This window comes from Vibrio sp. 99-8-1 (assembly GCF_013114595.1).
Taxonomy (GTDB): domain Bacteria; phylum Pseudomonadota; class Gammaproteobacteria; order Enterobacterales; family Vibrionaceae; genus Vibrio.
On record NZ_VTXE01000014.1, the window covers coordinates 1 to 115,343 of the forward strand.

At 42.4% G+C, this 115,343-nt stretch carries 101 protein-coding genes and 1 tRNA gene (1 of these 102 running past the window's edge); 38 read left to right on the forward strand and 64 right to left on the reverse strand.

Annotated features, from left to right (window positions below; translation table 11 throughout):
- Positions 1–198 precede the first annotated feature (198 nt).
- From F0227_RS09450 to F0227_RS09470, 5 genes are all read right to left on the reverse strand, one after another.
- Positions 199–741, reverse strand: coding sequence for a GNAT family N-acetyltransferase (locus tag F0227_RS09450; protein ID WP_171752952.1), 543 nt, complete (start codon positions 739–741; stop codon positions 199–201).
- Positions 742–811: 70 nt separating this feature from the next.
- Positions 812–1,369 carry a nucleotidyltransferase family protein gene (locus F0227_RS09455; protein WP_171752953.1) on the reverse strand — a complete coding sequence of 186 codons (558 nt, stop codon included), beginning with the start codon at positions 1,367–1,369 and terminating at the stop codon, positions 812–814.
- A gap of 5 nt (positions 1,370–1,374) precedes the next feature.
- Positions 1,375–1,836 carry a GNAT family N-acetyltransferase gene (locus F0227_RS09460; RefSeq protein WP_253822068.1) on the reverse strand — a complete coding sequence of 154 codons (462 nt, stop codon included), beginning with the start codon at positions 1,834–1,836 and terminating at the stop codon, positions 1,375–1,377.
- 61 nt (positions 1,837–1,897) lie between these two features.
- Positions 1,898–2,362, reverse strand: a complete 465-nt coding sequence (locus F0227_RS09465) for a GNAT family N-acetyltransferase (RefSeq protein WP_171752954.1) — start codon at positions 2,360–2,362, stop codon at positions 1,898–1,900.
- 319 nt (positions 2,363–2,681) lie between these two features.
- Positions 2,682–2,849, reverse strand: a complete 168-nt coding sequence (locus F0227_RS09470) for a hypothetical protein (protein WP_171752955.1) — start codon at positions 2,847–2,849, stop codon at positions 2,682–2,684.
- A 14-nt stretch (positions 2,850–2,863) separates the two neighbouring features.
- Between F0227_RS09470 and F0227_RS09475 the strand changes: the two genes are divergently transcribed.
- Positions 2,864–3,061 (forward strand): hypothetical protein, encoded by a 198-nt coding sequence (locus F0227_RS09475; protein ID WP_171752956.1) that lies wholly within the window; start codon positions 2,864–2,866, stop codon positions 3,059–3,061.
- Positions 3,062–3,107: 46 nt separating this feature from the next.
- Here the strand turns inward: F0227_RS09475 and F0227_RS09480 are convergent, their stop codons facing one another.
- Together F0227_RS09480 and F0227_RS09485 are read right to left on the reverse strand one after the other, a co-directional pair.
- Entirely contained in the window at positions 3,108–5,957 is a 2,850-nt protein-coding gene (locus tag F0227_RS09480; protein WP_171752957.1) for a DEAD/DEAH box helicase, read from the reverse strand.
- Positions 5,958–5,973: 16 nt separating this feature from the next.
- Positions 5,974–6,369 (reverse strand): (deoxy)nucleoside triphosphate pyrophosphohydrolase, encoded by a 396-nt coding sequence (locus F0227_RS09485; protein ID WP_171752958.1) that lies wholly within the window; start codon positions 6,367–6,369, stop codon positions 5,974–5,976.
- Between the two features lie 269 nt (positions 6,370–6,638).
- Here F0227_RS09485 and dgt point away from each other — a divergent pair, with 269 nt between their 5' ends.
- On the forward strand, positions 6,639–8,240 hold the full coding sequence (gene dgt, locus F0227_RS09490) for a dGTPase (protein WP_253822069.1): 1,602 nt from the start codon (positions 6,639–6,641) through the stop codon (positions 8,238–8,240).
- A gap of 60 nt (positions 8,241–8,300) precedes the next feature.
- Positions 8,301–8,777 carry a hypothetical protein gene (locus tag F0227_RS09495; protein WP_171752959.1) on the forward strand — a complete coding sequence of 159 codons (477 nt, stop codon included), beginning with the start codon at positions 8,301–8,303 and terminating at the stop codon, positions 8,775–8,777.
- A gap of 129 nt (positions 8,778–8,906) precedes the next feature.
- On the opposite strand, the gene F0227_RS09500 is transcribed toward F0227_RS09495, so the two are convergent.
- Complete coding sequence (locus F0227_RS09500; protein WP_171752960.1) at positions 8,907–10,610, reverse strand: class I SAM-dependent methyltransferase; 1,704 nt, start codon at positions 10,608–10,610, stop codon at positions 8,907–8,909.
- Positions 10,611–11,025: 415 nt separating this feature from the next.
- Here F0227_RS09500 and F0227_RS09505 point away from each other — a divergent pair, with 415 nt between their 5' ends.
- Both F0227_RS09505 and F0227_RS09510 read left to right on the forward strand, forming a co-directional pair.
- Entirely contained in the window at positions 11,026–11,199 is a 174-nt protein-coding gene (locus tag F0227_RS09505; RefSeq protein ID WP_171752961.1) for a hypothetical protein, read from the forward strand.
- A 409-nt stretch (positions 11,200–11,608) separates the two neighbouring features.
- Positions 11,609–12,265, forward strand: coding sequence for a LysE family transporter (locus tag F0227_RS09510; RefSeq protein WP_171752962.1), 657 nt, complete (start codon positions 11,609–11,611; stop codon positions 12,263–12,265).
- Here the strand turns inward: F0227_RS09510 and F0227_RS09515 are convergent, their stop codons facing one another.
- The 5 genes from F0227_RS09515 to F0227_RS09535 all read right to left on the reverse strand — a co-directional run bounded on the left by F0227_RS09515 (position 12,266) and on the right by F0227_RS09535 (position 17,838).
- A complete protein-coding gene (locus tag F0227_RS09515; RefSeq protein WP_171752963.1) occupies positions 12,266–13,153 on the reverse strand; it encodes a LysR family transcriptional regulator ArgP in 888 nt (295 codons plus the stop codon).
- Positions 13,154–13,533: 380 nt separating this feature from the next.
- Positions 13,534–14,958: a sodium:alanine symporter family protein gene (locus F0227_RS09520; RefSeq protein WP_216613377.1), complete on the reverse strand. Its 1,425-nt coding sequence runs from the start codon at positions 14,956–14,958 to the stop codon at positions 13,534–13,536.
- 18 nt (positions 14,959–14,976) lie between these two features.
- On the reverse strand, positions 14,977–16,143 hold the full coding sequence (locus F0227_RS09525) for a M20 aminoacylase family protein (RefSeq protein ID WP_171752964.1): 1,167 nt from the start codon (positions 16,141–16,143) through the stop codon (positions 14,977–14,979).
- 88 nt (positions 16,144–16,231) lie between these two features.
- Complete coding sequence (gene dpaL / locus F0227_RS09530) at positions 16,232–17,437, reverse strand: diaminopropionate ammonia-lyase (protein ID WP_171752965.1); 1,206 nt, start codon at positions 17,435–17,437, stop codon at positions 16,232–16,234.
- Positions 17,438–17,454: 17 nt separating this feature from the next.
- Complete coding sequence (locus F0227_RS09535) at positions 17,455–17,838, reverse strand: RidA family protein (protein WP_171752966.1); 384 nt, start codon at positions 17,836–17,838, stop codon at positions 17,455–17,457.
- 681 nt (positions 17,839–18,519) lie between these two features.
- Between F0227_RS09535 and F0227_RS09540 the strand changes: the two genes are divergently transcribed.
- The gene (locus F0227_RS09540; RefSeq protein WP_171752967.1) at positions 18,520–19,446 is read left to right on the forward strand and encodes a LysR family transcriptional regulator; all 927 of its coding nucleotides are present in this window, start codon (positions 18,520–18,522) and stop codon (positions 19,444–19,446) included.
- A gap of 146 nt (positions 19,447–19,592) precedes the next feature.
- Here F0227_RS09540 and F0227_RS09545 read toward each other — a convergent pair whose 3' ends face one another.
- The 10 genes from F0227_RS09545 to F0227_RS09590 form a co-directional block, all read right to left on the reverse strand.
- On the reverse strand, positions 19,593–20,795 hold the full coding sequence (locus F0227_RS09545; protein ID WP_171752968.1) for an amidohydrolase family protein: 1,203 nt from the start codon (positions 20,793–20,795) through the stop codon (positions 19,593–19,595).
- Between the two features lies 1 nt (position 20,796).
- Positions 20,797–22,161, reverse strand: a complete 1,365-nt coding sequence (locus F0227_RS22080; RefSeq protein WP_171752969.1) for an adenylosuccinate lyase family protein — start codon at positions 22,159–22,161, stop codon at positions 20,797–20,799.
- The gene (locus F0227_RS09555) at positions 22,161–23,762 is read right to left on the reverse strand and encodes a PTS transporter subunit EIIC (RefSeq protein ID WP_216613378.1); all 1,602 of its coding nucleotides are present in this window, start codon (positions 23,760–23,762) and stop codon (positions 22,161–22,163) included. Before F0227_RS09555 ends, F0227_RS22080 begins: the two co-directional genes overlap by 1 nt.
- Positions 23,763–23,874: 112 nt before the next feature.
- Positions 23,875–25,425, reverse strand: coding sequence for a helix-turn-helix domain-containing protein (locus F0227_RS09560; RefSeq protein ID WP_171752970.1), 1,551 nt, complete (start codon positions 25,423–25,425; stop codon positions 23,875–23,877).
- Positions 25,426–25,578: 153 nt separating this feature from the next.
- A complete protein-coding gene (locus F0227_RS09565) occupies positions 25,579–27,345 on the reverse strand; it encodes an L-lactate permease (protein WP_171752971.1) in 1,767 nt (588 codons plus the stop codon).
- Positions 27,346–27,553: 208 nt separating this feature from the next.
- Positions 27,554–28,291, reverse strand: coding sequence for a LuxR C-terminal-related transcriptional regulator (locus F0227_RS09570; RefSeq protein WP_171752972.1), 738 nt, complete (start codon positions 28,289–28,291; stop codon positions 27,554–27,556).
- A gap of 90 nt (positions 28,292–28,381) precedes the next feature.
- On the reverse strand, positions 28,382–29,185 hold the full coding sequence (locus F0227_RS09575) for a DmsC/YnfH family molybdoenzyme membrane anchor subunit (RefSeq protein WP_171752973.1): 804 nt from the start codon (positions 29,183–29,185) through the stop codon (positions 28,382–28,384).
- A 9-nt stretch (positions 29,186–29,194) separates the two neighbouring features.
- Positions 29,195–29,746 carry a 4Fe-4S dicluster domain-containing protein gene (locus tag F0227_RS09580; protein ID WP_171752974.1) on the reverse strand — a complete coding sequence of 184 codons (552 nt, stop codon included), beginning with the start codon at positions 29,744–29,746 and terminating at the stop codon, positions 29,195–29,197.
- Positions 29,747–29,750: 4 nt separating this feature from the next.
- Positions 29,751–32,087 (reverse strand): molybdopterin-dependent oxidoreductase, encoded by a 2,337-nt coding sequence (locus tag F0227_RS09585; protein ID WP_171752975.1) that lies wholly within the window; start codon positions 32,085–32,087, stop codon positions 29,751–29,753.
- A gap of 866 nt (positions 32,088–32,953) precedes the next feature.
- Positions 32,954–33,712, reverse strand: a complete 759-nt coding sequence (locus F0227_RS09590) for an IclR family transcriptional regulator (RefSeq protein WP_171752976.1) — start codon at positions 33,710–33,712, stop codon at positions 32,954–32,956.
- 283 nt (positions 33,713–33,995) lie between these two features.
- On the opposite strand from F0227_RS09590, the gene F0227_RS09595 reads away from it, so the two are divergent.
- The 8 genes from F0227_RS09595 to F0227_RS09630 all read left to right on the forward strand — a co-directional run bounded on the left by F0227_RS09595 (position 33,996) and on the right by F0227_RS09630 (position 41,194).
- Positions 33,996–34,682: a hypothetical protein gene (locus F0227_RS09595; protein WP_253822070.1), complete on the forward strand. Its 687-nt coding sequence runs from the start codon at positions 33,996–33,998 to the stop codon at positions 34,680–34,682.
- Between the two features lie 39 nt (positions 34,683–34,721).
- Entirely contained in the window at positions 34,722–35,405 is a 684-nt protein-coding gene (locus F0227_RS09600) for an ABC transporter ATP-binding protein (RefSeq protein WP_171752977.1), read from the forward strand.
- On the forward strand, positions 35,402–36,703 hold the full coding sequence (locus tag F0227_RS09605) for an FtsX-like permease family protein (RefSeq protein WP_171752978.1): 1,302 nt from the start codon (positions 35,402–35,404) through the stop codon (positions 36,701–36,703). The genes F0227_RS09600 and F0227_RS09605 overlap by 4 nt, the downstream gene beginning before the upstream one ends.
- Positions 36,696–37,454: an outer membrane lipoprotein-sorting protein gene (locus tag F0227_RS09610; protein WP_171752979.1), complete on the forward strand. Its 759-nt coding sequence runs from the start codon at positions 36,696–36,698 to the stop codon at positions 37,452–37,454. The genes F0227_RS09605 and F0227_RS09610 overlap by 8 nt, the downstream gene beginning before the upstream one ends.
- A 2-nt stretch (positions 37,455–37,456) precedes the next feature.
- Positions 37,457–38,725, forward strand: coding sequence for a hypothetical protein (locus F0227_RS09615; RefSeq protein ID WP_171752980.1), 1,269 nt, complete (start codon positions 37,457–37,459; stop codon positions 38,723–38,725).
- Positions 38,725–39,816, forward strand: coding sequence for a histidine kinase (locus F0227_RS09620; RefSeq protein ID WP_253822071.1), 1,092 nt, complete (start codon positions 38,725–38,727; stop codon positions 39,814–39,816). The genes F0227_RS09615 and F0227_RS09620 overlap by 1 nt, the downstream gene beginning before the upstream one ends.
- The gene (locus F0227_RS09625; RefSeq protein ID WP_171752981.1) at positions 39,785–40,570 is read left to right on the forward strand and encodes a LytTR family DNA-binding domain-containing protein; all 786 of its coding nucleotides are present in this window, start codon (positions 39,785–39,787) and stop codon (positions 40,568–40,570) included. Before F0227_RS09620 ends, F0227_RS09625 begins: the two co-directional genes overlap by 32 nt.
- A 441-nt stretch (positions 40,571–41,011) precedes the next feature.
- Complete coding sequence (locus tag F0227_RS09630; protein ID WP_171752982.1) at positions 41,012–41,194, forward strand: hypothetical protein; 183 nt, start codon at positions 41,012–41,014, stop codon at positions 41,192–41,194.
- An 88-nt stretch (positions 41,195–41,282) separates the two neighbouring features.
- Here the strand turns inward: F0227_RS09630 and F0227_RS09635 are convergent, their stop codons facing one another.
- A complete protein-coding gene (locus F0227_RS09635) occupies positions 41,283–41,705 on the reverse strand; it encodes a helix-turn-helix domain-containing protein (protein WP_171752983.1) in 423 nt (140 codons plus the stop codon).
- Between the two features lie 496 nt (positions 41,706–42,201).
- Between F0227_RS09635 and F0227_RS09640 the strand changes: the two genes are divergently transcribed.
- Entirely contained in the window at positions 42,202–42,504 is a 303-nt protein-coding gene (locus F0227_RS09640; protein ID WP_171752984.1) for a hypothetical protein, read from the forward strand.
- Here F0227_RS09640 and F0227_RS09645 read toward each other — a convergent pair whose 3' ends face one another.
- The 12 genes from F0227_RS09645 to F0227_RS09700 form a co-directional block, all read right to left on the reverse strand.
- A complete protein-coding gene (locus F0227_RS09645; RefSeq protein ID WP_171752985.1) occupies positions 42,505–43,857 on the reverse strand; it encodes a phospholipase D family protein in 1,353 nt (450 codons plus the stop codon). It lies immediately after the preceding gene.
- 1 nt (position 43,858) lies between these two features.
- The gene (locus F0227_RS09650) at positions 43,859–47,098 is read right to left on the reverse strand and encodes a DEAD/DEAH box helicase family protein (protein WP_171752986.1); all 3,240 of its coding nucleotides are present in this window, start codon (positions 47,096–47,098) and stop codon (positions 43,859–43,861) included.
- The gene (locus tag F0227_RS09655; RefSeq protein ID WP_171752987.1) at positions 47,098–48,636 is read right to left on the reverse strand and encodes an AAA family ATPase; all 1,539 of its coding nucleotides are present in this window, start codon (positions 48,634–48,636) and stop codon (positions 47,098–47,100) included. The genes F0227_RS09650 and F0227_RS09655 overlap by 1 nt, the downstream gene beginning before the upstream one ends.
- Before the next feature lie 15 nt (positions 48,637–48,651).
- Positions 48,652–51,942: a DNA methyltransferase gene (locus F0227_RS09660; protein WP_171752988.1), complete on the reverse strand. Its 3,291-nt coding sequence runs from the start codon at positions 51,940–51,942 to the stop codon at positions 48,652–48,654.
- Between the two features lie 49 nt (positions 51,943–51,991).
- A complete protein-coding gene (locus tag F0227_RS09665) occupies positions 51,992–54,883 on the reverse strand; it encodes an SNF2-related protein (protein ID WP_171752989.1) in 2,892 nt (963 codons plus the stop codon).
- 2 nt (positions 54,884–54,885) lie between these two features.
- Positions 54,886–55,062, reverse strand: a complete 177-nt coding sequence (locus tag F0227_RS09670) for a helix-turn-helix domain-containing protein (RefSeq protein WP_112419108.1) — start codon at positions 55,060–55,062, stop codon at positions 54,886–54,888.
- Positions 55,063–55,276: 214 nt separating this feature from the next.
- Positions 55,277–57,484, reverse strand: a complete 2,208-nt coding sequence (locus tag F0227_RS21920) for an ankyrin repeat domain-containing protein (protein WP_253822072.1) — start codon at positions 57,482–57,484, stop codon at positions 55,277–55,279.
- Positions 57,485–57,721: 237 nt separating this feature from the next.
- Positions 57,722–57,865, reverse strand: a complete 144-nt coding sequence (locus F0227_RS09680; RefSeq protein ID WP_171752990.1) for a hypothetical protein — start codon at positions 57,863–57,865, stop codon at positions 57,722–57,724.
- Positions 57,866–58,051: 186 nt separating this feature from the next.
- Positions 58,052–58,897: a hypothetical protein gene (locus F0227_RS09685; protein ID WP_171752991.1), complete on the reverse strand. Its 846-nt coding sequence runs from the start codon at positions 58,895–58,897 to the stop codon at positions 58,052–58,054.
- Entirely contained in the window at positions 58,894–60,192 is a 1,299-nt protein-coding gene (locus F0227_RS09690; protein WP_171752992.1) for a hypothetical protein, read from the reverse strand. Before F0227_RS09690 ends, F0227_RS09685 begins: the two co-directional genes overlap by 4 nt.
- The gene (locus tag F0227_RS09695) at positions 60,192–60,830 is read right to left on the reverse strand and encodes a hypothetical protein (RefSeq protein WP_171752993.1); all 639 of its coding nucleotides are present in this window, start codon (positions 60,828–60,830) and stop codon (positions 60,192–60,194) included. Before F0227_RS09695 ends, F0227_RS09690 begins: the two co-directional genes overlap by 1 nt.
- Positions 60,827–64,489 carry an ATP-binding protein gene (locus F0227_RS09700; RefSeq protein WP_171752994.1) on the reverse strand — a complete coding sequence of 1,221 codons (3,663 nt, stop codon included), beginning with the start codon at positions 64,487–64,489 and terminating at the stop codon, positions 60,827–60,829. Before F0227_RS09700 ends, F0227_RS09695 begins: the two co-directional genes overlap by 4 nt.
- 218 nt (positions 64,490–64,707) lie before the next feature.
- On the opposite strand from F0227_RS09700, the gene F0227_RS09705 reads away from it, so the two are divergent.
- Positions 64,708–65,562: a WYL domain-containing protein gene (locus F0227_RS09705; RefSeq protein ID WP_171752995.1), complete on the forward strand. Its 855-nt coding sequence runs from the start codon at positions 64,708–64,710 to the stop codon at positions 65,560–65,562.
- Between the two features lie 391 nt (positions 65,563–65,953).
- Here F0227_RS09705 and F0227_RS09710 read toward each other — a convergent pair.
- Together F0227_RS09710 and F0227_RS09715 are read right to left on the reverse strand one after the other, a co-directional pair.
- Positions 65,954–66,041 (reverse strand) — tRNA-Ser (locus F0227_RS09710).
- Positions 66,020–66,247 carry a hypothetical protein gene (locus tag F0227_RS09715; RefSeq protein ID WP_171752996.1) on the reverse strand — a complete coding sequence of 76 codons (228 nt, stop codon included), beginning with the start codon at positions 66,245–66,247 and terminating at the stop codon, positions 66,020–66,022. Before F0227_RS09715 ends, F0227_RS09710 begins: the two co-directional genes overlap by 22 nt.
- Before the next feature lie 231 nt (positions 66,248–66,478).
- On the opposite strand from F0227_RS09715, the gene F0227_RS09720 reads away from it, so the two are divergent.
- From F0227_RS09720 to F0227_RS09770, 11 genes are all read left to right on the forward strand, one after another.
- Positions 66,479–67,108: a response regulator gene (locus F0227_RS09720; protein ID WP_171752997.1), complete on the forward strand. Its 630-nt coding sequence runs from the start codon at positions 66,479–66,481 to the stop codon at positions 67,106–67,108.
- Entirely contained in the window at positions 67,105–68,712 is a 1,608-nt protein-coding gene (uhpB, locus tag F0227_RS09725) for a signal transduction histidine-protein kinase/phosphatase UhpB (RefSeq protein WP_171752998.1), read from the forward strand. Before F0227_RS09720 ends, uhpB begins: the two co-directional genes overlap by 4 nt.
- A gap of 73 nt (positions 68,713–68,785) precedes the next feature.
- Positions 68,786–70,117 (forward strand): MFS transporter family glucose-6-phosphate receptor UhpC, encoded by a 1,332-nt coding sequence (uhpC, locus tag F0227_RS09730; RefSeq protein WP_171752999.1) that lies wholly within the window; start codon positions 68,786–68,788, stop codon positions 70,115–70,117.
- 424 nt (positions 70,118–70,541) lie between these two features.
- Positions 70,542–71,579, forward strand: coding sequence for an ABC transporter substrate-binding protein (locus F0227_RS09735; RefSeq protein WP_171753000.1), 1,038 nt, complete (start codon positions 70,542–70,544; stop codon positions 71,577–71,579).
- Between the two features lie 171 nt (positions 71,580–71,750).
- On the forward strand, positions 71,751–73,850 hold the full coding sequence (locus tag F0227_RS09740) for an iron ABC transporter permease (protein WP_171753001.1): 2,100 nt from the start codon (positions 71,751–71,753) through the stop codon (positions 73,848–73,850).
- Positions 73,851–73,868: 18 nt separating this feature from the next.
- Positions 73,869–74,924 carry a ferric ABC transporter ATP-binding protein gene (gene fbpC, locus F0227_RS09745; protein WP_171753002.1) on the forward strand — a complete coding sequence of 352 codons (1,056 nt, stop codon included), beginning with the start codon at positions 73,869–73,871 and terminating at the stop codon, positions 74,922–74,924.
- A 191-nt stretch (positions 74,925–75,115) separates the two neighbouring features.
- On the forward strand, positions 75,116–75,487 hold the full coding sequence (locus F0227_RS09750; RefSeq protein ID WP_171753003.1) for a GntR family transcriptional regulator: 372 nt from the start codon (positions 75,116–75,118) through the stop codon (positions 75,485–75,487).
- Positions 75,484–76,338, forward strand: coding sequence for an ABC transporter ATP-binding protein (locus tag F0227_RS09755; RefSeq protein WP_171753004.1), 855 nt, complete (start codon positions 75,484–75,486; stop codon positions 76,336–76,338). Before F0227_RS09750 ends, F0227_RS09755 begins: the two co-directional genes overlap by 4 nt.
- On the forward strand, positions 76,338–77,177 hold the full coding sequence (locus F0227_RS09760) for a hypothetical protein (RefSeq protein ID WP_171753005.1): 840 nt from the start codon (positions 76,338–76,340) through the stop codon (positions 77,175–77,177). The genes F0227_RS09755 and F0227_RS09760 overlap by 1 nt, the downstream gene beginning before the upstream one ends.
- Positions 77,178–77,488: 311 nt before the next feature.
- A complete protein-coding gene (locus F0227_RS09765) occupies positions 77,489–78,199 on the forward strand; it encodes a hypothetical protein (RefSeq protein WP_171753006.1) in 711 nt (236 codons plus the stop codon).
- A 197-nt stretch (positions 78,200–78,396) separates the two neighbouring features.
- Positions 78,397–78,930, forward strand: a complete 534-nt coding sequence (locus F0227_RS09770) for a type II secretion system protein (protein ID WP_171753007.1) — start codon at positions 78,397–78,399, stop codon at positions 78,928–78,930.
- A gap of 154 nt (positions 78,931–79,084) precedes the next feature.
- Here F0227_RS09770 and glpC read toward each other — a convergent pair whose 3' ends face one another.
- The 3 genes from glpC to glpA are packed head-to-tail and all read right to left on the reverse strand — an operon-like array spanning position 79,085 to position 83,273.
- Positions 79,085–80,302, reverse strand: a complete 1,218-nt coding sequence (gene glpC, locus F0227_RS09775) for an anaerobic glycerol-3-phosphate dehydrogenase subunit GlpC (protein ID WP_171753008.1) — start codon at positions 80,300–80,302, stop codon at positions 79,085–79,087.
- Positions 80,296–81,627, reverse strand: a complete 1,332-nt coding sequence (glpB, locus tag F0227_RS09780) for a glycerol-3-phosphate dehydrogenase subunit GlpB (RefSeq protein WP_171753009.1) — start codon at positions 81,625–81,627, stop codon at positions 80,296–80,298. Before glpB ends, glpC begins: the two co-directional genes overlap by 7 nt.
- Positions 81,624–83,273 (reverse strand): anaerobic glycerol-3-phosphate dehydrogenase subunit A, encoded by a 1,650-nt coding sequence (gene glpA / locus F0227_RS09785; RefSeq protein ID WP_171753010.1) that lies wholly within the window; start codon positions 83,271–83,273, stop codon positions 81,624–81,626. The genes glpB and glpA overlap by 4 nt, the downstream gene beginning before the upstream one ends.
- Before the next feature lie 314 nt (positions 83,274–83,587).
- On the opposite strand from glpA, the gene glpT reads away from it, so the two are divergent.
- Positions 83,588–84,967, forward strand: coding sequence for a glycerol-3-phosphate transporter (gene glpT, locus F0227_RS09790; protein WP_171753011.1), 1,380 nt, complete (start codon positions 83,588–83,590; stop codon positions 84,965–84,967).
- A 314-nt stretch (positions 84,968–85,281) separates the two neighbouring features.
- Here the strand turns inward: glpT and F0227_RS09795 are convergent, their stop codons facing one another.
- Entirely contained in the window at positions 85,282–86,049 is a 768-nt protein-coding gene (locus F0227_RS09795) for a DeoR/GlpR family transcriptional regulator (RefSeq protein ID WP_171753012.1), read from the reverse strand.
- A gap of 94 nt (positions 86,050–86,143) precedes the next feature.
- Entirely contained in the window at positions 86,144–86,593 is a 450-nt protein-coding gene (gene alaE, locus F0227_RS09800; RefSeq protein WP_171753013.1) for an L-alanine exporter AlaE, read from the reverse strand.
- Between the two features lie 320 nt (positions 86,594–86,913).
- Here alaE and F0227_RS09805 point away from each other — a divergent pair, with 320 nt between their 5' ends.
- Complete coding sequence (locus tag F0227_RS09805; protein ID WP_171753014.1) at positions 86,914–87,483, forward strand: UPF0149 family protein; 570 nt, start codon at positions 86,914–86,916, stop codon at positions 87,481–87,483.
- Positions 87,484–87,629: 146 nt separating this feature from the next.
- Here F0227_RS09805 and nadA read toward each other — a convergent pair whose 3' ends face one another.
- The 17 genes from nadA to aspS all read right to left on the reverse strand — a co-directional run bounded on the left by nadA (position 87,630) and on the right by aspS (position 103,053).
- A complete protein-coding gene (gene nadA / locus F0227_RS09810; RefSeq protein WP_171753015.1) occupies positions 87,630–88,694 on the reverse strand; it encodes a quinolinate synthase NadA in 1,065 nt (354 codons plus the stop codon).
- 181 nt (positions 88,695–88,875) lie between these two features.
- On the reverse strand, positions 88,876–89,658 hold the full coding sequence (gene ybgF / locus F0227_RS09815) for a tol-pal system protein YbgF (RefSeq protein WP_171753016.1): 783 nt from the start codon (positions 89,656–89,658) through the stop codon (positions 88,876–88,878).
- Between the two features lie 21 nt (positions 89,659–89,679).
- Positions 89,680–90,195, reverse strand: a complete 516-nt coding sequence (pal, locus tag F0227_RS09820) for a peptidoglycan-associated lipoprotein Pal (RefSeq protein WP_171753017.1) — start codon at positions 90,193–90,195, stop codon at positions 89,680–89,682.
- A 33-nt stretch (positions 90,196–90,228) separates the two neighbouring features.
- Complete coding sequence (gene tolB, locus F0227_RS09825) at positions 90,229–91,575, reverse strand: Tol-Pal system beta propeller repeat protein TolB (protein ID WP_171753018.1); 1,347 nt, start codon at positions 91,573–91,575, stop codon at positions 90,229–90,231.
- Positions 91,576–91,594: 19 nt separating this feature from the next.
- On the reverse strand, positions 91,595–92,650 hold the full coding sequence (gene tolA / locus F0227_RS09830) for a cell envelope integrity protein TolA (protein WP_171753019.1): 1,056 nt from the start codon (positions 92,648–92,650) through the stop codon (positions 91,595–91,597).
- A gap of 12 nt (positions 92,651–92,662) precedes the next feature.
- Complete coding sequence (tolR, locus tag F0227_RS09835; RefSeq protein WP_171753020.1) at positions 92,663–93,106, reverse strand: protein TolR; 444 nt, start codon at positions 93,104–93,106, stop codon at positions 92,663–92,665.
- Between the two features lie 2 nt (positions 93,107–93,108).
- The gene (tolQ, locus tag F0227_RS09840; protein ID WP_171753021.1) at positions 93,109–93,792 is read right to left on the reverse strand and encodes a protein TolQ; all 684 of its coding nucleotides are present in this window, start codon (positions 93,790–93,792) and stop codon (positions 93,109–93,111) included.
- Positions 93,789–94,226 carry a tol-pal system-associated acyl-CoA thioesterase gene (ybgC, locus tag F0227_RS09845; protein ID WP_171753060.1) on the reverse strand — a complete coding sequence of 146 codons (438 nt, stop codon included), beginning with the start codon at positions 94,224–94,226 and terminating at the stop codon, positions 93,789–93,791. The genes tolQ and ybgC overlap by 4 nt, the downstream gene beginning before the upstream one ends.
- Before the next feature lie 187 nt (positions 94,227–94,413).
- Positions 94,414–94,722: a cyd operon protein YbgE gene (ybgE, locus tag F0227_RS09850; RefSeq protein WP_171753022.1), complete on the reverse strand. Its 309-nt coding sequence runs from the start codon at positions 94,720–94,722 to the stop codon at positions 94,414–94,416.
- Positions 94,715–94,822 carry a cytochrome bd-I oxidase subunit CydX gene (gene cydX / locus F0227_RS09855; protein WP_171753023.1) on the reverse strand — a complete coding sequence of 36 codons (108 nt, stop codon included), beginning with the start codon at positions 94,820–94,822 and terminating at the stop codon, positions 94,715–94,717. The genes ybgE and cydX overlap by 8 nt, the downstream gene beginning before the upstream one ends.
- A gap of 12 nt (positions 94,823–94,834) precedes the next feature.
- Positions 94,835–95,971, reverse strand: a complete 1,137-nt coding sequence (cydB, locus tag F0227_RS09860; protein WP_171753024.1) for a cytochrome d ubiquinol oxidase subunit II — start codon at positions 95,969–95,971, stop codon at positions 94,835–94,837.
- Between the two features lie 16 nt (positions 95,972–95,987).
- Positions 95,988–97,574, reverse strand: coding sequence for a cytochrome ubiquinol oxidase subunit I (cydA, locus tag F0227_RS09865; protein WP_171753025.1), 1,587 nt, complete (start codon positions 97,572–97,574; stop codon positions 95,988–95,990).
- A 562-nt stretch (positions 97,575–98,136) separates the two neighbouring features.
- Positions 98,137–99,153, reverse strand: a complete 1,017-nt coding sequence (gene ruvB / locus F0227_RS09870; RefSeq protein WP_171753026.1) for a Holliday junction branch migration DNA helicase RuvB — start codon at positions 99,151–99,153, stop codon at positions 98,137–98,139.
- Between the two features lie 18 nt (positions 99,154–99,171).
- Positions 99,172–99,792: a Holliday junction branch migration protein RuvA gene (gene ruvA, locus F0227_RS09875; RefSeq protein WP_171753027.1), complete on the reverse strand. Its 621-nt coding sequence runs from the start codon at positions 99,790–99,792 to the stop codon at positions 99,172–99,174.
- 94 nt (positions 99,793–99,886) lie between these two features.
- Positions 99,887–100,405 (reverse strand): crossover junction endodeoxyribonuclease RuvC, encoded by a 519-nt coding sequence (gene ruvC, locus F0227_RS09880; protein WP_171753028.1) that lies wholly within the window; start codon positions 100,403–100,405, stop codon positions 99,887–99,889.
- A gap of 30 nt (positions 100,406–100,435) precedes the next feature.
- Entirely contained in the window at positions 100,436–101,119 is a 684-nt protein-coding gene (locus F0227_RS09885) for a hypothetical protein (protein WP_171753029.1), read from the reverse strand.
- 161 nt (positions 101,120–101,280) lie between these two features.
- Entirely contained in the window at positions 101,281–103,053 is a 1,773-nt protein-coding gene (gene aspS, locus F0227_RS09890; protein ID WP_171753030.1) for an aspartate--tRNA ligase, read from the reverse strand.
- A 323-nt stretch (positions 103,054–103,376) separates the two neighbouring features.
- Here aspS and cmoA point away from each other — a divergent pair, with 323 nt between their 5' ends.
- From cmoA to F0227_RS09915, 5 genes are all read left to right on the forward strand, one after another.
- Positions 103,377–104,105, forward strand: a complete 729-nt coding sequence (gene cmoA, locus F0227_RS09895; protein WP_171753031.1) for a carboxy-S-adenosyl-L-methionine synthase CmoA — start codon at positions 103,377–103,379, stop codon at positions 104,103–104,105.
- A gap of 65 nt (positions 104,106–104,170) precedes the next feature.
- A complete protein-coding gene (gene cmoB, locus F0227_RS09900) occupies positions 104,171–105,142 on the forward strand; it encodes a tRNA 5-methoxyuridine(34)/uridine 5-oxyacetic acid(34) synthase CmoB (RefSeq protein WP_171753032.1) in 972 nt (323 codons plus the stop codon).
- A gap of 145 nt (positions 105,143–105,287) precedes the next feature.
- Positions 105,288–106,025 carry an ATP-dependent zinc protease gene (locus tag F0227_RS09905; RefSeq protein ID WP_171753033.1) on the forward strand — a complete coding sequence of 246 codons (738 nt, stop codon included), beginning with the start codon at positions 105,288–105,290 and terminating at the stop codon, positions 106,023–106,025.
- Between the two features lie 97 nt (positions 106,026–106,122).
- Complete coding sequence (locus F0227_RS09910; RefSeq protein WP_171753034.1) at positions 106,123–107,631, forward strand: inactive transglutaminase family protein; 1,509 nt, start codon at positions 106,123–106,125, stop codon at positions 107,629–107,631.
- Between the two features lie 4 nt (positions 107,632–107,635).
- Complete coding sequence (locus F0227_RS09915) at positions 107,636–108,592, forward strand: alpha-L-glutamate ligase-like protein (protein WP_171753035.1); 957 nt, start codon at positions 107,636–107,638, stop codon at positions 108,590–108,592.
- 124 nt (positions 108,593–108,716) lie between these two features.
- Here the strand turns inward: F0227_RS09915 and F0227_RS09920 are convergent, their stop codons facing one another.
- On the reverse strand, positions 108,717–109,295 hold the full coding sequence (locus F0227_RS09920; protein WP_171753036.1) for a thymidine kinase: 579 nt from the start codon (positions 109,293–109,295) through the stop codon (positions 108,717–108,719).
- A gap of 3 nt (positions 109,296–109,298) precedes the next feature.
- Positions 109,299–110,681, reverse strand: coding sequence for a cysteine--tRNA ligase (gene cysS, locus F0227_RS09925; protein ID WP_171753037.1), 1,383 nt, complete (start codon positions 110,679–110,681; stop codon positions 109,299–109,301).
- A gap of 170 nt (positions 110,682–110,851) precedes the next feature.
- Here cysS and F0227_RS09930 point away from each other — a divergent pair, with 170 nt between their 5' ends.
- The 4 genes from F0227_RS09930 (at position 110,852) to F0227_RS09945 (ending at position 114,130) form a co-directional block, all read left to right on the forward strand.
- Positions 110,852–111,346, forward strand: coding sequence for a peptidylprolyl isomerase (locus F0227_RS09930; RefSeq protein WP_171753038.1), 495 nt, complete (start codon positions 110,852–110,854; stop codon positions 111,344–111,346).
- A 37-nt stretch (positions 111,347–111,383) separates the two neighbouring features.
- Positions 111,384–112,115, forward strand: coding sequence for a UDP-2,3-diacylglucosamine diphosphatase (lpxH, locus tag F0227_RS09935; RefSeq protein ID WP_171753039.1), 732 nt, complete (start codon positions 111,384–111,386; stop codon positions 112,113–112,115).
- Between the two features lie 173 nt (positions 112,116–112,288).
- Positions 112,289–113,503, forward strand: coding sequence for an HDOD domain-containing protein (locus F0227_RS09940; RefSeq protein WP_171753040.1), 1,215 nt, complete (start codon positions 112,289–112,291; stop codon positions 113,501–113,503).
- 159 nt (positions 113,504–113,662) lie between these two features.
- A complete protein-coding gene (locus tag F0227_RS09945; protein ID WP_171753041.1) occupies positions 113,663–114,130 on the forward strand; it encodes a YchJ family protein in 468 nt (155 codons plus the stop codon).
- Positions 114,131–114,313: 183 nt separating this feature from the next.
- Here the strand turns inward: F0227_RS09945 and hisIE are convergent, their stop codons facing one another.
- Together hisIE and hisF are read right to left on the reverse strand one after the other, a co-directional pair.
- Positions 114,314–114,946: a bifunctional phosphoribosyl-AMP cyclohydrolase/phosphoribosyl-ATP diphosphatase HisIE gene (gene hisIE / locus F0227_RS09950; protein WP_171753042.1), complete on the reverse strand. Its 633-nt coding sequence runs from the start codon at positions 114,944–114,946 to the stop codon at positions 114,314–114,316.
- Positions 114,943–115,343: the 3' portion of an imidazole glycerol phosphate synthase subunit HisF gene (hisF, locus tag F0227_RS09955; protein WP_171753043.1), read on the reverse strand. Its footprint extends 373 nt past the window's final position; the window shows 401 of its 774 coding nt (coding positions 374–774); its start codon lies off the right edge, out of view; it ends in the stop codon at positions 114,943–114,945. Before hisF ends, hisIE begins: the two co-directional genes overlap by 4 nt.

Here is a 115,343-nt window from a genome sequence, read left to right on the forward strand (position 1 = left end):
GAAACTGGAAGCAAGCGCTGAACCGCTTTATGATTATGTTCGAAGACCGATTAACTGAATACTTGTAACCAATGGCAGTTACACAGAATTATTTACAGGGTCTAAAATAATATTGGTTTGTCTATTTGGGTAGATAAATTATACCTATTGCAAGTACACAAAAGACGTCTAGGGACGTCTTTTTGGTTTAGTTCAAGACTAATCTAAAGCCTTTGTACTATTAGCTAAACCTGAATTTTTAGCTCGACTTAAAGACATGGTGATCAGATCATCGTTATCATAGAGCCTTACCGAAGTCGAAGTCATACCAAGCTTTTCCAATACTCTAACCGACGGAAAATTCTCTGCGACTGCAACACCATATATTTCACTCAGCTTAGTATTCGCAAAGGTAAACGCTAGCGCTGATTGGGCGGCCTCCAGTGCATAACCTCTGTTTTGAAACTTCGGAAGTAACGCGTAGCGGATATCATTAAGGCCGTTCTCTACAATGTTTTCTACTCCAGCATAACCGATTTTTATGTTCGAATTATCTCTTAAACAGATGATAAAAGTACCGTAACCTTTATCCCAATGTTCAATTTTCTTTGGCAGATAGTTCGCTATGTACTCCTTACTGAACGGTTGCCCACCGGGGAGGTACTTGGTGATTTCAACACTGGTTAACAGGTCAGTATAAATATCCAGATCTACTGTGGTTACTGGCTTTAAAATCAGCCTATTTGTAATTATTTCCGACAAAACGGTCCCCCTAATTCAACTCTCTCGCTGGCCTTTTCCATAACTAAATAAACATGGTTAATAAACATGACTAGCTAACCACCACCAATTTAGGCCATATCGTTAACCAATTCTTAGAGCGGACACGCTGATAAAATAGTGCCTGATCTCTTCTCGGATTATGAGTCACTTGCCTATTAAACAAGGAGTCAAATCCAAAAGGCGAGATACACTCGTACTTACCTTCTTTGCACTTACAGATGGCTACCGCAGTCTCTTTTTCTGGCCAATATCCCATGGCATCTAATGTGCTTACATATGGTTTATCACCATTTCGTTTATGCATCGTCGCCTGATTTCGTACTTGCCAGTTAAGCTCCGGCATAATGGCTTTAAGCTGTGCTTCATATTCAGCATATTTTCCCGCTTGCACCTCTAAAGCATCAAAATAGATCACATCAATATCATTTAAAATCGTTGGGCTTTGTTTTTGATGTAAATAATCCCAAACCAAGTTTCTGACAAAACCCGCAGCGATGTAACATTGCGGTAAACCTAAAGAGAACACCGCATCTAGCGCCTGTTTTCTTAAAGCGTCTTGTAAAAGCAATTCTGTTATCTTCTTTTGGTATTGGTCTGTCTCAGTCATTCCATTCATACATTTTGGTTGTCTGACGCGTTAAACGAGTACATGCGAACCTCGTCCCGAGGGAACCAGCCTAAAGACTCATAAAACTGTTTGGCGTTAATATTGTCGTTAGCAACAAATAGGTGGGTTTTAGAGATGCCAATTGCCGATAACGCATTAATGGCACTGCTGATTAGTTGTTTACCTATGCCTCCCCCCCGTTGCGATTGAGCAACCGCTAAGTGCTGGACATAACCTCTTCGTCCATCGGTTCCAACTAATATGGCTGCTACTATTTGCCCTTCTCGCTCTGCAACAAAACTTAAGCCCGGATTATGGTTGAGATAACGCTCGATACTTTGCCGAGAATCGGCGTCTCTTAACAGCATGGCTTCTGTAGTTGACCAAAGCGTAATCACCTGATCGTAATCTGCTATTGTCAATTGTCGAATGGTCACTTGTCTCATGTTGGCTTCTTTACTGGTCATCGTCCTTGTTGTCCTAATATAAAACACTATTTTTGCTACAAACTAGCCATTATGCATTGGGCTATTGCGATTCATCGCCATTTAGCTTTAGCGATAGCCTTAGCATATCAATATGTTGCAATCCGTTCTCGAATATTGGCTCGTCATAATGGTCTTTAAAGAAGTTTTTTATCACTCCCTCTACCCGAAAGCCAAGGCTTTGGTAAAACGCAAGCTGATAGCCGAAGGTTCCGGTTCCTAGCACCACTTCCTTAACGCCAGAATCAGTAAGATGTTTAATAACCAAGCTTAACAGCTCTGAGCCGACACCTCGGTTTTGATGCTCCGGAAATACCGCGATGTTATAAACCTCGGTAACGCCCGCTTGTTTTACATTGGTGACACAAGCGCCCAGCAGTTCATCATTGTCAAATGCGGCAAAACAGAGTGAGCCAGCAAGGTAAGAGCGAATACATGACTCGGATGGGTCGGCCTCTAACAATAAGGCCATCGGTATTAAAGCGGCTTTGATTTGTTTAACTTTCAACTCTTGTTTCCTTATTTGCAGAACCTAACCCTGCCATTCACTTATTGTGACATAAACAAGCGCAAACATTTAGGCACGGTAACGCTCTTTATATCTCGATTGAGCCATATAATTTGCCCAACCACCATTGAACACAGCATAGAACCGTGGCTTTACCCCTATATGGGTTATGTTGAACAAAATCAAACACAAATACGCCATTGCGCCGCAGCCATTCTTTTTATACTCTACTCCAGCACTGGCAAAATCCAGTGTCGGGATTGGTACCCCGCCCTGTCATCTACGCACATCAGACTATTCTGATATGTGTAAGCTTCGCTTATCCGTTTTCCAGCAAATTGCTTGTAATTTGAGCAATTTGATTCACAGCGGTGAGCTGAGCGGGGCAGCTTCGGCTGACCGTTTCGTAGATGGCGGTAGTACCAACCTCGTTCAGTTCACCACCCATAAGATTGGTACCTTCTGAGTGGTGTAAATCAAACGTCATCTATGGAGGCCAATATGCCTAACTCAAATTCCAACCAAACCGATATTGCCAACATGCCGCTATTAGCGCGTGACTACTTAGTTACCCTACACTCAACGTTAACCGACGCCGACCAAAACGAACTCAACGCCGTGATGGTGTATTTGAATGAGTTGATTACTTTGGATGAGCAAAAACAGATGAAGGGTTCGAGCTTACATCTCGTAGACTAAGAAAAACACCCCAGTGAAAACTGGGGTGTTTTTTAAAATTGAAGAGCTATTCTACAGTCGTGTCTGTAACAAACTCATCATATATTCTTTGTGGAACTTCTGTCTGCAAAGCTAGTTGAAAGTTAATTGGTTTTTCACCTTCATAACTAATCACATCGCCTTTACCAATATATACGTAAGGTTCTGTAACGCCATCTAATTCTTTGAATTTTCTAACAAATAAGTGCAGCTTAATATCTTTCTCTAAATGTTGAATGATATCTCGCCCTTGTTGGCTAGTAGGAGAACAGCCTGATGGACTGTCCCATTGAAACTGAGTCGAGCTAACAAACTTGTCTTTATAATCAATGGCTCCTTCTTCTTTATGTAGATCAATAAAAAAGAAGAAATCTTTCCCTTCGCGCAGAACACCAGTACCACGATAGGAGCTATGGACTTTACGAACATTCGCCATAAGCGCTATATCTCGCATATTGTACTGCTGATATAGCTTTAAGCTCGGTAAACCAAATACGTCTGAACCAAAGTTTTCTGCGTAGTTCTCCAATCCATACTCAATGCTTTGCAATAACCAATTCTTTGATGACGGTTTATTCAATATTTCCGATAGTTCTCCAGAACGAACTAAAATTAACTGTTCGTCCTTTTCAACTAGTTTTGCAATTTTTGGCCATGATTTCTTTTCTCTTGAATCAAAGAAATCACCATTAATATGCTCAAAAGCGTGTCGCAGCGTTTCAATATCAACAGACTGCACGTATTTTTCTATTTCATTAACCGCCTGACTAAACGAAATGAAATCATGATCCATAAGGTAATTTATTAGTACGAATTCATGAGGCCTTTTTATAGGTAAACAACCATCAAGATATCGTTGATACTTATCATGCAGATCATTCGCCAGTAGCGGCATCAATGTTGGCTCATTTTTTTCTACTTTAGATAGGAAGTTTAAATAAGACCTGTGCTTCTTAATATAACGGATTGGATCTGGCGCACCATCCACAATATTAAAGTCCATTAACAATGGAATACGATTTCCTAAATCCAACTTAAAATTCAAATACTCTTCTTTTAAGTATTTCATTGAATTGAAGTTTTCAATCTCAATTTGCTGCAATATCTGTTCTTTGCTAATTCTGTCGAGTTGAATATGAGTACAACCCGGAATGGAAGAAAAATCGTTCTTTACTGCTACTTTTAAACTATCTTTGTCATATACACGACTACCACATAGTGCAATAGCCATCAAAAACGCTTTATTATGATTTCCAATGAAATCAAGAACGGTTAAGAAACTCTTATCTTCGTGCTTTCTTAACCCTCGCCCAAGCTGTTGAATAAATACAACTGGAGACGAAGTAGGACGGAGCATTAAGACTAAATTAATGGACGGTATATCAATTCCTTCATTAAATAAGTCCACAGTAAAAATAATCTTGAGTGGGTCTTCAGCATCCGACAACTGCGCAATAGCGTTTTGACGCTCTTGTCGTGAGTTTTCACTGCTCAAACAACATGCCGCAATACCTGCTTTATTAAACTCTTCAGCCATATATTGCGCATGCTCTATGCTGACACAAAATCCTACAGCTCGACAGGTATCACCATCATAGCCATAAAACTCCATATTGCTGATAATATGGTCTACCCTACGATTTGTTTTGAGTAGTTTCGCAACCGCACTAATATCATTTAAATCTATGCCCTCATAATCGATGCTTTCTGCTTCAGTTATGCCAAAGTAATGAAATGGCACTACTAAATCTGCATCAAGAGCATCACGTAATCTAATCTCTACCGCTATATTATTGTCAAAGTTCTCGTAGATAGACTGTGCATCTCCACGTTCAGGAGTCGCTGTCATTCCCAATAGAAATTTTGGCTCAAAATAATCCAAGATTTCCTGATAGGTGTCACTACTAACGTGGTGAGCTTCATCAATAACGATATATTCAAAGTGAGAAGGATCGAACCGTGTTAGGTTCTTTGCAATCGACATATTTGTTGCAAAGAGATAGTCACTATTCCAGTCTTTTTGATTGGCACTTAAAATACCAAAGTCTGATGGTTCTTTCCCCATTACATGAATAAACGATTTTCTCGCATCAAGTAATATTTCCTCTCTATGAACAACGAACAATACTCTCTTTGGATCAGCTTTTCGGACATCAAAAGCTGCCATATAAGTCTTGCCGCTACCTGTAGCAGCAATCGCTAAAGCTTTGTTTTCACCATGTGACCTAAGCCGATTCAGATTGTCCAACGCCTCAGATTGCATTACATTAGGTTCAACTTTGCTTTCACCTAAAACAAACTGAGAAGCCTTTCTTTTAGACTTAACTTTATCTCGTAAGAATATACGATATTCTTCAAGTACTGTATCTGTTAACTCAACAGCACATTTCCAAACGTTATTGAACTCATCCAATACAGTAGATACAAACTTGTTATCTGTTTCAGCTTTAGTGGCTACATTCCATTCAACATTACTCTTCAATGCACTTTGAGTAATGTTGGCAGAGCCGATAATTACCTTAGTTTCATTCTCATATTCAAAAATGTAGCCTTTAGGATGAAAACCTAAATTAGGCTTAGCAATGAATAGCTTCAATTCGATATTGTCGAAGGAACGTAGCTTCTCCAGGGCTTTTGGATCAGTAAAATTAAGATACGTTGAGGTAATAACCTTACCTTTTATACCTTTACCCCTCGCCTCTTTAAGAATATCGAGCAAAATCTGTAGCCCGCTGTAAGAAATAAAAGCAACGTTGATATAAAAGAATTTGCAACTATAAAATGAGCTCCTTAGCTCATTAAAAAAGTTGTCGTGGCTGTTATTTAGAACGAGATGATTCTCGGAATGACCCGCTACAGGTGGAGTTACACAGTTCAAGCTAAATTCCTTGAGGTTATTTTTTCGTGATTAGTTTTTCAACAAAAGGAATATCGGCCGCAGCCCAGTCTAAACTTGGTAACTCTTCAACTGATAACCACTTAGCATCAATGTGTTCCGTTAGAACAATATCTCGATTTTCTACAGGGCAAATATAGGCATGCATAGTGATATGGAAATCTGGGTAGGTATGTTCGACAGTCATAAAGTAATCAGCTGTAGGGACATCAAGATGAAGTTCTTCTTTTAGCTCACGGACAATTGCCTGCTTACCACTTTCACCTTTTTCTATCTTTCCACCCGGAAACTCAAATTTATGGTGAATATAGTCATACTTCGCTGGTCCACGTTGAACACACAACGTTTTATCTTCATGCTGAATAATAGCCGCAACTACTTCTATCGATTTCATCTGTTTTTCACTTTAAAGGAACACAATTCACAGATTTTAATACTTTTATAGGAAAAGAACAGCTCCAGAATAGTGTAAAGGCTAAAACTAATATTAATATGCAGCAACAGCCAGTAAAATTAGAACTTGGCTTCTTTCAATTATTTCTTCCTACAACAGCTACAATAAATACCTTAGAACATTCCTATCAACCAAAAAACAAACCTATTTCCAACCTACTGAATTAAAACTCTATTCACTCACCAACATCACAACACTGGCAAGCTGATATGGATATTGAGGCATATCCGGTTTACATTGCTTTGATGTTGTTCGATGGAGAGTTAGCAGTGAGTATCAATTTTAATCAGAAAATCAGAGGCACCAGAGTCTTTCATAATGGTGCGCTTTCACGTCCGCGCCCTCTCAATGAGCCTAATAACGTTGCAAAGCAAGGCAGTTTTGAAAGTGACCGTGGGCGGATTCTTAACTCTGCCGCCATTCGCCGTTTACAACAAAAGACTCAGGTATTTCCGTTAGAAAGAAATGCCGCAGTGCGCAGCAGGCTCACTCACTCCCTTGAAGTTCAGCAGGTCGGGCGTTATATCACCCAGCTTATTTTTAAAAAGTTGAGGAAAGAAAACAAACTGGGACAGTACAACCTCGCCGATATTGAGCGCCAGTTTGAGTCCATCGTCGAAATGTCCTGCCTGATGCATGATGTGGGCAACCCTCCTTTCGGCCACTTTGGTGAGCAGGCTATTAACGATTGGTTCTCGCTCAACTTAACCTCATTAACGCTGGGTGAAGATGGTAACCCAAGAATTGATTTGCCTCCGGCAGTGCGTCAGGATCTTTCTAACTTTGAAGGCAACGCTCAGGCGATTCGCTTAGTGCATACGCTTCTTGCCCTTAACCTTACCTACTCTCAGGTGTCGGGCATTTTTAAATATACCCGCAGGGCGGATATCCCTGCGCCTAAACATCAAAACGATGAGCAGAAAGCCGAACTGGAAAACTACAACTACCTGATGAAAAAGGTTGGCTACTACATGAGTGAGCACTGCTATGTAGAATCGCTGAAAACTGTATTATCTATGGACTCTCACTGCCGTTCTCCCTTTTCTTACATTATGGAAGCCGCCGATGATATCTCCTACGGAATAGCCGATATTGAAGACGCTGTTGAGAAAGGCATTCTAACCGTTGAACAACTAAGCAGCGTATTAGATGAAGAGTTTCAAAAAGTAGCGGCTGAATACAACCTTGATGATAAATCAGCTATGAAGAGTATTGTTGCTGTCGCCGAAGCAAGCGCCCGAAAAGCAGAAAACTGCGCCGACAGTCAGTTCTTTATTTCTTTGCGTGTAGAGATCAATAAGCGTTTACCTCAACATGCCTGCCAGCAATTTATAGACAATATCGAACAGGTTTTTCATGGCTCATTTAATCGCGCTCTTATTGAAGACCAAAGCGAAAGCCATGCAATTGTAAAAACCCTTAAGAACGTAGCGATGAACTACGCCTTCTGCGATCCCGATGTAGAGAAAAGTGAGCTTCAGGGTTACACCATTATCACGGGTTTACTGGAAGCTTATAAGCCGTTACTGCTACTCGACAGAGCCACTTTTGCCGATATTGACTCTGCCCCGCTCTACGAAAGAAGGCTGCACAAAAAATTGCCTAACAAGCACCTCAAAGCCTATGACATTGCGATAAAAACACTGCAAGAAGAGAAAGGCACAAAACCGGATATCGCTTTTCTGCCGTACGATTTTGATGATGATATCTGGGAGTTCTACTTCCGTGTACGCCTTATTCAGGACTACATCAGCGGTATGACAGACCAGTTCGCTTACGACGAGTACCGCGCACTTCGGGTGATTGATTAGATTGCGTACCAATTGAAAGCTGAATTACCCAACATTTACTCAAATTCAAAGGAGTACATTTTGATAAGCGAGATCGAGAAATGGATTGAGTTTACTAATGCTAAATATTCAAATCAGCGGCAGAATTGCTCGGAACTTGCTAACAAGTTTTCTGGGTTTTACTCAAAGGATTTTCTATCTGAGGCTCATTTTGTCATTGTCGAACGTATACCAAAACCAGATTTTCCACAGCTACGTCAATTGGGCTTAGCAGACTTTCTTGATATAGAAGTTCAGGCCATAACTTACAACGACACATACTACATCCTTCCTGAGTTCGCTAAAAATTTACGACTGCATTTTCATGAGCTTGTGCATGTTGCTCAATGGAAGCAGCTTGGAATAAAAGGTTTTTTACAGCGATATATCTCAGAAATTCAGCAATTCGGATATGAAAAATCTCCCTTGGAAGATATGGCTTATCGCTTTGATGATCATTTTTCTCAGGGAAGAAAAAAAGTGGATATACCTAACTCTGTAAAAAATACTATGGTTTGAACTATTCAAAACCTATGAGCGTTCACAAGCCAAAATGCACTTTAATTCATATAGATCTTATTTAAATCTATCTTACTGCCATATCTCTAAATACTGATTAGTTCAGATCATTGTTGCAACAGATTCAACTCACCATTCCCCGACTAACAGACGACTCTTCACTCCATTTACCTGCAAAGCCATTGCCTCGAAAACTTCTTCAAAGTCATGATTTTGTGATGAGATATTCGGTAATGAAAAAGAAGCTTCAGTGAAGAAACGTTGCTGATTAAAGCTGTCTGCTCCCCAAGCTAATTGCCACCATTCAAGAATTCGATATTTGGATTCATGCAATCTTAGCTTGCTAGGTAGTCGATCTTTTTTATTTAGGTTTTCACTTTGGGTGGTAGGTAATAGATTCCATTTATCGTTGTTCGGCCAATGAGCAAATGGAAGACAATGGTCTACGTGATAAGTCTTATTTAGTTTTGTTCCACTCCAAACACTAATAACTTGCTCATTGTCTTGCTGTAACTCCGTTACTCGCTTGCGAACGTCGCTAGTGTCATGATCTCTATCTAACCATTGCAGGCAATCATGGTATGTTTGAAGCGTTGTTCCATTTTGCTGATTTAACTTAAAACGTTGCATCTGCGCTACCCACTGGTTTACAACGAGGGGTTCAATCCAAGAGTTGTATACCTGAAAGCATTCCCAAAGGCTCTGTTTAAGAACAAAGGAACCGTAGCTCTCAAAAAACTCACTATCTAAACATATACTTGATTGCATTTTCCGGCGGTGAACAGGCGGAAGCGTTGTAAACTCCTGATTATTAGAGCCTAATAAGTCAGTATAAATAAACTTGATCGGGCCTTCTTTCATCGCCTTGATAGATGCTTGAATTGTTTTTTGAATAGCCTCTGCTTCTTCTGAAAAATATACCGACCCAACAGCGAGATCATCAGCAGAAAGCTTACTTATCTTTTCCCACCCATCAGACGTAATAAATGTAAGCCCTTTACTACTATTACTATTTTGCTGAAGATCACCAACATCAATTAGTCGTTTATAGGCCTTTATCCAATACAAGGCTACCAATCCTAAAGGAATAGATACTTCTCTATCGGTTCTATCAATCACACAGCCGGGGTGGGCATCCGCTATTCGCAATAGAACACGTAGTAACGCGAGTTTATAAGTGGAACTTTTACTGTCATTAACAATAATTCGACGCACTTTTTTTAAGTCACCTGAGCCATCATCAGGAAGAGTTAAAACCACTGTTTGCCAATGAACGTCCATACGATTTAACGAATCATCCGATTCATTGACATCTTTAACTGTTACTCCTCTCTCTTGCGCCAAATGTTTGAGTTCATCAACTGAGACCGAATGACCAACTCGTTCATCTTCAAATCCACCATGACGCAAAGTAATAACCAAATTTCCGTTAGGTGCTAATAAATTAGTGAGTTTACGAAATGCACGTTTACGTTGGTTAGGCGCAATATGCATCCACACCGCACTGACTAAAATAAGATCAAAACGCATTGCTAAGTTTTGTGCTTTGTTTAGGGAAGGAAGCTCGTCATTAAGCCAAGTTACGCTCTCTTTTGTTAGGGCTTTTCCTTGTTCAATCATCTCAAGTGATGGCTCTAATGCGATAACGTCTGCGCCTTGTTCGGCCATCCAGAGAGCATCTCTTCCAGATCCCGCACCAACATCAAGCACCTTGTCTGAGTGTTTAGGCCAATGCGTTTTCCATGACGCATGAGCACTCTCAAATGACACTGAGTTATATTGCTGAGACAGCTTTTGAGCATTTTTATCGTAAAAAGAACAAGTTGAAGACATAACTTAAACCGCATGTGAACCTATATGAATGATATACGGTTTATTTTTAAAGCTCTACAAGCTATTTACAGCAAAGTCAGTATTGTGAAGCATATCTGCGGCCATCGCTTTTAATTGCCTAATTTGAATAAAATCAAAGACAAATAGATCATTGCGCCACAACGATTCTTTTTATACCCTACCACAGCACTGGCAAAATCCAGTGTCGGGATTGGTCTCTCGTTTTATCCAAAGATGCGTATAACATTTTCATGTTCATATGCGGTGTCAGCACACCCAAATTATGGTGAGCTGGATGAGAGTGCTTCGGCACGCCGTAATCTTTGGAGCGGTAAGACCAATCTTGTTCAGTTCACCACCTAATGATTGGTCTCATTACTTGGTGAATAGCGTTATTTATCCAAAGGAGGCCATTATGCCTAACTCAAATTCCAACCAAACCGATATTGCCAATATGCCGCTACTGGCGCGTGACTACTTAGTTACCCTACACGCTCGTTTCACCGACGTTAACCAACACGAACTCAACGCCGTGGTGGTGTATTTAAATGAGTTGATCACTCTTGATGAGCAAAGGGGAGTGGAATAAATTAATTTGACCAACATTTAGCCTAGTCAACTCTATAACATTGATTGCTAGGCTAATTTATGACTATTAACTTCAAGCAAGAAGTTTTGAAAGTGATTGAGATGGTGTTCTTAATTCTGTAGTAATGAATAGCTTTATTACAGGTCAAAAAAGGGCTCATTCGAGCTCTTTCTAATTACTAGTCTATCGCCTTAGATTCAAAGCGGATTAATTATTTAAGCCATAAAAACATTCAATCAAGTTGAAAAAAATTCAGAATACGTCAGAGAAGATTAAACTTCGATATTATCCGTTAGCACAAAAATTTTATTACTAACATTGATGCTAAAAGGAAGATAGTGATGAACATAGACTCTACAGGAAAGATGCACTTGTTTAATATAGCTGTAAATACAATTAATAATACACTATGAACTCAGCTTTATTTTTGCAATCCTATGTTCTCGGGTTGAGTCTGATTATAGCTATTGGTTCTCAGAATATTTACATTATAAAACTTGGGCTCCAATACCATAAAAAGTACACCTTAATAGCAGCTTGTATTGCTGCAACTAGTGATACAGCACTGATCACTTTGGGTACTCTCTTTATGAATATATTAACCAATGCTATACCAGCTGTTTTTTCGTATAGTCAATGGATCGGCAGTTTGTTTCTACTATTTTATGGAATGAGCGCATTAGTTAACGGAGTACGTAAATACCCTAGAGGTTGGGATAATGTTTTAAAAAGTATCTCTCAGTCTCAAGGGAAACCTGTTGCGTCTGTAAATAAAGTGGTCATAACTACATTGCTATTTTCTCTTTTAAACCCGCATGTTTATTTAGATACTTTTCTGGTGCTAGGTAATATAGGTTCTAAATACAATGGTGCAGACAAGGTGACGTTTGTAATAGGCGCAGGATTAGCTTCCTATTCGTGGTTCATGTTTACGGGATTATGTGCGAATAAAGTGTCAGCGTGGTTAAAGAAGGAAATTCAAGTTAGGCTATTTGACATTACAATCGGCCTAATTACTTTGTCTCTATCCTACAGTATAGCGAATATGGATTTCACCGTTCGTTAATTAATATTTAAGGTGTCTCTTGGCATTCTCTACAAGTTCGGAAGTAAGTGACTGCAACAAAGAAGATGGGATATCCCAGTAATGCCAGTAAAGTCGAACATCTAGAGTTCGACCCGGAGCTATATCTATCAGCTTACATTCTAACTCATTTTCTCTCTGTAAATCACTGATCATACCGTAGCCAATTCCTTGCTTTATTGCGATAAAAAAGGATTCTGTGGATGGAAGTGAATGGTAATTACAAGCCTGCTGACTTACTGAAAAGTTGTCATCAATAAATGATAGTTGTAACTGGTCTTTCTCATTGAACACGAGCAAAGGCGCCTTAGTTAACGAGTTTCTGTGTACCCCTTTCTCAAACCACCGCTCGAAAAAAGCTTTACTGCAAAGTAGCCGATATCTCATATAACCCAAGAAAATTGCTTTGCATCCTTTTATTGGCGTCGATTCTGAAGATATGGCGGCAACTGTGTGCCCACTCATTACTTTTTCGAATGTAAAGTCTTGATCATCAGCAACTATGTCCAGAATGATTTTTTTACTCTCGATGAAGTCAACAACAGAAGGCAGAAACCATGTGTTCAAGCTGTCGTTATTTACTGCCACCCTCATTCTCGGGTTTGTCTGCTTGCCTAGGAAGAATTGGCTATTAAACTCTTCGTCAAGTAGCAATTGTTTCCTCAAGTGTTGGTATACTTTCTTCCCTTCTTCGGTCGTTATACATGGTTTTTCCCTTATGACAAGAGGCATTCCCAGCAAGGTTTCTAAAGACTTAACTCGGTGAGATATTGCCGAAGCAGTCAGATTTAGTTTTTTTGCCGCACTTTCAAAACTTCCCGATTCTATAACTGCGAGAAACGCCTGAGTTTTTTTGGTATCAAATATCAATGAGCTCACCCTAAATATAATATGTTATTTATTTGTTAAGCTACCAATTACTAACAAACGATAAAAGTCGCTTATAAGAATTAATTATTTCAGGATGTTTCTTAGCTAATTTATCTACGGAAATACCTAAACCCTACACGCTCGGTTCACCGACGTTAACCAACACGAACTCAACGCCGTGGTGGTGTATTTAAATGAGTTGATCACTCTTGATGAGCAAAGAAGTGATGAGGTGTTGGAGTAGTTTTACTCGGCTCAGTCGGTTTAAGGCTGTCGCTCACTGTGAGCTAAAAACCTACACAAACAGCAGCAACCAATAAAAAAATCCCTCACATTGCGCGAGGGATTTCTCAGGTCAATAACTTACATTACTCTTTTTATTAGCTTTCTAAGCGTACTTCTGTCACTCGGTTAGCCGGTTGTTTTAAATCTGCTTCTGTTACGTCAATGGTGTAATCCCACACTGGCGTTTCGATGCCTTCTTTAATTTGCTCATCGTAGTTTCTCAAGGCGTAGAATACGTATTTGCTTAAGTACATAAGCGCACCCACGTTCACAAGCACCATGATGGCCAGTACAAAGTCAACCAACGTCCATAGCGAGTCCATTGATACAATGCCACTCACCACAACCAGACACAGCGCAATCACACGATAACCGGTAATAAGGTTCTTGTTCTTGCTAAACCACTGAAGGTTAACTTCGCCGTAGTAAATATCCGCTAGCAGTGTGGTAAAACAGAACAGGGAAATCGAGACTAGAACAATGTATTTACCATTGTCGCCGTAACCTAGCTTAAACGCTTCCTGAGTCAGCTTAATACCTGTTTCACCTGTGTCTACCGCACCTGTAACGATGATAGTAAACGCCGTACAGCTACACACAACAATCGTGGTAAAGAACACACCTAACATGGCAGAGAAGCCTTGGTTTACAGGGTGTTTTACTAAAGCGGTTGCGTGCATACTTGGTGCAGTACCAATACCCGCATCGTTAGAGAACAAGCCACGAGCAATACCGTAACGTAGCGCCACTGCGATTGTGTAACCACCTACACCACCTGCCGCTGAGTCAAACTTAAACGCTTCGGTCATGATCAAAGTAAATACGTCATCAATTAGGCTAAAGTTTGTTGCAAGCACATACATAGTACAGCCGATGTAAATAGCCGCCATAAAAGGAACAAGGTAAGAAGCCACATCAGCAAGGCGTTTAACACCACCAAATATAACAGCACCAACCAAGATCGCAGTAAGGATGCCAGTATGCAGCGGATCCACACCCAAAGCACTTTCCGCAGCCTGAGCGATAGAGTTACCTTGAACCATCAGGTAAACAACACCAATGCCGAAAATAATGCACACCGAGAACACCATAGCGAGGAACTTGTTGTTCATGCCGTAGGTCATGTAGTAAGCCGGACCACCACGGAAGGTTCCGTCACCATTACTTTTGCGGAACAGTTGTCCCAACACGGCTTCCGCAAATGAGATAACCATGCCCAAAACAGCCGTCATCCACATCCAGAATACCGCACCAGGGCCACCAGAGAATATTGCTGCTGCAACACCCACAAGAGACCCCGTACCCACTTGGCCACCTAATGCAGCACATAAAGCAGCAAAGCCAGAGATACCACCAGAAACCGATTTCTCTTTTTTAAAGTTGGTAAATAAACTGGTGAAATAGCGAATTTGAGGGAATCCACACTTAACTGTGTAGAAAACACCGGAAATAACCAAAAGGGTAAGGATCAGATAACCCCAAAATATACCGTTAAGGTATGACAAAGCATCCATTATCATAAAAGTATCCTCACTCAATTAAGAAAGTTGTTGTTCAACAACCTGACAGAAGAAACCAGCAGCAACCGGTAAGATGTCATCGTTGTAATCGTAATTAGGGTTATGTAAGAAATAACCGTTTGAGCCTTCTGTACCGTTACCTATGAACACAAAGCAGCCTGATACTTTCTCTGCGAAGAAGCCAAAATCTTCAGAGAAGCTTTTCTTCTCGCCGTTGGTATTCACTTTGTCTTCACCCAGTAACGCTATCGCGGCTTTACCTGCTGCAATGGTTTCTGCTTCTGAGTTATAAGAAACAACAAACTCTCTAGAAACGTGTACATCACCTTTAAGGTTGTATGCTTCACAAGCACCTTTCACAATCTCGTTCATACGTTGTTCTACAAGATCCGTGTTCTTAGTCGTGTATGTGCGGTAATCACCTTTAATGGTAATTTTAGTTGGTACCACGTTTCTTGCGCCGTCAGTATGAATCTCGGTAACCGAACAAACAACCGTTTCCATTGGGTTAATGGTACGAGAAACGATAGATTGAAGGCCACTGATCACTTGTGAAAGTGCCACCACTGGGTCGGCAAGCATATGAGGAGAAGAAGCGTGACCGCCTTCACCTATAAGGTTAATGGTAAACAGGTTTTCACTTGCCATTACGCCACCAGCGCACATATGAATCGAGCCAGCTTCAAAGCCCGGTACGTTATGGTAACCATACACTTCGTCTGTTGGGAACTTGTCAAACAGGCCATCGTTGATCATCGCCAAAGCGCCTAAACCATGCTCTTCGTCTGGCTGGAATAGGAAGTGTACCGTTCCATTAAAGTTGCCTTCTGTGGCTAAGTACTTAGCGGCACCTAATAGAGAAGCGGTATGACCGTCGTGTCCACAACCGTGCATTTTACCCGGTACGCAAGACTTGTAAGGAACCTCACCAGTTTCTTGAAGGTCGATACAATCCATATCTGCGCGAAGGCCAATGGCTTTCTTGCCTTGCCAGTCTCCTTTGCGAAGTACACCGACGACACCTGATTTTCCAATGCCTTCATGTACTTCAATGTCCCACTCTTTTAATTTTTCAGCGACGAAAGCAGAAGTGATTGGCAGGTCAAACATAAATTCAGGATGTTCATGAATTTTGTGTCTCCATTCCGCCATCTCTTTTGCAAGTTCCAATGAGATCTTAACCATTGGTTTTTCCTTTTGTGTTATTAGATTTTTTAAAATTGACAACATTGCCTTTCGTTCAAAGGCAACGTCATCGTTTGATTGGATTAGGCTATTTAGAAGGGTAAGCACCTTGCCAAATAATATTTTGATAGTTCACCGGATCGGTATTGCCTTCCGTGCTTAGGATGTACACCACGGAGTTCTCATCAAAGGCAAATTGCTGCATCACTTTTTTGGCATCTGGGTGAGTGGCCAGTGCGTGCAGCGCTCCCACACCGATGGCACCAGATTCACCGGAAACCACTTTAGGGTCATTGGCAAGCGGGTTAGCCAGTATGCGCATACCGGTGGCCGCTAAGGCGTCGTTGCACGACAAAAAGCCGGATGCGTTATCTTTCAGGATGTCCCAGCCGATAGTACAAGGCTCACCGCAGGCAAGGCCTGCCATAATGGTATCGAGATCGTCATTAACAAAAACCATCTCGCCAGTCAGGCCAGAGCGATAAATACAATCCGCTTGTTCTGGCTCGACAATCAGGCTGACTAAGCGCTCAATGCCGTAGTGGTTAACAAATGAGCCCAAAATAGCGCCAGCCATGGAGCCAACCCCCGCCTGAAGAATAATATGGGTAGGCACTTCGCCCATCTCTTCTAGCTGCTCAATGCTTTCACTTACGATGGTGGCATAACCTTGCATGATCCACAGTGGAATGTCGGTGTAGCCTTCCCAAGCGGTGTCTTGAACAAACTCCCAACCATTTTTCTGAGAGGTTTCATACGCAATGCGGACGGTATCGTCGTAGTTGCAGTCGGTAACAATGACTTCTGCACCCAGTTTTTGAATGTTTCTGACGCGCTCTTCTGCGGTACCAACGGGCATGTAAATCACCGCGTTCTGGCCGAGTTTTTCAGCCGACCAAGCAATACCACGACCGTGGTTTCCATCCGTTGCGGAGGTGAAGGTCATTGGCTCGGTGATCTGTGCTTTTAAGTTTTCTAGGCTAAGTTCGCTGGCAGACAAGCCATATTTTTTACCAAGCAAACGAGCAATGGCGTAAGAACCACCCAAAACTTTAAAAGCATTTAAATCAAAGCGGTAATCTTCGTCTTTCAATAGCACTTTTTTAACGCCCAATTGTTCGGCGAGTGCATCTAACGAGTGAAGGGGGGTTTTGCTGTAGCCCGGCAGTTGACTATGGAATTTTCGAACGTTTTCCAAGTCCAGTGCTTCAAAACCTTTGCTGATAGACGGCGCATAAGATTTGTTTTCAACACTTTTTAATACGTTAGGTATTATATTTTCGTTTAATTTCATTTTTGACTCAGTTCAGGTTATTTCACAAAAGCGATAGCTTCGATTTCAACAAGGGCATCTTTAGGTAGGCGGGCAACCTCAACACATGAACGCGCCGGCGCCGCTTCTGTTCCAAAGATCTCGGTGTACACCTCATTAAAGGCAACAAAGTCATTCATATCAGACAAAAAACAGCTGGTTTTCAGAACCGAATCAAGAGAGGCTCCTGCTTCTTCAAGCACCGCTTTCAGATTTAGCAAAGACTGAAGCGCCTGCTCTTTAATACCGCCTTCAACAAACGCCATTGTTTTTGGATCTAATGGCAATTGTCCTGAAGTAAATACTAAATTTTCGAATCCTGAACCTTGTGAATAAGGGCCAATTGCTTTTGGTGCTAGCTCTGTATTAACTATTTTTCTCATAACTTATCCTAATAAATATTTCTAATATTCTGGCCTAAAATAACCTGACCGAGAGTGATTAGAACTTATCAAGGAGAAAGCTAAAGTTTGAAATAACAAATTTTCATTACCACTATGACGTTTGGTAATAGTGCGGAAAGTTATTGGATAACAGATGGTCGTGTAATAGCGAACTGGCTGTAGCTAAACTATTCTCATTTCGCTGACAGGGGTAAATCAGAAAAGTATTTCAGGCAAACAAAAGTCACTAATAACAATACATTACAGAAAATCAACAACTGTTCTCATTCTCATTTAATATGCAATATGTAACTCTGAACAGCTTAAAACGAGCCTATTTATATCTCTCGATGTTGAGGAAAAATCGCCATCCATATTCCATTTTGTTTATTGAGATGTGTCACAATAAACAGCGTTTTCTTAAAAAATAAAAATTTAGAATTATGTGATCTATATAGTTAATAAAGAAATATAACCGCTGATACGTCATTTTAAATATGAGTTTCTTTTAAACGAACAATATTTAAGTATAATAAAAAAAATAAATTATAATTAACCATCTTGTAACATTAATTATGTGTTCTAATTTTTATCATTCTTTTTGTTAGAAAATAATTTTTTCATTGGATTATTTTTTGTTTACAAAAACTTATAAACGTAAAATGACTATTGGTCTACATTATGAAGAATAATAACCTTAACCTACTACGTACATTGCAAGTACTGCTTGAAGAGTGTCATGTTAGTCATGCGGCTGAGCGTTTGCATATTACCCAGTCTGCGGTGAGTCGCCAGCTTACTCAACTGCGTGAGCTATTTCACGATCCTCTTCTGGTAAGAGAAAAAAACCACCTTGTCCCTACCCCAAGAGCAGAGCTGTTAAAACAGCGGCTAAATAGTGTGTTAACCGAGTGCGATCACCTTTTTGAACCCGAACAGTTTCAGCCCTCTCTTTGGCAAGGGAAAGTCACTATCGCCTCGTCTGATCACGTGGCGCAATACTTTATGCCTGACCTGCTAGACAGTTTGCAGCAAGAAGCGCCGAAGCTAAATATTGTGTACCACTCGTGGTCTCCAAAAAAGTTCGACTTGCTAGGTGAGCTGGATATCCAGTTGATCTCAACAACCGCACCAGAAGTGCCCGACGGCTTGTGTGGGATAATGACGGGAGAGGATCACCCCGTGTGTGTGATGCGTACGGGCCACCCTTTGGCATCGTCCGATAAACTAACATTAGACAACTTTCTCGACTACAGTCATGTCTCCGTTATTGGAGGGGGCGATAAAGACAGTTTTATCGATCTCGCCTTAGCAGAGCAAGGTTTGAGCCGCCAAATTCAGTTTACCGTCCCTTTCTTTTCCGCCGCTCTCACTGCACTCAGCCGTTCCGATATGCTGCTGGTTATTCCAGAGCATATTGCCATTAGCATGCAACGTAACTTTTCTGTCACCTATTTTCCGCTACCGTTGCAGGCACCAAAACAGAAGTACTGGCTAATATGGCACCCAAAATACGAAAACGACCCTTCTCACATCTGGCTAAGAGAAACCGTGTTTGACGTCATGCGCCACTCTCTTCCTTTGAAGGGCATGGTGAATGCTGAGTGAACATAGCCGTGTTAACCTGCTCTGATTTTGAGTTGTTGCCAGAAGTGTAAGAAAGCAATGTGTGGATTTAAGACATAAAAAAAGGGCGCATGATTGAATTGGATGACATCATTGCGCCCTAAAACAACTATCTAAGTTGATTAAAATTAATTAAGCGGTACTACTTGACCATTGCGATAGACCGTTTGTAAGTTGAGTTCATCGTCAACCACAATAATATCGGCATCTTTTCCTTTTTCTAAGCTTCCTTTTCTATCTGCTACTCCGGCTTGTATCGCTGGATTAAAAGACATCAATTTCGACAGAGATAGGAAATTTTTATCCAACCGCGACAAAATTCTTCTTGCCGATGCCAAGTGATCCATCTCTAACCGATTTACTTCTTCAAAATCATCGGCCTTAAGGACTCGGTTACCCGACTCCCCTTCAATATGAAGAAGATTATCAACGATCGAAAATCGCTCCTTACGCAGATAATGGTCAAAGGTGTAGCCTTCCGGAAAATCCACATAGCCCATGCAGTCACTCATGACCACCATTCGCTCATCACCCTTTAGCCGGTAAAGAATGTCAAATGCCTGATCACTAATCGTCATACCCGTTTGCTTCGCTACATCGGCGTACATATCTTGATGATACATTAAAGATCCAACCACACCGAGTTCACGGTGATGAAACTCTCTCATGCCACTGTAAGAGTGAGTAAAGTGATTAAGCCCTACCTCCTTTGCCTTACATATTTCATCAAATGTAGCGGAAGAATGCCCCGCAGACGCGGTAATTCCTTGCGATGTCATATGGGATATAAGCTCTAGCGCCCCTTCTAACTCAGGTGCAAGAGTGACCATTCTTACATTACGACCACTTGCCTCGTTTAGTCGATCAAACTTCTCTACTGACGGCTCCAGTAAACAATCTGAACGTTGTAGACCAATGCGCTCAGGGCTAATGAATGGCCCTTCCAAGTGCGTTCCCAAAACTTCTGCCCCCATTGATGGGGTTTGTATAGAGATATAACGCCCAATACTTTCCATTGAATCAAGCAGAAAATCATACGGCATGGTGGTAGTGGTCGGCAGATAAGAGGTCACACCCGCATTCACTAAATCTTCCGACATTCGTCTCAACGAACCCACCGTTCCTTTAAAAGCAAACGAACCACGACAGAAACCATGAATATGAAGATCCACAAAACCGGGAAGCACTTTTTTATCGCCATAATCGACAAATTTGCCCTGCCAGTCGTCACAGATTTGCTTGATCTTGCCCTCTTCGATAACCAAGAAACCGCTAACAATACTATTTTCAGTAACAATGAAATCAGACTTTATTGCAAATACATCGCTCATCTCATTTGTTCTCCATATTGCGGATGGACTCCCTTGCTCGATCAGCGACTCTCTGTGCCGTTTCTGCGCATAAGCCAATATAGCTTTCTGGTTTTAACATCTGGTCAATCTCTTGTTCAGAGAACGAATCACGAAGAACAGGACTACTCTTTAAGACATCACTGTAGTTTCGCTCCCCAGATGCCGTTTCCATCGCCAGTTCATACACTGTGTGATGAGCTTTATCCTTACCTAACCTGTCTGTCAGTTTCATCATCACATACTCACTATTGATTAAACCTTTGGTTAGCATAACGTTCTGGTACATGCGTTCACGGTTTATCACTAGTGTTCTGGTGAGCTCTTCAGCACGAAGAATAATTTCTGTAGAACACTGCATCGCTTCTTCCATGCATGAGTCGTACAGAAAATATGACGAGCTGTCGCCTTCAAACGGACGAGCCACTGCCAGCATGGATGCATTCATTGATGAGTACAGTTTTTGGCTGTTGCCAATAATGCCTTTAGCAAGTTTAGGGTTCACTTTTTGTGGCATTGTGCTACTTCCCACTGTCCCCTTTTTAAACGCTTCCGATACCTCTGAGAACTCTTCACAAGAGGTTTGGTACACCTCTTCCGCTAGCTTGTGAAAAGTCGTAGCTAACAAACACATATTGCTGATGTACTCGGTACGAAATACTCTAGAGTTTCTTGATGGAACCGCCATAGAGTGCATACCCAGTTGTTTGGCAACGTGATCCTGAACTTGTGGACCAATTTCACCCATGGAGTGAAATGCACCTACCGCCCCGCCCATCATGACAGTAAACACACGTTTTTCAGACTCTATTAATCTTTCCTTTGCACTCAGTAACTCTTGCAACCAAACGCTAGCCTTATAACCATATGTAATTGGGACAGCATGTTTACCGTGCGTTCTGCCAGCCATGATTGTGTATTTATGCTCTTCACACAAATTAGCCAAATTCTCTATTGTTTTGTCTAAAAACGACATGAGCTTGTCATGTATTTTTTTAGCCATGTAAAGATGAGCACTTTGTTGGATGTTTTGGGTAGTGACGCCAAAATGGACATACTTGCCACTCTCTTTATCACACGCTTCAACAAGAACTTTAACCGTTGGTACAAAGTTATGGCCGATTTCTTGAAAAATCTCTTCCATTCTTTTCAGGTCAATTTTTTCAATAGAGCAGTTTTGTATTATGTTGAGTGCCGCCTCATTAGGAATGACACCGAGTTCACCCTGTGCTTTTGCTAACGCGGCTTCTAAATCAAGCCAAGACTGAACTTTGGCTTCTCGACTAAAACTGTCCTTAATACCTTGGTCATCAATCGTTAGACTTTTTGAATCATATAACGCTCTCACTAGACAGTCTCCTGTGCGACTTTTAAGTCTGAATTACTAATGCCCGCAATATTGTCATCAACGGCATTTCTTACGAACTCAACGGCTGGGCCATAAACAATCTGAATGTGATTATCGTTAGGGAAAACAATGCCCGCAGCACCAGAGTTTCTCAAAGCTTCAGTATCTACGATGGTTTTATCTTTTATATCTATACGTAAACGGGTAATACAGTTTTCAACTAGGTCAATATTGCTTCGGCCACCGAGTGCATTCACCACAATGCCCGCAATCTTGTCGTATTCTTTCTCTTCTAGAAGAGTTGAGTTGGAGACTCCGTCTTCTCGACCAATCGTTTTTGCATCAAACTTAACAATGGCCCAACGGAAAGCAAAATAGAACATAACAGAGTTAAGTAGGCCAAGGACCACTAGGTTCAACCACTGCGTATGCTCATACATAAGGCCAAAAATACCAAAGTCGAAGATGGTTCCACGGATGTAACCCATGGAAATATCAAGGAAGTATTGAGGAATAGAGCCGATACCGCTTAGAACCGAATAGATGGCAAACAGAGGCGCTGAAATAAACATAAATGAGAATTCCATTGGCTCAGTTACATTGCCTAAGAAGGCTGTAGCGACCACAGTAATAATGGCACCTTTAGCAAATTTTCTATTTTCTGGCTTAGCACAATGGTACATAGCCAAACCCATTGCAGGGATACGGAACAGAGTTGTAAGCATTTGGTTTGGTGCTAGATATGCCGATATCTTAGGCATATGTTCTGCCCATGCAGGGTGCTGAGGGCCAAGATTGAACAGCAGCTCATTCATCGGTGGGATAACACCAATATACGTTTTTCCTTCAATAATGTACTGTCCACCCGCTTCAGTGAATCGTACCGCCGAATCAAGAATGTGGTGTAAACCGAAAGGAATAAGTAACCGGTTAAGCATAGAGAATATCGCAGGACCAATATATACGTTCATCAGTAAGCCGGATATCGCCACCATGCCAGCCTGAAAAATGCTCCAGAAAAATGGAATAGCCAGACCAACAAAAGCAGATACGAAGACCGTGATGATTGCCACTGATTTCTTGCCCGCAAAGAACGACAGTGCGATAGGCAGTTCCAGACGTGAATATCGGTCGGTACAATACGCACCAATAAGCCCGGCGATAATTCCTCCAAGCGCATCAATACTGAGGGTTTGAATACCTAAGACAACATTTTGACCACTGATGTCTATCAACTCTTTGGCGGCGAGTTCCCCGGTAAGTTTCAAGCTAACATTCATGGAAATCAGCAGTGTGAGATAAGAAATTACCGCTGCAAAGATTGCGATGCCTTTATCTTTTTTACTCATGCCATACGCAACACCCATCGCAAACAAAAGCGGAATATTAGAAAAGATGGTTCCCGAGATGCTCTTCATTGACGAAAGAATGGTTATTAAAGTTGGAGACGCTAACAGCGGCAGTTTCTCGGTTAAATAGGGTTGACCTAACGCACTAGAAAGCCCCATAACCATGCCGACAGGTGCCAGCACAGCAATAGGCAGAAGTAATGAGCGACCAAATATCTGGATCGTCTCATTAAGTTTTTGCATTCTACTCATTATTTTTTTCCTTATTGTAGATAGTAGGGATTGAATTTCACTACAATCTTCTGACATGCATTAAAGGTAAACAAGGTCATAAAAAGACCTATTTTTTCTTCAGAAATTGCCCTTAAATGAAATGTTCTGGATAGTGTGTACGCAGGTGATATTTAAGTTCGTCGACAGAACAAGAGTCGATGTTATCAATAAAGTCATTAATATTGATCTTTCTAGCTGCTCGCGGGAGGTTGAGTTTATTGAGTATAGCGGTGTCAGCGTCTGACAATTCAAAGCTCAGCTTGATATAAGGTTTGCCTATTTTTTCAAGATAGTTGGAAATCTTATTGGTGAAAGTAACGAGAAGATCGTAGTCAGAGTCTTTAAGGAAAAATACCTCATTACTGTTCACCAGCCTTACATACTCTATGTGGTATTGCAGTTTTAGCTTCTCAACGAAGTACATGATCTTTTCCTGAGAGCTGTTACTAACCACACATACTCGTACTTTCTTTTTGTCTACCATTCGATTTTGCAAGTAAAATCGTTTAAATATCATAACGATATTAGAACGTACAGCATCACTTATCTGGGTCTTTGCGGCTCTCTCCAATAAACTAGTATGAGTGCAGACCAATCCAGATAGTGTGTCATCTGGCTGTATCACATTGTCTGTTTTTTTATCGATTATATTCACGCCGATAACTGCACGAGAAAGGCTCACCTTCAACAGTTCATACAGCTCACAAAACAACTCCCATCGGTTAAAAATGTTCTCTTCTAAATCCGCACAAACCTTGTCAATAAATGAATGTGTCGCATCGGTCAGAAGTTCATCATAGCAGTTGAACACATCTCGACTGATGGTTGAGGTGGAGATTATCTGATTAACTGCTTGGTTCTCTTTCTCATCATCAAACAGAGAAAAATGTAGAGTATTAACCATCTCATTCGGATGGACCTCACTGATATTGTTTCCAGCGCTGGCTCTTTTTAATGATAAACACAAATATATGATCAGATACTTCTTCGAGTTATAGCTAAATTTGAGTCCATACTGCTGAGATAGTCGGTGATAAAGAGCAAGCGCTTGTGAAATATACCCTTGATTGGAGTCAAGAAACATTGAGGCAATTTCTTTATTAACGGGAGTCGCCGCTGGGTGCAGTGAAGGTTTTAACGCTTCGCTTAGCTCAATACAATCAAAAATTATATTGGCTAACATGACCCGAAGGTTCAGTTCATTGCCCGTTACCATCGTTCCTTTACGATGCAAAATGGTTGCTGTTAGACCATAGCTATCCAACAAAGCCAAAAGCTCGCTATTGTCATTTTTTAAAGTAGAAAGGCTGATACCAAGTCGTTCATAAAGTGTTTTTTTACTTAGTTCACCGGAAAGTGTCAGGTGCAATACAAGCAACTTCACCCTCTCACTTTGGTTAGATCGGTAGTTCCTAAACGACAACCGATGCATAAACTGTTCGTAGCCGGAATAAGCTCCGCGATAAATCACACGGTTACTTTTCAAAGTAAGAAAACGGTAATCACCCATCAACTCATTTATCTTTTTTAGGCTTCTCATGATGGTTGACTGATTCTTGTCTAAGTGTTTTTCCAGCTCAGATAAAGACACTGACAAGTGCTCCTGAACATACTTCATAAACTCTATATCAGTCAGGTTCATACTTATTCCAACAAGCTTAATTACAATGAGGGTCATTTGAGAGGCGCTAGTTTAGCACCAAAAAAAAGCTCGTTTCTTTGAAGCAAAGCATGCTTCACATACTTCACTCTACCTTGTTTTACAGCAATGCTCTTTCCAGAAAACAAGACAATACTAGGTTCCTTTTCCAAGGTATGTTTTCTGCCGAGATTTATAAATACCCGTTATCACGATCAAAACTACCGTGAGTAAATAGTAAGTGCCGAAGTGAAAACCAATTCCGTACAAGGCGATATAGGCCACTGCGGCAGCACCAAGAACATAGTAGATGGCCGGAAGTATTGTTTTTCGGATGATGTCGCCCTCACAACCACTTAAGCCTACCGCAGCGGTGATCATAACGACATTCTGAACACAAATCATGTTTCCAGCTGCTGCCCCAACAGACTGAACAGCAACAATCCAGGTGGTATCCAGACCGCTCATTTCCGCTACGTTGTACTGAAATAAGCTGAACATCATATTACAGAGTGTATTACTGCCGGCAATGAATGCGCCCATCGCCCCGATACCTGCCGACATGATGATCCAGACATCACTGAAACGGTCAGCAAAAAACTGTGCGAGTATTCTTGGCATGTCCAGTAGCTCGCTATCCCCCATCCCACTGCCGATAAAAATTTTCACCATAGGAACAGCAAACATCAATGCCGTAAATGCGCTCGTCACTACCGGTGCAGAGTTTGATACTGCGTTGCTAAAGGTGCCTACTGTACCTCTGTGAATCATCACAGCAAACAAAGCAGAAATAATAAAAATGGTTCCGGGTAAATAACCAAGCTCCAGTGACGGGGAAATTTGGCTTCCGAATAGCTCACCAGTTTCAACGGTAAATGACAAAAGCCATGCTTTGACAGGAAGTTCGTCCATCCTGCTGGCAAACAAGATGGTGACCATCAGCAAATAGGGAAGAACCGCCTTGAAGGTCGACATATTTGAGGTGAACGCTTTTTCCTCAATGGTTATCACCCCTTTCCAGCTATCTGCCCATTGCGATTTTTCCGGAAAATCCCACCCTGCGTCATCGGGTAACAGCCAGCCTTTTTTGGCGGCAATGACCACAGGAACTAAACCAACAAGAGAGCCTATAATGTCAGGGAACTCAGGTCCGAGATATCTTGCCGTCAGGTAGTAAGGCACAGAAAAACAGACACCAGCGAATATCGCAAACTTCCATACCCGTAATCCGGGTAAAAAAGAGCGCTCCGCACCGAAAAAGCGGGTCAACATGCACACCAAAATTAACGGCATTAATACCGCAACGGTGCCGTTAATTGCCGCCACATAATAGCCTAACTGATGAATATACTCGTTCCATGAAAGCCCTGCGATGCCCACACCTTCAAGTTCTCCACCTCCAAGCCCGACGGATAATCCAACCAGAACAGGAGTGCCCACTGCACCAAATGAAACCGCAGTACTCTGAAAGATCATGCACAATACCGCTGCGGCCATGGCAGGAAAACCCAAACCTAACAGCAATGGCCCTATAATTGCTCCTGTCGAGCCGAACCCTGCTGAACCCTCAAGAAATGCCCCAAATAACCATAGAATAATGATGACCTGAACTCTTCGGTCAGTGGAAATATTGGTAAACATTCTTTTGATAACAGTCAGTGCGCCGGTTTCTTTTAAGGTATTGAGCAATATCAACGCACCAAATACGATATACAGAATGCCTCCGGCGGTAAAAATACCGTCGATAATCTGTGCCAGCAGAATATTTAGCGGAACTTTCCAGACGAGGCTGGATGGAATAATGACGGACAATAACGCCAATGGCATTACTATTTTTGCCGGCCAACGCAAGCCGACTAGCAGGATAGTAATCACCAAGATAGGCAAAGTTGATAACAAAAACAGCGTGTATTCTTGATACATAGTTTCAACTTACCCTTTGCTTTAAGCACAACAGAATAGAATGAGTGTACATCTTCGGACGTCAGTAAACATTAATCTGGATACCATAGTTATGCAGACGAAAAAAAGGTAAGAGCGTACACTCTTACCAAAAAAGACAATAAATAAACATTCCCCGGCAATAGAAAATAGACGAGATCGTTAAGAGACAGGCAAAACGGTTAACTTGTCAGATAAAGCAACTCTGTTTTGCGTTGTATATCAGTTCCACTTTATTTCTTGCATTCAGTAGCGATTTCGCACGATCTAAATGGTAATTCACACCATTTGCCGACAGCGGGATAATCTGCATGATTTCGTTGCAGCTTTTACCAGAAGCCGTCAGGTGCAGTATCTCGGCGGTGCGCTCTTTCATGGAGCCATTATAAAAATTAGGGTTAGTCACTCTTGGATAACGCCTTGTCAGATAAAAATGAAGCGTATCCAATTGCAGCTTAAGTCCGGAGTTTTTGATTTTACTTTCCATGTCATGCTGTTTTAAGGCATTTGAGTACATAAAAAAGAAGCCAGCAAAATCATCTTCATGTTCAGATACCGTCACAGAAAACAGAGAGCTTACTTGGTTGCTAAGCAAAAACTCTTCTTTGTACTCGTTGTGTGGCTCTCCTGTTTTCAAAGCATTTAAGAAATTGCTCTCTAACCAACTAGCTAGGTTAGGAGTCTTTGTACTTCTCCGGCTGTCGGACATATACATATAAATCAACCGAGAAGCGACACAAGCCCCCTTACTACTGGTAGAAAATATTGGGTATTTCAGGAGGTTAACTTCATCGCGATTTCTTGTTGAGTTAAATATTCCAAAATCTTTAGGAAAGACAGCGTACGAGAATTCAAATCCATATACTTTCTTTAACCTTTCAGATAGCTCGCACGACAGTTTGTCCTCGTTAACATAGAAGTGTTTCATAATATCTGCTGCTTATTCCGTTGCTTTGTAAGAGGTTTTCATACAAAGCGATGGAACCTTGTTGTTCCATCGCTTGTTATACTGCCGTTGTTACCAAGGTGTCTTCGATAGAACGGAACTATAGAATGACATACGACCTGCAATCTCGCCCGTAACCATAATAAGAGTAGAGGCGAAGAGTATTTTGTTGTATCGACTCTCATTACGGGTTATCAGCATCATTAGGATAACGCCCCCGATAATGCTCGCGACAACGCGATACCAGATAAGCTCACCATTGGTCTCCAGACCTGCAATCTGACTCCACATCGCCACGATTATCAATACCAGAGCAATTGCTGCCGCATAAACGTTGCGTACCATGGTAGGAACCGACTGATTTGACAGACGAATATAGGTCATCAGTGAGGCAATACCCAGTAACAACGCTGTGCCGATAAATGACAGATGGGTGAGTACGGTGTTCCACTCCGGCTGATGCTCTACGCTGAAGTAGATTTGCCCGGACATCACGACTCCAGACAAGCCCAATACAGAGGCCAGAATACCGAGTGGTTGCTGAAGGCTTCTTTTTGATTCAACAAAATGAGTCATCACCCATAGCGCCACAACACCATTGATGGTACCAAATGCCACCACTTCAAAACTCAGCCATGAACTGCCCAGCCCCCGCAATGCATAGTAGGCTTCGAAAGGACTTCCCAGGTGCGCCAGTGAACAGAGAGAGCCGGTCAAAATAATGCCCCAAATACCCAACACAGCAGGCTTTATTGCCGTTAGCTGACTAGCATGCAGTGAGAAAAACATTCTGTAGAAGGTTAATGCCGCAATGCAACCTATTCCCCACTGTGAAAGTACGGTGAAGAAAACCAGTGAAAATTGAAATTGTTCCATCATTTCCTCCTATACGCTTTTGGTCATAAGTATGATATTTGGATTGGTAATGGTGTGATCCGGCATACCAAAACGCTTTTCAAGCTCTACCCAGTTGGTGTCACCATACTGTGCCCTTAGCTCATCAATAGGGCCAAACTTAATAACACCGGCAGGACAAGACTCCACACAACGAGGCTGCAAGCCAACATCAAGGCGGGTTGCACACATATCACATTTGCTGGTTTTCCCTTTTGCCGCATCGTATTTGGGAGCATCGTACGGGCAGGCCATGATACACATCTGGCAGCCGACACATTTTTCATGATCCTGAACCACGATACCGTCAGCACGCTTGCTGTAGGTATTGGCCGGACACACTTCCATACATTTAGGGTCGTCACAGTGATTACATGACATGGTAATGTCGACCAGTGAGTTAGGGTTCTGCGTTTTAAACTCACGTACATTTCGCCATGAAACACCATAAGGAGTGGCATTTTCTGTCTTACATGCCATCGAGCAGGTTTTACAGCCATAACATGCGTCTAAATCTACTAAAAATCCGTATTGCTTAGTCATTTACTTATACCTCCTTCATCGGGCGCACATTGACCAAAGTACTATTACAACACTGGCCATGGCCAATAGGCTCCGGCATGTCATTAGTGACGCTACTTGAAGAGCCGCCGTGCCTCTCCATCCAGCCATTTTCAAGACTGATAACGCCCTTCATGATATGGGTTGTCACCTCAGCCCGTGCAGGATGTTCACCGCGATCGTTGTAGGTAATCACCATCTGTCCATCTTCGATGCCGCGGACTTTTGCATCCTCCGGATGAATCATCATCCATGGTTCGTTACGCATCAGTTCATCAACGTACTCATTGATGCTGTGGCTGGTATGAACACTGCGCTGAAGTTTGCGCTGCACAGCCATTAAAGGATATTTCTTAGCCAGCTCTGGCGAGCCGGTCGGAGATTCCTTAATCGGCATATGGTGAGCAATGGGGTTAAAGCCTCTTTTCTTCGCTTTATGCAGGTAGAAGTTTGCTTTGCCTGTAGAGGTATAGTATTTGCCGCCATCAAACGGAACCCATGGGAACTGTGCTGGTTTCACCGGCCCTTTCTTCAGTTGCTCGATGGTAATGCCTGTGCCTCTTAGTTTGTTTTCTATGTAGTGTTCGATTGGCTGGTTAAAGGCTTCACCAAAGCCGAAACGCTCCGCAAGGCGGGCAAAAATCCAGTAATCCGGTTTCGCTTCACCCGGTGGTTCTACCGCTTTTTCCATCAGCTGAACGTAGTGGCTTCTTGGCCCGGCCATTAAACTCACATCCTCAAAAATGGTGGTTACCGGCAGCACCAGATCCGCCCATTTCGCTGAGTCCGTCATCAGGTTATCGGCGACCACAACAAAGCGGCAGTTCTTAAAGCCCTCTTTCACCTTATTGGTGTTTGGAAGCTGGGTTAACGGCGAGAAGGTCATGCTATAGAAGAAGTCGATTTTATGTGGATCTTCTTCCAGCAGCGCACGGCCGATTTCAGCCATTGGGACCTTGGCGATTTTCTGTTTCGGCGTTGGCGGTGGCGGCATTAACGGGCCAAATTTCTGCATCTGCCCTACACCACCGGCATCCAGAATACCGGCGCCTTTTTTACCAATGTTGCCGGTAATTAGCGGGATATAGTGCTGAGTCGCAACGGCATAAGCCCCGTTCTCTACACGCTGGGCACCAGACATATTGAAGATAATCATTGCAGGGTGAATAGTGCCGAAATCACGGGCCAGACGGTGCACAGTGCCTGCCGGTACTGAAGTCTCTTTTTCCGTGGCTTCCAGTGTCCAAGGGTCACACTCTGCCCTTACCATTTGCAGAACCGTTGTGTACGGAGAGTTTGACGGCAACTGAGAATCCCACAATGCAGGCTCAATATTTGCTGTGTCATGACGAACATAAGACTGGCTCTTCAGGTCATAAACCAAGTGGCTGTCTTTATCTTCACTGTTTTCGAAAACCAGCTCTTTTGACTGATCCGCCAGCCATGCTGCACCGGTATGTGCTTTCAGGTATTTCTCGTCTGTCAGGCCTTCATCAAAGATGACCTTCATCATGCCCATTGCTAATGCAGTATCGGTTCCCGGAATAATCGGAATCCATTCATCGGCTTTTGCTGCTGTTTCATTAAAGCGGGGATCAATAACCACGATACGGGCACCGCGCTCTCTTGCCTTGTTAAACTCTTTCCAGTAAGCGTGAAGGGTTACAGCCGGGTTGTTACCCCAACATAAAAGGTATTTACTGTCTGCAATTGTGTCTCGTGTATCGGTAAAGCGATAACCGGTAATATCAGGCACCGTACCGTATGCCGCGCCACAGCAGATGGAACCGGAACGACGGGTACAACCGCCAAGGTAATCAAAGAAGGCACGACCCATACCGTTTTTAATTGAGTCCATATTGCCGGTAAAACCGACAAACATCAGGCCTTTGTTGCCTTGTTCTTTTATGGTCTGACGAATATTTGATTCAACCAGATCCAGCGCTTCGTCCCAGCTTATTTTCTTAAACTCGCCTTTACCTTTTTCACCCACACGCAACAGAGGATGGGTTAAACGCTCTTTATGGTGTACCCATTTAGCACGGCTAAGACCACGGAAACAGCCTTTCACATTAAAGCCTTCCCGCGCCTCAACTTTGATCACTTTTCCTTTATAGCTGTAGGCAGTTAAGTTGCAGTGCAAACACTCCATGGCACAGCTGGAGCTAGCTTTAGTAAAATCTGAATACTTAAAGTTATATTTGTAAGGCGGATTATTAAACTGCATTGCTGCCAGTTCAGGTGCAAAAGGAATCAGGCTTAATATACTGATCCCTTTTAACACACTTCGCCGTTTTACTTCTCTTTCTAGAATTTCTTCCATTGCTTCATCACCTTTTATACTACTTATTAAATACGTTTAATGAACATATCGACGAACAGAAAAACAATTCACAACAAGCTTTCAATAAATACAGAAACCCCTTCACATAAATATCTTTACGCGAACAAATTCCTTTTATTTAAACTTAATAACCTAAGTGCTGATTATATTTTTATGTCACCTATGATGAGCAGATCATCAAAGGTAAACCACACTAAACAACCTTATCCATACACCAACACTTTCATATAAACCCCCATCAAAGATGGAGTCTTAACGCATAATCTGTGTTCGGTTCTGTGCTCTCGTTGCTATATCCACATTTCCAATATGGAAACATGATACACATATAGTGAACGATCTGCCATGTTGAAAATACAATCAAAGCCAGAAAATGAACACAAACCATTAACAACAAAGAAACAAAACAAAAGCAACACACTGATTAAATTCATCTTTTAATTTTCATTACATTTAACATATTCCATGGCTAATTGTTTGAATTGTGGATTAGCTCACGATGATAAAAGTGGCAATGCAGGCAAAAACTCGGTTTTGAGGCATTTATTGTGAAGCAGTTCCATTGACGAAATCAGACTTAACAGCTTGTAATCAATAATAATTATCAATTGCATTACATGTTCTGATTAACGTAATAACAGATAAAGAGATAGGTTTGACAGGAAACAGGAAACGCGCACTCTTACTCCGTTACTTTTAATATAAATAAGGGGAGATATAGTCGATATGGAGGAAGTGAGCTGTTGAACAATTTTAAATATAGTTATAAAAAAAGCGTTAGCTCTCTATTAATAAAAAACTAACGCTTTAGAATGCTTTTTAAACTCGCGATATTAGCCGATTTCTTATATCTGAGAGGAGTAACCTAACTGAGCAGAAAGAGAAGTACTAAGCTTTTTTAATAACGCTTTATCTTTATCAGGGATTTTATCTGATTTATCAAAACCTAACACCACCAGACTGGCAACAATATTGCCTAAACTGTCAAAAACCGGCGCTGCCGCCGCTTTTGAGCCCGGAATGGTGGCGTTTATTGTTACCCGCTCGGCATAGCCTTGTGCCCTAACCTCATTTAACTCCTCACGGAAGCTTTCTGCTGAACCACCGTACTCAACAAACTCGTCTTCCATTAGGTGGCTATAAGCCGATTCCGGAAGATAGCTGGCAAAACACCTGCCAGCGGCACTCTGGGTGACCGGAGCATAAAACCCGACTCTAAACTGCATCGCCATCGGTATGGGGCTTTCAAGGCAACGGATAAACAACGGGCCTTTTGAAGACCAGACGGCTAATGCCACAGCTTCCTGTGTTTCAAAACGCAAGGTGTGCAAAATAGGTTCACAAAGTTTGACCAGATCTGTCTGGCCGACAATTTTTGAACTCAGCTCCAACAGACGTGAACCATTCAGGTAGTTGCCGTTAGAATCCTGAACGACCACCCCTGTCCGCAACAAACTCGCCAAATACTTGTGCAGCCTGCTTTTTGCTATATCCATTTTTTTCGCCGCTTCTCCCAAGGAGATTGGCTCATGGGTATTGGCAAAAAATTCTATAATATCAAAAGCCTGCTCAACTGATTGTATGCCTTGATTTTGTTTTTCCATCGCTTTCTGTTTCGCTAAGTAAGGTACATGTCTTTCAAACAATGTAGAAGTGGAGTCTGTCGGTTATATGTGGCGTACTTTACTATATTCGGGGGGTAAGTTCACCAACTGCCTATTGGTGAGTTTCATTGAACTTAAGAGGAGTCATTCGGTTAAACGTTTTGGACACTCACTCCCCATTTTTACCATTCACTCCTCATACCGACCGTTTATCGCATTTAAAAGAAAGCTCGCCTGCATCTGAATATGCTTACAACATACCATCAGATGAAAGGCACCCACTATGTTCTGTAAATCAACCATGTTCTGTAAATCAACCATGTTCTGCAAACCGACAAACCTAATACTTACTCTTTTTCTGCTTATGACACCAGCGGCTTTCGCGGCGCAAAACCCAGATGCTCAAACTATCGCCCTTTATTATCAGGCCGCTCAGGGTGATGACGACGAAACAGAAAAAGCTTATCAAGCTCTTACCACTCACGTTGAAGAGAAAGGCTCGACACCGCTATCAATGATTTTCATTGGTGCAACACAAACCTTGCAAGGCCGTGATGCCTTTTTACCTTGGAACAAAATGAAGTATGTCGAACAAGGTATTGCTTCGATTGATAAAGGGCTAGCTTTGATAGATGCCGATCCTGATAACGAAAACAACCGAGAAAAGGTAATGGGATTACCCGGACAGGTGCTGGCGCAAGCCAATGCGGCGACGGTGTTTACCGAACTGCCAGATATGTTTAATCAATTTGATAAAGGTTACGAGATCTACCTCGATTTATTCGCTGACAACCAGTTGCAACTCTTACCGTTCGAAGCCACAAGCTGGATTTATCGCTACGCCATTCAAGCTGCGCTGAAAACGGGTAAGCGTCAGCAAGCTGAGCTTTGGTTCAATGAAATGGAACAGCTTGGCTCAAATCATGCGGATACCTTGGCAGTGCGTAAGCTTCTATCTGATAACGGATAACCTGATAACGGAATAACCAGACAACGGAATAACAATACTATGATCAGTTTTAACTCAATTCAGAAACAATACCAGTTGGGTCAACAGCAAGTGCAAGCGCTTGAGGGGGTGTCCGGTCAGATCAATGCAGGAGAGCTAGTTGCCTTATGCGGCCCGTCTGGTTCGGGCAAAAGCACTCTGCTTAATATTCTTGGCCTACTGGATATGAATTACCAAGGAGAAGTGCTGCTCGGCGACACGCCTTACCCGACCGATTCACTTAAAGCCGCCAGCCTGAGACGTTGCAAATTCGGTTTTGTTTTTCAACGATTTAATCTGGTACCGGTAATGTCAGCGGTAGAAAACGTCGCCTATCCTCTGCTTTTGAACGGTTATAGCCGTGAGCAACAACACGGTATGGCAACGGAAATGCTGGAGCGAGTTGGTCTTGGTAATTTTATTCATCACAGGCCAGATAACCTCTCTGGTGGTCAGCAGCAGCGTGTCGCTATTGCCCGTGCTTTGGTCCATAAGCCGGAGCTAGTCATTGCCGACGAACCAACCGCGGCCTTAGATAGTCAGACCGCACGTCGCATTATTGACATCATGCATGAGCTGGGTCAGCAGATGAACACCACCTTTATTGTTGCCACTCATGATCCACGTATGGCAGAACGCTGCGACCGCACCATACAACTGGTGGATGGCACTATTTCTAATCATTCCGACAGGGAGGCCGCATGACACTTATTACTGGAAAATTGCTGCCTGATTCACTTCGCTTAGCGTGGCTTAATCTGCAACGCAATAAGCGCAGAAGCAGCATGTCCATCATTATTATCGCCATTGCGGTGTTCGCTCTGACGAGTGCTGGCGGCTTTGGGCTCTACACTTATGACTCTCTCAAAGAGATGGCTGCTCGTGATTCTGGTCATTTGACCCTTAGCATTCCGGGTTACTTTGAGAAAGAAGAGGAGATGCCGCTCAGCAACGGCTTGTCTGATACTGCTCTACTTACTCGTCAGTTGTTAAACGATGACAAAGTGCGTGCTGTGCAACCGCGAATCTATTTTACCGGCTTGGTTTCTAATGGTAGTAAATCAACCATCTTTGTTGGCAATGGCGTGAATGAACGCGAATTTGAGTTGAAAGGACCGTTCCTCTCTATGGAGAGTGGCCGCAGCCTAATTTCGATGCAGAGCCGCCGCTATGATCCAGCTGAACCACAGGTCATGCTGGGACGAGATCTAGCGCGTAACCTAAGCGTTTCTATCGGTGATTGGGTTACCCTGCTCGCCACCACAAGTGAAGGCGCACTAAACGCTTACGACTTTAAGGTTCAGGGCATTTACTCCACTGGTGTTCCGGAGCTGGATAAACGTCAACTCTATATTCATATTGGCATGGCTCAGGAGCTATTGGTTTCGGATAAAGTCAGCACCCTTTCGCTGTTTCTGTTTGATACCGACCAGACCGCTGAGATGCAGGAAAAAGTAGCGCTAAGCCTGAACAATATAGAGCTAAGTCAGCCCGTTCTTAATCAACCTGTTCTTAGTCAGCCAATAGAGATCACTCCTTGGCAGGAACGGGCTTTTTTCTACGAAAAAGTAAAAAATCTGTATGACCGCATCTTCGGCATTATGGGTGCAGTAATGGCACTGGTGGTGTTTGTGGCTCTCTTTAATACCATGACCATGTCAGTAACTGAGCGTACCCGTGAAATCGGTACTCTTTCAGCATTAGGCGCTTATCCTCGCGAGATCATTGCTGATTTTCTACGAGAATCTGCCCTTATTGCAATAATCGGTACGGTTATCGGCATCACCCTAACTGCCGTGGCCAGCACATTACTGAACTTAGCTGATATTCAAATGCCACCCCCTCCGGGCAGCAGCGAAGGTTACCCGCTCTATGTTTACTTCTCTGGAGAACTGGCACTTTATGCTCTTTTGGGAGTACTGGTTATCTGCCTAAGCAGCGCATTCTTCTCCGCTCGACGTGGGGTACGTAAACCGATCACGGAGGCACTCATTCATGTTTAATTATCTAAAACTAATAGCAACTTATCTTCTTATTCTGCCAGCATCAGCTTATGCTCAAACGCAAGATGTCGCGGCTATGTTGCAAGATGCTGACAACTACCGCTTACAACAAGATGCGGCTTTGGTGGCCTCTCAGGTTTCACTGTATAAGGACGGAGAATTAGACAGTACCCGTGAGTACCATGTCTATTTGCGGGAAAATCACGAGTCACTGGTGGTGTTTAAATCAAAAGCAGAAGCCGGACAGAAAATGCTGATGCTGGGTGACAATTACTGGATGCTAATGCCAAAAAGCCGCCGCCCTATCCGCATTACACCAATGCAGAAACTGCTGGGAGAAGCCTCGGTTGGGGATATCTCTACCCTCACTTGGAGCGACGACTACCAAGGGAAATGGTTACGGACCGCATCAGTGAACAACGGAAAACATCACTACCAAACCAACATGCTGGAGTTGAGCTCTGCCACCAAAGGTGCCAGTTATCACCGTATCGAACTGTGGCTGGAACAAGGCAGTAACTTTCCTGTAAAGGCCAATCTCTACCTCCGTTCTGGCAAACTGGCTAAAGAAGCTTGGTACATCAAAGGTGAACGAGATAACAAGACAGCCGTTGTTTCCATGATGCTGATTGATAAGATCCAGCCCGCTAAACAGACCGAGATCAAATACCTCGCTGTCGAACCAATGCGCTTAGAAGATAAGTTCTACAACCCTGCCTATTTGTCACGCAATAAAAACGGGGATCTTTAAGCATGAAAAGAGTCGCGTGGCTGGGTACGCTCCTTGTCTCCCTAAGCTTTCAAATCAATAGCAGTCTGGCAAGCGATGCAGAATATCGCTGGGATTGGACACTTAGCAGCCAATCAATGCAGCCTCGCGACAGTCTGTACACAGCACCAGCGGACTCAGCTCAACAGATCAATGCCATGCTGGATCTTGAAATAAACAAGGAGAGCTGGACAGGACTATTTGCCGTAAAAGCTGACAACCTCTACAGCAGTGAGTCCACCAGCCGCGACAGCACTTTTATTATTAGTGAACTGTTTTATCAGGGTGAGTTTCAAATTGGCTCTGAAAACATGGAATATCAGCTTGGTAAAGTCCGACAGGATTGGGGGGTAGGCTATGGTTACCGGCCACTGGATATTCTTAAACCTTTTCGGCGCAACCCTGTTGGTATTCAAGTTGAAGAAGGCACTGGGCTTCTATCTCTTTCTCGTTTTGATATGAACGGAGAGTGGACTCTGTTTTACAGCGACTCAAGCTGGAACAGTCAAGATGGAAATGAGATTGAACAGCAAAGCGAACAACAAGGCTTTGGAGTTCGACGTTACTTGTTAAGCGGTAACAGTGAGTATCAGGCTCTGGCTTATTACGATGATGTTCGCCATGGCCTGCTGGGAGCGAGCTTTATCACGGTACCTGACATCGCTTGGGAACTGCACGGTTCCCTGACGTGGCAGCAGCGCCATTTGGCGTATAAATTACCAAATGAAAACACCAAGCCTGTTAGCTTGGATCAACACGGAAGTGCTTGGCAAGCTCTGGCTGGCTTCACTTGGACGAGCAACACCGGCCATCAACTGATTAGCGAATACTGGTATGACAGTCGTTCTTGGCATCGTAGTGACTGGCAACTGGCTCACCAACGCACGGAAGACCTAGCTCAGCAACCTGCATTTGATTCACTACGCTACTCTTACGCCAACGGGTTCAATCACATCAACTTGATGGCACACAACCTGATGTTGCACTGGAGTCTGGACACCACGGCATGGTCTACGCTAAACACTGCGCCAGACTGGATTAGTGATGTCACACCAACCATGGATCTACTCTACTCACCGCAGGACTCTGGGGTTATTGGTACATGGTGGCTTAACTATGAGCTGCACAACTCTGGAAATTCCAGTATCGAACTGGGACTTGCCGCACGTTTTTTCACCGGGGAAAGCGACTCTGTGTATGCCAATCTACCAAACAAGCATATGATTTTATTTGATGTAAAAGGAAGATTTTAATGGATACGGCTCAAATGAGTTCTAGCGGAAATACTTGGAAGCGTAGCATAGTAACCACAACTCTGATCTGCCTAGCAATTGCGGTTGTAACTTGGACTATCTGGTCTGGCTCTTACCTGTTAAATGTGGCTATTAGCTTAAGCTTTGGTTACAGCTCAATATTAAGCTCACTTTTGCTACATAGATGGTTTCCTAGCATACCAAGTCGTATCAATAGCCTATTCTCTTTGATAATAGCGATATGTATTGGTACCGTGAGTGCTCATTTCCTACTCTCCGCAAGTTACACCGACTACCAAGCTAAAACCAGTCTCATCTCTGTGTTTATTCTCGGCTTACTATTTACCGTTGGCTGCTTTACCTATTTTTATGCTCACGAGCAGAAATTACTTGCAGAAGCGGAACTGGAAAAATCAAAACGCAAGGAGTCTGAAGCGGAGAAAGCGTTACTGCTGGCCAAGCTTGGTCAGTTACAGAGCCAAATTGAACCCCATTTTTTGTTTAACACGCTAGCCAATATCAGCGCACTTATCGAGGCAGATTCTAGCAAAGCGCAGCAAATGCTAAGCCAATTGACTGATCTGCTGCGCGCCACATTGAAAGCTGGCCGTGAGAGCATGACCAGCATAGAGCAAGAAACGGCCATGATAAGCGCCTATCTTGGCATTCAGCAGATCCGTCTGGGTGAACGCCTTAACTATACAATAAGCTGTGATCATTCCATTAAGTCAATGTCTGTCCCCCCACTACTTATTCAACCTTTGGTGGAAAACGCCATTGTCCATGGTATCGAGCCTAAAGCTCAGCCCGGTACGCTTAATTTGTCACTAAATTGTGATGACAATATGATGATCGTTACTGTTTCCGATACTGGTGTCGGGCTAACGGCTACAAACACGTCCACCGGACACGGGATGGGGCTGGACAATATCCGCAGCCGACTAAACATGCTGTTTAACGGAGAAGCGAGTCTCAACTTGAAAGAGGAAGCGAATGGCGGAACAGAAGCGCAATTATTACTGCCGATTGCAGGGCTAAAACAGTTAAAGGAACAGAGAGATGAGCTTAACACCAACAGCAGTAATAGCTGATGATGAACCACTGCTACGCCACCATCTGAATAAATTACTCGCAGAGGTGTGGCCGGAGCTAGAGGTTGTCGCGTCCGTATCCGACGGTAAAAGCGCCCTTGAGGTGATAGAAAGCCACCAGCCCGATGTGGCGTTTCTTGATATTCGTATGCCAGAGTTAGATGGTATGCAAGTGGCAAGCAAACTCAACAGACTGGATAATATGCCGCATATCGTTTTTATCACGGCCTATGATGAGTATGCCGTGAAAGCCTTCGAGCAGAATGCCGCCGACTATTTGCTTAAGCCTCTCTCTGAAGAGCGGTTGCTAAAAACGTGTCAAAAACTGCAACAGAAACTTACAGAGCAAGAAAAAACCGCTAATGGCAACATCAGCCAGTTGCTCACTCAATTACAACAGCTTCAGCCACAACATGCACAGGAATACCTTAGCTGGATAAAGGCATGCCGAGGAGAAGATGTGCATCTTATCTCGGTCTCAGAGGTACTCTATTTTAAAGCGGAAGATAAGTATGTGTCGGTGTTTCGCAGCAATGCGGGCAAACTAGAAGAGTTTATCATCCGCCTGTCGCTAAAAGAGCTGCGTAAGCAGTTGAACCCAGATAAATTTTGGCAAATTCACCGCTCTACTGTCATCAATGTCTCAGCAGTAGATAAAGTCAACAAAGGGTTAACCGGCCAGATGCACGTCTGGATTGGTAACGAAAAATTACCAGTAAGCCGCAGCGCCCAGAGCTTATTTAAAGCGCTGTAGAGTGAGATGCTGTAGTTACCAGTTTCTTATAGATCAGAGGGTTGCTCTAAAACGAAGTATTTAAATCTTGAGGTCGAGATCAATATTGTGTGACACAGCTGAAAGATGTTGAATCAAATCAAAGACCAATACGTCATTGCACCACAGCCATTCTTTTTATACTCTACTCCGGCACTGGCAAAATCCAGTGTCGGGTTTAGGACCCCGAATTACTATCTACACGCAGCAGAGCTCCACTCTGATCACTGCGTAGCTTTGTTATACCTGATTTTAATAAATGCACAAAAACTAAGCGTTTATAAAAAATAATGGTGAGCTGGACGGGGCAGCATTTATGCTGGCCGTATGTAGATGGCGGTAGTCCTAACCCTGTTCAGTTCACCACCCGATTGTTTAGGACCTTTCTGTGGTGAACATAATTAGTCATCTACGGAGGCCATTATGCCTAACTCAAATCCCCAAACTTCCGATATTGCCAACATGCCATTACTGGCGCGTGAGTATTTAATCTCCCTTCATGCCACCTCAACCGATGCCGACCAAAACGAACTCAACGCTGTGATGGTCTATTTGAATGAGCTGATCACTCTTGATGAACAACAGAGTGGCGAGGTGTTGGAGTAGTGTTATTTTGCTCTTTAAGCAAAGATAAATAACAAAAAGCACTGACAAATCAGTGCTTTTCAACTTAGCCAGTTTTTGTAAAAAAATGTTAGCCAATAAATAGCGATGCAGGCACGCCAAAACGCGTCGACAGTGCTTTTATATGTTTTATCGTTAAAGAGCGTTTACCACTTAAAATCATCGATACCGTAGACTTTGCACCAATCTCCTCTTTAAAATCACTTAACGTTAATTGATGCTGATCGATGATCACTCTTAACATCGCAATGTCCGGCTCAAGTTTATCAATCGCTTGGTTAAACTCGCGAAACTGCTCCGCTTCTTCTTCATACTTTTCTATCACCGGAAACATCAAGTCAATTACAGGTTGATGTGCATCGTAGTCTTCGATAAGAACTTCCATTGTGGCAATCAACTCTTGGTATTGCTCAGGTGAAGAGATGCCACTCACCCAAGGCATAACTTGGTTTAGTTGGTTAGCGGCTTTGTCTAATGCTGCGATATCTAACATAAGTTCACCTCTTTAATGTCTTCTCTCGGTATTGCTTGGTAATTCGGTCATATTCAGCATGCCTGTTCACAACATGTGAACACTATGCTCAAATCAATATTGGTTCACAATATGTGAACCTCAAGAAATAACTATATTTTGGATCGATCACTAATAACGAATTAACCAAAACTGATTCAAACGATTCTTGAGGAGATGGTGAAAATTCACTGAGCATAACCATTGGTGTTGGTTAAATTACAGGCATAAAAAAAGACGTCCTAGGACGTCTTTCTGAGTGAGGGAGTCGGACAAACACTATATCCACTTGATAATTAACGAGTTATAGCAAGTCGACTTTGGGGGATATACACGCTGTCATACATGTTCTTTTTGTGAACTATATCACTAAAAATATGCAATTTGGAAATTCTTTAACTACACCAATTTTTCAGATGAGGACATGATAAGTGTCTTTTGATAACCTTAGTCTATTCACAATTTATAACTAGACGTGATGAAACAACTCAATACCTACGACACAAAAGAAGAAGGCGAGGCAGCACTAGCCAAAATCAAAGAACCAAAACGTCTTGCTAGCGAGCGTGACAGCACAGAAACAATCTATAACTTATTCGGGGTACCAAGCTGGGGAAACTTCTACAAGCTAGGCATGTTTAATCTAGCAGAGCTCAAAGACATCGTTCAACAAAGGCAAAACTCTCAACCTTATGACGATAAAAAGTACCGAGAAATAATCACGACGCTTCAGTACGTAGCCAAAACCTTTGATCTAGAGCTCCCAGGACATTGGCTATAATTAAATATATACCCTAACAGGATACCCTAAAGCTCTTAATGCTTTGTTGGTTCTACCATTTCGCGGAGGAGTGTGCTCTGGCATGGCCCAACCAGCAACTTCAGCAATAGAGTTAATACCGTAATGAGGCATTTTGTATTCTGGTAATTTACCTGCCATATAGATACGTTCCCATACGGTTTCAGGTTTTCCGCCATAAAGTACAAACTCAAGCAATTCGGTGATGGTTTGACCTTTGCCGTTTCGAAGTGAAAACATTAGCTTTGCGTACAATGGAATCCGCTCTTCTCTAGTTAGCGTAGTAACATCCCCACGCCCTAACGTAGATGTTGGAATTTTAATCACATGGTCTTTTGTTGCATGAGTAGCAGAACATACCGAACAAAAGTCACTGCTACTTAATTGGCTAATATTTTCCTTCGACAGCAAGCGTCTAATCGTTGGTGCGGACTCATAAAACGTAAAGTCTTCATTTGAAGGTGGCATTTTCTGATTTTGCCACCAAACTAATTGTTCTTTTAGCGCTGCATTAGGGTTTGTACTATTTCTCTTATTAAAATCATCAAATGGATGGGTGCCATCGGGCTGGCGAACTTGATTATAGTAATATGCATGTAAAAACTGATCGACTTGCCACAACGCTGGTATATCTTCGATTACCCAACTCGGCCGGTAATCATCAATCACCTCCGCAATACCATGAATGTAACTTAAAGTACTATGCCACTCTTGGCTAAATCGCTGCTTATGCTTATCCGCAGCTTTAGTATCATCCTTATAGCTTATACCTTGCCATTCAGGTACGAGTCTAGACTTACCATTAAGCTCAGCTTGATGCTTAGCTTTTAAACGCGCCAATTCAACTTGCTCATCAATTATCGTCTGACTAAGTGGAATAGTGACATCAAGAGATTCAAGCTCACTAAAAAACGCTTCTAACTGTTGCTCAAACCCACTTTCTTGAATTTCAACATCCGTTAAAAATACACCAGCTTCTATATTTGAATACCATGCTCTGTTAGTTAAGTTGGCAGAGCCTATGTATGCTCCCCATCCTTGCCACCAGATCACTTTAGCATGAAGCATATCAGGGATTAGCTTACAGAATAAGTTATCCCGCTCATGCCGTAATAATGTTTTAAGAAGACTTGGCGTAACAGGCACAGTCTGATCGTAGCGCATCCAAATATCTAAACGGTACTTGTTTTCAACGCAGTTAGAAATTAGCAGAGGTGTGTTGCCCTGATCACTGCCATAAGCAATTGCAGCAAACACACCATCAACTTCAGTTCCTTTGGGAGGCAAGCAGCTTGATAAAAACTGCTTGTTTATTCCATTAGCTATCAATTGCATCTTAATCAATCAATACCTTGTTAAATAGCTTCTCAATATAACCAGTAGGATCATCATATTGAAATAACACATTCCTCGAAGCAAATTCATTAACGCCAGTCAATTTCTCATTCCACCAGCGAACTTTACTTAGAGGTGTATTTGCCACAATAAATGAATGCATCTCAACTTTATCAGAATGCTGTAAACCATCAGATCGCATTTTCCCTTCTAGGTCTTTAATCGTTTCAAAGAACTGCAATTTTGGATCGTTGATGCCTTCACAACGAAGAATGCCTTTAGGGTCAACAAAAACTATATGCTGTTTGTCACCATCAATGATCCACAATATGAAATCTGGATAAAAGTTACCTGCTTCAAAGAAGCCAACACCTCTACCGCGAGACTGATTTCTCAATAGATAGATTTCACGCCCCTCTAGAATCGATGGTGAACCCTGATAAAAAGTTCTTAAATCAGAAACGAAATCAAATTCACCTTGATTTAGATGTGTCGGTGTGATTTTAAACAAATCACTGTCAACACCGCTTTTAAGATGAAGCATCGGTGAGTACAAATGATTTGCAAAAAATACTGCATCGCCTTTACCTGCAATATTAAAATCAGTCACAGTGCCATTTCTAATATGTTCCTGCAGCTCTCCGACTCTCTGCAAGATTAGTTTTTCCGATTGCTCGATAACCAACTTATACTCTTCAAAAAAGTTCGGGTCTGATGGGTCGAGCTCGGCAAACTTTCTAAATGGCGCTTCATAAGCATCTTGTTCGCTTTTGTAAAAACGATCGCAGTACTTTTTAAGCAGTGCAACCGCTAGTTCCTGCCATTCAAAAACACGGTCAAACCGGTCAAAGCCCATGCGTTCTTTTGGTATATAAAGCGTGTACCAAGAACTATCTTCTAGTGTCAGGCGAATAGCTTCTCGGCTTAGGTTTAAGTTATACCAGTTCCGCTCTGCTTTCATTTGCTGCAATGACTTATAAACGGCATCTAAGTCTATAAATGCAAGGTGTTTAGCTGTTAATGAACATCTATCTAAATCTGTATCGTGACGTGTTACACGGACCCCTGAACTTGATTTAGAAGCTACTCGTGGGTACCAATCAAGTGTCACGTCTGGTAGTTTTCGCTCATTAGCGACAAAGTCCGGTGGCGCAAGCAATGTCGTCTTTTTGTCTTTTTTAAAGTTAATATTATCTGGCACTTTAACTGTAATTAGAGGTGTTTTAGGTAACTTAACTTTTACAGGAATGATCTTTGTTTCAAAATCATCTGGCTTCTTAATCCCTTCACCTTCAAGGAATTGATCGAACTGAGCCATATAGTCGGCTTTCACACCAAACACGTTCAACGTTTCTAAAACAGGTAAGTCTTCATCTTTAGCTATCCAAGTTAGCTCCTGATCCTTAGTCGACCAGTGAATGGCTTTGCTTCTTTTTAAAGAATGCTCAAAACCACGCAGTCGAACACCACGTCCGAATAACTGAATAATCTCAGAACCTTCACTTTTCCCCACATGCATTAAGCCTAAGGTTGAAACACGATAGCTGTTCCAGCCTTCAGAGAATCGCTTTGAGCCAATCAACAAATTTATGGTCGAGTCATTTTTGTTAATCGACTTAAAAATAGATGAGTTGAAACTTTTCTCACTAACAGCGAGTTCTTCATGTGCTGCACAAAGCTCTGCAACTTTCTTAGCGTCACCCACATTGACAACGCCAAAGTTTTCTTCACTTCCACCTAATCGCAATGCCAGTTCGCCATCGCCACCTTTCAAGTAATCCACATGCAGTAAACCACCAGAAGGCGCATTGAATAAGTTAGTTAAGATATCTTTAAACAAAGCAGTCCCATCATCTCTCGTTTCAACCAGATAGTTGAAGGACTCTGCAAAAATATCCTTTCCTTTTTTATTCAACAAACTCGTGTTACCGCTTAGAAGTTTGTTCAAGCTATCGATGCTTTTATCTTTTTCTCTAACAAACTCAGCAAGGAAAAGGAGGATATCAACAACATCTGAGACTTCTCTTCCTTTTTCTTTTCTCACGGCAGTCACTTTGCTACCAACAAATACCCATAATGGCTTATCGATCGCAAAAGCTTTGTATTTAGCACCTCGCTCTCTAAACACTCTATTTTGTTGGTAAAAGGCCAATAAACAAGCCGTTAAGTAAAGCTGTCGATTCTCTTGTTCTGCATGTGTTTCAACATCTGAATCAAGATTTAATATTTGGTAATCTTTACCAAAACCATCAGCATGAAAATACCGGTAAGAATAATCAAAAAGTATGTTCTTCGCATACTCTTCTGCCAATGCAGCCTTACTGCTTACCGCTTGGCCTAAAGTAGCCGAATACTCGAACGTAAAACCTTCTTTTGCTAAACGGCTTCTCATTTCTGACCAAACATCACCTTTTGCACCACGATGACCTTCATCAATAAGTACCAGGTTATTCTGCTCAAACTGATCAACTGAAACCGTTTTTTTCTTGCCTTCTTCTCTCAGCTTATTCATGTCAATGACATCAATGATGTCAGCAGAGTACATATCACTGTTGTTCTTAACTTTTGAAAACTCGGCAGCTGCAATATTAGAGATACGGAATTCATCTAAATGCTGGTGAGTTAGGCCTTCATTAGGAGTAAGCACTACAACACGATTCAATTCATGCTCTTTACGGTACTTCTTAACATAGTGCAAATACTGCTGCATGTTGATATGCATCAGAAGCGTTTTACCACTTCCTGTCGCATTCCAGAAAGCAAGTTTATTTAAGTCTGTAGACTCATAAGGCTTAATAAGGTCTTTTTTCTTTTCACCCCATTCGCTTAATGCACTATTAAACCTATCTACGTGAGCATTCAAGTCGCTGAGTAAATCTTTAGGTGACCTAAAGTATTGATCTAGATATAGCTCTGTAAACAATAGAGTTAGGTACTGAAAGTACTTCCACTGAATATTTGTTGTACGCTTCTCATTGATTTGTGCCGTATGACGTTGAATATTTTCATCATACTCGAGCAGCATTTCTGGAGAAATAGAACTATTGTCACTTAGAAGTTTAACTAATTCACCGTAATATCTTGAGCTACCATCTTCTTCGAGGCCTTCTAGTGACTCGTCGAGTAGCAATTTAGTGGCTTCTCTAAATGGGTCAATGTCCAAATCATAAACATCGACACCAAAGAGATGCAGAAAATAGCGATTTAGCACTAAGCGATGTGGGAATGGTACGTTTGCCATTATTCTTCTTCCTCAGCTCTCGCTGGTAAACCAACGTTAAGCGCCGCCTGATTTAATCCGTGAATTAGTGGGGTAATATAATTGACCCACCCTTCAGCATGCATTGCTTCTTGAATAAACATTGCTTCCACCCGATCCATACTCATGTTCTTATGCAACCTCAAACTATTCATCGCTGATTTCCCATCAATACGAGGTATTTGGTGAGCAATCCAAGTAAGATCGTTTCTCAGCCACTCAGGAGCTCCTGGTTGCTCTGCATACTCACGGCATAAATCTAAAATCACTTTCTCAGGTTGAGCTTGATTTGGTGCGTCCAAATCGAGAACTATGTCTAAAGCGGCTTGACGCCAAGCTCGTTCTTGTTGACCTCCCCCATCGATTTTGGAATTAATTTGAGTTTGCTTTTCGGCAGCGTCTATATACCTATCACCATCGGTAACAACTAAAGTTCGATCTAGCGCCTCTCCTGAAACTGCAATCGAACCAGCGATAGTGTAAGCATTTTGAACGGAACCAAAATTTTTCACATCTACAAATTCACGCAAACCAGCATCCATTGCAACTTGTTCAATGATTTTTACTGCCAAGCCATCTTCAACCCACACTTTAATCTGACGCAGGCTTTGATAATTCCCGTTTAAACTAAAAACAAACTGTGGATCGAAGCCATCACGAACTTCAATTGTCTGATTCTTAGATTCTTCGTATAGAGAGAAAACATTAACTTGTTCCACGAAATCTTGAATGCCAAGCCAATGCGTTGAGAATACAATTTGTAACTGACGACGATCATCATTGGCCTGCTGAAGCAAAAAGTTTATAAGAGCTCTAATCGCAGATTCGTGCAAAGAAATGTCTAACTCTTCTATGAGTATTAAGGCTCCTCTTGGCGCCTTTAAAACCTCATTAATGATATGAAATACTTTTTGCTCGCCGCTGCCCATATAGTGCGAAGGATAATCCAGAACTAAACCGGCTCTATTTTTTGTTTGCGCATAAAAAAATGACGCTAAGCCTTGGTCTTTATTACCATATCCTGCATCTTCAAAACTTCGATTCAACGCTCCACTAGCATTTTGCAAAAGTGTTCTTTTTTTCGCAGCACTAAGCCCAATTTCAGATTTTTGGAACTCACCAATATCTAATTCTGTCTCTTTTTCCTGATCAGGCACACAATCAGAAATCGATATAAACTTCACGTAACGCTGTGTTTTATGTTCTGTAGAAGGGCTCCAAACGCCTTCTGTCTTTTCATATGGGACAGAGTCTTCACGATCATAAAATGAAACATCAAAACGAGTCCCATTCCAGTCATTCCCTGGGTACACCTTAAAGAAGTCACTGTATTGGGCATTTACCTGTTCTAGATCTAAACGTGTATCTCGACGATACACACAGGCCAAAGCTTGTAATAGTGTTGTTTTACCGGTGCCATTAGCCCCCATAATTGCAGTGACACCAGTCTCTGCAAAGTCTACGGTGATGTTTTGAAGGCGCTGTAAGTTCTCAATCGTAATTGATTTAATCGCTGTCATTTTCTTTACATGCCCTTATTGATCATTGTCGTTAAACATAAGGGTATAAAATGCATCCTCGATCAACTGAACCTTCCATGTCTCATCGCCCTTGCGGAGATTAGGAAGATTGTTATCACCGTTGACATAAATCAAGTCAAATTCCATATCACGACTGTTGTAATCTTGCTTCTTGAACCAGAGGTCTAAGTCGTCATTATTAGTTTCCGTTACATCACGCCACAAAACCAATACACGCTGTCCACTTGAATCTCGACCTGTTACCTCAAAAATGCCTTTTACGCGTTGCATCGTCTCAACACGTAAACCTAACAAGTTATTGAATGTATCAACCACATCCAAATTCTTTGTGTACGACTGTTCGTGTCGGGTGATTTGCATCTTAAGATCAAACGGCTTCGTAAAATAATCTAGGTTCATCAATGACGATTTTGATTCAATATCAAGCATGTAGTTCAATACATAGTCTTCACGAATTTGTGGATACTCTTCAAGTAAACTTGCTTGCTGAGGTCCACGTTCTAAACCAATATTGTCTAGTGCATCTTCGTACGATTCTAAGCGAAGATATTTCAGGCAATGCGAGATACCGTCTCGTGAGACGGGTTTACCTGATTTCCAATCTGACGAGTAGACGCTCTTCAAAATACGAGGTTTCAGGATAGTATCGAAGTGGTGCCCCATCTCAGCCAAGATATACTTTCTTGCTCCTTTGTCGTCTCGGTTTTGCTTAATTACTGCATCAGCAGAGCTACCTGACCCACCAAAGCAGTCCAATACAAAACTATTCGAATTTGACGCTTGAGTAATAAATCGTCTGACAAAGTTGGTATGTTTTGGTGCTAAAAACACCCCTGACTTCCCAAACAAAGCTGTTGTTTCTTTTTCCCCATCAGAGTAATCAGTGAAAACACTCTTGCACACATTTGTTTCTACTTCATGTAAAAAACGTTTCTGTCTTGGTACTTTGTTTTCATCAGCTCCCCAAGAAATACGATGATCATTGTTCAATGATTCAAAACTATTACGATGTGGATAATCATGATCAATGAATTGCGTGCCCTTCCAACCGCGGCTGGACAATTTACACGGTTGACCAGTAACTGGATGTATTGGTTCGTAATATCTGAAATTTTTATGAGTTGCATCTTTAGTTGTCGTAGATTGCTTACTGTCTGAAGACATTATTGTCCAGTCACTTTCGGTATAAATCCAAATATAAGCCCCTAACTTTTCGGCTTGTTCACAAGGTACATATTTTCCATTGCTATCCCTGTACTCAGCCCTTAAATAAGCATAAATTCCTTTCCAAGAGTCATTTCTTTTCTCTGTTTCCCAATCTAAGCCTTGTTTAACGACTTCTGTTTTAAATGCTTTCTTATGGTCAGAGTAAAGCTTTGAAAGCTCAGCCTCAATACACTCTATGGTTGGATAAGACGCATTAAGACTTTTAACTAAACTCATTACCTCCTCTAACCCTGGCTTAGGTTCTCTAAACATATTGAAATCAGCTTCTACTGCTGGCTTGTTCTTTGCGTAGACTTCAACGTACTCATGGTTTGTTGAATAAGTAGGCGAACGACCATCATTGGTATTCTGAATCCAAATCAGCTCTTCAACTTTATTCTCTTGACCAAAAACTGAGTCTAGATTGTGCTCAAGCATTTGGCGTTCAGCCTTATCAATACTGACAAAGATAGCTGAATCATCACTCATAAAGTTAGAAAGCTCTTTTAGCCTATCTCTCATCAAGGTGCCCCAAGATGAATGACGATAATTGTTTTTATAAGGAATCGAGCTTACATCGGTATTGTAAGGAGGATCGATGTAAACACACTTAACCTCATCGGAATAACGAGCCTTCAATAGTCGTAATGCTTGATAGTTATCTGAGTGACAAATAACACCATTGATTTGTTCATCAATGTTATCAAAGCTTTGAAGCAATGTTTCTTTAAATTCATTGCTATAGAACGCCGTATCTACAACCAGATACTGATTAGATTCTAAAAACTCAACCGTTAATGGAGTAGAGAAACTATCTAGCTCACTGATTACGAATAGCTCTTCCCATTCTTTAGCTTGTTTTTCATTACCAATGATAATCGAGTAAAGTTCTACAGGCACGCGATCAAGGGTCACACAATAGTTTGATTCAATGACAAACTTCTTTTTAAGCCAAATGCGCTTTTGAAAATCCTCTACCTGAGCTAAGAACGTTATCACTTTTTTCGCAATTTTCTTAAACGCTATGGTTTTCTTTAGAACGATCTCATTAGTGATGATTTGTTTTTCTAAATCATCAACATCGTCAGGCACCGTATCTTCAGCTCTAAACAACTCATTTTTTATGTAAAAATCGAGCTCTCTAGTTAAGAAGTGGTTCAAGTCTTTATGGATAAAGTAATCAAACGTATTTTTAGCCGTGTAGTCTGTGATGTAACGCTCTAACGTAGTGCGAGTTTTGTTTTTTTCCGTTGGCATTAACGTTAAAAGCCTCGCCTGCCACTGCTCCCAGTTTGTGACATGCTGAACTTTTTCATCACCATTACTAAGCGCTGCAATTGCTTTAACTGTCGCTAGGTTAATGTCTTTCTGTTTACGCTTTTTAGAGTCAGACTGATATTGGAAATGAAGCACAAGCTCTTTCCCAAAGTCACCTTTGCGCTCTGAGACGGGTTTATCTTGGTCCAACATAAATTGGCGGACTTTACCGGATGTTGACTTCACATTGTTTTGTTCAGTGGTTGCATCACCTAACTCAAAACGAACTCGATAGTTCGTGTCACTCTCTTCAAGTAGGAATGCATAGTTCGTGAAGTTTTCGGCACTTTTGATATAGTACTGATCAGCATTGGCCCAGTGGAACTTAGACTCTTCGCCGTTCATTGGCAGTGGTGAAAAGGTTTCTTTCTTATATCGACGTAAAGAAAGAAAGTCACCGCCATCGTAGTAACGACTAAAAAAAGTAATTAGGTTTGAAAAAACCTCTTCTTCATGACTTTCAGAATTAGAATCACTACCAACAAGGTCTTTTAACTTCTGTACTTTTGGAACCGTATCAGGGTCCACACCAAGCTCCTGAGCGTTCTTTATTGCCTCTGTAAGCTCACGCTGTAACTCTTGTGATTTACCGGCAGCATTTAGCGTCTGGCGCACAGTTGGAAGCAGGTCTTTAGTGAGGAATGAATCAATTTCGTCATGCTTAGCATTCATCACTCTATAAATGCCAAAGTCTAAATCTGCTTGATCCATCTGAAACAGTTCTTTTAGTTTCGCCACCAAACTTTCGTAATTTTTGCTCATAAGTATCTTTTTACCCTATCAATTCCTGCTAACCTGCCAGACAGTTGCTCTAAGCTACATGCCATCTAACGGTAAATAATTCTTTGGTTTCTGTTCGTTGTTTTAATCGTTTTTCTAAAGCGAAAATTAACTCATCACGCTTTTCAATAATTTCATCTTCTACATCAAAAATCTGTTGTCGCTGCCTTCGCTGTTTTCTTTCTGCTTCACGGATAAGTTTTTGGTATTGCTGCTGTTCTTCTATAGATATTGCATGTCGACTTTCATTCTTTAGGGAGCGAATTTTGGCCTTTGTATCAGATAAGGCTTGTTCAGCTGATAGTATTTTATCATCGGCCCATCTTTCTAGCTTGTCTCGTTCGCTTTGAAAATATTGATTGTTGGCATCCATAGCTTCTGCCAGCTTAGCTTCAACTTGCCGTTGTTCATTTTCAAGTAGCTTTTCGGGTTTTTTCTCATTGAGGTGTAAACTGTGTTTACCGCCTATACTGAACAATGACTTACACACTTCACCATCAACGATGTGTCCCTGGTCAGTAATGCCCGTGAAGACTAAATGCTCTTCTGCCTCGAAAGCTTCAATTCTCACTAGATTTAACGTTAGCCAACCGGATTGACCTTGTAATTGCTCTGCTACCGAGACTTTTGTTTTGTGATTACTATAGTCAAACCAAAACTCTGCTGGTGGTGTACTTTCATCTCTAGCTGAGTCGATCACATATTCACCAAGTGGGTGAGATATGCGGTAGGTATGAGTATTTACGGCGGTGGATTGTAACTTATCAGCACCAACATCAGTACCTTTACGGATCAATTGATAATGGCCGATTGGTTGCTGAACAACCGGCTTAAGCAATGAAAAGGTCAGGTTTTCATCGTTAAAGTCCGCTTGCTCGGCAAGTTGTTTACGAGTTACCGCCCAAAACCATCGGCCAACTTTATCTAATCTTTGCTTTGCTTGATCCAATTTTATTTTTAGAAGATCGTGGATATCCTCATCAAAATGCTCAAGCAAAGCTTCTTGTGTTTGTTTCATCTTGCTATTGATATCGTCCTCCAACTCTTTCTGGAGTTTTTCAAAAGCTAACTCAATCTCCGCAGTAGTACGGCAAGTATCATAGATGGACTTGATGCGCTTTTCGAAATCTACACCATTTTCTACAGTACCTAATACAGAATCAGAGGCTCCAAAGACACCATCAAACAGATTAAACTTATGGGTAAGAAGCTCTAAAACTCGTTGATCAGCGTAGTTTCGCTGGTTAACAAAATTAATCACAACTACATCAAATTTTTGACCATATCGGTGACATCTACCGATACGCTGTTCGACACGTTGCGGGTTCCAAGGTAAGTCATAATTTATTAATAAAGAGCAAAATTGAAGGTTAACGCCTTCTGCGGCAGCCTCTGTCGCAATCATCACTTCAGCGTTTTCACGGAAGTGATCGATCAGTGCAGTTCGTCGATCGACTTGTGGAGATCCTGTCACTCTATCGGAGCCTTGATATTGCTCAAGCCAGTTTCGATAGACTTGTGTAGCATCCGGGTTCGAGTTATTACCACTAAAAGTGACAATTTTATCTTGGTAGCCATGCTGCGACAGAACAGTAGCAAGGTAATCTTGCGTCCGTTTGGACTCAGTAAATATAATGACTTTGCGGGAAGCTCCCATCTCAGCCATTTGAGAAAAGCCTTGCTCCAAAGCAATCAACAAGGCACTCGCTTTAGAATCGTTTTTAATCACTTCCGCCTGATTGATAAATCTACCAAGCTCTGCAATTTCTTGGTCCAGTAACTCTTTATCTACTGGTCGCTCTTCATTCGAATCGTTGGCCTCACTACTGTCCTCAGCTTCTTCCAAATAATCGGTTTCAAGATCATCATCTTCAATGATCTGCTGAATGATATCCCTTTCATCCTTATTTGGTTGCTTATCGCGCAGTTGCTCTAAGCGGCTCTTCATTACTTGTAGCGTATTCATCACCGCACAAGAACTAGACGCTAGCAATTTTCGCAAAATAAGGCCGGTTAGATGTTTATGACGCTTAGGTAAGGCATAACTATCATCCTTTTCCAAAAATACTTCGATGGCATCATAGAGCGCCTGCTCTTCGTCTGTAGGCGTAAACGGCACTGTAATGGCTTTTCGTTCCGTATACTTAACATACTCAAGTACTTGTTTGCGTAACGTACGTTTCACAAACTGAGCTAAACGGGCCTTTAATTCATCTTGATCACTATCAGCTTGCATAAACTGTTTACGAAAAGCCTTGTCATCACCAAATAGATGTTCGTCTATAAGCGTTGACATCCCATACAGTTCAATTAGGGAGTTTTGTAACGGTGTCGCCGTTAAGAGTAGCTTTTTTCGGCCATTGAGAGCTCGTCTAAGCGCTTGTCCAATCTTATTACTTTCACGATGCGCATTACGAAGCTTATGTGCTTCGTCGATAACAACCAAATTCCAAGACTCAGCAACCAAGCGTTCTTCCATGCGAGCGGCATAATTGTAAGACATAATCACCACTTTCTTATCATCTAGCGGGTTATAGGTCCCTTGTTTTTGCAACTGCCTCCAGGTCTTAGCATCTAGGATTTGTGACGGCAGATTAAACTTTTCAAGTAATTCTTGTGCCCATTGACGGCGCAATGACGCAGGACAGATGATTAGAAGCTTACGCTTCCGTTCAGCCCAGCTTTGGCATAGTACTAATCCTGCTTCAATCGTTTTACCTAAACCAACCTCATCAGCTAATACAACACCTTGGTTCAAAGGGTTATCCAGTGCAAAAAGAGCCGCTTCAATTTGATGCGGATTTAGATCTACACTGGCATCAAATAAAGACTGCGATAATCTATTAACACCATTGTTTGAATGAAGAATTGATAACTCATGTGCAAAGTACTTGGCGTGATAAGAGGTTAGCTGATCAAGCATTGTTATTTACTTCCTTTTTGTTGCTCTATCCATTGCTCTAAATCTTCCCTTTTAAAGCGCCATGAACCACCGACTTTAAAGCCAGGTAGCTTGCCTTCACTTGCTAATCTGTATGCTGTTTTTTCGGCCAACTTTAGGTAAGCAGCCACCTCTTTCAAGGTTAAAATTTGGTCTACCATTCAGAGTGTTATCTCATGTTGGTTAATTTCATTGAAGCTGAAGGTAAGAGAATATGGGAAAATTGAGGAATGGACAATGATCTAGGGAGGGTTATGAGATTGGACGCTTAATATTTATACCGCCCAGCTCATTGAGCGGTAGTTTAAATCGGGATAAGGTAAATTAATGCGAGCTTGATTCTTCTGTGAAAATGCTAAGTACTGACTTTGATTGCTAGTCCAAAGCAATATCGCGGCATGAAACTCTTCGCTTGTTCAATGTGTTAACACAAGAACCATTAAAGTCTCCACCAGCTTCAACCATCAATTGAAAAAGCTTCCCTTCGTCTAACTCAGCGGCCAGCATCAAAGGTGTATAGCCTTGGTAAGCGGTATCATGCTTCGCGTTCGGGTTCGCCCCCTTTGAAATAAGATACTTTGCGATATCACGATACCCGTCAATGGTTGAGTACTTCTCTATGTTACTTTGTTGCAGTTCGAGAGCGGCCTCAATAACAGAACTATGCAGAGGGTCATTGGCCTGATTCTTCATCAATTGAATTAAATGTTGCTTATCGTGGGGCACCATTCCTGCTGCGTTAGACATATATGCATGTAAATTGTCATCTTGATACTGAAACTGCTTCGACAATGCTTGTATTAAACCTGGCCTCTTGAAGCGGCTAATCAAGCCAATACACGTGAACAGTGGTGACTCTCCGACAGTGTCGTGTCGTTGCTCTATTTCAGCGCCAAGTTCTACTACTTTTTTCACCACGTCTAACCTTCCGGTTTGAACTGCGCAGCCAAGAGCTGTTAGTTTACGTTTGCTAGTAACCGCATTTATAGATTTCTCGCTATGTGGCTTATTTGAGAGCAAATTGAAAAGTTCATCGCTCATTGAATTTAGTGGCATCAAATTAACTTGAATGGTCTGTATGGCCATCAACAAAGCACTTTCGTTTGAGCTAGAAAGTTTATTAACACTCACGTCCCTATCAAGAAGCAGCTTAACTGATTCAATGTCGTCATTCATGGCAAAATACACTAGCTGAGGCATACGCTTTACGAGTGAGCCTTGCTCGCCAACATTAAACACTTTATTTGGAGATTTAAGATTCAGCTTATGCTTAGTTTCATCAACTATCCAAGGGCCGACGTTTTGACTGTGCAGTATTGGATATCCCGCTCCAGGAAAAAAAGACTCTTCCGTGAAATAGGAATCAAAAAATCGGGCATAAGCGGCGATCTCCCACTCTTCGACTAATACTGGCTTAGCCTTAGTTTTATCTGATGGATTCGTCGGTAAGATATCAATACCTAATACAGACGCAATTGAGCGTAGTTTGTTAATAAATACTCTATCTGTTTGTTGAACCCGAGCAGCTACCAACATCGATTCTTTAATTATGCACTCAATGTTCTCTCCGGCTCGGTAGGCTGATTGTTCGTAGGCGAGTTTATAACTCTGCAATGCTATATCTAACTCCCCTAAATGCAGGTGATATCTAGCATTCATCCAATGATAGTAATACGTCGTTTCTCTGTTTACATCGTGTTGTTTTTGAAACCTACATAGTTTATCAAGCAACTCTTTACATGTTCGTTTATCGCGCGCTGACTTTGGTTTTCTTAATCGCAACCGGTCAAACAGCTCTAACGCTGTCGATGTTGAATCACGATAATTGTCTCCTTCCTGTCGCTGAAGTTTATGAAGAGAGTCCGTTAGTGAATCAAATCTTTGGTGTAAATCCATATCTGCAATGATCTTAACGTCGCAATAGCCAGCATGACAGAAAAAATAGTCCCAGACCCTGGCGGTAATCAGTCTAGCTTTTATTACTCCCCAGGTATCCATAGACATTGGGTCGGAAGCTGACATTTCACCTAATGCACCAATACTTGTAATATCCGGTAACTCACCTTTATCAACTTTCAACCAGCGTCGATATTTGTCTTTCTGCTCTTTGGTGGCATGTTCAAGGTGTTGCTTCCAAACAGAATTATCTTCAAAGCTATTAAAAGCGACCTGCATTGCAGGCTTACCCATCCTTGCAACTTGTTCTGATGTTGTTCTCATCCCTTCAAACATTTCATGGCACACAAAATCTGTGGCAATAGCGATGTAATGCCGGCGAACAAGATCTTGTCCTTTAGAGGCACTTACACCATCCAGAGGTATTTTCTTAACAAAGTCAATATACTGACTAAATACGATTTCTAGCTGTTCCATTAAATGGTCAGCAAAATGTACATTTACGTATTTGGCTATTGGTTCATGTACCAGTTGATTTTTCAGTTCGGCGAATTGATGCGGATTGATTTCAGTGTGTTTGCATGCATTATCAATTTCTTTTGCAGCTAATGATTTTGTCCCTAATGCTTTCGAAAATTCACGCAAAAGACACTGAATTGATATGTATGGTGTTTCTATTTTTTTCATGTTGACCTAGCTATTTTTCTTATATCGGTTACAAAGTTTTTATAAGCACGCTTATCACTGGGAGAACCCGGAACCGTTACCTTCTTCCCTTCAGGCGACCGTAACTTTCCGTGTTTGCTCCCGTGCATGTAGACCCAGCCACTTCGAATCAGCATTGCTACAAATTTTTGGATATCTTTATCACTGCTAAACTTTTTCATAGAAAAAATGGGCACGCTGACCCATTTGTCTTTGAAATCAGTTATTAGTGTTTTTAGCTGCGGCTTTTTGTGCTTTTGCGGCAAAGCTACCTTTCGCAACTTTCCCTCCATTAGCTTTTGCTTCTGCGCTTTGGATACGTCTTGCTGCTAACGGCGTCATTGGTGTTTTTGATTTTGTCATGGTAAGTTCCTTTGATTGTTTGAATGACATTCAAAGATTAATTCAACACACCAAATTCGTAAGCTAGGTAACTGGATTAAAAATTTTCATTTTACTCAGTCACTGTATAACCCGCATTCCACAGTTTTTTAAGTATTCGAAAGTTTGAACGCATTTATCCGTTTGATATTCAGCCCCACCACGTAACTAAACTTTATGTAATCTTACGGCTATTTGATTTGCCATGATTGACTCTTGGGTTATCCCTTTTTCCAGTTCAGACATTATGGACTCTAACTTAGGGGGGATAAGTTTTGAGACTCGATTCCAGTTTTGGTATTGGTCCGCAAATAGCTCTGATCGACCATGTTTTTTGAGAGTATCTGTTGATAAAATAGGTAGCAGCATATAAGTCGCTCCCGATGATAAAGCTAAAGAAATACCTTTAGGATCGGTGTCAAACCAAGCTATAAGCTCGACCTCTGGAAAAGCCAACGCAATTTCTTTTGATATTACTCCCGTGTCCTTATCTCCTCGGTAAACAATAAGAGGATTTGGTCCTATGTCGGTTTGTACTAATCTAAACTTAGAGAATGCTTCATAGTTTTCAACAATCACTACTTGGCTGTGCTCAATGCTCGTCAAATGGCTTAGAGCTACCTCAATGCTCATGCCCTCTTGTAAGTCATATGATTTGCCATTTATGTTCGTGGACAAAATCCCATAAATTTTAATGACCTTGTCTTTGACAGGACTTGAGCTTAGCTTCTCGTTAGGAAAGAACTGAGCCATATCCGTTCGGTTATCCGGGATAGGGTCAGTTAAAAGATCAAAACCAGATTGCTCTTTAATCACCTTCCTAATTTGACGTATATCTCTAGGCGTCAGCTGCAAATGTTCTCCTCTGGCGTTCCCAACACTAAAGTCACGATGAAAAGTATCAAACACGCCACTCAGCGCTACACTGGCACCTTCATTAACCTTCGCAGGAGAGAATAGTTGCTTTAGCCGATTTAAATCACTACCCGTTATGTCATCAATAATTCTACTCACAATTTCCTCGCTATAGACACATCTTCTAAGTGAAGGTTGCCGTAACCTATATTGCTACCTTTTGCTAAATAGGTATAAGACCCGATAGGCTCAACGGTAAAGCCTTTGCTATCTTCGGGAAGCATTGAACTATGGAAATTAAGCACGCTAAATAGCCACACGTCTTTAGCGCAAGTGAGCTGATCAAGATCTTCCGGCAAATCATTATTGATTTGCTCATAATATTCCAAAGCGGAAATGCTGGTTTTTCCCTTGCCAATAAAGGCTTCAGCAAAAAAGGTATCGCAATGAGAATCAATGTCCGCTTCAATCAGCTCTTGTATTTCAACATCAAGAGTCAATTCTCGGCGCTCAGCTTCTTCAACAACCGGAAGCTCTTCTTGTTCGGCGGGCTGTGCCGTAATTTTTTCAACAATATCGGCCAATTCCGGCTCTTGGTCCATATCATCAGGATTTGGGTGATGCGCAAATTGTATAGGCTCTGAAAGCCAAAACATCGGTATACCATCATGCTTTGCTACCTCATCAGGCAAAATCAGATCGTCACTTGGTGTCCAGTGTGGTTCTTGATCAATAAACCGATCAAAGGCATTGATCAGGTCCTTATCACGCTCGCGGTTACGATACTTCAGCATCAAAGCTCGGAGTTGAATTAGGATAGATCCGAGCTCTTGTTGGCAACTACGAATCGCACTGTGCATTTCAGCACAAAACAAGGTGTTGAGCTCTGAGTTATCTCCAGCCATTTCACTCAACAATTTAAAAGAGAAAGCTTTCATGCCAGTAACAAGCTTTTCAGCTTGCTCTATAGCAACTTGGTTCTCTTTTTGTTTTTGAGCGAGCGTATGGCCATAGCCAAAATCATAACTGATACGGTTTCTTAAGCGACGACAAGACTCTTGCAAGTCCATTGTGATTTCATAAACCACACCTTCAAGGCTATTAAACCTATCCGCCTCTTGTTCTCTTTTTCCATTTAATTTAGCTTCCAGGTATTCTTGCGCTAGGCTCTGAATTTCTGGAATGCGCTCAGCATGTTGTGTCCCAAGAAATGAACTCGCTTCCGTTTCAAGGAAATAGTTCATCAATGCTTCCATCTTAGGGTGCACGCGGTAGCCGCGGCTTGTCACGATAACCACACGAGCTTCTTTTAATTTACGTAGGTCATTGGCGTTTTCATGAGTTTCACGTATCGTGCCATTTTCAAAAACATGCGTTAATGTGTCCTTTGCTTGGCTGATTAAGCGAAGCATGTGGTTAACACCACCATGTTTCCCATTGTTTTGAGGACTCATCAAAAGTTGAACTCCCCTTGGTTCTCGTTTGCTTTGTTAACTGTCTCAACGATCTTTTCATGCGTATCGATGAAATCGAGCACCTCGTAAACAAAGTCTAATTTTCCCGTCATCACATAGAGTTGGCGCTCTTTGTTTACTAAATGAGCCACCCCTTCTTTAACCAGAAATTCAACAACTACATTTAGTTTATCAGCTGCACTGTCACGCACTTTTTTTCGACTCACTTTTGGAAGTCGATAAATACTATCGAGTTTCTCCATCAAGCTAGGAGACGAATGGATTTGCGCGCTCAAGACGGGCACATTTAACTCATCGCCACCAACCATCACTGCTTCAACTTGAGCAGCCTCACTGACTGTCGCCACGAACTTAACCACAGGTCGAATGATACCGTGTACATTACTCATCAACGCGGTCACTTGACGACGATTGTGGTCGTCGATATTTTTATAAGTGACGTAATAAGCGCTGGTTCTGCTCGTACATTGGAGCTCGCGGCTCATAAGAGTCAACGCTTGATTGATTTCTCGGCGTGTACGGTCCTCTTTAAGTGTCTTGTAAGCTTCACGATCAGTTGCTGGGCAGATAAAGCTACCATTAAGTAGAGATTCTAGGACTTGTGATACTGGCTTCATGCTTCTACTCCTGTGCTAGTTTCAGCGGCTTTAGCTAACGCAAGTTTGCTTACTTTAGGTTTGTTGAAAATGTTCTTGTAAGGCGTTAAGTGGTACAGGTACTTGAATAAATTGGCTGTACGGTTATTGCCATCTGGTTGAGCCGCAATAACATTGAAGTTGTGTGCCCCCATCATTTTAAGCAGTTTGGCTTGGTTTTCTGCCGTTAGCTTACCAATCTCATCGGTTGGGTAAGTTATGGATAGTCGACTTGCTCCACGTTGTTGCGTCAGTAGTGCTAAATACAACATGGATTGAATGAGCAAGTTAGTACCATTACTGGCCAAATCACGCATATCTTTATCTGTTTTAGCGGTTTTACGCTGGTTGTTCTCGATAACTTCAAATTTAATGTCAAAGAGCTCAGTAGGCTTCTTAACTTTCTCGGCACTAATATGGTACGTCAGTGTACTTAAAGCATTGAAAAACTCTTTGGTTGGTAGCTCAGCAGATCCCGTTTTATCCCACTCTTCGTAAATCTCAGAGAAGTTGATAATATCTTGCCAACCTTGTAGTTTGGAAAGTGAACTCTCAACGTTAATGTCAATAGAGCCAACCACCGAGAACGTGTTATTGAGCTTTACTTGTTCAGAGATATTACGACCAAGTTTCTTAATATCACGGTCGAAGCCAAGTAGCCGATGCTTGAAGTCAACGAGCATACGCCCCATGTTGATCGCGCTTTCAATTGTTATACGGGTCACTTGAGGAATAATGTCATTCATGATTATTTCTAGAATATCTATTCGCTTAGAGTCACTAGCAACAATATCCTCTGTAATAGTGCTTCGGCTGCTTTCATTCCAGAAACGATACAGCTCCCCGTCACCAAGGTTGAGAGTGATAGTTTCCATCTGTTGTATATCTTTTTTACGTAGCTTAGTAAGCCTCTCTAACTCTGGGAGTTTGCTCTCTACATCACTCAATAGTGAATTTAAATCGCCGTTATAATCGAGCGCTTCTTGGCTGCCCTCTTCGCCCTCAAACATCACGTAGTTAGTTAGACGAGAGATTGCACTGTCAGCTCGCTGTTTGTGGTTTCTCAAGATAGAGAGCTTCTCATCAAACTCTTTTTTGGTTCGATGAGCTTTGGCTCTCAACTCTTTCAGTTTAATTTCAAAAGATTCAATCTCTTGATGCACCGTTTCAAGTTCTTTGACCTTAGTATTGCGATCGTCACGTCTCTTAGGATCATCCACTTCATATACAGCAAGCCATGTCTCGTATTCTTTGATTTTATGAGACTTCACTTTTAAGTTTTTGATCTCATTATCAAGCAATTCAATTTCTTCTTTGTAGCGTTGATAGATTTCACCGCTAATACCTTGGTCACTCAACCGCTGTTCATACTCCGTTTTGATACGCTGTTTGTTCTCACCTAACGTCAGAGTACTTTTTTCCAGTAGTTCGTCTATAGCTCCGATCGTGAGATCAAGTGATGATTCAACATTGCTAATTTGAGTAAGCCTGTCATTGTTTAGCTCTAATTTTGCTTCTTCAAAACGTTCAAGCGTCACTGAGATTTCCTTATCAATCAGGGCTATAGCTTTCTCAAGCGATTTGATGCTTATATTAATTTTTTCGACTAAGCCCTCTTTTGCACGGGCAATCTCTATTTTCTTGTTTTTAAGGTTAACCTTAGTTTGTGATAGGTCACTCTCAGCGTTTCGCAGCTCATTGCGTAATCGTGATAACTCAAGCGCTGACTGCTTAACAGCAAAATCATTTTTCAAAATTTGCTTATTGAAATCAGCCTCTGCGTCTTCAAGCTCACCGATACGGTCCATCAATTGAGCCTGCTCTTCCACATCAGCTTTGTTGGTGACACTACAATCGGTTAGGTTGCTCGTATCGATGTATAAATCGTACATTGAACCTGAATCTTCAGTCATTGATGGTGTGAGTGTCGTGTCCATCAAAAGCTCATCGGTAAGAACACGACCAAGTGGAGAGCTTTGCCATCCCTGTCGATTAGCTTCTAGGAATGAGAACAAGGTTCCTGAATCTGGGTCTAATCGGTTACTGACTACTTTGAACCTGGCTTCGGCATCGCGCTTGTTTCGACGAGTGGCCTCTAATCTTTCGAGTAGCTTTTCACGTTTAGTTTGTAAGTTAACTCCATCCTTCTCGCTCACAGTTGTCGTGTGTTTTAACGTGTCTACTTGTTCTTGCAATCTGTCTTTCTCAGACTCCAACTGCTCTCTCTGCTCAATGAGAAGCTCATCAATATCTGGGTTCTTTAGTCGCTGTTTTTGAGTGGCAAGTTCAGCCTTATGTTCCATAAGAGCCTGAGATTTATCCGATGTAAAATTCGTATGGGTTTGGGTCAGTTCCTTTAACTGTGGCTGATATACATCGTCTATCTTGTCTTTTTTAACCTTGCACTCTTTTTCGGCATCAAGTTTTTGCTCTATTAGGTCAGACTTTTCTTTATTGAACTTACTAATAAGGCTTTGTTTGTCTTTCTCATACTTTGCTTTGGCATCATTTACCTTAGTTTCAAGATCGGTGTAACTTTGTCTTTGTTGTGCCACCCTGTCTTCCATTTCTGGCAATTGCTTTAGCTTAACGGACAGCTCTGGATAACCGCTATTTTCGTATGTTATAAGCTGGCCATGGTGAACTTCGATCTCAGAATCAAGACTTACAATAGAGCGTTGAAGAGCACTCTTTCGAACCTCTTTATCAAGCTTATCCTGATTAATTTCGCCAATCTGCTTGTCACTGTTTTCAAGAAAACCTGAGCGCTCCAATTCAGTTTTATTAAGAGATCCATCAAGGCTTTCAGACGCATCACGAATGATTATTAAAGCACTTGCGAGCTGAGTGGTTAGATAGGCAATCTGCTTATTGTTCGCAATAGCTTCAATGAACGCTTCTTTTTTGTCTAGGAACACTGTTAGGCCGTTGTAGTCATCACACCATTGTTCAATTCTGTTTGCATCCACACCAAACTCTAATGTGCTATTCCCTTGCTCGAGGATATCCAGGAAAAGCGCCTTTGTGTCGGCCATATTGAATTCACCTTGAATCAACGCCGCTGTAATTTTTTCAATGTGACGAACATCATGACGACCAGAGCACAAAGAGTAGCTTAGGAACTGATTACTCAAATTCCCTGCATTAATATTTTGGATAATTTCGCGGTACTCTTTAACGCTAGTAATACGCGACTCGTATTCTAAGCCGTTAGCGTTCAGCTCCCCGGCCAGCTTTGTACAGCCGATAGCGTAAGGCTTGTCTTCGCTATCTTGTTTAATGATCGCTGACTGCTCAAACTGACCTTTAACGAAAAGGTACACAATGCCACCTTTAGTACTAAGGTTTCGATAACAAATGACATGAGCAACTTGACCACGAGCAGTAATGTACTCGAAAACAATATAACTGTTGTTGTGTGGTAAATACCATTCTGCAAAGGGCTTATTGACATTCGATTTCCTGACGATCTGCGTGCCAGTCGCTCCATAAAAGAACGGAATGAGCCTTAACAGTGATGTTTTGCCTTCTCCGTTACCGCCAGTGATCTGAGTGGGAGCGTCAAAAGAATACTCAGAAAACATCTTGTTTTTCTGATAAGAATTTATTGCGATAACTTTGGTCAATCCGGCATACATCATCGTATTTGTCTCGAGTTATGTTGTTTTTCTTGATTGAAAATCAACCAGTTTGAATCTGTGGCCACTAAATCAGGTTACAGCTTTCAATACCATCGACTCTCTCACAGTAAAGATTCCTGACTTGTCCTGCCCTTCTCAATATCCATAATAAATATATGTACTTTTTTGCTACATGTATATACTGTATACATCAACATGTAACATTTATGAGCACGAACATGAGTCAAGCAGATATCAAATGGGACCAACAAGTACGATTTCGACTAATTGAGATAATTGCTCTTTGGGAGGGTCGACTGACGACAAATCACCTATGTGATGCTTTTCACATAGGGAGACAACAAGCTTCTAGGGATATCAACAAGTACATTAGCTTAACTAACCAAGGTCAATTGATACTGGATAGGAAAATTAAAGGCTATAGGCCAGCAGACAACTTTAACCCTTTGTTTACTCAAGGGACTGCTCATGAGTATCTACTTATGCTTCATCAGCAATATAACCAAGAAGAGACCTTTGAGTTCTTTAATTGGGGGGAAGCTCAATCGACCGTATTGAACGTCCCTGAAAGGGCTATATCACCAAGCATTGTTCGGGGATTAATCGCGGCAGCAAGGGCTAACATTCGCGTCGATATTGACTATGTGTCACTCTCTACACCTGAGATTCGAGGTCGAATTATTGCACCTCACAGCTTGGTCTATGATGGGATCAGGTGGCATGTAAGAGCATATTGTGAAGAGAAAAATGGGTTTCGAGATTTCGTGTTAAGTCGCTTTAGGAACGAACCTGACTTAATGGATAAGTCACCAAAAATGCGAGAACATGATGACAACTGGAATCATCAAGTTAAGTTAACGATTACACCTAATCCTTACTTGTCTGAGCAACAGCAAGTTGTTGTTGCAGACGACTACGCTATGAAAAGCAAGAAGATGGAAATAGTAACTCGTGGGGCTTTAGTCAATTATTACTTACGACGTATGGGCGTCATACAAGACCAAAAGCTGCTAAGAGAACAACCAGAAGCCTATCAATTGACTGCTCACTTTGACGAAAGTCTACCTGAGTAAATCAAGGTTCGTTTGAGACAGCCCGATAAGATTGGTGATGTTCTAGATTGAATATCACCTCTAACTAGGTGGCCAAATTCACTATGCCACTACAGTCCAAGAAGATGCGATTTTCGAGTCACATACACAAATCAGTAACTACATGTTTTTATAGAGTTATCCTATTAAAAAAGGAGGAGAAACGGTGTATATCAATAGCTAAAGGTATGACGCTTAAACCCGATTTAGTATCTATCTCCCAATCCGAAGTTGATTAAATCATACACTCTGTCATACCCTAAACCGTCGGACTTTATGAGACAAAATGAGACCAGATGAGATGATAAGTTATTGATTTAACTATATTACATTCACAAAAAAAGACGTCCTAGGACGTCTTTCTTCAAGAATGTGGCGGTGAGTGAGAGATTCGAACTCTCGATACGTTGCCGTATACACGCTTTCCAGGCGTGCTCCTTCAGCCACTCGGACAACTCACCGTATTTTGATGCTGCTTGGGTAAGCAACGAGGCGCTAATTTAATGATTCTTAGTGGCTTGGTCAAGGAGAAAAGTAGTAAAAGCGCAACTTTTGCGTTCAACTGCTTATAAAATAACTTATTTGCTCGCTCTTGTGCCTCTTTACCGTTAATTGACGCGTCAATGGCGTTTACTGACGGCTCAAAAGGAATGTCGACTATTGTCACACCTCACAACGGCTTTTTTGATAAAAGCTATTTCTTCTGCGACTATTGGCCTCCTCAACTAACTCCTAACTGTCAATATTACAACTGCATCAATGCTATCCGCTTTTGCTAACGCGGTTAATGGCTCTCTTTCTAACACTCTGAAACAGGTGGACTATTCTGCCTCTTATCAGTGAAGTTGTATTGTATCTGGGTAGTAGTTGACTGTAGTAATCAACAAGGAAATAACCAATGATATCTGTTGCCCTAATTGACGATCACGTTATGGTTCGCTCTGGCTTTGCCCAGTTGTTAAGTGTGGAATCTGATATAGAGGTAATAGGTGAATACAGCTCCGCTAAAGAAGCGTTTAGCGCTCTAGCCTCTGTGCCTAATTTAGATGTCGCCGTTATTGATATCTCCATGCCAGACGAAAGTGGCCTCTCCTTACTTGCCCGTTTAAAACACATTAAACCCGAGTTAAAAGCCATTGTATTAAGCATTTACGACTCCGCTTCCTTTGTGAGTAAAGCGATTGATGCGGGCGCACTAGGTTATTTATCTAAACGATGTGGCCCGGGGGAGTTAGTTACGGCCATCCGCACTGTCGCCAATGGTGATCGTTACCTCTGCGCAGACGCTCTATTTAATCTGAGTAATGCCGGAACGCCACCAGCGGTACTGAACGACTTAACGAAAAGAGAAAGAGAGATCTTCGATTATCTAATTCAGGGCAAAGATGTAAAAGAAGTGGCCTTTGAACTGTCGCTAAGCCATAAAACGGTTCATGTTCATCGTGCCAACGTGCTTAGTAAACTAGCACTGTCGAACAATGTTGATCTTATTCGCTTTGCCATTAAAAACAAATTATTACCAGAATGAACAGCCAAACGGAAATGGTTGCCAATCGAGTGTTTGTCAGCCTGTTTACCTTCGTTATTTATGCCATCACTTGGTTCTGCTTATGGGGAATAAGTGGCTATCTGGTGTCCGATATCCATGTAGCAGGGCTATTTTTACCGGTTGGTTTACGCTTAGCGGTGCTGCTGATTATGCCTATACGCCACTGGTGGGTGGTGCTGCTGAGTGAGGTCTGTATTGCCATCAGTATCATTAACTCTATGGTGTTTAATCCAATAGACTTTTTGTTGATACTGGCTCCGTTTATCTCTTATGCGTTAATTCGTCCTCTTCAATCTTGGTGGAAACAGCTAGAAACCTATTGGCAGCAGCTGTTGGCGCTGCTTGGTTTTGTGGTTCTCAACGGCCTTTTGCAGGCGGCCGCCATATTTTTATTGAGTAAACCGCTTGCTCTCTCGATCACGATAATTTATAGCTGCACAGTGGCAACCATTACGGGCGGTATTATCCTTGCTCCGTTTTTTTACCTGCTGCACGACTACTTAAACCGTAAAGTCTGGGTGCCTTTATCGCCGACTCTTATCCATAAAGAAGTGACTCTTCGACCCTCAGCATTTTTGTGGATGATGTTGTTCTTCTGTATTGGCTTAATCGCCGAGCTGAGTTTTAAACAACAGATGGCGTCATTGCTGCTGATTGTGGTGTTGCTACCTAATATTTTTATGGCTTATCGCTACGGCTGGCAAGGTGGAGTGTTGGCTGCGGTGATGAACAGCATACTGCTTACTTTAGCCAAAAAAGTGATGGGGTCTTTTACCACTTACGAAGAGATGCAGCTGTTCTTAATTACACAGGCGATTGTTGGTCTAGGTTTGGGGATCGCCATCAGCCGCCAACACTTACTGTCAGAGAAACTAAAACGGGTCAATACCGAGTTAGCTTATGAGCTAAACAGCAAGCAAAACCTCACTCGACAGTTGGTGCATGTTGAAGAAGACATTCGCAAGTCCGTCGCTCGCGAGCTGCATGATGAGATAGGTCAAAACATTACCGCCATACAAATCCAAGCAACGTTAGCCAACCGTATCGCCAACGAAGACCAAACCAAGAACATCGCTAATGCCATCAACGACCTTGCCTTTCAAATTCATAGCGCGACAAGGCAGCTATTAACCCAGTTACGTCCCCATATTTTAGATGAACTCGGGCTAGAAAGTGCCTTAAAACAACTGGCAAATGAGATGAAGTTTGCAGAACGCCATGTTGATTTTCAGCTCAACATTGGTTTTAACACGGAGCTGCTCGACGAGGTCACCTCAGTGACTTTATACCGAATCGTGCAGGAGCTGTTAAACAACGCCACCAAACACTCTGACGCCAACGAAGTTCACCTTACCCTTTTGCCCGGTGCGATCTTTAGTATGGAGTATCGCGATAATGGTATTGGCTTGCCTAACCATTGGCGAACAAAAGGCACCGGTTTAAAAGGGCTAGAAGAACGAGTAACCGCCTTGGGTGGCAATATCACCATTGATGGCACTAAGGGAACACGCATTGTTGTGACGCTTCCTACCAAAGTCGACAACGAAAGAGTCGACAACGAAAAGTCCAACAGCGAAGAGTAACGCTGAAGTTAAATTGATTGTTGGGTCTATTCCCAAACAAGTTTATAGAGCGCATTTATAGAGGACAGGCAGTATGCTTGGTTTTATTTCTCAAAAGCAGCCAACAGAAAAAATCACCGATAAAGAGAGCATAGACGCGACTTATAAGTATTGGCGTCTGCATTTGATGCTTTCTATGTATGTCGGCTATGGGGTGTTTTATTTTACGCGTAAAAGCCTCAACTTTAGCATGCCGGTCATGCTGACGGATCTCGGCTGGGAACCGTCCGATATCGGCGTTATTGCCACCGTTTATTATGTGACTTACGGTACCTCCAAGTTTATCTCCGGCATGATCAGTGATAACTCAAACCCCAAATTTTTTATGGGGTTTGGTTTAATCGCAACCGGAATCGTCAACGTCCTATTCGGTTTTAGCTCTTCCCTTTCGATGATGATTGTCTTATGGATGCTGAACGCTTTTTTCCAAAGCTGGGGCTGGCCCGCATGCGCAAAGCTGCTTACTAGCTGGTACTCGCGTTCGGAACGGGGGTTTTGGTGGTCCATATGGAACACCTGTATTAACGTCAGTGGTGCTTTGCTGCCTATTTTAATTGGCTATATAGCCATTACATGGGGCTGGCGTTTTGGCTTTATTGTTCCCGGCAGTATCGCCATTGTGGTGGGGATAATTCTGACCTTCCGCATGCAAGATAAGCCCAATACCATTGGCTTACCTACTGTTGGGGACTGGCGAAATGATCCGCTGGAAAAACAGCAAGAGAGCGAAGGAAAAGACCTCCCCTTTAAACAGATTTTAAAACGCTACGTGTTGGGCAATAAATACATCTGGCTATTATGCAGCTCTTATTTATTGGTTTATGTGGTAAGAATTGGTGTAAACGATTGGGGCAGTTTGTATCTGGTCGAGCGCCATAATGTCAATTTGCTTACGGCCAACACTGCGGTCTCTATGTTTGAGGTGGGTGGATTCTTAGGTTCTTTATTGGGAGGCTGGGGATCGGATAAATTCTTCCACGGTAACCGGGCACCGATGAACTTAATATTTGCATTGGGTATTTTTATTTCCGTTGCGGCACTTTGGCTTATGCCTTTAAACAATATTTTTGTCTTATCCGGTTGTCTGTTCTCTATTGGCTTTTTTATATTTGGCCCACAGATGATGATTGGCATGGCCGCGGCCGAATGTTCGCATAAAGATCTGGCGGGCACGGCAACTGGCTTTGTTGGCTTGTTCGGCTATTTAGGCGCAGCGCTGGCTGGCTACCCACTCTCAATCATTATCGAACAGTTTCAGTGGGAAGGCTTCTTTACTGCGATAACACTCGCCGCAGCGGCCGTTGGTATGCTGCTGATTCCTTTTCTTAAAGCACAGCAGCGAAACAGTGAACCCCGTTTAAGCTAACGCCTTCTCACACAGTTGTTCCCCGATGGCAAAAGGAGAGTAACTGAAAAAGGTGACCAACTCCGCAATGTTGTGTCGGCTTTAATGATTCATTTAACAGTACTTTTGTGAGCGTTCTCCCAATCGTAACCAAAGGTACTGAAAACTAGGAATTTTTCCTAGTTGGCTAAAAACCTGTCTCACTCTATTCCCGTTCTGTTTTCTTATTATGCACTCTACCCAACAGCATCTGTGTGCCATTTAATTGGCCATCACCGATGAGAATACTCTACTGAGTCGTTTCATTATCTGGATGTTGGTTAGTAACCAGATATTGGTAAAAAGACTTAACTATAAAAATGGGTCACAAAGAAGTGACGCCGACTCAATATATGAATGTTTTACTTCGACTATTGAGTTAATACCAATAAAGAGGAAACAAAAGATGAAAGGTAATATTAAACGCCATCTACTCGCCGCATGTATCTTAGGCTCTACTGCTTTTGCAGCGCCACAAGTTATGGCTGAAGGTCGTTTGGTTGTTTACTGCAGCGCAACAAATGCAATGTGTGAAGCAGAAACAAAAGCATTCTCTGAAAAATACGATGTTAAAACATCTTTCGTACGTAACGGTTCTGGTAGTACGCTGGCAAAAATCCAAGCGGAACGCAAAAACCCACGTGCTGATGTATGGTATGGCGGTACTTTAGACCCTCAATCTCAAGCTGGCGAAATGGATCTTCTTACTCCATATAAATCTGCACAGCTAGACAACATTATTCCTGAGTTTAAAGATCCTGCAAAACGTAAAGGTAACTACTCTTCTGCGGTTTATATGGGCATTTTAGGTTACGGTGTAAACACAGAACGTTTGGCAGAGAAAGGCTTGGCGATTCCTCGCTGCTGGGAAGATCTGACGAAACCAGAATACAAAGACGAAATTCAAATTGCGGATCCACAAAGTTCTGGTACCGCTTATACCGCTCTAGCAACCTTTATCCAACTTTGGGGTGAAGAAAAAGCGTTTGAATACTTTAAACGTCTAGACAAAAACATTTCTCAGTACACTAAATCAGGTGTAACTCCATCTCGTAACTCAGCTCGTGGCGAAATCGCGATCGGTATCGGTTTCTTGCATGATTACTCTCTAGAGCAATCTCAAGGCGCTCCTTTAGAGCTTATTTCTCCTTGTGAAGGTACTGGTTATGAAATCGGTGGCGTGAGTATGATTAAAGGCGCACGTAACGAAGAGAATGCCAAACTGTTTATTGATTGGGTACTGTCTAAAGAAGGCCAACAACTTGCTTGGCAAAAAGGTAAGTCTTTCCAAATCTTAACAAACGTTGATGCTGAGCAGTCTCCTTATGCTCTAGACCCTAAAAAACTTGATCTTATCGACTACGATATGAGCACTTACGGTGCATCAGACACTCGTAAACGTCTCATCAAGAAGTGGGTAAACGTTGTTAAAATGGGCAACTAAGCCATTCAATATTCAGGCGATGTATGAAGGCTCCAATCTTCTTATCACACTAGCCTGAGTATGAATCGAGCGGCGCTTCGGCGCTGCTCAATCTCCACCTTAAATTTTTTTTGAGGGCTAATTATGTTAGCTCTTAGGTTTCTTTACACTAAATTTTGATTGGTGAATATCATGTCTCAATTAGCAGCAGAGTCAGACTTGAAAAAACGCCTTGAAGATAAGCCACATCGTGACCATATCTTCTATTGGATAATGTCGATTGTCGCCGCTTTCATCCTGTTACCGACTTTCTCACTTGATTATGGGTTACTCGACTCAACGTCTGATGAATTTTTGCAAGCAATGGCATGGAGCAGCACCAACATTGCGTGGCTTTGGTTTGGGCTACCTCTGGTTCTTCTTGTTCGTCCTAAGTACGCTTTGGACAAGTACCATAAATCTCGACATAAGTTTGATATCGGCTATTCCCTGTTTTGTATCCTATTTATTATTGCCTCATCTGCGATAACGGGACATGGTCTGGGTTACTCCACTATTTTCCTTTTTGCCGCGCTCGGCATAGTGCTAACACTTGCATTGGCTCGTTTAGAGTACTTAGGCGGTGACTCGTTTGTCATCGGCTCTTTAGTTACCATTATTGGCTTAATTTCGGCCTTTATTCTTTACCCAAGTATCGCCATTTTTATCCCGATGTTTCAGGACGATATGGGCAACTTTGTCGCTTGGCAATTTATTGAGATCTTATCTCAAGCGCAAATTATCCAAATTATCGGTAACTCCATTCTATTGGGTTCATCCGTTGGGGTGACTGCAACGTTCTTTGGGCTTATTTTTGCTATCTACTCAACTCGTATTGCAGAGAAGTCGGCTTTTATCGCCCGTATATTCTCAATTCTACCGATAGTTACCCCTCCTTTTGTGGTTGGTTTGGGTGTGACCTTAATGCTCGGCCGTTCAGGGTACATTACTGAATTTATGGCGGAGTGGTTTGGTCTACAACAGACAAACTGGTTATACGGTTTTACTGGTATCTGGATGGCTCAGGTACTGGCATTTGCACCTATGTCCTTTATGATCTTGGATGGTGCGATGAAATCACTGCATCCATCGTTAGAAGAAGCATCATATACTTTGCGTGCTAACCGCTATCAAACCTTCTTTGGTGTGGTGATGCCTCTGCTTAAACCAGCACTGGCTAACTCCTTCCTAATTATCTTTGTTCAGTCACTTGCGGACTTCAGTAACCCGTTAGTTCTCGGTGGTAGCTTTGATGTTCTCGCCACACAGATTTACTTTTACATCGCAGGTGCTCAGCTAGATTATGCGTCAGCAAGTACCCTTGGTGCCGTATTGCTGCTGTTCTCTTTGGCTATTTTTGTTATCCAATATATGTGGATAGGCAAACGCTCTTACGTGACCATTTCTGGTAAATCTTACCGCGGTGATGTGCAGCCGTTACCTAACAGCTTACGTACATTTGTTTCCGTCACTCTGTATGGTTGGATGGCGTTTAACATTCTACTTTACGGCAGCATTGTATACGGTAGCTTCACCGTTAACTGGGGTGTGGATTATTCACTAACGTTAGCCAACTACATCAACCTATTTGGTATGGGCTTTGGCGAAGGTGCATGGCCTTCATTGATTAGTACCATGACCTACGCAGGTATCGCGGCGCCAATCACTGCCACCTTTGGTTTACTGATTGCGTATATCGTTGTTCGCCAGCAGTTCCACGGCAAAAAAGTGGTGGAATTTGTCACCATGCTCTGCTTTGCCGTACCGGGTACAGTAGCGGGTGTTTCTTATATCTTGGCCTTTAATGATGCGCCTATTTACCTAACGGGTACTGCTGCGATTGTGGTTATCTCTATGGTGATGAGAAACGTTCCGGTTGGTATACGTGCCGGAGTTGCTGGCCTAGGTCAATTAGATAAATCCTTAGACGAAGCGTCGCTCAGCTTACGCGCCAACTCGTTTAAGACCATTATGTTTATTCTTATTCCACTGCTTCGTCCTGCTATTTTATCCTCGTTGATTTATAGCTTTGTGCGCGCAATGACGACGGTAAGTGCCATTATTTTCTTGGTCACACCTGAAACACGAGTAGCAACGTCATACATTCTAAACCGAGTAGAAGATGGTGAGTATGGTATTGCTATCGCGTATGGCTCTCTGCTGATTTTCGTCATGTTAGCCATTATTTTAACCTTCGACTATTTTGTCGGCGAAGCCCGAATTTCTCGTTCAAAAGCCAAGAACCAAGAATAAGTATTGGAGAAAAAGAAAATGAAAGATAACAGTTTTGTAGTGCTAAAAAATGTATGCAAGCGCTTTGGAGACAATACGGTCATTGGCAACCTTGATCTGGAGATCGAAAAAGGCAGTTTGGTGACACTATTAGGCCCTTCAGGTTGTGGTAAAACCACGGTGTTACGTCTGGTTGCCGGGTTAGAAAAACCCACCAGCGGACAGATATTTATTGATGGTGAAGACGTGACAAATACCTCGATTCAACATCGTGATATTTGTATGGTATTCCAGTCTTATGCTCTGTTTCCTCATATGTCGTTATATGAGAACGTGGCTTATGGCCTCAAGATGATCAGGCTGCCTGCTAACGAGATCAAACAGCGCGTTGAAGAAGCGTTGGATCTGGTGGACTTGAGCAACATGGGTGACCGTTTTGTTGACCAGATTTCTGGTGGTCAACAGCAACGTGTGGCATTGGCACGTGCATTGGTATTAAAGCCAAAAGTGCTACTGTTTGATGAGCCACTAAGTAACTTGGATGCCAACTTGCGTCGTAGCATGCGCGAAACCATTCGTGATCTACAACAGCGCTTCAATATTACGTCACTTTACGTGACTCACGATCAGGCAGAGGCGTTTGCGGTATCTGATACCGTTATCGTCATGAAAGATGGTGAGATAATGCAAGAAGGCTCGCCAGATGAGCTTTATCGCTCCCCTGCTTCTATGTTTATGGCGAACTTTATGGGTGATGCCAACATCTTCACAGGGGACTACCGTAATGAAACGCTGACCATTAATGGATACCCGATCCCGGCGGATTCTGCGGTTGTTGAAGGCTTCCCTGAAGGTGACTACCAGATTGGCGTTCGTCCAGAAGCCATTTTGTTAGCAGGAGAAGGCGAAGCGTGCCAACAGTGCCAAGTAAAAGGCATTGTGTATATGGGCTCGATGTATGAAGTGGCGGTTAACTGGCATGGGCAGGAGTTGTTGTTGCAACTTAACTCGTCACAGTTTGATCCAGAGATTTCCGATCACGCTTACTTAACCATTAACCCAACCGGTATTTTCTTGCTACCAGCTTCGGCTTAGTCTTTGTTACCTAAGCATAATTAATAGTCCAAATGGCGGTTACCTTACATTGGTAACCGCCTTTTTTATCTCCCCGCCTCTCATCATTTCTGTTACCGACAAAAATAACGGTTGCAAATTTTCACCACAGGTATAGTGTTATACCATTATATAACACCAAACATTCTAATCACGCAATTTAAGAGGACACTATGACGGACTGGCACAATAATCAGCCCATTTTTCGTCAGTTGAGTGAGCAGATAACCGATCAAATTTTGCAAGGGGTTTGGCGAGAAGGTCAGGCTCTACCCTCAGTAAGAACCGTCGCGGCTGACTTAAAAATCAATCACCTCACGGTGATGAAAGGTTACCAGCTACTGGTTGATGAAGGCTTGATAGAGAAACGACGCGGTCAAGGTATGTTTGTTGCTCAAGGGGCACTCATCACTTTAAAACAGAAACAAAAGAACGATTTTTTACAGCATCAAATTCCAATGATTGCCACAACCCTTAAACAGCTCGATATGTCACTAGACGATTTTATACAGCAATTAGAAAAACAGATATCAGGTGAACAATGAAACCACTCGTTAGTGTTAACAATGTTTCAAAAAGCTACGCTCAGAAAAACGCGCTACACAGTACCAGCTTTACGCTGCATGCAGGGCAAGTCCTAGGCTTACTTGGCCACAATGGTGCAGGAAAATCGACCTTAATTAATGCCCTGCTTGGTGCCTATCATTACCAAGGTGACATTGATATTAATGGTTTCCACCCCATTAAACATCATGCTCAATTAATGGAACAGCTGGCTTATATCTCGGATGTCAATGTTCTACCTTCGTGGATGAGTGTTGCTCAGTTGCTAAAGTACACCTCTGGTGTGCATCCAAGTTTTGATATTAAGAAAGCGAAGCAGACCTTAGCCAATACCGATATTAAGCTGTCCAGTAAGATTGGTAGCCTATCTAAAGGGATGAAGGTTCAGCTTCATTTAGCGGTGGTCATCTCTACCGATACCAATGTATTGATCCTTGATGAACCTACGCTAGGGCTTGATCTTCTCTATCGGGATACTTTTTATCGCCATCTTCTGCAATGGTTTCATGATGGTGAGCGGGCTCTTATTATCACCAGCCATGAAGTTGCTGAGATCGAGCACCTGCTTACCGATGTGTTGATCTTGAAACAGGGCAAAACGGTATTACAAGAGAGCATGGATAACATTCAACAAAACTACTTTATTCTGGATGCTGCCAATGGCCACAATGCCGCTATTTCTGCATTTCAGCCTCTTTCTAGTCAAGCGGGGCTTGGCACAACCAAGTGGCTATTATCCGCTGAATATCGAGACCAAGTAGAAGGGCTTGGGGAAATACAGCAAGCGAGCCTTGCGGATCTGTTTATTGCACTGCAAAGAGAGGGTGAATAATGCACGCCAGTTTATATATGTTGGAAAAAGAGCTGATAGAGCACAAGCTTGTCACTCGCGTACCCGCTTTTGTATTTGCCTGTTTGTTACTGGTATTTGCCAGCTTCGCATTCCAGTCCGGCGAGAACGTTAGTTATCAAATGCAATTTAGCGGAGATATTAGCCAATCTCTGTCTGTGGATGTCAGTTTGCTTATTGCTTCTGCCAGCGGCCTTCTGTCGCTGCTGCTTACTGCCCTTTATATTCCCAAAACATTACGTAAAGAACGCCAAGAAGGCAGCGCTATGTTTTGGCGTAGCATGCCTGTCTCATTCCAAATGACTCATGGCGTTAAACTGGCCTTTGGTTTAATTGTTATTCCGTTGATCTGTTCGTTATTGGTATTGGCTGCCAACATAATGCTATGGACAATGAGCGCCATGATGGACATTCCTCTCGCGCACATGTTTGAACTCGGCTCGGTTGTCGACATTGTTTTAAACTGGCTAGATTATCTGTTCAGGATGCTATTGGTTGCGCTGGCAATACTTCCGCTAGCTTGTATTGCGTTAATGGTTTCTCAATTGGTTGGCTCCCCTATATTGGTGATGATTGTCGCCAGTTATGCCATTAAATGGTTATCTATTTACCTTGTTGGCTTTTATGGTTTTAGCCAGTTTTTTGATGCCATCGCCTCGTTACCCATGTCGGTATTTTCGAGCCACCCTTTTAGTGGCTTTATCAATGCGGGGGTTGTTCACTTGACTCTTTATTACCTGTGCGGTGCCATCGCCCTTGGCCTGAGTCTAAGACTGAGCCGAACCAACGAAGTCTCCTTGAAAACACTATTTAGGGGCTGATAGTTAGCGGCTGGTGTTTAGTAAGGTTTTTTTAGCAACGGGTATTTAGCAAAGAATAGCGCTGCGACAGCCGACCCAAGTAACAGGCTCAAGGATGAGCCTGTTGTTATTGACCTATTGTTATTTACCTATTGATAATTAGTAAATGGGCATTAAGGTAAACAAGAAGTCGTATCACTGAACCGCCACGATAAAAGCCCTGCATTATCAGTGGCTCTGTAGATCATGAGATATATCGAAAAATAGTTCCATTTTACTTTTAATCACCCTACAACGTAGTAAACTCACAAAAAACGTTAACTGATGAACCAATGAAGATTTTTATAGCTACTACACTGTTTTACTTTAGTTTTCTCCTTTCTCCAGCCGTAATAGCGATGGAGAAAAACAGTGATGTTGCTGTAGATAAAAAGCCCCCTGCTAAGGCAGCTTTTCGCACTAAAAACTGCAAGGCGAACATTGAGAAAAAAGCCAACGATGTAATTTATACCGTTGGAAATGACTGCTCATTTCATAACTTTGTTACTCTTGTCTTACTTGATTACTGCACGATGAATAAGGCGGCAAATATCACCATAACCAATGGTCACTCTTCTCGCTCATACACCATTAATGAAGCTAACTGTCGCAAAATATACTCTGCTCTCAATATCACCACGGAAGCGGAAACAAGCAAAGTAGCATCTTCAACAGAGCCGACATCTCGCCATTCCTCGGCAACGGTCAACGCACCAGTTGTCTCAAGCCAACCTGTCAACAAAGCGGCAATTACCCCTCCTCCAACTGCGCCAGAGAAGAAACTGCAAGGAACACACCTTATCCAATTTTATGCCGGCAACAACCGCCCGAATATGGATAAAATAACCTGCAAGACGGCTAACGCTTCCCTTGTTTTTCTCGGCAACAAATATTATGTCATCTCTGCGCCTTTATCCTACGACAACGCGAAAGCTGAACTTAAAAGACTGAAACGTTCATGCAACTCAAATGGCTGGATTCGCTCTCTAAGTACGGCTGAGTAATCGCTATAGAAACATTCGTTATCTTATTGATTATCAAACAGCTATCACATTAATAAATGGCTATCTGGTATCATTGTTGAATATGTTTTAGAGTATTTATCCTATAAAACCATTGGGTTAATAATAAGTAATGAGAGCTCTCCCCTCTTATTGCATCTTGTTTGCTATACAAAATAATCGTCAGAGATAACATCAATATGAAGAAACCGCGTGGCTTTACCCTGATTGAACTTGTCGTTGTGATCGTTATTCTTGGAATTTTAGCGGTTACTGCTGCACCTCGTTTTCTTAATATGTCATCGGAAGCAAATACCGCTGCAATTCGTGGTTTGTTTGCCTCTTTTCAAAGCTCAGCGCAACTTGCTCATTCAAAGTCTGTTGTTGATGGTAATGACAGCCAGCCAACGTCTACCATTACACTTGATGGAAAAAGCATAAAGATGGTGTACGGCTATCCTGAAGCTTTTACCGGTATAGTTGACGTTAACCATTTAGGCGACGTTGCCGGATACGGAAGTCAAAACAAAAACAGTGAACATGACTGGGTAACCCATCTGTTAGGGCGCACCTATGACGGCGAAAGTCGTAATACTATCTCCATCGCCTCCGGTGCTCTTGTGGGCGATCCAAGCTCAGTAAAAAGTCCTGAACAGACCAAATGTTTTGTCTATTATTATCAAGCCACCAAAACATCGGCGGCACATGTCGCCATAGACACAAGTGGATGTTAATAGAGCTTGATGTGGGTTTATGGCCCTCTGTTTAACTGTTTTCAATTAACAGATAAATAATCTAAACCAGAGAGTTTCAAATCAAAAAAAGCCGGTCATAGGACCGGCAAGATATCTTAAGGGAGGGGGTTTTTACGTTTTCTAACGATATTTATTATTCAATATCAATGGCTTCTGCCAGAAGAGAGACAGGGTGAATACACTCTAAATCTGTATTCTCTTCAATTTGCCATTTACAGGTTTCGCAATCGGTAATGGCTAAATCCGCTTTTTCAGAGGCAATTTGACGGAACAGGCCGCTACCAATGGACATGGATGCGTCATAGTTCTCTTCTTTAAATCCATACGTTCCCGCAGATCCACAGCACTCACTATTTAATACCACCAGTTGTATGCCAGGAATCGCTTTAAGTAATTCAATGGTAAACATGGTATTGCCACTTCTCTCTAAGTGACACGGTGTGTGATAAACCACTTTTTTATTAATTGGTTTCATTTTCGGCGTATTGCCGTTCATAAACTCTTTTAACAGGTAACGAGTGATAAACTGTATTCGGTCAGCAACACGCTCATTATTGACGCCAAGCACATGTGGGTACTCATTTTGTAACGTAAATGCGCAAGTCGATGAGGTTGAAACAATATCACGCTGATAGGTTTCTACTGACTGCTCCAATTGCTTGACGTTAAATTTGGCATTCTGCTGCGCTTTTTTATGAAAACCATTTGCGATTAACGGAACACCACAACATTTTTCACTCTCTAACAGGTGTAAACCTATATTCATCGCATTGAGCACTCGAATAAGATCTTTACCTAATTGCGGGTGGTTATAGTTAACATAACAGCCATGAAAAAAACTCACTGAGCGTTTAAAGCCCGACTGATCAGGGCAGTGTTTTTTATACCATCGACGAAATGTACCATGGGAATATTTCGGCAGTGCTTTATGGTCATGAACCCCCACTGTTTTATGCATGATTTTTTTAACAATCGGCATGCTCGTCGCTGCGTTAACCAGAGGAGCAACAGGTGTCGCCAGCGAACCAAATAAGTCTGTATGGCTAAGAACAAAGTCACGCACTGTTTTTGGGTTTGCTTCTAACTTACCGTACTTACCTCTGGCTACCGCTATAATATCGCCAATTCTGACATTAGATGGACAAGCTGTTTCACAGCGCTTGCAGTTGGTGCAGTACTTTAGAACATCTTCAAAATACTGTGGGTCTTTAATTCTTAAACGCTCCCCATCTGGCCCACACTGTTTGGGGCCCGGAAAGTCAGGATTTGCTTTTGCTACCGGACAGTAGACGGTGCAAACTGTGCATTTTATGCACTGGTCAAAACTGGTATCGTTCGCTACATCTAACATTGGCCAATCTCCAGCATCACTTTGTTATTGTCGTTTTGTGTGATTTTGTCTGAAACAAAATAAGCGGTGGAGATGGCGACACCACCACCAGAGCCTTCCGAGACAGGATTGTAGTGGGCTAATATGGAACCACAGCAATATAGATTATCAACGGTTTTTCCCTTTAATCGAGGTTGAAAATGAGCATTTGTTTCAACACCAAAAGAGATAAACGCGTGAGAATTAGGCGAGAAAAATTGTTCATCATGCCAATCGTTACGTGAGCCCGTCGCGCAAATATCCAAACCAAATACCGGCTCGATAATTTCATTATGTCGCGCTTTCAAGCCATTACTGAAGAAGCTACCACTGGCCAGCACAAAGGCGTCCGCCGTTAATGCATAGTCACGTAAATTCTTGGTCCAAATTGATGTTAGCTGCAAGCCGTGCTCTGTCTGCGAAAACTCACCTTCTGTTACGCAATCGCCTTTTAGCAACACGCCGCCCAATTTTATAAACTGTTTCTCTAACGTCTCTTCTAAGCGAATCCCCATCAGAGACGGAGGCATGGTGGGCACTTCATGGAAGTTTAATCCTGTGTATATCTTTAGCCTTTGCAACGTCTCTAACCCATCATTAGTTCCCAGAATAGCAGGGATGATCACCAGATCTTTCGCCGTCGCACAACTGCCAATTTGGTTAGCAAAGTTGAAGAAATCTTGATCATTGCTGAGCAACTTAGCGAAATCGGTAGAACGATAGTTATTGGTATGCTGCGTTTGGTTTTGCTTATTTTCCAATGAAATAGTCGCACTAACCATGGGTGTGTTTTTAAATAGAGGGTTGGCGGTTAAGTTATCTGCCACCACATTACTTTGGAAATCACGGAAACCCTCTATAGATAGGATAACAACCCTTTCAAACTGATGCTGAGTGGCGTTGTAGCCAATCTGTTCAACAAAGGGCTGAGACAAAAAGGTACTTTTTAGCGTGCCTAGTGTGGTGATGCGTTGATGGTTTTCGTTATCTTCTCGTTGTTTTAACGCCAGTCCAGCACCGCTCATCATCTCGGTAAACCAGTTGATAGCGTTAGAGACACACTCTCCCCCCACTTTGGCAAATGGATGTTCAGGATATTCGTTAGCAAATCGACTGATCGCTTGAAAAGGGGCTCTAACTGGCGTGCCTGAAGGCGTCACCGAAAGCAGTTCAACAGAGCCTGATGAGAAATGCAGCGCACTTCTACCGTTATTGATGATTGCAGTTTTATAGCCTTTTTCTAAACAGCGAATAGCAGAAGTATATCCCGCCATACCGCCACCAATAACAATCACATCATATTTCATTTTTTCTCTCCTGTTTCAACAGGCGCTTTGCTCGCTGTGGTATTGGATGCACCTAACAGCCCTTCATAAATCCAGTAGCTAAACTCTGCTTCGCGCAATGCATCACCCCAAAGAACAGGTTTGGTTCCTTTCCACCTCTCTTCCATAAAGTCCACCAGTAACTGGCTGCATTCGGTGCCATTCATATCACCGAATTCATTAAACAGACCCGCCGCCCTATAGGTACAGAGCTCACCTTGGCAAGGCCCCATACCCAAACGAGTACGACGACGAAGATCTTCTATGTTTTTCACATCCAGTTGTTTAACGGCGTACTCAACTTCTCCTTCGGTCACCATCTCGCACTCGCAGATGATCGACTGGCTTTTTTTGTCATCTTTCAAAAATGAGAGAGCTCTTTCACCATGACGATATACCGCAGACTCGTACACTGGCTTGGCAATACTGGCATTACGCTTAGGTGGCTTTTGCTGTTCGTTAGACCCTGGTAACGGGCGAGAAGCGGTTGTACAAGGCGTATTGTTACCCAGTTTATTCGCCACAATGTCGGTAGCTTGCTCTGCCATTAACCGATAAGTCATCAGTTTGCCACCAGTGATGGTGGTTAAACCGTTAAGGCCATCTTTTTCTGCGTGGTCGAGCAATACAATGCCGCGGCTTATATTTCGTCCCGATTCATCGCCATCGACGGCGATCAATGGACGAACCCCTGCATAGGCTCTTAGTACTCGGGTATTTTGCATGATCGGAGCGAGTTTGGCGCCTTCTTCGAGCAGGCTATCAATCTCACTTGGTTTAATCTCTAGGTTATTGATCTGGTCATACTCTATCTGCTCAGAGGTAGTACCAATGAGAGAAATCGTATCGCCGGGAACGAGAATATCGGCATCAGAAGGTTTTCTGCAGCGGTTAATCACTAAATTGTTGATGCGATAATCTAAAATTAACAACGACCCTTTGGCCGGGAACATCTTGATACTGAGATCGGCATACTCACAAATGTTTTGTCCCCAAATGCCTGCTGCATTGATCACTTCTCTGGCATATATCTCATACGCATGGTGAGACTGTCGATTGAAACACCGAACACCAACAATGGTGTCGCCTTCTCGAATAAGAGACGTCACCGTGGTATGTGTGAACAGTCGAGCGCCGTGTTCTTTTGCATCTAACACGTTTGATGCGCATAAGCGAAATGGGTCAAGCGTTCCGTCAGGTACTTTTATTGCACCTAACATGTCTGGATTTGCGTTAGGCTCAACCTTCAGAGCTTCTTTAGTTGTTAGCTGTTGTGTCTCGATACCTGCGGCACTACAAGCAGTAATAAACTGCTGCTGAAAGCTAATGTCGTCTTCCGGAAGAGTAATAAAGAGGCCACTGGTATCTTCAACACAATGACGAGCAATGTTTTTTAAAATACGGTTTTCCTGAATACACTCTTTTGCGGAGTGAGGATCCGTCACGGCATATCGCGCCCCTGAGTGAAGCAGCCCATGATTCCGTCCGGTGGTACCTGAGGCTATATCTCCCTGCTCTAATAAGATGCAGTTGATACCTCTTAACGCACAGTCGCGCATAATTCCGGTACCCGTCGCGCCTCCACCAATAATAACAACTTCTGTCTCAAATCGAGTATGTGTATTCATAACGCGCTCAAATATGGTTAATTACTCTTCTAAACGAACATTTTCGCTTTCGTTTATATTCTAGTAAAAGATGAACGAACATTGCAACGTTTATTATTGTCATATTTCTGTAACGAATTTAATAAATTTTAACATACAAAAATTAGCCATTAATACTATTAAGTTACATGTTTACTAGTCATTTAATATTTTTAGCCGTGAAATAAATAAAGTGAATCTAGCTCGCAAATTTTATTTTTCAGTAAGGCATAATTTGCTCGTTCGAACATATACAGTTCGTTTACATCCAATAACTCTAATATAGGTCATTCATAATGTTTGGTATATTTAAGCCTAAAGCTCATATTGAGCGCCTACCTGAGGGTCAAATTGACTCTAGCTATACGCGCCTCAGATGGCAGCTATTTATGGGAATCTTCTTCGGTTACGCTGGGTACTATCTTGTAAGAAAAAACTTTAGCCTCGCAATGCCGTTTCTTATTGAGCAAGGATTTACTCGTGGTCAATTAGGTGTAGCTCTTTCTGCTGTATCTATTGCTTATGGTTTATCTAAGTTCTTAATGGGTAGTGTTTCTGATCGCTCTAATCCTCGTTACTTCTTAAGCTTTGGTCTATTAATGTCCGCCGCTGTAATGTTCTGCTTTGGCTTTATGCCTTGGGCAACTGGCAGTGTGACCGCGATGTTCGTTTTACTATTCCTGAATGGTTGGTTCCAAGGTATGGGCTGGCCTGCGTGTGGTAGAACCATGGTGCACTGGTGGTCACGTAAAGAGCGTGGTGGCTTAGTTTCTGTTTGGAACGTTGCGCATAACATTGGTGGTGGTTTAATTGGTCCTATGTTCATCTTGGGCCTATGGCTATTTAATGATGATTGGCACACGGCATTTTATGTTCCTGCATTCTTTGCCACTCTGGTTGCTATTTTTATCTGGTTCACTTTACGTGATACACCTCAATCTTGTGGTCTTCCTGCAATCGAAGAGTACAAAAATGACTACCCTGATAACTACAGTGAATCCAACGAAATAGAGATGACAGCGAAAGAAATTTTCTTTAAGTATGTCTTCAACAATAAGTTGCTTTGGTCTATCGCTATTGCTAACGCATTTGTATACATGATTCGCTACGGTGTACTGGATTGGGCTCCAACTTATCTTTCTGAAGCAAAAGATTTCAGTGTAGATAAATCTTCTTGGGCTTACTTCTTGTACGAGTGGGCTGGTATTCCAGGAACACTACTGTGTGGCTGGATTTCAGATAAATGGTTTAAAGGTCGTCGTGCTCCAGCTGGTATCCTATTTATGGTACTAGTAACAATTGCGGTACTTGTATACTGGTTTAACCCTGCGGGTAACCCTGGTATCGATATGGCGGCATTGGTTGCTATCGGTTTCTTAATCTATGGTCCTGTAATGCTTATCGGTTTGTACGCTCTAGAGCTAGCACCGAAAAAAGCGGCAGGTACTGCGGCGGGTCTAACTGGTCTCTTTGGTTACCTAGGTGGTGCGGTTGCGGCTAACGCCGTGCTAGGTTACACCGTTGACCACTTTGGTTGGGACGGCGGTTTCATCCTTCTAACAGCGTCTTGTGGTATCTCTATCCTATGTCTTGCTTACGCATACTTCGGTGAGAAAAAATTCCATAAAGAAAAAGAAGAGCAAGAAAGATTAGAAGAAGCAAACGCTTCAGCATAATCTCACTTCTCCCTACATAATCAAAAGCTACTATATTCGCTATAGTAGCTTTTTCTTTTTCAGGGCCGAAAAACAGTGAGGCTATTTATTGGGGGCAGCTATACTGATTCTTGCCGTAGAATGACTATGCCTTCAAATCAGTGCCTTGATCAGCAGTCAATAAATTCTCGCTGAACAAGCACCTTGAGGCCACTTGAGTATATGACTAGCGGTTTACGAAAGGACATAAAAAAAGCCCTGATCATTGCCAGAGCTTAGTCTTCTAATTCAGTTTCCCATTAACGCGTTTTACGTTAAATCAGAGCGAATTCAGGCTATAAGTTCACTATTTCAATGATGGTATCACTCTCTTCCAGAATAGACGCCAACGGCTCTGGCGGAGCTTGATCAGTAATCACTAAGTTAATTTCCTTTAGGTTACCCAGTTTTACCATAGCATTACGACCAAATTTCGAATGATCGACACCAAGAATGGTTTGGCGGCTATTCTCGATGATGGCCTTTTTCACTCTTACTTCATGGTAATCAAAATCCAGTAACGAGCCATCAAAATCGATACCACTGATGCCTAAAACACCAAAGTCTAGTCTAAACTGAGAAACGAAATCTAGCGTCGCTTCACCCGTTACTCCACCATCAATGTTTCTAACTTCTCCACCGGCGAGTATGACTTTAAAATCACTGCGCTCCATCAATATGGTGGCGACATTGATGTTGTTAGTTACCACCCTTAAATCACAATGGCTAACCGTTAATGCACGAGCAACGGCTTCGGGAGTAGTTCCAATATCAATAAACAGCGTTGACCCATTTGGAATATGTCTCGCTAAGGTAGCACCTATTTGTTCTTTCTGCTTCGGGTGCATCACTTTTCGGTTGTTATAACTTGAGTTTTCGGAGCTGGATGAGTTAGTTGCCCCCCCATGGGTACGGCGAAGTTTATTCTCTTCAGCCAACTCATTTAGATCACGACGAATTGTTTGAGGGCTAACATTAAACAACTCAACTAGTTCGTCGGTATTAACCTCTCCATTTAGTTCAACAAGACGTACAATCTCATTGTGTCGCTGTTCTGCTTTCACTACTGTTCCTTCATTATGAAATTTTTAGTTAACTAAGAAATAGTACACCTGTGTCTATTTCAATGCCAATTAATTCCACAATATACTCAAGCAGCTATACTTGCTGATAATATCCCGGTACGCGAAACCAGCGACGGCACACATCAAGAAAGTAACCGTAAAGAACACCCAGCACGCTAAACATAGCGATGCTACTCGTTACTGCAGCAATAATCTGCTCCTCACTCGCTCCAACTACCATCAAAATAGCGATATAAACAGGAGACTGAAACGCAACAAATGCAAAAAGGTCTGCGCCATTTTTCATTAATCGAGTTGTCGATAGTTTTGCCGCCAATTTCATTATCTTATCTCGAAATATCCCATACGGTAACGCGATCAAAATATTAACGGGAATGGCTAGTGTGCGTGATGCTAATGAGGTTTCAAAACTTATTCCTGAGATAACCACTTCAGTAATCATTCCTGTCACAAAGCAGAAAACCACCATTGCAAACATGTCTGCTGCGACATTTCTAACGCTAAAAGGACTGCGCGCTTTCATTCTTCACTCACCACCGATATATTTAACTGCATAATATGCAAATAGCCAAAACATTTAACTGGGTTTGTGATTACTACCCAGTCACATGCGCTATTAAAACAGATTTATACCAGTTTTAAATTCCATTTTTCAACATTTGTTTTGAATTTTTCACTATATTTGAATTGAGAACCAGATAGATTCACTACTTTGACTGATCGATTACAGTTAGATATACCGTCAAAAATTTGTGCTAAGAATGGTTTTTTCTCTTACGCCGAATGAAGAGTGGCTCATGCTTATGCTAGAATCGAATTAATATTCACTCATGGATTAACACTTTGACCTTACAACAACTACTTGAGCAACCAGAACTGCAAGACAAATTACTGAGCGAAGCACAAACCTATGGTTTTGTTACTGCGATGGCAGCAGCGCCAAATGTATTGGATCCGACTGAATGGCTACCGTTTTTATGGGGAGGTGAAGAGATCGCCCCTTTCCAAGAACCGGCACAGTTAGAAGATTACGCAGATTGCATTATTGCGATGTGGAATAAAGCTCGCCCTGCCCTACTTGAAGGCACTTGGCAGTGGCCAGAAGGGTGCACGCTCGATGAGGAAGAGATTGTCTCTTCAGCAACAAAAGAGTTTACTGAAGGGGCATTACAAGGCTGGCAGTTGGCGAGAGACGACTGGGAAACATTGATGCCAGAAAATAGTGAAGATAATGCCTTACTTGGCGGTGTGATTCTTTCATTAAGCATGTTGTTTGATCCTGAAACATCATTAATGACTTTAAAAGAGCACGGTATGGAAGGATTGGAACAGTTTGAAGAGATTTACAACGCGATTCCAACCATGTTGTGTGGTTTAACTCAGCGTGGAGTTACGTTAGCAGAGCAGCAATAGTTTTCACTTGTTTCAGCATAATACGAACAATAAAACGCAGTTAAATAAAATGGCCACACTTCAAATCAGTGTGGCCATTTTTTAATTTAACCCATTTAACCCTTTTTCTCATTCGGCTAAATGTCTAATTGAATAAAGTGACGCGGTTATGCGTTACCTTTTACTTGCAATTGCAACTGTTCGGCAAAGTCCAGCATTCTATTAAGTGGAATGAGCGATTTCACTCTTATCTCTTCATCGACAAAAATTTCGTGTTCGCTTGCCCCTTCCGTTAAGGCATTTTCTATTGCTGCTAGTCCGTTCATTGCCATCCAAGGACAATGAGCACAACTTCTACATGTGGCTCCTGCGCCAGCAGTAGGAGCTTCCATTAACTCTTTCTCCGGAACCAGCTGCTGCATCTTGAAGAAGATACCTTTATCTGTCGCAACAATAAGCTTTTTATGCGGTAACTCTTTCGCCGATTTAATCAGTTGGCTGGTTGATCCCACCGCATCTGCCAGCTCAACAACTGAGGCTGGTGATTCAGGGTGAACAAGAATCGCCGCGTCTGGATGCTGGGCTTTCATATCTTTCAATGCTTTCGCAGAAAACTCATCATGAACAACACACTCTCCTTGCCACAGCAGCATTTCTGCACCGGTTTTATTGGCAATATAGGAGCCTAGGTGACGATCGGGACCCCAGATTATTTTGCTATCTTCTGCATCAAGATGGTCAACAATTTCTAAGGCGATACTTGAGGTGACGACCCAGTCGGCTCTCGCTTTTACTGCAGCAGACGTATTGGCGTACACCACTACGGTATGATCAGGGTGAGCATCACAAAACTCGGTAAACTTGTCCGCTGGGCAACCCAAATCTAGTGAGCATTCCGCTTCAAGGTTCGGCATTAGAATGGTTTTTTCAGGCGTTAAAATTTTGGCCGACTCTCCCATAAAACGCACACCTGCAATAATCAGAGTGCTGGCGGGGTGACGGTTACCAAACTTAGCCATCTCCAAAGAATCACCAACAAAGCCTCCAGTACTTTCAGCTAATGCCTGTATTTCAGGATCAGTGTAATAGTGGGCAATCAGTACCGCATCTTTCTCTTTGAGTAAACGAGAGATGTTTTCAACGTGAGCGCTCTTTTGCTCATCTGTAAGAGGGATCGGTTTTGCAGGAAAGGGATATACGGGTGTTTCAATCAAATCAAGTATGTGACTCATTGCTCTTGCTCTATGCAACTTCCTATAATCCGAGCATTGTATACCCAATTTAAACAAAACTTAACTAGATTTAAGTATGAGATAGGGCCAGAGCAACGACTGCTGCTACTGGCCCTATTTTTAATTGGTGATTAATGACACCACGATACTCAAGCAACCTTAGGGAGCTTAACTGTATACACTACTTTAGTTTATCTTGTGCCGCTTTTGCTGATGCGCTATTCGCGTGCTCTTTAATCACTTGCTGATAATACTGTTTAGCCTGATCAGGCTGGTTGTTTCGTTTAGCAAGATCACCAAGCTTAACCAAAGAATCTGCGCGTTTGGTCGACTTCTCATACGTCACAACTTGAGCAAAGCTCTTAGCCGCTTCTTTGTCCATCTTTTTAGCAAAGTAGAGTTGGCCTAACCAGTAGTGAGAGTTGGGCGTAAAGTTAGAGTTAGGGAAATTTGCTTGGAAAGCCGTAAAGGCTTCGATCGCACCCGTATAATCTTTCTTCTTCAAAATCAAATCAACCGCATTTTTATACGCCGTCTCTTCATCAACATCTGAAGTAAATGTGCCCGTTGTGCCTTCTTCTACTTTTGCAGCATCAACTGGAGCCGCAGTGGTTGGCGTTTTAACTTCATTACGAAGTTTATCGAATTCGATAAATAGCTCTCTTTGACGTTCAAGCATCTGCTTCATGTCATAGCTATTTCGTTCTACCGTGCCTCTTAATTCATCAAGTTCCGCCGTCATATCGTCTATTTGCTGTTGCAATTGAAGTTGCACAGTAGCGCGATTACGAAGTAAGCGCTCTAAACGCTCTACATCAGTTTCAGGGGAAGTCGCTTGATTGGTTACCGAGGAGGTAGAAGTAGTACTGTTTAATTCTGATACTGGAGCAGGTGCGGCGAATGCAATATTCGCCGCACTTACCAGTAACGTAAGCGAAACAGTTCGCTTTAAGTTACTGCTCATGAGGTCTATCCTCAATCTTGATTAGTATACGATAACCGCACGACGGTTTTTCGCATAAGCTTCTTCACTCTGACCAAGAACTAGTGGCTTCTCTTCGCCATAGCTAGTAATAGCGATTTGGTCAGCCTGAACACCTAGTGCTTGTAGGTACTTAGATACAGCTTCTGCACGACGCTCGCCAAGTACGATGTTGTACTCTGGAGTACCACGCTCATCAGCATGACCTTCTACTGTTACTTTGATAGATGGGTCTTTGCTTAGGAATGCAGCATGTGCAGCTAGCATGTCTTCGTAGTTGCCCGCAACAGTTGCATTATCAAATGCAAAGAATACTGTTTGGTTTTCACGAAGAGCTTGCTCTTTTAGTTCTTTCTCAGAAAGTTGAGAGTCTTGCCCTACTGGCGTTACTACTGTACTGCCATCTTTATTTGTGCTCGAAGATGAAGAACCTGTTGCTTCATTGTTTGAGCTACAAGCTGTAACTGCTAGGATTGGTAGCGCAATTAGTAGCCCTTTAAGAACCTTGTTAAGTTGCATTTTATTTCTTCCTTATTTATCAAAACTTAGTTGCTACAAAAACGGTGACCAGGCGGGAGCTCTAACACGCCCATTTGTTGCCGGTAATCTAGCCTTAAAACGACCATCTATCGATACTAGAGAAAGTATGTTTTTCTTTCTATAGATCGAACTGTATATGACCATTCCACCATTAGGGGCAATGCTTGGAGATTCGTCCAGTAATGTTTTAGTGAGTACTTGAACGGCCCCAGTCTCCAGATCTTGTTTCGCCAAATTAAACCCTGTTGATGAACGATTCACCATTATCATGAAACGACCATCGGGTGTTATTTGACCACCCAAATTCTGGCTACCTTGCCAAGTTAAACGATTCGTTGAACCGTCCTGTAAATTTACTCGATAAATCTGAGGTTTACCACCCCGATCAGAGGTAAATATAAGAGATCGACCATCTGGATACCAAAATGGTTCTGTATTATTTGATCTACCGCGCGTTATTTGTTTCAGTTTGCGGGTTTTTAAGTCGAGTGTGTAAACCTGAAGGCTGCCTGTCTTTGACAGCACAATGGCCAAGGATTTGCCATCAGGTGAAAATCTCGGTGCGCCGTTGTGGCGAGGAAATGAGGTCAGTTTTTCTCGTTTGCCGGTATAAATATCCATAATGAATATTTCTGCTTGGCCATTTTGGAAACTAACATAAGCCAACTGACGACCGTCTGGCGACCATGCCGGAGACATTAGCGGTTGCTTAGAACGAAGTACTAACCTTTCGTCATAACCATCGTAATCTGCAACTCGTAGCTGAAACTTGTACTTGTCATCATCATTTGCAACCACGTAGGCAATACGAGTTAAAAACGCGCCACGCTCGCCGGTCAGTTGCTCATAAACAAAGTTCGATATCTTGTGCGAGTATTTACGCAACTGCTTTGCAGTTAATGGGATTGATTTTTTGTGGAATAGAATATGGTCTTTAGACAAAACCAAATTGCCGTTTTCATCCAGCCCTTTACTCTGCCCATTGGTTAATTGGCCACGAACCACATCAACTAGTTGATAATCAATAACGTACTTGCCGTCTGCATTTTGGCTAACGGTGCCGGTCAGCAGAGCATCCACGCCAAGAGAGATCCAAGAAGAGAATTTGATTTCACTATCTGTGTAAGGCGTTTGCGGCATTTTGTTCACCGCCACCGGGCTAAATTTACCACTACGCTGCAAATCAGAAGATATGATCGACGAAATATTTTGTGGTAACGGTTTATTGCCTTGCCACTGAAATGGCACAATGGCGATAGGCCTTGCTGAGTTAACCCCTTCAGTGATCACCAGTTCTAAAGCTGCGTTGGCATAACCAGCAACAACAATTAGTAATCCTGCAATTATTTTCTTTATCACTACTGTTCCCTCTTCCCTGTTACTCTGGTGCAACAGTTAGATTTATATCTCTCAATTTCGCCACCACATCTTTATCTTCTGGCAGCGGAAAACTGGTTACGTTAGCAACGGCCCGTTTCGTTGCTTTACACACGTTATTATCACCACCCAGCACTTTTACATCACTAAGAATGGCGTCTCTACCCGTTGGAAGCAATCGCAAATTAACTCGGCATGATTTGCCTCGAAATGACTCTTCCGTTAATAATTTACTTTGAATGAGCTGAGCATAAATCGCCCCATACCTGTCCACTTCAGAAGCGACAAATTTTTGCTTCGCGCTAGAGTTTTGCGACGCTTCTTGTTCAAGACCGGCAAAGATATCCCCTAACGCAGCTTCTTGCTCTTTACGCTCTTTTTCTAGCTGCTTGAGTTTCTCTTGCTCCTTGCGTACTTTTTCTTCCGCAATGGCACGTTCTTTCTCTTTCGCTATGCGATCGGCTTCAGCTTTGGCGGCTTTTTCTTTTTCGATGCGCGCTTTTTCCTGAGCTTGCTTAACCGCTTTCTCTTTTTCAACACGTTCTTTTTCAGCTTTCGCTACCGCTTTCTGCTTGGCTACACGCTCTTGTTCCGCTTTTTTAACTGCGGCTTCTTTTTTCTTCCGCTCAGCTTCGGCTTTTGCGAGTTGATCTTTCTCTTTACGTAGTTTCTCTTTTTCTTGACGTAATTTTTCTTGTTCAGCCTTGCGCTGCTTTTCTGCTTCTCTTGCCGCTTTATCGGCTTTAGACTTATCTTCTTGTAATTTACGAATTCTGGCTTCTTCCGCTTTTCTGTTCTTCTCTAATTGCTCTGCCTGTTTCCGCAACTTATCTAAACGATCTTGTTCAACTTTGGCTGCTGATTCTCTTTTCTTGCGAATCTCATTTGCCTGCTGTCTCACCATATTAGGGTCGATAACTACCGCTTGCACCAAGCTTCCTGTCGGTTCAGGCTTCGACATATTAAAGTCGGTTCCCCACAGCAAAGCAGCAACAAGCAAAAGGTGCAGTGTCACTGAAATAACGATTGCCGATGTGAAATTTTTATTATTTTTCATCTGCCGCTTAACTTATTCCTTGATATCCGTTAGCAAGCCAACTTTTTCAATTCCAGCCTGATTAAGCTCATCTAGCACTAATACTATTTCTGAATATGGTGTGGCGGCATCGCCTCCGACCGCAACAGGTGACGTCGCTGATATTGAGCGTTCCGCTTTCACTCTGACAATAAGCTCTTGCAATGATAGTCCTCGCTGAACATCTTCATTGTTGACACTCAAACCAAGATTACCGTCTTGGTCTATTTCAACAATAATAAAGCTGGCATTATCATCACCTGCCAATTCTGACGCGGGTTTCGCGGATGCTGTAGCGGGTAGCTCAACATCTACCCCTTGGGTAACAAATGGGGAGGTAACCATGAAGATAATGAGTAGTACCAACATAACGTCGATATAGGGAACAACATTAATTTCCGCGGTTAACTTTCGTTTCTTTGGTTGATAACCCGCCATGCTTAGTCCTTATCGCTCATCGCTTGACGGTGAAGGATACTATGAAACTCTTCAGAGAATGTGGCGTAAGTATGTTCCAACTTACTGACTCGGTTACTCAGGTTGTTATATGCCATTACCGCAGGGATCGCAGCGAATAGCCCCATCGCAGTGGCAACTAGCGCTTCAGCGATACCCGGTGCAACCATGGCTAATGTCGCCTGCTTCACTTCGCCTAAGGCGATAAAGGCGTGCATGATGCCCCAAACTGTACCGAATAGACCAATGTATGGGCTTATGGACCCTACAGTCGCAAGGAAAGGCAAATTGGTTTCTAGTGAGTCGACTTCTCTTGAGACACTCACTCTCATAGCACGACCCGTCCCATCCATAACCGAGTCACCCGATGAGCCGGATGTTCTTCTTAGTCGAGCAAATTCAGTAAAGCCGGAGTAGAAAATCTCTTCCGTACCGGAAATATCATTTTTTCGCTCTTTTACATTTTGATAAAGCTTAGACAAGTCTTGTGTAGACCAGAACTTATCTTCAAATTCATTTGCTTCTTTTATTGCTGTAGACAACACCTTGCTGCGTTGAATAATCATGGCCCAAGATGCCACTGACATGCCCAGCAAAATAAGCATGACACATTTGACCAACATGCTGGCTTGCAAAAATAGGTCTAGAATTGATATTTCAGCGTTCACTCTGCTATTAGCTCCGCAATTATTGAGTTTGGAATGGCTTGAGGTTTCATTTTTTGACTATTGACGCATGCTACCTTAACCGAGGCTTTGCACAACGTGCGTCCTTCAAGATTGACAATTTGCTGACAAAAAACCAGCGATGCTCGCTTCAATTCGGAGATATTAGTGACCACAGTTAGCTGATCATCCAATTTAGCACCCTGTATAAAATCAATGTCCATATGACGAACAACAAATCCAACTTCTTGTTCAAGTAGTCCTTGTTGAGAGACACCAACTGAGCGTAACAGTTCCGTTCTTGCCCGTTCAAAAAATTTCAAATAGTTTGAATGATAAACGACACCACCAGCATCAGTATCTTCATAATATACCGTTACAGGCCATTGAAAATCGGATGTTGTTATTCCCTGCACTATTCGTACCAAAGCGAAAATAAAAATAATGGATAACTATACCTTATCAAAGGGGATTAGTACGCTACTGAGAAAGTTTTTTTTCTAGAAATGATAAAAAACAGAAGCAAAGCCAAAAACTTTGCTTCTGTTTGCTGTTTTTTTAACCCAACAGAAAGTTGCTACTAGGGTCTATTGATTGTTTCACAACACATTTTGTTCAGGTTATTTATACCCATACATAACGGATAGTAAGGTAGCAGAGCACTGCAAAGGAAAGGTAAGGACTAAAAAACAGTTTCCAAAACCATGCCCTAGGCACAAAACCGATGCCAACAATCACACCAGTACAAACCGACCAAATCAACAAAGGCGCAATCACTGCATTAAAACCACCAATCGCTTGTGCGTAGAGCGTTGGCTCCCACATAACAAGCCCTGCATGGCCAATCGCCAATACAAAGATTAGTGCGCGCAACAGCGCACTATTCTCAATAGGTTGATGCGCTTTGACAACTTGGTCAATCAGCTTACTCACTGTCTTTATCCATCATCTCACTGTGTTCTAACCACAACGCATTCACAATACCAAATGCACATGCCAGTAATACACCTAAAATCCATGCGAAATACCACATATTTTCAGCTCCTTAGTAAAGTGAATTTTTGTTATCTTCAATGTATTGCTCGTCAAGACGACCATACATTTTGTAATAAGACCAAGCAGTATAAGACAAAATGATTGGCACAAAGATCGCCGCAACACCTGTCATAATCTGCAATGTTAACTCACTAGACGTTGAGTCCCACATCGTTAGGCTGTGGCTAGGTTCCAAGCTCGACGGCATCACAAATGGGAACATAGTAAAGCCAGCGGTCAAAATCACACCTGCGACCGTTAAGCTTGAAGCAAGGAAAGCAATTCCTGACTTCTCAAAACGGCTAGCCAGTATTGCAATCAATGGCATAACCGCACCAAGCAGGGGTGCAATCCACATTAACGGATACTTCTCAAAGTTTACCATCCAAGCGCCCGCTTCACGAACCACCTCTTTGTTCAGTGGATTGGAAGCTGCCAAGGTGTCGATTTCACTTTTAATTGAGTAACCATCGATGCCTTGTAGCCAAAAACCGGCAATGACAAACAGGGCAGCGACCACGATTGCCGCAATTTGACTTACTTTACGAGCACGATCATATACCGCATCGGTTGTTTTCATTTGCAACCAGGTCGACCCCATAAGTAAGAACATCGCCAAACTGACAACACCACAAACTAGAGCAAATGGATTTAACAAGCCAAAAAATGAGCCATGATAGCTAGGCATCATTAAATCACTCAATACAAATGGCACACCTTGTAGTAGGTTACCGAATGCCACACCAAAGATAATTGGTGGAACAAACCCAGAGATACTAATCGCGATATCCCAGTTGTTGCGCCATTTTTGGTTCTCTAGCTTTGAACGGTAATCTAAACCCAATGGGCGTAACCACAATGCCGCTAGTGTGATGACCATGGCAAAGTAAAAACCAGAAAATGATGTCGCATAAACCAGAGGCCATGCTGCAAATAACGCACCGCCCGCGGTAATTAGCCACACCTGATTTCCATCCCAGTGTGGAGCGATAGAGTTAATCATAACTCGGCGTTCATTATCCGTTTTACCGATAATAGGGACCAATGCACCTACACCAAGGTCAAAACCATCAGCAATGGCAAAACCAATTAACAGAACACCCACAAGTGCCCACCAGATAAAACGTAAGACTTCGTAATCAAACATATTCTATTCTCCCTGCTTACGCTTCTACTTGTCGGTTTACGGTATCTTGAACAGAGTTGCCCTCTTGTTCAAAGTGATAACGACCAGTTTTAAGGCTACTTGGGCCTTTACGCGCAAATTTCACCATTAGATATACTTCTGCAATTAAGAACACGGTATAGAGTGCGATAATTGCAAACAGCGAGATCCATAGGTCTGTTTCCGACAGAGCAGAAACCGCGACATCTACAGGTAAAATCTCACCTACAGCCCATGGCTGACGGCCAAATTCCGCAACAAACCATCCCATTTCAATCGCAATCCAAGGAAGTGGAATGGAGAAGAACGCCGCTTTTAATACCCAAGGTTTATGTTCGATTTTTTGACGGCAGGTTTGTAAGAATGCCGCACCGAAGACAAACAACATAATAAAGCCACATGCCACCATGATTCTGAAGGACCAGAATAGTGGCCATACGGTTGGAATAGAGTCATCTACTGCCGCTTGGATCTGCTGCTCAGTAGCGTCAACCACATCATCGGTGTAGCGCTTCAATAACAGACCGTAACCGAGGTCATTTTTAACCGAATCAAACTCGTCAAGGTTCTGTTGTGACTTATCACCACCACGCAGTTTTTGTAGCAATTCATAAGCGTACATACCATTTCGTATGCGCTCTTCATGCTCAACTTTAAGCTCAGAGATACCCGCGACTTCAGTATCAAATGAACGAGTGGCGATGATACCCATAGCGTAAGGAATTTTTATGGCAAAATCGGTTTTCATTGTTTCTTGATTAGGGAACCCAAATACCGTAAATGCCGCAGGCGCTTCTTCTGTGTGCCACTCAGCTTCTATTGCTGCCAGTTTCACTTTTTGGATGTCACCCAGTTCATAACCAGATTCATCCCCTAGCACAATAACAGACAGTATTGACGCCATACCAAATGAAGCAGCAACCGCAAACGAGCGTCGGGCAAATGCGATGTCACGACCTTTTAATAGATAGTATGAGCTGATACCCAGAACAAACATGGCACCACAAGTGTATCCCGATGCTACGGTATGCACGAACTTAACCTGAGCAACAGGGTTAAGAACTAACTCCGCGAAACTGACCATTTCCATTCGCATTGATTCAAAGTTGAATTCAGCGCCAACCGGATTTTGCATCCAGCCGTTAGCCACCAATATCCACAATGCAGAAAAGTTTGAACCTAGCGCAACTAACCATGTTACCGCCAAGTGCTGCCTTTTTGACAATCGGTCCCAACCAAAGAAGAACAAACCTACAAAAGTGGATTCGAGGAAAAATGCTACGAGGGCTTCAATGGCTAGAGGGGCACCAAATATATCGCCTACATAGTGAGAATAGTAGGACCAGTTAGTACCGAATTGGAACTCCATGGTTAAGCCTGTGGCTACACCTAGAGCAAAGTTGATTCCGAATAGCTTACCCCAGAACTTGGTCATGTCCTTGTAGATCTGCTTGTCGGTCATTACGTAGAGGGACTCCATGATGGCGAGTAAAAATGCCATACCTAAAGTCAATGGAACAAATAGAAAGTGATACATCGCTGTCAATGCAAATTGTAACCGCGATAAATCCACTATGTCGATCATAGTAACTCCTTTTGTGTCGGGCTGAAGACACTAATGCTTATTGCACAAATCCGAAGCACTTTTTCGTCCAGAACGATGACAATGTAACTAAAAGGTTGCCATGTTAAAAACTTGTGCCTTTTCGGTTATTTTTTTGTTAAGTTTTAACTAATATAGCTGCAACTAATATTACTGGTAAAACCTAGCAGATTCAAAATATTTATTTTTATTTTTCGCCTTGATATACATCAATTTTTTTGATTGGCATAGAAAATAGCCGCGCACAATTTGACCACCATCAAATTATCGGCCTTTTTTATAACTTATAGGATCTAAAGAAGATTTTTTTATATCAAAAACAGAGGGGATAAAGGAGGTGAAATATAGTTAAGATATTTACTAATTTGTGATATGACTCACTTACAGCAGAGTCTGCTCACAGAGCTAGCCTATTGGGAACATGAAAACCGCTCTGCTCACGACCCGTTCGAGAAAATGAAACGAGATGAAGTAGACATAAATGGACAGCCCCTCCATTTATGTCCTTTTAGAGCTAGATTGAACGGTCAACCAAAAACTTGGGTTAGTGTTCTTCACCTTTGACCAAACCAAAGTGCAGATAAGCACGGTTTGTGGCCATTCGTCCTCTAGGGGTTCTTTGCAGGTAACCTTGTTGAATCAAGTACGGCTCTAATACATCTTCGATGGTATCTTTCTCTTCACCGATCGCCGCCGCTAGGTTATCTAGCCCCACCGGTCCACCAGAAAACTTCTCCATAATTGCCAGCAGCAGCTTTCTATCCATATAGTCAAAGCCTTGGCTATCCACATCCAACATATCTAGCGCTTTATCTGCCACATCAGCGGAGATATGGCCATCACCTTTCACTTCAGCATAATCACGCACTCTGCGTAGCAACCGGTTAGCGATCCTAGGTGTTCCGCGAGCTCGTCGTGCCACCTCTAACGCGCCTAATGGATCCATAGATAAGTTGAGGCAATTGGCACTACGTTGAACAATGTGTTGTAAGTCAGCGACTTTGTAATACTCCAACCGCTGAACAATACCGAATCTATCCCTGAGTGGAGAGGTTAAGGAGCCCGCTCTGGTTGTTGCGCCAATAAGCGTAAAAGGTGGTAAATCAATCTTAATGGAACGAGCCGCAGGGCCTTCACCAATCATGATATCCAATTGGTAATCTTCCATTGCTGGATAGAGCACTTCTTCGACCACTGGGCTAAGACGATGGATTTCATCAATAAAGAGTACGTCATTCTCTTCTAAGTTGGTGAGCAGTGCCGCAAGATCGCCCGCTTTCTCCAGTACCGGGCCAGAGGTGGTACGAATATTCACTTCCATTTCGTTAGCGACAATATTTGCTAAGGTGGTTTTACCTAGCCCTGGAGGGCCAAAAATAAGCAAATGATCGAGCGCTTCTTCTCTTTTTTGCGCCGCCTGAATAAAGATTTCCATCTGATCACGGACGTGATCCTGACCTCTATAATCCGCCAGTTTTTTAGGTCGAATCGCTCGGTCTATGACATCTTCATCTTTAAATACCGGATTATCAGGGGCAATGAGACGATCTGCTTCAATCATTTTCTATTCTCTTTTCGCTTAAACCATAGATTTTAGAGCTTCGCGGATAACAGCTTCGCTGGACATATCCGCTTTAATTACCTGCGAGACAACTTTTGATGCTTGCTGTGGTTTATAACCTAGTGCGATTAACGCACTGACTGCTTCATCTTCAGCATTATGACTAACCACATCTTGCGGCGAAGAGTCTACTGGTGCCGCATCAGTGGCAGGGGTAAACAGATCACCCGCTCCCCAGCCTTTTAACCTATCTTTCATTTCTACCACCAAACGTTCAGCGGTCTTCTTGCCTACTCCGGGAAGCTTAATCAAGGTGGAAATATCTTCTCGCTCAACACAGGAAACAAACTGCGCGGCATTCATTCCCGATAAGATGGCCAAACCCAACTTAGGACCAACACCATTTGCTTTAATGACTTCTCGAAACAGCGCTCTCTCTTTCGTGGTATTAAAACCGTATAAAAGCTGTGCATCTTCACGCACGACAAAGTGAGTGTATACAATCGCTTCTTCGCCAATTTCCGGCAATTCATAAAAGCAGCTCATCGGCATTTGTACTTCGTAACCAATGCCACTCACTTCAATAAGTAGCTCCGGTGGTTGCTTTTCAATTAAATTTCCACGAAGACGTCCAATCACAGCTAGGTTCCTTATTCGGTTATCACTTTGCAGAAGTGTATTCGATTACTGGACAAACATCCAGTATCAAGTTTGCAATTAGCTGAAGGTGCGTTTAGCGATATCGTCCTTTTTTGGCACCACTGGCTTTGCCCGCTAGCGCTATCATGGTTTTATTGGTATTGGCGTGACAAATGGCGACAGCAAGTGCGTCCGCCGCATCCGCTTGAGGCTTAGCGGGTAATTTGAGCATGCTCATCACCATGTGCTGAACTTGAGCTTTATCTGCACCACCGGTACCAACAACTGCCTGTTTGATGAGTCTTGCTGCGTACTCATAAACCGCTAAATCTGCATTGACCGCCGCCACTATGGCACTACCTCTCGCCTGACCCAACTTTAATGCAGAGTCGGCATTTTTTGCCATAAACACTTGTTCTATCGCAAATTCGTCGGGTTGGAACTGGGTAATGATTTCACTCACCCCTGCGTAAATCTGTTTTAACCTTCCCGGTAACTCTTTTTCAGAGATTCGGATACAACCGCTGCCAATATACTGCAAGTGTCGACCTTCTTGTCGTATCACCCCATATCCGGTAATGCGGGAGCCTGGATCAATACCAAGAATTATCATTTATAAGCCTATGCGATTTATCGAACGTCATTAGATTGGGAAAAAGGTGAATGATGCGACACCATGCGCAACTTTATTGATGGTGCGATTGGTTCCGTCTGACACGAGTAGCGCCATCATATCTTGCAAAATAATCATCTGGCCCAACACTCGTTCATAGCTGTAATTCGCAATGCCATTTTTGCCAATGCCATTACTTAGCAACAAGGGCTCGCCATTGTCGTACTTTTGATTATTAAGCTGCCATGACACCGTCTCAAGATTTCGGGCGCTGTTGTACAGTTTCTGCTGATCAATTTCATCAAAGATATAAAAGTCGACTTTGTGGTTGTATGAAGCGCTTAACATGCCGGTTATACCAACCATGAGGGCAAATACCCTGTCCCCTTTAAACTCTTTTGAGAAAGCCAATGGAAGCACATCTACGCCATCCATGTTACCCAGCTCAAGATAGCCATTTTTGGGGCGGTCCACGGTCATTATCTGCGCCAAACGCGCATCGATGGTCATTCCGGAGCTCTTCTTCAACTCTCTCGGATTTCGTTTATACAGCTTAACCGTTAAAGTTCTTAGCAGCTCTCGCAACTGCTTAATATGAACATCGGTAACCAGATCAATGTCCGATTTAGCTAAGTTTTTAATATCGAACGAGTTCTCTTTATCAGCACAAGCGGTCAGAACCAACACCAACAGTGTTATTACTACATAACGCATCAACTCCTCCCTGCTTATCTTTGCCCCATTGAGCCTTTCTGGTTAATCAGTAACTTAACCCAATGGGTATGACTAACATTATTTTACCCAACGACAAATATTAATCAAAAAAAAGCTAGGTAATACCTAGCTTTTCATTGGCCGATTGCGTACTAACGCGGCTATTTTTCTTCTTTTGCTAACTTCACTGCGATCGCTAGCTCTTCTAAAGCAGCAGGATTAGCAAGGCTAGGTGCATCCGTTAACAAACAAGCGGCTGCGGTAGTTTTCGGGAAGGCAATAACATCACGGATGTTCTCTGTTCCACAAAGTAGCATTACAAGACGATCCAGACCAAATGCCAATCCAGCATGTGGAGGTGTGCCGAACTTAAGCGCATCCAGTAGGAAACCAAACTTCAATCTTTGCTCTGATTCATCAATACCTAAGATGTCGAATACTGTTGATTGCATTTCAGCGTTATGAATACGAACAGAACCACCACCTACTTCGTAGCCGTTTATAACCATGTCGTAAGCATTTGAGTTCGCTTTTGCAGGATCCGCTTTAAGCTCTTCAGCGCTCACACCTAGTGGCGATGTAAATGGGTGGTGCATAGCATGAAGATTACCTTCATCGTCTTCTTCAAACATTGGGAAGTCAACGACCCACAATGGTTTCCATGAAGCCAAATCGGTAATTTCAAGGTCAAGCCCCACTTTTAGACGCAGTGCGCCCATTGCTTCCGCTACCACATTGGCTTTATCTGCACCAAATAGGATGATATCGCCAGAAGTTGCACCTGTACGCTCAAGTAATCCCTTGATAACGTCTTCAGACAAGAACTTAGCCACTGGAGATTGAATGCCTTCCATGCCAGCATCAATATCGTTAACTTTCATCCACGCCAAACCTTTAGCGCCATAAATGCCAACATATTTGCCGTACTCATCAATCTGTTTGCGCGTTAGCTTGGCACCGCCAGGAACACACAGCACAGCAACTCGACCTTTTTCATCATTAGCAGGGCCAGAGAATACTTTAAACTCAACGTCTTTAACCAAGTCAGCGACGTCGATCAATTCTAATGGGTTACGCAAATCGGGTTTGTCAGAGCCATAGCGACGAATCGCTTCTGCAAACGGCATCACAGGGAACTGACCTAAATCCACATTGAGTAGCTCTTGCCACATCTCTGTTACCATTCTTTCTGTCACGTCACGAACTTGGTCCGCCGACATAAAAGAGGTTTCGATATCGATTTGAGTAAATTCAGGTTGACGATCTGCGCGCAGATCTTCATCACGGAAACATTTAACAATTTGGTAGTAACGATCAAATCCTGACATCATTAACAGCTGTTTAAATAGCTGAGGTGACTGAGGTAAAGCGTAAAAACTGCCTTTATGAACACGGCTCGGTACCAGATAGTCACGCGCCCCTTCCGGCGTTGCTTTGGTCAGTACTGGAGTTTCAATATCTAAAAAGTCATTCGAATCTAAGAAACGACGAACAAAGCTAGATGCTTTAGCACGCAATTTAATTCGGTCGCTCATTTCTAAACGACGTAAATCTAAATAACGATACTTAAGACGCTGCTCTTCAGAGTTGTTTTGGTTAAAGTCCAATGGCAACGGCTCTGAGCGGTTAATAATTTCTAGCCCTTTGGCGAGAACTTCCACTTCCCCTGTCGCCATATCTTTGTTGATTTGGCTGTCTGGGCGAGCGCGAACTTCACCGGTAAACTTGATGCAGAATTCGTTTCTTAGTTGGTTAGCAACTTCAAATACGTCTTTCATATCTGGGTCTACCACTACCTGAACGATACCTTCACGATCTCGCATATCAACAAAGATAAGACCGCCTAAGTCGCGACGACGATTAACCCAACCGCAAAGTTCTACAGTTTGTCCCACAAGGGACTTGTTCAGGTGACCACAATACTGGGTACGCATAATGAAATTCCCAATCTAAAAATAGTTAGCTAAATGACGACAGCCTAGGCTGCCAACGCAAACCCACATTTATACTCGGAATACGTTCTAAAATCGACCTTTAGTGTGACTTTTTATTGCAAATCATCAAAGCTTGATTCCATTAGCTTATAAATTCATCACTTTTGACGATTTTTCTCCCTATTTCCGGCTTGTGTCACTCCCCTAATCCACCGCTTTTGTCATCGACTGCCACCAGAAATTATCCGACAGATGACACAGCGACGTTTTTTACTTAAAATACGCCACCGTTTTTCTTCAATTTGTGGCAAGGCCAACCATCCATGAGCAATCCAGACGATATATTTTCTTCTCCAATAGATAATATTGGCAATTTCGCTTTCGACGAGCGAGTGGTAGAAGTTTTTCCCGATATGATTCAACGGTCAGTTCCGGGATACAGTAATATTATCTCTGCCATTGGTATGCTGGCTGAGCGATTTGTTAAGCCAAATAGTAATATTTATGATCTTGGCTGTTCGCTTGGTGCGGCCACACTTTCTATGCGCCGTAGCATTCATCAGGAAGGGTGTAAGATCATCTCCATTGATAACTCCAATGCCATGGTCGAACGCTGCAAACTGCACGTCAATGCTTATCGCTCGGATACGCCAGTAGAGGTTATTGAAGCTGATATTCGTAACGTTACCATTGAAAACGCCAGTATGGTTGTGCTGAATTTCACTCTTCAGTTTTTGTCTCCAGAAGATAGACAGAGCTTACTAGAGAAAATCTTCCAAGGATTACGTCCTGGCGGCATTTTGATTCTGTCAGAAAAATATGTTTTCGAAAATAACAAAGCAAATGAGCTATTAGTCGATTTACATCATGATTTTAAACGGGCAAATGGCTATAGCGAACTAGAGATAAGCCAAAAGCGCAGTGCGATAGAGAACGTGTTGATCCCGGACTCCATCTCACAACATAAAGAGAGGCTAACAAATATCGGCTTTTCCAGCGTAGAACTCTGGTTCCAATGTTTTAATTTCGGCTCGATGTTCGCCATCAAATAGGCAGAACAAATACTCTTTGTTGCGATAACTTTTTTAATTATTTTTTACTCCATAACGGGCATAACATGTTCAATTTTGCTAATTTTTTTCAACTCATAGCTCAAGACGCAAATTTACAACCTTGGCTAAATACTCTCCCTCAGCAACTTACGGATTGGCAAAATGCGGATCATGGTGATTTTGATCGATGGCTAAAAGCTTTAAAGAAAATTCCGGCGGACAAACCAGATAATATCGAGTTAGCCTCATCGGTTACCCTATCCAATAACCAAGCTTTACCTGACGGACAGCGCAAGAAGTTAGAGAATTTATTACAAACCTTCCACCCGTGGCGTAAAGGGCCCTATTCTGTCCACGATATTTCAATCGATACCGAATGGCGCTCTGATTGGAAATGGGACCGAGTTCTTCCGCATATCTCCCCTTTGAAAAATCGTGCCGTACTGGATGTTGGCTGCGGTAATGGCTACCACATGTGGCGAATGCTAGGAGAACAAGCTCGTCTCTGTGTCGGTATAGATCCTTCTCATCTATTTTTAATGCAGTTTGAAGCCATCAGAAAGCTGATGGGGAATGATCAACGAGCTCATCTACTGCCCCTAGGTATAGAACAACTTCCTGAACTAAAAGCGTTTGATACCGTATTTAGTATGGGCGTTCTCTATCATCGTCGTTCTCCTCTCGACCATATTATTCAATTAAAGAACCAACTCGTGTCTGGTGGTGAGTTGGTGCTGGAAACATTAGTGATAGAGGGAGATGAAAACGCGGTACTGGTTCCTGTCGACAGATATGCTCAAATGAGAAATGTTTATTTCTTCCCATCGGCAAAAGCGTTAAAAGTGTGGCTAGAAAAATGTGGTTTTGTCGATGTAAAAATCGTCGATGAAAATGTCACCACAACCGGAGAGCAGAGAACCACGGAATGGATGAAGCACAACTCCTTGCCGGACTACTTAGATCCAAATGACAGCAGTAAAACAATTGAGGGTTATCCTGCCCCAAGACGAGCAATACTGATTGCCAGCAATCCATAGATAGCGGTTGAACGGCTCCCGAGCTAACGCTGATTTAGCTATCATATTGAAACTATGACCAAATGCTGACATTGGGGTGCTTCTCGCACCCCTTTTTGTTGGTTAAACTCTGCAACTTATAAACCATTGAGGACAACAAAGGCTAATGCGACAACTTGCCATCCCATTTCTGTTGGTTGCTTTACTTTCTGGCTGTGTAACCACATCCAATCAGCAACAACAGCTGCAAACTGCAATTACTCAATCAGAACAAAATATAAAACAGAAAATCTCTAAACTAGAACAGCAGGTCAACAGTCAAAACCAGCATTTAGAGACATTAGAAAATCAGTTTTCGCAACTCAAAGAGAGTGTTGAGACAAATTCTGACATTAACAGACGCGGTCAGGCTCCCTATAGCAATAACGTGACCATCAATAATCTTTCTCAAGGCGCTATCAGCCAAGAAGGATTATTGCTACTTGGTGAAATTGAAACGGTAGAGATAGATAACATTCCACAACTGTTTGATGCTCGAGTCGACACCGGTGCGGAAACATCTTCCCTAAATGCCGTCGATATTCAGCATTTTGAACGAGATGGTAATAAATGGGTCAAATTTCATCTTCTTGATAAAAATACCAATAAAAACGAAGAGATATGGATAGAAGCACCAGTTATACGGTACGCAAAAGTTCGTCAATCCAGTTCTGACTCTGCAGAAAGGCGAGCTGTGGTTGAATTATGGGTAAAAGTCGGAAAAATTCATGAAAAAGCGCAATTTACGCTGGCAGATCGCTCGCAAATGAGCCACGCTATTCTACTGGGAAGAGAATTTATAAAAGACATCGCTTTAGTGGATGTCAGCAAAAAATACCTTCAGTCCGTTAAAAAACAAAAATAGATTTATACTCAAATAACCTCAAGGTGCGCTCCCAAAGGGCAAGTAGTACTGACTGCTAAACAAGCACCTTGAGTGTACTTAGTAAATAAGGATAGTTATGACTTCTAGAATTCCTTTTTATTTTCTTATCGCAATGCTCCTTGTCGCTGGTGTAGCGCTCAGTGTATTACGACACCAAGATTACGGGGTTCCATGGACACCAGGAGAAAAACGTCAGGTTTGGGATATTGAGGCTCGTATTGAATTTAATGGTATTGGAGAGCCCGCAAAAGTTTCTTTGGCCGCGCCAAATACACAACCTGGTTACTCTTTAATCAATGAATCAGCCTCTTCTCCCGGTTATGGTGTCGCTTACCTATCAACCGATACCGGTCGTCGAGCTGAATGGTCTATTCGCTACGCAAATGGCCCACAAACCATCTACTATAAAACCCAATTTTTAGCCGATGAACAAGCGAAAGTAGAGCCGATTCCTCCCTCTGATGAAGAGATCGTTAAGCCTACCTTTGATGGCCCACAAGAGACGGCAGCGAACTCCATAATTGAAAAGGCGTCACAACGCTCGGCAGATAGCATTACCTTTACACGGGAACTGATTAAGGTTCTTAACGACTCCGACAGCCAAAATGCCTCATTGCTACTCGATAGTTCCAGTAAAGCAAAAACAACCTCTCGCCTGTTATCTTATGCAGATATTGCAAATAAAATGGTTGGCGTGGTCTATTTAGAGGATGGCCGCCGTAGACAAAGCATCACTCAAATGATTCAAGTATGGGATGGCAAAGAGTGGGTTTTATTTGATGCCGAATCCGGCACTCAAGGAAAAGCGGAAGACGCGTTAGTTTGGGACGAATCTAATGTTTCGTTACTCGATGTGATTGGTGGCAAGAACAGTCAGGTTCACTTCTCTATGATTGCTCAGGAGATCTCTCCTCAAGCCGCGACTCAAAACAAAATTGACGCTGAAAACCTAATTAATTTCTCCATTCATAGCTTGCCGCTAGAAGAACAAGCCATGTTTAAGACCATCATGCTGATCCCAATAGGGGCGCTGATCGTGGTTTTCCTAAGAGTAATTATCGGATTAAAAACGTCGGGAACCTTTATGCCGGTCCTGATTGCGGTTGCTTTTGTTCAAACACAGCTAGTTACTGGTATTGTCGGCTTTTTGCTTATTGTCGGGACAGGGTTAATTATTCGAAGTTATCTGTCTAAATTGAACCTGTTGTTAGTGGCAAGGATATCGGCGGTGATCATTACGGTAATCTTGATTATTTCCGTATTTACTATTGTGGCATTCCGTATTGGATTAACCGAAGGATTAAGTATTACTTTCTTCCCTATGATTATTCTCTCTTGGACCATTGAGCGCATGTCCATTCTATGGGAAGAAGAAGGGGCGAAAGAGGTCTTTATTCAAGGCGGCGGCTCTTTATTGACCGCTGTTATCGTCTACCTTGCCATGACAAGTAGTTTTGTTCAGCACCTGACCTTCAACTTTATCGGTGTTCAACTTATCGTATTAGCGGCGATTTTGGCACTGGGTAATTACACAGGCTACCGTTTAACCGAGCTACGTCGATTTAAGCCTTTGGCGGAGGACTAACATTATGTTACGACGTCTAACTTCGCCAACAAAGTTGAAAGACAAAGGCATCATGGGGATGAATAAGCGAAATCACAGTTATATCGGCCGATATAATGATCGCTCAAAATACCCTCTTGTCGATGATAAGTTAAAAACCAAAGTCATTGCAGAACAAGCGGGGGCAACGGTGCCAAAACTGATTGGCGTCATTAGTCACCAAGCAGAAGTCAAACGCATTCACGCTATGGTAAAACAGTGGCCGGGTTTTGTGATTAAACCGGCGCAAGGCAGTGGTGGCAAAGGGATACTGGTGGTGATATCTCATCAAGATGGTATATATACAAAACCATCGGGAGCTACCATAAATGAACAAGATGTAGAACGCCATATCAGTAACACTTTGGCAGGGCTGTTTTCCCTTGGAGGGAAAAACGATGTGGCTGTTGTTGAAAATCTCATTAAGTTTGATCCATGCTTTGAAGGCTTTAGCTTTGAAGGGGTTCCCGATGTGCGAATCATCGTCTTTAAAGGCTATCCGGTAATGGCAATGATGCGACTGTCCACCTCGGCCTCCGACGGTAAAGCAAACCTCCACCAAGGAGCCGTTGGTGTGGGTATTGATATTGCTACAGGCAAAGCTGTCCGCGCAGTGCAATTTGATCTGCCTATTGAGCAACATCCTGACACAGGTAAAAACCTACTTGAGCTACAAGTTCCTCATTGGCAAAGGCTTCTTACCCTTGCATCCAGTGCTTGGGAGATGACAGGGTTAGGCTATATGGGCACAGATATGGTGCTGGACGAAGAAGAGGGCCCAATGGTATTGGAACTGAATGCCAGACCCGGGCTTGCGATTCAAATAGCTAACGGCAGCGGACTATTACCGAGATTACAGCACATAGAGAATTTGGGCATACCTGCCGAGTACCCAAAACCCGAAGAACGGGTCGCCTATGCTGCACAGCAGTTTGGCATCTAATTACGCAGGAAATAGTCACGCAGAAAATAGTCTCGTAAAAAAAGAGTCAGGCTTATCAAGCCTGACTCTTTTTAAATGATTTAAGCTAATTTCAAGCTCACCAAGAGTTTCTCCTCAGCGAGCGTTATTTACCTAACGCTTCTTTATAGTGCTGACGGCAAACAGAAACATATCTATCGTTACCACCAATCGCCACCTGATCGCCCTCAGAGATAGGGGTGCCATTTTCGTCAGTACGAATAACCATATTGGCTTTTCGCCCACAATGACAGATGGTTTTTAGCTCGATCAACTTATCTGCCCATGACAACAGATACTGACTTCCTTCGAAAAGCTCACCTAAAAAGTCGGTACGCAATCCATAACACAGCACAGGAATATTAAGTTTATCGACCACTTCCGTTAGTTGATACACTTGAGTTTTAGATAAAAACTGACATTCATCAACCAAAATACAGTGACGCTTCTCTTGCTTATGCAACGCCTCTATCTCTTGATATAGGTCGGTCTCTTCGCCATACAATTGCGCATCAGATTGTAGGCCAATTCTTGAACTCACTTTACCAATGCCAAAACGATCATCCAGTGCCGCAGTAAATATGACTGGGTTCATACCACGCTCTTGGTAGTTAAATGATGATTGCAGTAGTGTTGTCGACTTACCCGCATTCATTGACGAGTAATAGAAATACATTTGTGCCATGGGTTAACCTCGTCTCCATGTTGTTCCTTGCGGACCATCTTCCAGTACAATTCCCATCTCAGTTAGCTTGTTACGTGCTAAATCTGCGTTGGCCCAATCTTTAGAAGCTCGAGAATCGTTTCTTAGTTTAATTAAGGCTTCAATTTCAGCAACTTCATCTGTGCCGCTCTCGCCACCTTGCAAAAACATCTCTGGGTCTTGATGCAAAATACCAATGACATCGGCAAGCTCGCGCATAAGTGAACCAAGTTTTGATGCCAATTCAATATCTTCATTTTTCAGGCGATTAATTTCACGCGCCATATCAAACAGCACCGAATAAGCCTCTGGCGTATTGAAGTCATCATTCATCGCTTCACTAAATCGGCGGACATACTGTTCGTCGCCTGCCGCTTCAGCACTCATATCTAAACCACGAAGTGAAGTGTAAAGACGCTCTAATGACGCACGAGCTTGGTTCAAGTTCTCTTCACTGTAGTTTAGTTGACTGCGGTAATGACCGGACATCAAGAAATAACGCACCGTTTCTGCATCGTAATGTTGTAATACGTCGCGAATCGTAAAGAAGTTGCCTAATGACTTAGACATTTTTTCTCTATCTACCATCACCATTCCGCTGTGCATCCATGTATTTACATACGGAGTATCGTGTGCGCAGCAAGATTGAGCGATTTCATTTTCATGATGTGGGAACTGGAGATCAGAGCCACCACCATGAATATCGAAATGGTCTCCTAAAATAGAGGAGTTCATGGCAGAACATTCAATATGCCAACCTGGTCGGCCTGGTCCCCAAGGAGATTCCCAAGTTGGCTCTCCCGGTTTCGACATTTTCCAAACAACAAAATCTAGTGGGCTGCGTTTTGCATTGTCTACATCGACACGAGCGCCCGCCTGCAACTGCTCCAGATCTTGCTTAGAGAGTTTTCCGTACTGTTCAAACGTGCTTACTTCGAACATGACGTCGCCATTGTCTGCAACGTAAGCGAAGCCTTTTTCGATAAGCTTCTCAACCAGATCAATAATTTCAGCAATAAAATGTGTGGCTCTTGGCTCAACATCAGGACGTTTCATATTAAGTGCATCAAAATCTTGATACATATCCTGAATGAGTCGTTCCGTCAGAGAGTCACAACTTTCGCCATTTTCTGCCGCACGTTTAATTATCTTGTCATCAATATCGGTGATATTTCGCACAAACGTTAGGTCATAACCTAAAAAACGCAGATAACGAGAAATTACATCAAATGAAACAAATGTACGACCATGGCCAATGTGACAGAGATCATAAATGGTTACCCCACACACATACATGCCCACTTTTCCAGCGGTGATGGGTTTAAATTCCTCTTTTTGTCGGGTAAGCGTGTTATATATCTTCAGCATGATCTCATCTAATTTAAATTGGCTTAATACAGAGCGAGAGTATAACAATTCCCACAGAATTAGGTAATAGTTGTCTTATCAATCCATTGAATTTAATGAGGGTGTTGATTGTCTGCCAACTTCCGCTAGAATTCGCAGTTCAGATCTAACACATTAGAAAGGTAAATATCATGATCATCCTTCACACAAACTTTGGTGACATCAAAGTACAACTAAACGAAGAGAAAGCTCCAGAAACAAGTGCAAACTTCTTACAGTACTGCCGCGACGGCTTTTACAACGATACTCTGTTTCACCGTGTTATTGATGGTTTCATGGTTCAAGGCGGTGGAATGACATCAGGGCTGAAAGAGAAAACGTCTCGTGCAGCGATCAAAAACGAAGCAAACAATGGCCTAAGCAATAAAGTAGGCACATTGGCAATGGCTCGTACTATGGAACCACATTCTGCTAGCTCTCAGTTCTTTATTAACGTCAATGACAATACTTTCCTAGATTTTAAATCTGAAAGTATGGATGGTTGGGGTTACTGTGTATTCGCTGAAGTTGTTGACGGTATGGATGTTGTTAACAAGATTAAAGCGGTTAGCACCGGTTCAATGGGTATGCACCAAGACGTGCCTCTTGAAGAAGTAATTATTACTGGCACTACTATCGAAGAATAAGTGATACTAGGGGGCATTAGCCCCCTATTTTAAAATTATGACAACACTATTTATTTCTGACCTTCACCTCTCCCCTTCTCGACCTGACATTAGCGACTGCTTTTTCTCTTTTATGGAGAATGAGGCTATTCATGCCGATGCCCTTTATGTACTCGGTGATCTGTTTGAATTCTGGATTGGTGATGACGACAACAGTTCATTTAATCAAGCCATCAAAAACGCATTTAAACAACTTGCGGATAAAGGCGTTCCTTGCTTTTTCATTCAAGGAAATCGAGATTTTTTAATCGGTAAACGGTTTGCCTTAGAAAGCGCCATGACACTACTACCCGAAGTGTCCATTATTGATTTATATGGTAAAAAAGCGATGATCATGCACGGCGATACCTTGTGCATTGACGACCATAAATATCAAGCATACAGAGAAAAAGTGCATCTGCCTTGGTTACAGTTTTTGTATAACCGCTTGCCTCTTTTTATAAAAAAGAAAATAGTGTCAAAAATTCAAAGTGACATAGGCGAAGATAAGAAAGAAAAATCGTTAGAGATAATGGATGTGAATCAGCAAGAAGTTGAACGCATCATGGATCAATATGGCGTTGATCTGCTTATACATGGGCACACTCACCGACCTGATATACACAATTTTGTCAGCACAAATGGTCATAAGCAACGAATCGTATTGGGAGACTGGTATCAGCAAGGATCTATCTTGTCATTCTCTTCAGCTGAATCCTATCAGTTGACGCATAAAGAGTTTGCTAACTAGATTTGTTACAAATTCGATCTAATTCCTGTTATATATTGAAAAAAGACGTATTATTAATAAATGGTCTATTTGTTTACACTAATTTTACATATTTCCTGTTCAACAAACATAAAGATCAAGAAAACATACGTTAATACCATTGGTACTGTATAAGGCGATAAATCTAAACCTGTATGAATTACTCTTATGTTGCGCGTCAGCCCATACTCGATAGAGAGAAAAAAACCATTGCTTATGAGTTGCTATTTCGAGACGGTCCTAAAAACACCTTCCCTGAAGTAGAACCTGAGCTGGCAACCAATAGGCTGCTTTCTGAGCAGTTCTTGGGTACCGAATACAGTTCTATCGGCGATAAGCTTGGTTTCGTCAACTTCCCCTATCAAAGTTTGATTAATCAAATCCCGACCTTATTCCCTAAAGAAAAAATTGTGGTTGAAGTGCTGGAAGATTGCGCTCCCACCGATGAGTTGCTGGATGCCATAAAAAAACTGCATCAGCTAGGCTATACTCTTGCTCTGGATGACTTTATCCCTAGCCCAGAATGGAAACGTTTTTTACCTTTTATCCACCTTATTAAGTTTGATATTCGCATTATTTCTATCGCCAAAGCCGCTACGTTTATCCAGCGTCTAAAAGAGAGCAAAATAGAGTTTCTTGCTGAAAAAGTAGAGACTTATGAGGAATATCAAGAAGCAATTGGGGCTGGTTTTCACTATTTCCAAGGTTACTTTTTTAGTAAGCCTGAAGTATTGCAACAGAAAGCGTTATCTCCCTCTTTCTTGACAGTTATTCAGCTCTGTAAAGCCATCGCCTCTGATGATGTTGATTACAGTGATGTGGAGCGAATCATCTCTTCAGATGTCTCGCTATCATACAAGCTGTTACGCCACGTAAACTCTTCATCGCAAATTAGCTCAGATATTAAGTCATTTCGCCAAGCTCTTGCCTATATGGGTGAGCAAAAACTGAGAAAATTTGTCTCTCTGGTTGCGATTGCGTCCACTCAAGAGTCAAAACCTGAATCTCTGTACAGTTTGTCGATACAGCGTGCCAGATTCAGTGAATTGATCGCTAGCTACTCGGATAAGCCCAGCTATAAGAGCCAAGCTTTTTTAACCGGGATCTTTTCTCTACTTGATTCTCTATTGGATCAATCCATTGAAACGGTTATTGAATCTATACCTATCGACAACGAGATCAAGACCGCATTGCTTACACAGCAAGGACATTTAGGTCAGGTTTTGAGTATCGCGATTGCTTATGAAAAAGCGGATTGGGCGGAGGTTACGCGTTTAAGCGATGTTTTACATATTAGCACTGAGCAATTAGCACAAAGCTACATTGATTCAACAAACTGGACAGAAGAGTTATTCGCCTCTACGTCCTGAAATCTGTTGACCGTTCCCGTACATTTTTGCAGTGTAATGAGTCGCTGACATAAAATAACTATGCTACTCTCCTCATGCCTTGCTCAAAACGCTTTTAGATTGAACAAACATTGTATTTGAAAATCAACAGACCCTATATTTTTCTACTTGGAACTCCATATGTCTCATTGCCCATGCGGTAGTCGATTAAATTATGCCGACTGTTGTCAACCTATTCACCTGAATCACCACGAGGCTACAGAGCCCGAACAATTAATGCGAGCGAGGTTTTCTGCTCATAAACTAAAGCTCATCGATTTTGTGGTAGCAACATATCACCCCAGCTGTCATGCCGAGAATGAGCGACAAGGAATAGCAGAGTCTATCAACCTAGATTGGCAGCGGTTAGAGATTGTTGATGCACCAACCGCTTCAGAAGAACAAGGGTGGGTCGAATTTAAAGCTTACGTTAATGATGACGATGGTGAGCACTGCATGCACGAACGCTCTCGTTTTATTAAAGAAAATAGCTTGTGGTACTATCTTGATGGCACATTTCCACAGCAAGCCGTAACAAAAAAAGTGGCTCGAAATGAACCTTGCCCATGTGCTAGCGGAAAAAAATATAAGAAGTGTTGTGGAAAATAGAACCGCAGGTTAAAAGATACATTGTGTATACATTCTTGCCGTAGAATGACGATGCCTTCAAATCAGTGCTTTGTTCAGCAGCCAATACATTCTCGCTGAACAAAGCACTTTGAGGTCACTTGAGTATAAACAGACCGTGGATTCATCTATTTACACAATGTCATTGCCTAACGTCAACGAAAGTTACTTATGTCGTTCCTTAAGCTTATTAATCACGTCATTCATTGATAGCCCTTGGTCTTGCAACAGCACCAACAAGTGATAGATAAGGTCCGCGGATTCACAGACCAATTCTGCTTTGTCGCCAGATGTTGCAGCAAGTGCAACTTCTACCCCCTCTTCCCCCACTTTTTGCGAGATACGCTTCGTTCCACGTCCATACAAACTTGCAGTATAGGAAGACTCTGGATCGGCATCTTTACGCGAGGCGAGTAGATTTTCTAACTGAGCCAGCCAAACTAGCTGTGAAGCTTCTTGATTATCCGCATCAAAACAGGTCGTGGTACCAGTGTGACACGTTGGACCAATCGGATTAGCCAAAACCAACAAGGTGTCATTGTCACAATCCAGCGAAATGTTCTTCAGTTGCAAGACATTGCCTGATGTCTCGCCTTTAGTCCATAGCCTCTGCTTGCTTCTAGAAAAGAAGGTAACTTGCTCTGTTTCCATGGTTTTTTGTAGTGCTTCAGGGCTCATGTAGCCCAACATAAGCACCTGACTTGATGTGAAGTCCTGCACAATGGCCGGCACCAATCCTTCTACTTTTTTCCAGTCTATTCGGTCAGTAATACTTTTGTTCTCTAACCCGTTGCTCATAGTCGAATCTCCACACCTTTCGATTTAAGGTACTGTTTAAGTTCGCCAATATTGATCACTTGTTTATGAAAAACAGAGGCCGCTAATGCCCCATCAACATTGGTTTTTTTATAGGCTTGCTCAAAATGCTCCATTGCACCCGCGCCACCCGACGCGATAAGAGGAACATGGCAAACTTCTCGCACCATATTGAGTTGCTCTAAATCGTATCCATTTCGAACACCATCTTGGTTCATCATGTTGAGTACAATCTCACCAGCACCCCGCTTTTGGACCTCTTTCACCCAATCGCTAGTTTGCCATTGTGTCGCTTTGGTGCGTGACTCATCTCCCGTAAACTGATAAACCTGATACTTTCCTGTCTCTTTATCAAAGTAAGAGTCAATGCCCACAACGA

Coding starts and splice junctions, on each gene's coding strand:
- F0227_RS09620 (WP_253822071.1), top strand. CDS start 38,725: ATGGATACGGCTCAAATGAGTTCTAGCGGAAATACTTGGAAGCGTAGC.
- F0227_RS09770 (WP_171753007.1), top strand. CDS start 78,397: ATGAAGAAACCGCGTGGCTTTACCCTGATTGAACTTGTCGTTGTGATC.
- F0227_RS09555 (WP_216613378.1), bottom strand. CDS start 23,762: ATGAGTAGAATGCAAAAACTTAATGAGACGATCCAGATATTTGGTCGC.
- dpaL (WP_171752965.1), bottom strand. CDS start 17,437: ATGAAATTAAACGAAAATATAATACCTAACGTATTAAAAAGTGTTGAA.
- F0227_RS09625 (WP_171752981.1), top strand. CDS start 39,785: ATGAGCTTAACACCAACAGCAGTAATAGCTGATGATGAACCACTGCTA.
- pal (WP_171753017.1), bottom strand. CDS start 90,195: ATGCAACTTAACAAGGTTCTTAAAGGGCTACTAATTGCGCTACCAATC.
- F0227_RS09590 (WP_171752976.1), bottom strand. CDS start 33,712: ATGGAAAAACAAAATCAAGGCATACAATCAGTTGAGCAGGCTTTTGAT.
- F0227_RS09720 (WP_171752997.1), top strand. CDS start 66,479: ATGATATCTGTTGCCCTAATTGACGATCACGTTATGGTTCGCTCTGGC.
- dgt (WP_253822069.1), top strand. CDS start 6,639: ATGGATATTGAGGCATATCCGGTTTACATTGCTTTGATGTTGTTCGAT.
- F0227_RS09615 (WP_171752980.1), top strand. CDS start 37,457: ATGAAAAGAGTCGCGTGGCTGGGTACGCTCCTTGTCTCCCTAAGCTTT.
- F0227_RS09600 (WP_171752977.1), top strand. CDS start 34,722: ATGATCAGTTTTAACTCAATTCAGAAACAATACCAGTTGGGTCAACAG.
- aspS (WP_171753030.1), bottom strand. CDS start 103,053: ATGCGTACCCAGTATTGTGGTCACCTGAACAAGTCCCTTGTGGGACAA.
- lpxH (WP_171753039.1), top strand. CDS start 111,384: ATGACAACACTATTTATTTCTGACCTTCACCTCTCCCCTTCTCGACCT.
- F0227_RS21920 (WP_253822072.1), bottom strand. CDS start 57,484: ATGAAAAAAATAGAAACACCATACATATCAATTCAGTGTCTTTTGCGT.
- F0227_RS09595 (WP_253822070.1), top strand. CDS start 33,996: ATGTTCTGTAAATCAACCATGTTCTGTAAATCAACCATGTTCTGCAAA.
- F0227_RS09545 (WP_171752968.1), bottom strand. CDS start 20,795: ATGAGCGATGTATTTGCAATAAAGTCTGATTTCATTGTTACTGAAAAT.
- uhpC (WP_171752999.1), top strand. CDS start 68,786: ATGCTTGGTTTTATTTCTCAAAAGCAGCCAACAGAAAAAATCACCGAT.
- glpT (WP_171753011.1), top strand. CDS start 83,588: ATGTTTGGTATATTTAAGCCTAAAGCTCATATTGAGCGCCTACCTGAG.
- cydX (WP_171753023.1), bottom strand. CDS start 94,822: ATGTGGTATTTCGCATGGATTTTAGGTGTATTACTGGCATGTGCATTT.
- F0227_RS09475 (WP_171752956.1), top strand. CDS start 2,864: ATGCCTAACTCAAATTCCAACCAAACCGATATTGCCAACATGCCGCTA.
- F0227_RS09690 (WP_171752992.1), bottom strand. CDS start 60,192: ATGAGTCCTCAAAACAATGGGAAACATGGTGGTGTTAACCACATGCTT.
- F0227_RS09645 (WP_171752985.1), bottom strand. CDS start 43,857: ATGCAATTGATAGCTAATGGAATAAACAAGCAGTTTTTATCAAGCTGC.
- F0227_RS09750 (WP_171753003.1), top strand. CDS start 75,116: ATGACGGACTGGCACAATAATCAGCCCATTTTTCGTCAGTTGAGTGAG.
- F0227_RS09650 (WP_171752986.1), bottom strand. CDS start 47,098: ATGGCAAACGTACCATTCCCACATCGCTTAGTGCTAAATCGCTATTTT.
- glpA (WP_171753010.1), bottom strand. CDS start 83,273: ATGAATACACATACTCGATTTGAGACAGAAGTTGTTATTATTGGTGGA.
- F0227_RS09660 (WP_171752988.1), bottom strand. CDS start 51,942: ATGAGCAAAAATTACGAAAGTTTGGTGGCGAAACTAAAAGAACTGTTT.
- F0227_RS09520 (WP_216613377.1), bottom strand. CDS start 14,958: ATGATAATGGATGCTTTGTCATACCTTAACGGTATATTTTGGGGTTAT.
- alaE (WP_171753013.1), bottom strand. CDS start 86,593: ATGAAAGCGCGCAGTCCTTTTAGCGTTAGAAATGTCGCAGCAGACATG.
- F0227_RS09580 (WP_171752974.1), bottom strand. CDS start 29,746: ATGACTAAGCAATACGGATTTTTAGTAGATTTAGACGCATGTTATGGC.
- F0227_RS09655 (WP_171752987.1), bottom strand. CDS start 48,636: ATGACAGCGATTAAATCAATTACGATTGAGAACTTACAGCGCCTTCAA.
- cydA (WP_171753025.1), bottom strand. CDS start 97,574: ATGATCGACATAGTGGATTTATCGCGGTTACAATTTGCATTGACAGCG.
- F0227_RS09525 (WP_171752964.1), bottom strand. CDS start 16,143: ATGGTTAAGATCTCATTGGAACTTGCAAAAGAGATGGCGGAATGGAGA.
- cydB (WP_171753024.1), bottom strand. CDS start 95,971: ATGTTTGATTACGAAGTCTTACGTTTTATCTGGTGGGCACTTGTGGGT.
- F0227_RS09585 (WP_171752975.1), bottom strand. CDS start 32,087: ATGGAAGAAATTCTAGAAAGAGAAGTAAAACGGCGAAGTGTGTTAAAA.
- F0227_RS09455 (WP_171752953.1), bottom strand. CDS start 1,369: ATGACTGAGACAGACCAATACCAAAAGAAGATAACAGAATTGCTTTTA.
- F0227_RS09700 (WP_171752994.1), bottom strand. CDS start 64,489: ATGATGTATGCCGGATTGACCAAAGTTATCGCAATAAATTCTTATCAG.
- hisIE (WP_171753042.1), bottom strand. CDS start 114,946: ATGAGCAACGGGTTAGAGAACAAAAGTATTACTGACCGAATAGACTGG.
- F0227_RS09670 (WP_112419108.1), bottom strand. CDS start 55,062: ATGGTAGACCAAATTTTAACCTTGAAAGAGGTGGCTGCTTACCTAAAG.
- ybgF (WP_171753016.1), bottom strand. CDS start 89,658: ATGAGCAGTAACTTAAAGCGAACTGTTTCGCTTACGTTACTGGTAAGT.
- F0227_RS09905 (WP_171753033.1), top strand. CDS start 105,288: ATGCGACAACTTGCCATCCCATTTCTGTTGGTTGCTTTACTTTCTGGC.
- F0227_RS09575 (WP_171752973.1), bottom strand. CDS start 29,185: ATGGAACAATTTCAATTTTCACTGGTTTTCTTCACCGTACTTTCACAG.
- F0227_RS09540 (WP_171752967.1), top strand. CDS start 18,520: ATGAAGAATAATAACCTTAACCTACTACGTACATTGCAAGTACTGCTT.
- cmoA (WP_171753031.1), top strand. CDS start 103,377: ATGAGCAATCCAGACGATATATTTTCTTCTCCAATAGATAATATTGGC.
- cmoB (WP_171753032.1), top strand. CDS start 104,171: ATGTTCAATTTTGCTAATTTTTTTCAACTCATAGCTCAAGACGCAAAT.
- F0227_RS09635 (WP_171752983.1), bottom strand. CDS start 41,705: ATGTTAGATATCGCAGCATTAGACAAAGCCGCTAACCAACTAAACCAA.
- F0227_RS09760 (WP_171753005.1), top strand. CDS start 76,338: ATGCACGCCAGTTTATATATGTTGGAAAAAGAGCTGATAGAGCACAAG.
- fbpC (WP_171753002.1), top strand. CDS start 73,869: ATGAAAGATAACAGTTTTGTAGTGCTAAAAAATGTATGCAAGCGCTTT.
- F0227_RS09885 (WP_171753029.1), bottom strand. CDS start 101,119: ATGCGTTATGTAGTAATAACACTGTTGGTGTTGGTTCTGACCGCTTGT.
- F0227_RS09910 (WP_171753034.1), top strand. CDS start 106,123: ATGACTTCTAGAATTCCTTTTTATTTTCTTATCGCAATGCTCCTTGTC.
- cysS (WP_171753037.1), bottom strand. CDS start 110,681: ATGCTGAAGATATATAACACGCTTACCCGACAAAAAGAGGAATTTAAA.
- glpB (WP_171753009.1), bottom strand. CDS start 81,627: ATGAAATATGATGTGATTGTTATTGGTGGCGGTATGGCGGGATATACT.
- nadA (WP_171753015.1), bottom strand. CDS start 88,694: ATGAGTCACATACTTGATTTGATTGAAACACCCGTATATCCCTTTCCT.
- F0227_RS09500 (WP_171752960.1), bottom strand. CDS start 10,610: ATGTCTTCAACTTGTTCTTTTTACGATAAAAATGCTCAAAAGCTGTCT.
- F0227_RS09680 (WP_171752990.1), bottom strand. CDS start 57,865: ATGACAAAATCAAAAACACCAATGACGCCGTTAGCAGCAAGACGTATC.
- F0227_RS09560 (WP_171752970.1), bottom strand. CDS start 25,425: ATGAACCTGACTGATATAGAGTTTATGAAGTATGTTCAGGAGCACTTG.
- F0227_RS09765 (WP_171753006.1), top strand. CDS start 77,489: ATGAAGATTTTTATAGCTACTACACTGTTTTACTTTAGTTTTCTCCTT.
- F0227_RS09695 (WP_171752993.1), bottom strand. CDS start 60,830: ATGAAGCCAGTATCACAAGTCCTAGAATCTCTACTTAATGGTAGCTTT.
- F0227_RS09735 (WP_171753000.1), top strand. CDS start 70,542: ATGAAAGGTAATATTAAACGCCATCTACTCGCCGCATGTATCTTAGGC.
- F0227_RS09945 (WP_171753041.1), top strand. CDS start 113,663: ATGTCTCATTGCCCATGCGGTAGTCGATTAAATTATGCCGACTGTTGT.
- F0227_RS09755 (WP_171753004.1), top strand. CDS start 75,484: ATGAAACCACTCGTTAGTGTTAACAATGTTTCAAAAAGCTACGCTCAG.
- F0227_RS09605 (WP_171752978.1), top strand. CDS start 35,402: ATGACACTTATTACTGGAAAATTGCTGCCTGATTCACTTCGCTTAGCG.
- tolA (WP_171753019.1), bottom strand. CDS start 92,650: ATGAAAAATAATAAAAATTTCACATCGGCAATCGTTATTTCAGTGACA.
- F0227_RS09920 (WP_171753036.1), bottom strand. CDS start 109,295: ATGGCACAAATGTATTTCTATTACTCGTCAATGAATGCGGGTAAGTCG.
- F0227_RS09665 (WP_171752989.1), bottom strand. CDS start 54,883: ATGCTTGATCAGCTAACCTCTTATCACGCCAAGTACTTTGCACATGAG.
- F0227_RS09740 (WP_171753001.1), top strand. CDS start 71,751: ATGTCTCAATTAGCAGCAGAGTCAGACTTGAAAAAACGCCTTGAAGAT.
- ruvC (WP_171753028.1), bottom strand. CDS start 100,405: ATGATAATTCTTGGTATTGATCCAGGCTCCCGCATTACCGGATATGGG.
- F0227_RS09565 (WP_171752971.1), bottom strand. CDS start 27,345: ATGTATCAAGAATACACGCTGTTTTTGTTATCAACTTTGCCTATCTTG.
- F0227_RS09505 (WP_171752961.1), top strand. CDS start 11,026: ATGCCTAACTCAAATTCCAACCAAACCGATATTGCCAATATGCCGCTA.
- F0227_RS09940 (WP_171753040.1), top strand. CDS start 112,289: ATGAATTACTCTTATGTTGCGCGTCAGCCCATACTCGATAGAGAGAAA.
- F0227_RS09640 (WP_171752984.1), top strand. CDS start 42,202: ATGAAACAACTCAATACCTACGACACAAAAGAAGAAGGCGAGGCAGCA.
- F0227_RS09915 (WP_171753035.1), top strand. CDS start 107,636: ATGTTACGACGTCTAACTTCGCCAACAAAGTTGAAAGACAAAGGCATC.
- F0227_RS09485 (WP_171752958.1), bottom strand. CDS start 6,369: ATGAAATCGATAGAAGTAGTTGCGGCTATTATTCAGCATGAAGATAAA.
- F0227_RS09930 (WP_171753038.1), top strand. CDS start 110,852: ATGATCATCCTTCACACAAACTTTGGTGACATCAAAGTACAACTAAAC.
- F0227_RS09510 (WP_171752962.1), top strand. CDS start 11,609: ATGAACTCAGCTTTATTTTTGCAATCCTATGTTCTCGGGTTGAGTCTG.
- uhpB (WP_171752998.1), top strand. CDS start 67,105: ATGAACAGCCAAACGGAAATGGTTGCCAATCGAGTGTTTGTCAGCCTG.
- F0227_RS09470 (WP_171752955.1), bottom strand. CDS start 2,849: ATGACGTTTGATTTACACCACTCAGAAGGTACCAATCTTATGGGTGGT.
- F0227_RS09630 (WP_171752982.1), top strand. CDS start 41,012: ATGCCTAACTCAAATCCCCAAACTTCCGATATTGCCAACATGCCATTA.
- glpC (WP_171753008.1), bottom strand. CDS start 80,302: ATGTTAGATGTAGCGAACGATACCAGTTTTGACCAGTGCATAAAATGC.
- F0227_RS09460 (WP_253822068.1), bottom strand. CDS start 1,836: ATGACCAGTAAAGAAGCCAACATGAGACAAGTGACCATTCGACAATTG.
- ruvB (WP_171753026.1), bottom strand. CDS start 99,153: ATGATTGAAGCAGATCGTCTCATTGCCCCTGATAATCCGGTATTTAAA.
- F0227_RS09705 (WP_171752995.1), top strand. CDS start 64,708: ATGAGTCAAGCAGATATCAAATGGGACCAACAAGTACGATTTCGACTA.
- tolR (WP_171753020.1), bottom strand. CDS start 93,106: ATGGCGGGTTATCAACCAAAGAAACGAAAGTTAACCGCGGAAATTAAT.
- F0227_RS09535 (WP_171752966.1), bottom strand. CDS start 17,838: ATGAGAAAAATAGTTAATACAGAGCTAGCACCAAAAGCAATTGGCCCT.
- F0227_RS09610 (WP_171752979.1), top strand. CDS start 36,696: ATGTTTAATTATCTAAAACTAATAGCAACTTATCTTCTTATTCTGCCA.
- F0227_RS09570 (WP_171752972.1), bottom strand. CDS start 28,291: ATGAAACACTTCTATGTTAACGAGGACAAACTGTCGTGCGAGCTATCT.